This window comes from Kitasatospora sp. NPDC002522 (assembly GCF_053595195.1).
Genome location: NZ_JBSFXE010000032.1, coordinates 1 through 97,920, shown reverse-complemented (window position 1 = coordinate 97,920; position 97,920 = coordinate 1). Strand labels below are relative to the sequence as shown.

At 73.9% G+C, this 97,920-nt stretch carries 84 protein-coding genes, 1 tRNA gene and 2 pseudogenes; 33 read left to right on the top strand and 54 right to left on the bottom strand.

Going from position 1 to position 97,920, the window contains the following annotated elements; all coding sequences use genetic code 11:
* Positions 1-195: 195 nt before the first annotated feature.
* From coaBC to ACWD4U_RS25255, 3 genes are all read left to right on the top strand, one after another.
* Positions 196-1,410, top strand: coding sequence for a bifunctional phosphopantothenoylcysteine decarboxylase/phosphopantothenate--cysteine ligase CoaBC (coaBC, locus tag ACWD4U_RS25265; protein ID WP_363456820.1), 1,215 nt, complete (start codon positions 196-198; stop codon positions 1,408-1,410).
* A 225-nt stretch (positions 1,411-1,635) separates the two neighbouring features.
* Positions 1,636-2,847 carry a methionine adenosyltransferase gene (gene metK, locus ACWD4U_RS25260; RefSeq protein ID WP_363456823.1) on the top strand — a complete coding sequence of 404 codons (1,212 nt, stop codon included), beginning with the start codon at positions 1,636-1,638 and terminating at the stop codon, positions 2,845-2,847.
* 92 nt (positions 2,848-2,939) lie between these two features.
* Positions 2,940-5,012, top strand: a complete 2,073-nt coding sequence (locus ACWD4U_RS25255; RefSeq protein ID WP_363456826.1) for a primosomal protein N' — start codon at positions 2,940-2,942, stop codon at positions 5,010-5,012.
* Positions 5,013-5,183: 171 nt separating this feature from the next.
* Here the strand turns inward: ACWD4U_RS25255 and ACWD4U_RS25250 are convergent, their stop codons facing one another.
* Positions 5,184-5,663, bottom strand: a complete 480-nt coding sequence (locus ACWD4U_RS25250) for a hypothetical protein (RefSeq protein WP_363456829.1) — start codon at positions 5,661-5,663, stop codon at positions 5,184-5,186.
* A 215-nt stretch (positions 5,664-5,878) separates the two neighbouring features.
* Here ACWD4U_RS25250 and def point away from each other — a divergent pair, with 215 nt between their 5' ends.
* The 3 genes from def (at position 5,879) to ACWD4U_RS25235 (ending at position 8,967) form a co-directional block, all read left to right on the top strand.
* Positions 5,879-6,424, top strand: a complete 546-nt coding sequence (gene def, locus ACWD4U_RS25245; RefSeq protein WP_363456831.1) for a peptide deformylase — start codon at positions 5,879-5,881, stop codon at positions 6,422-6,424.
* A gap of 58 nt (positions 6,425-6,482) precedes the next feature.
* The gene (gene fmt, locus ACWD4U_RS25240) at positions 6,483-7,415 is read left to right on the top strand and encodes a methionyl-tRNA formyltransferase (protein ID WP_363457005.1); all 933 of its coding nucleotides are present in this window, start codon (positions 6,483-6,485) and stop codon (positions 7,413-7,415) included.
* Between the two features lie 118 nt (positions 7,416-7,533).
* Positions 7,534-8,967: an RsmB/NOP family class I SAM-dependent RNA methyltransferase gene (locus ACWD4U_RS25235; protein WP_363456834.1), complete on the top strand. Its 1,434-nt coding sequence runs from the start codon at positions 7,534-7,536 to the stop codon at positions 8,965-8,967.
* Positions 8,968-9,044: 77 nt separating this feature from the next.
* Here the strand turns inward: ACWD4U_RS25235 and ACWD4U_RS25230 are convergent, their stop codons facing one another.
* The gene (locus tag ACWD4U_RS25230; protein WP_363456837.1) at positions 9,045-9,734 is read right to left on the bottom strand and encodes a TetR/AcrR family transcriptional regulator; all 690 of its coding nucleotides are present in this window, start codon (positions 9,732-9,734) and stop codon (positions 9,045-9,047) included.
* Between the two features lie 153 nt (positions 9,735-9,887).
* Here ACWD4U_RS25230 and ACWD4U_RS25225 point away from each other — a divergent pair, with 153 nt between their 5' ends.
* From ACWD4U_RS25225 to ACWD4U_RS25215, 3 genes are all read left to right on the top strand, one after another.
* Positions 9,888-10,898, top strand: coding sequence for an ATP-binding cassette domain-containing protein (locus ACWD4U_RS25225; RefSeq protein ID WP_363456840.1), 1,011 nt, complete (start codon positions 9,888-9,890; stop codon positions 10,896-10,898).
* Positions 10,895-11,680 (top strand): ABC transporter permease, encoded by a 786-nt coding sequence (locus tag ACWD4U_RS25220; RefSeq protein ID WP_363456843.1) that lies wholly within the window; start codon positions 10,895-10,897, stop codon positions 11,678-11,680. The genes ACWD4U_RS25225 and ACWD4U_RS25220 overlap by 4 nt, the downstream gene beginning before the upstream one ends.
* Positions 11,681-11,766: 86 nt before the next feature.
* Positions 11,767-12,738, top strand: a complete 972-nt coding sequence (locus ACWD4U_RS25215) for an aldo/keto reductase (protein ID WP_363456846.1) — start codon at positions 11,767-11,769, stop codon at positions 12,736-12,738.
* Between the two features lie 47 nt (positions 12,739-12,785).
* Here the strand turns inward: ACWD4U_RS25215 and ACWD4U_RS25210 are convergent, their stop codons facing one another.
* Positions 12,786-13,499 (bottom strand): leucine-rich repeat domain-containing protein, encoded by a 714-nt coding sequence (locus ACWD4U_RS25210; RefSeq protein WP_363456849.1) that lies wholly within the window; start codon positions 13,497-13,499, stop codon positions 12,786-12,788.
* 41 nt (positions 13,500-13,540) lie between these two features.
* The gene (locus ACWD4U_RS25205; protein WP_363456851.1) at positions 13,541-13,963 is read right to left on the bottom strand and encodes a hypothetical protein; all 423 of its coding nucleotides are present in this window, start codon (positions 13,961-13,963) and stop codon (positions 13,541-13,543) included.
* Positions 13,964-14,105: 142 nt separating this feature from the next.
* Between ACWD4U_RS25205 and ACWD4U_RS25200 the strand changes: the two genes are divergently transcribed.
* Entirely contained in the window at positions 14,106-14,756 is a 651-nt protein-coding gene (locus tag ACWD4U_RS25200) for a C39 family peptidase (protein ID WP_363456854.1), read from the top strand.
* 20 nt (positions 14,757-14,776) lie between these two features.
* Here the strand turns inward: ACWD4U_RS25200 and ACWD4U_RS25195 are convergent, their stop codons facing one another.
* The 3 genes from ACWD4U_RS25195 to ACWD4U_RS25185 all read right to left on the bottom strand — a co-directional run bounded on the left by ACWD4U_RS25195 (position 14,777) and on the right by ACWD4U_RS25185 (position 18,695).
* Positions 14,777-16,627 carry a hypothetical protein gene (locus ACWD4U_RS25195; protein WP_363456857.1) on the bottom strand — a complete coding sequence of 617 codons (1,851 nt, stop codon included), beginning with the start codon at positions 16,625-16,627 and terminating at the stop codon, positions 14,777-14,779.
* Between the two features lie 56 nt (positions 16,628-16,683).
* Entirely contained in the window at positions 16,684-17,754 is a 1,071-nt protein-coding gene (locus ACWD4U_RS25190) for a hypothetical protein (protein WP_363456860.1), read from the bottom strand.
* Between the two features lie 86 nt (positions 17,755-17,840).
* On the bottom strand, positions 17,841-18,695 hold the full coding sequence (locus ACWD4U_RS25185; RefSeq protein WP_363456863.1) for an SCO6745 family protein: 855 nt from the start codon (positions 18,693-18,695) through the stop codon (positions 17,841-17,843).
* A 245-nt stretch (positions 18,696-18,940) separates the two neighbouring features.
* Between ACWD4U_RS25185 and rpe the strand changes: the two genes are divergently transcribed.
* The 3 genes from rpe (at position 18,941) to ACWD4U_RS25170 (ending at position 21,851) form a co-directional block, all read left to right on the top strand.
* Positions 18,941-19,624 carry a ribulose-phosphate 3-epimerase gene (gene rpe / locus ACWD4U_RS25180; RefSeq protein WP_363456866.1) on the top strand — a complete coding sequence of 228 codons (684 nt, stop codon included), beginning with the start codon at positions 18,941-18,943 and terminating at the stop codon, positions 19,622-19,624.
* Positions 19,625-19,851: 227 nt separating this feature from the next.
* A complete protein-coding gene (locus ACWD4U_RS25175) occupies positions 19,852-20,748 on the top strand; it encodes an alpha/beta hydrolase (protein WP_363456869.1) in 897 nt (298 codons plus the stop codon).
* A gap of 143 nt (positions 20,749-20,891) precedes the next feature.
* Complete coding sequence (locus tag ACWD4U_RS25170) at positions 20,892-21,851, top strand: pirin family protein (RefSeq protein WP_363456870.1); 960 nt, start codon at positions 20,892-20,894, stop codon at positions 21,849-21,851.
* A 21-nt stretch (positions 21,852-21,872) separates the two neighbouring features.
* Here ACWD4U_RS25170 and ACWD4U_RS25165 read toward each other — a convergent pair whose 3' ends face one another.
* Complete coding sequence (locus tag ACWD4U_RS25165) at positions 21,873-24,509, bottom strand: tetratricopeptide repeat protein (RefSeq protein ID WP_363456872.1); 2,637 nt, start codon at positions 24,507-24,509, stop codon at positions 21,873-21,875.
* A gap of 335 nt (positions 24,510-24,844) precedes the next feature.
* On the opposite strand from ACWD4U_RS25165, the gene ACWD4U_RS25160 reads away from it, so the two are divergent.
* The gene (locus tag ACWD4U_RS25160; protein WP_363456874.1) at positions 24,845-25,624 is read left to right on the top strand and encodes an NPP1 family protein; all 780 of its coding nucleotides are present in this window, start codon (positions 24,845-24,847) and stop codon (positions 25,622-25,624) included.
* 21 nt (positions 25,625-25,645) lie between these two features.
* A complete protein-coding gene (locus ACWD4U_RS25155) occupies positions 25,646-26,248 on the top strand; it encodes a hypothetical protein (RefSeq protein ID WP_363456877.1) in 603 nt (200 codons plus the stop codon).
* A 47-nt stretch (positions 26,249-26,295) separates the two neighbouring features.
* Here ACWD4U_RS25155 and ACWD4U_RS25150 read toward each other — a convergent pair whose 3' ends face one another.
* The 3 genes from ACWD4U_RS25150 to ACWD4U_RS25140 all read right to left on the bottom strand — a co-directional run bounded on the left by ACWD4U_RS25150 (position 26,296) and on the right by ACWD4U_RS25140 (position 30,964).
* The gene (locus ACWD4U_RS25150; protein WP_363456880.1) at positions 26,296-27,990 is read right to left on the bottom strand and encodes a flavin monoamine oxidase family protein; all 1,695 of its coding nucleotides are present in this window, start codon (positions 27,988-27,990) and stop codon (positions 26,296-26,298) included.
* A gap of 116 nt (positions 27,991-28,106) precedes the next feature.
* Positions 28,107-29,537, bottom strand: coding sequence for an APC family permease (locus ACWD4U_RS25145; protein ID WP_363457007.1), 1,431 nt, complete (start codon positions 29,535-29,537; stop codon positions 28,107-28,109).
* 326 nt (positions 29,538-29,863) lie between these two features.
* The gene (locus tag ACWD4U_RS25140) at positions 29,864-30,964 is read right to left on the bottom strand and encodes a hypothetical protein (protein WP_449787307.1); all 1,101 of its coding nucleotides are present in this window, start codon (positions 30,962-30,964) and stop codon (positions 29,864-29,866) included.
* A 433-nt stretch (positions 30,965-31,397) separates the two neighbouring features.
* On the opposite strand from ACWD4U_RS25140, the gene ACWD4U_RS25135 reads away from it, so the two are divergent.
* Complete coding sequence (locus ACWD4U_RS25135; protein ID WP_363456886.1) at positions 31,398-31,643, top strand: amphi-Trp domain-containing protein; 246 nt, start codon at positions 31,398-31,400, stop codon at positions 31,641-31,643.
* Between the two features lie 112 nt (positions 31,644-31,755).
* Here the strand turns inward: ACWD4U_RS25135 and ACWD4U_RS25130 are convergent, their stop codons facing one another.
* Positions 31,756-33,309, bottom strand: coding sequence for a WXG100-like domain-containing protein (locus ACWD4U_RS25130; protein ID WP_363456889.1), 1,554 nt, complete (start codon positions 33,307-33,309; stop codon positions 31,756-31,758).
* Between the two features lie 170 nt (positions 33,310-33,479).
* Here ACWD4U_RS25130 and ACWD4U_RS25125 point away from each other — a divergent pair, with 170 nt between their 5' ends.
* A complete protein-coding gene (locus tag ACWD4U_RS25125) occupies positions 33,480-34,220 on the top strand; it encodes a DUF6348 family protein (RefSeq protein WP_363456892.1) in 741 nt (246 codons plus the stop codon).
* Positions 34,221-34,265: 45 nt separating this feature from the next.
* On the opposite strand, the gene ACWD4U_RS25120 is transcribed toward ACWD4U_RS25125, so the two are convergent.
* From ACWD4U_RS25120 to ACWD4U_RS25110, 3 genes are all read right to left on the bottom strand, one after another.
* Positions 34,266-34,754, bottom strand: a complete 489-nt coding sequence (locus ACWD4U_RS25120) for a nucleotide triphosphate diphosphatase NUDT15 (RefSeq protein ID WP_363456894.1) — start codon at positions 34,752-34,754, stop codon at positions 34,266-34,268.
* A complete protein-coding gene (locus ACWD4U_RS25115; protein ID WP_449787308.1) occupies positions 34,751-36,202 on the bottom strand; it encodes an SDR family NAD(P)-dependent oxidoreductase in 1,452 nt (483 codons plus the stop codon). Before ACWD4U_RS25115 ends, ACWD4U_RS25120 begins: the two co-directional genes overlap by 4 nt.
* 154 nt (positions 36,203-36,356) lie before the next feature.
* The gene (locus tag ACWD4U_RS25110) at positions 36,357-37,298 is read right to left on the bottom strand and encodes an AEC family transporter (protein WP_363456900.1); all 942 of its coding nucleotides are present in this window, start codon (positions 37,296-37,298) and stop codon (positions 36,357-36,359) included.
* Between the two features lie 145 nt (positions 37,299-37,443).
* Here ACWD4U_RS25110 and ACWD4U_RS25105 point away from each other — a divergent pair, with 145 nt between their 5' ends.
* The 4 genes from ACWD4U_RS25105 to ACWD4U_RS25090 all read left to right on the top strand — a co-directional run bounded on the left by ACWD4U_RS25105 (position 37,444) and on the right by ACWD4U_RS25090 (position 42,925).
* Complete coding sequence (locus tag ACWD4U_RS25105; protein ID WP_363456903.1) at positions 37,444-38,922, top strand: MFS transporter; 1,479 nt, start codon at positions 37,444-37,446, stop codon at positions 38,920-38,922.
* 745 nt (positions 38,923-39,667) lie between these two features.
* A complete protein-coding gene (locus ACWD4U_RS25100; protein WP_363456906.1) occupies positions 39,668-40,504 on the top strand; it encodes a lytic transglycosylase domain-containing protein in 837 nt (278 codons plus the stop codon).
* Between the two features lie 162 nt (positions 40,505-40,666).
* Positions 40,667-41,296 carry a hypothetical protein gene (locus ACWD4U_RS25095; protein WP_363456909.1) on the top strand — a complete coding sequence of 210 codons (630 nt, stop codon included), beginning with the start codon at positions 40,667-40,669 and terminating at the stop codon, positions 41,294-41,296.
* A gap of 189 nt (positions 41,297-41,485) precedes the next feature.
* Complete coding sequence (locus ACWD4U_RS25090; protein WP_363456911.1) at positions 41,486-42,925, top strand: GuaB1 family IMP dehydrogenase-related protein; 1,440 nt, start codon at positions 41,486-41,488, stop codon at positions 42,923-42,925.
* A 108-nt stretch (positions 42,926-43,033) separates the two neighbouring features.
* Here the strand turns inward: ACWD4U_RS25090 and ACWD4U_RS25085 are convergent, their stop codons facing one another.
* The 4 genes from ACWD4U_RS25085 to ACWD4U_RS25070 all read right to left on the bottom strand — a co-directional run bounded on the left by ACWD4U_RS25085 (position 43,034) and on the right by ACWD4U_RS25070 (position 45,578).
* Positions 43,034-43,714: a DUF5995 family protein gene (locus ACWD4U_RS25085; protein WP_363456914.1), complete on the bottom strand. Its 681-nt coding sequence runs from the start codon at positions 43,712-43,714 to the stop codon at positions 43,034-43,036.
* A gap of 205 nt (positions 43,715-43,919) precedes the next feature.
* A complete protein-coding gene (locus ACWD4U_RS25080) occupies positions 43,920-44,339 on the bottom strand; it encodes an arsenate reductase ArsC (RefSeq protein WP_363456917.1) in 420 nt (139 codons plus the stop codon).
* Positions 44,340-44,409: 70 nt separating this feature from the next.
* On the bottom strand, positions 44,410-45,159 hold the full coding sequence (locus ACWD4U_RS25075; RefSeq protein WP_363456920.1) for an aquaporin: 750 nt from the start codon (positions 45,157-45,159) through the stop codon (positions 44,410-44,412).
* Positions 45,156-45,578, bottom strand: a complete 423-nt coding sequence (locus tag ACWD4U_RS25070; RefSeq protein WP_449787306.1) for an ArsR/SmtB family transcription factor — start codon at positions 45,576-45,578, stop codon at positions 45,156-45,158. Before ACWD4U_RS25070 ends, ACWD4U_RS25075 begins: the two co-directional genes overlap by 4 nt.
* A gap of 88 nt (positions 45,579-45,666) precedes the next feature.
* On the opposite strand from ACWD4U_RS25070, the gene ACWD4U_RS25065 reads away from it, so the two are divergent.
* Positions 45,667-46,158: an ArsI/CadI family heavy metal resistance metalloenzyme gene (locus tag ACWD4U_RS25065; protein WP_363456923.1), complete on the top strand. Its 492-nt coding sequence runs from the start codon at positions 45,667-45,669 to the stop codon at positions 46,156-46,158.
* Between the two features lie 176 nt (positions 46,159-46,334).
* Here ACWD4U_RS25065 and ACWD4U_RS25060 read toward each other — a convergent pair whose 3' ends face one another.
* Together ACWD4U_RS25060 and ACWD4U_RS25055 are read right to left on the bottom strand one after the other, a co-directional pair.
* The gene (locus tag ACWD4U_RS25060) at positions 46,335-47,117 is read right to left on the bottom strand and encodes a hypothetical protein (RefSeq protein WP_363456926.1); all 783 of its coding nucleotides are present in this window, start codon (positions 47,115-47,117) and stop codon (positions 46,335-46,337) included.
* Positions 47,118-47,171: 54 nt separating this feature from the next.
* Positions 47,172-48,158 (bottom strand): hypothetical protein, encoded by a 987-nt coding sequence (locus ACWD4U_RS25055; protein ID WP_363456928.1) that lies wholly within the window; start codon positions 48,156-48,158, stop codon positions 47,172-47,174.
* A gap of 216 nt (positions 48,159-48,374) precedes the next feature.
* Here ACWD4U_RS25055 and ACWD4U_RS25050 point away from each other — a divergent pair, with 216 nt between their 5' ends.
* A complete protein-coding gene (locus ACWD4U_RS25050; protein WP_363456931.1) occupies positions 48,375-48,644 on the top strand; it encodes a GlsB/YeaQ/YmgE family stress response membrane protein in 270 nt (89 codons plus the stop codon).
* A gap of 92 nt (positions 48,645-48,736) precedes the next feature.
* Here the strand turns inward: ACWD4U_RS25050 and ACWD4U_RS25045 are convergent, their stop codons facing one another.
* The 23 genes from ACWD4U_RS25045 to rhaI all read right to left on the bottom strand — a co-directional run bounded on the left by ACWD4U_RS25045 (position 48,737) and on the right by rhaI (position 80,146).
* Complete coding sequence (locus ACWD4U_RS25045; protein ID WP_363456934.1) at positions 48,737-49,462, bottom strand: AfsR/SARP family transcriptional regulator; 726 nt, start codon at positions 49,460-49,462, stop codon at positions 48,737-48,739.
* Positions 49,463-49,590: 128 nt separating this feature from the next.
* Positions 49,591-50,769, bottom strand: coding sequence for a hypothetical protein (locus tag ACWD4U_RS25040; protein ID WP_363456937.1), 1,179 nt, complete (start codon positions 50,767-50,769; stop codon positions 49,591-49,593).
* Between the two features lie 32 nt (positions 50,770-50,801).
* On the bottom strand, positions 50,802-51,395 hold the full coding sequence (locus tag ACWD4U_RS25035) for a hypothetical protein (protein WP_363456939.1): 594 nt from the start codon (positions 51,393-51,395) through the stop codon (positions 50,802-50,804).
* Positions 51,396-51,426: 31 nt separating this feature from the next.
* A complete protein-coding gene (locus ACWD4U_RS25030) occupies positions 51,427-55,446 on the bottom strand; it encodes a LamG-like jellyroll fold domain-containing protein (RefSeq protein ID WP_363456942.1) in 4,020 nt (1,339 codons plus the stop codon).
* Between the two features lie 88 nt (positions 55,447-55,534).
* Positions 55,535-56,842 carry a baseplate J/gp47 family protein gene (locus ACWD4U_RS25025; protein WP_363456945.1) on the bottom strand — a complete coding sequence of 436 codons (1,308 nt, stop codon included), beginning with the start codon at positions 56,840-56,842 and terminating at the stop codon, positions 55,535-55,537.
* Positions 56,842-57,237 carry a hypothetical protein gene (locus ACWD4U_RS25020; RefSeq protein WP_363456947.1) on the bottom strand — a complete coding sequence of 132 codons (396 nt, stop codon included), beginning with the start codon at positions 57,235-57,237 and terminating at the stop codon, positions 56,842-56,844. Before ACWD4U_RS25020 ends, ACWD4U_RS25025 begins: the two co-directional genes overlap by 1 nt.
* A gap of 33 nt (positions 57,238-57,270) precedes the next feature.
* Positions 57,271-57,606, bottom strand: coding sequence for a hypothetical protein (locus ACWD4U_RS25015; protein WP_363456948.1), 336 nt, complete (start codon positions 57,604-57,606; stop codon positions 57,271-57,273).
* Positions 57,606-59,375, bottom strand: coding sequence for a hypothetical protein (locus ACWD4U_RS25010; protein WP_363456951.1), 1,770 nt, complete (start codon positions 59,373-59,375; stop codon positions 57,606-57,608). The genes ACWD4U_RS25015 and ACWD4U_RS25010 overlap by 1 nt, the downstream gene beginning before the upstream one ends.
* Positions 59,363-59,755, bottom strand: coding sequence for a hypothetical protein (locus ACWD4U_RS25005; protein WP_363456954.1), 393 nt, complete (start codon positions 59,753-59,755; stop codon positions 59,363-59,365). The genes ACWD4U_RS25010 and ACWD4U_RS25005 overlap by 13 nt, the downstream gene beginning before the upstream one ends.
* A 5-nt stretch (positions 59,756-59,760) precedes the next feature.
* A complete protein-coding gene (locus ACWD4U_RS25000; protein ID WP_363456957.1) occupies positions 59,761-60,273 on the bottom strand; it encodes a hypothetical protein in 513 nt (170 codons plus the stop codon).
* Positions 60,274-60,338: 65 nt separating this feature from the next.
* Positions 60,339-63,509 carry a hypothetical protein gene (locus ACWD4U_RS24995; RefSeq protein ID WP_363456959.1) on the bottom strand — a complete coding sequence of 1,057 codons (3,171 nt, stop codon included), beginning with the start codon at positions 63,507-63,509 and terminating at the stop codon, positions 60,339-60,341.
* Positions 63,506-66,325: a pre-toxin TG domain-containing protein gene (locus ACWD4U_RS24990; RefSeq protein WP_363456962.1), complete on the bottom strand. Its 2,820-nt coding sequence runs from the start codon at positions 66,323-66,325 to the stop codon at positions 63,506-63,508. The genes ACWD4U_RS24995 and ACWD4U_RS24990 overlap by 4 nt, the downstream gene beginning before the upstream one ends.
* A 7-nt stretch (positions 66,326-66,332) precedes the next feature.
* Complete coding sequence (locus tag ACWD4U_RS24985) at positions 66,333-66,650, bottom strand: hypothetical protein (protein ID WP_363456965.1); 318 nt, start codon at positions 66,648-66,650, stop codon at positions 66,333-66,335.
* Entirely contained in the window at positions 66,647-67,039 is a 393-nt protein-coding gene (locus ACWD4U_RS24980; RefSeq protein ID WP_363456968.1) for a hypothetical protein, read from the bottom strand. The genes ACWD4U_RS24985 and ACWD4U_RS24980 overlap by 4 nt, the downstream gene beginning before the upstream one ends.
* 8 nt (positions 67,040-67,047) lie before the next feature.
* Entirely contained in the window at positions 67,048-68,208 is a 1,161-nt protein-coding gene (locus ACWD4U_RS24975; RefSeq protein ID WP_363456970.1) for a hypothetical protein, read from the bottom strand.
* A 41-nt stretch (positions 68,209-68,249) separates the two neighbouring features.
* Positions 68,250-68,411: a hypothetical protein gene (locus ACWD4U_RS24970; protein WP_363456973.1), complete on the bottom strand. Its 162-nt coding sequence runs from the start codon at positions 68,409-68,411 to the stop codon at positions 68,250-68,252.
* A 62-nt stretch (positions 68,412-68,473) separates the two neighbouring features.
* On the bottom strand, positions 68,474-69,301 hold the full coding sequence (locus ACWD4U_RS24965) for a hypothetical protein (protein WP_363456976.1): 828 nt from the start codon (positions 69,299-69,301) through the stop codon (positions 68,474-68,476).
* Positions 69,302-69,443: 142 nt separating this feature from the next.
* Positions 69,444-71,267, bottom strand: coding sequence for a hypothetical protein (locus tag ACWD4U_RS24960; protein ID WP_363456978.1), 1,824 nt, complete (start codon positions 71,265-71,267; stop codon positions 69,444-69,446).
* A 110-nt stretch (positions 71,268-71,377) separates the two neighbouring features.
* Positions 71,378-71,704, bottom strand: a complete 327-nt coding sequence (locus ACWD4U_RS24955) for an L-rhamnose mutarotase (protein WP_363456981.1) — start codon at positions 71,702-71,704, stop codon at positions 71,378-71,380.
* Positions 71,701-74,886 carry a discoidin domain-containing protein gene (locus tag ACWD4U_RS24950; RefSeq protein ID WP_363456983.1) on the bottom strand — a complete coding sequence of 1,062 codons (3,186 nt, stop codon included), beginning with the start codon at positions 74,884-74,886 and terminating at the stop codon, positions 71,701-71,703. The genes ACWD4U_RS24955 and ACWD4U_RS24950 overlap by 4 nt, the downstream gene beginning before the upstream one ends.
* Positions 74,887-75,303: 417 nt before the next feature.
* On the bottom strand, positions 75,304-76,785 hold the full coding sequence (locus ACWD4U_RS24945) for a rhamnulokinase (protein ID WP_363456986.1): 1,482 nt from the start codon (positions 76,783-76,785) through the stop codon (positions 75,304-75,306).
* A gap of 82 nt (positions 76,786-76,867) precedes the next feature.
* Positions 76,868-78,907: a bifunctional aldolase/short-chain dehydrogenase gene (locus tag ACWD4U_RS24940; RefSeq protein WP_363456989.1), complete on the bottom strand. Its 2,040-nt coding sequence runs from the start codon at positions 78,905-78,907 to the stop codon at positions 76,868-76,870.
* 72 nt (positions 78,908-78,979) lie between these two features.
* Positions 78,980-80,146: an L-rhamnose isomerase gene (rhaI, locus tag ACWD4U_RS24935; RefSeq protein WP_363456992.1), complete on the bottom strand. Its 1,167-nt coding sequence runs from the start codon at positions 80,144-80,146 to the stop codon at positions 78,980-78,982.
* A 242-nt stretch (positions 80,147-80,388) separates the two neighbouring features.
* Here rhaI and ACWD4U_RS24930 point away from each other — a divergent pair, with 242 nt between their 5' ends.
* Positions 80,389-81,414, top strand: a complete 1,026-nt coding sequence (locus tag ACWD4U_RS24930) for a LacI family DNA-binding transcriptional regulator (protein WP_363457013.1) — start codon at positions 80,389-80,391, stop codon at positions 81,412-81,414.
* 113 nt (positions 81,415-81,527) lie between these two features.
* Positions 81,528-82,025, top strand: a complete 498-nt coding sequence (locus tag ACWD4U_RS24925) for an RICIN domain-containing protein (protein WP_363456995.1) — start codon at positions 81,528-81,530, stop codon at positions 82,023-82,025.
* A gap of 56 nt (positions 82,026-82,081) precedes the next feature.
* Here the strand turns inward: ACWD4U_RS24925 and ACWD4U_RS24920 are convergent.
* A pseudogene (locus ACWD4U_RS24920) lies at positions 82,082-82,249 on the bottom strand (transposase family protein); the annotation flags it as partial.
* 17 nt (positions 82,250-82,266) lie between these two features.
* Between ACWD4U_RS24920 and ACWD4U_RS24915 the strand changes: the two are divergent.
* Positions 82,267-83,076: a DUF6882 domain-containing protein gene (locus tag ACWD4U_RS24915; RefSeq protein WP_363456998.1), complete on the top strand. Its 810-nt coding sequence runs from the start codon at positions 82,267-82,269 to the stop codon at positions 83,074-83,076.
* Between the two features lie 16 nt (positions 83,077-83,092).
* Here the strand turns inward: ACWD4U_RS24915 and ACWD4U_RS24910 are convergent, their stop codons facing one another.
* From ACWD4U_RS24910 to ACWD4U_RS24890, 5 genes are all read right to left on the bottom strand, one after another.
* The gene (locus tag ACWD4U_RS24910; protein WP_363457000.1) at positions 83,093-83,623 is read right to left on the bottom strand and encodes a hypothetical protein; all 531 of its coding nucleotides are present in this window, start codon (positions 83,621-83,623) and stop codon (positions 83,093-83,095) included.
* 187 nt (positions 83,624-83,810) lie between these two features.
* Positions 83,811-84,479 (bottom strand): phosphatase PAP2 family protein, encoded by a 669-nt coding sequence (locus tag ACWD4U_RS24905; RefSeq protein ID WP_363457002.1) that lies wholly within the window; start codon positions 84,477-84,479, stop codon positions 83,811-83,813.
* A gap of 34 nt (positions 84,480-84,513) precedes the next feature.
* Entirely contained in the window at positions 84,514-85,164 is a 651-nt protein-coding gene (locus ACWD4U_RS24900; RefSeq protein WP_449787305.1) for a DedA family protein, read from the bottom strand.
* 210 nt (positions 85,165-85,374) lie between these two features.
* The gene (locus tag ACWD4U_RS24895) at positions 85,375-86,094 is read right to left on the bottom strand and encodes a COG4705 family protein (RefSeq protein ID WP_449787304.1); all 720 of its coding nucleotides are present in this window, start codon (positions 86,092-86,094) and stop codon (positions 85,375-85,377) included.
* A 135-nt stretch (positions 86,095-86,229) separates the two neighbouring features.
* Positions 86,230-86,754 carry a hypothetical protein gene (locus ACWD4U_RS24890; protein ID WP_363462142.1) on the bottom strand — a complete coding sequence of 175 codons (525 nt, stop codon included), beginning with the start codon at positions 86,752-86,754 and terminating at the stop codon, positions 86,230-86,232.
* A 133-nt stretch (positions 86,755-86,887) separates the two neighbouring features.
* Between ACWD4U_RS24890 and ACWD4U_RS24885 the strand changes: the two genes are divergently transcribed.
* The 3 genes from ACWD4U_RS24885 to ACWD4U_RS24875 all read left to right on the top strand — a co-directional run bounded on the left by ACWD4U_RS24885 (position 86,888) and on the right by ACWD4U_RS24875 (position 91,394).
* A complete protein-coding gene (locus ACWD4U_RS24885; RefSeq protein ID WP_363462144.1) occupies positions 86,888-87,565 on the top strand; it encodes a response regulator transcription factor in 678 nt (225 codons plus the stop codon).
* Complete coding sequence (locus ACWD4U_RS24880; protein ID WP_363462146.1) at positions 87,558-89,015, top strand: sensor histidine kinase; 1,458 nt, start codon at positions 87,558-87,560, stop codon at positions 89,013-89,015. Before ACWD4U_RS24885 ends, ACWD4U_RS24880 begins: the two co-directional genes overlap by 8 nt.
* 258 nt (positions 89,016-89,273) lie before the next feature.
* Positions 89,274-91,394: a cellulose binding domain-containing protein gene (locus tag ACWD4U_RS24875; RefSeq protein WP_363462148.1), complete on the top strand. Its 2,121-nt coding sequence runs from the start codon at positions 89,274-89,276 to the stop codon at positions 91,392-91,394.
* Between the two features lie 51 nt (positions 91,395-91,445).
* On the opposite strand, the gene ACWD4U_RS24870 is transcribed toward ACWD4U_RS24875, so the two are convergent.
* A tRNA-Met gene (locus ACWD4U_RS24870) sits at positions 91,446-91,522 on the bottom strand.
* 201 nt (positions 91,523-91,723) lie between these two features.
* On the opposite strand from ACWD4U_RS24870, the pseudogene ACWD4U_RS24865 reads away from it, so the two are divergent.
* Positions 91,724-92,958: pseudogene (locus ACWD4U_RS24865) on the top strand (PP2C family protein-serine/threonine phosphatase).
* Between the two features lie 25 nt (positions 92,959-92,983).
* On the opposite strand, the gene ACWD4U_RS24860 reads toward ACWD4U_RS24865, so the two are convergent.
* The 3 genes from ACWD4U_RS24860 to ACWD4U_RS24850 form a co-directional block, all read right to left on the bottom strand.
* Positions 92,984-94,231 (bottom strand): RNA polymerase sigma factor, encoded by a 1,248-nt coding sequence (locus ACWD4U_RS24860; protein WP_363462158.1) that lies wholly within the window; start codon positions 94,229-94,231, stop codon positions 92,984-92,986.
* The gene (locus ACWD4U_RS24855) at positions 94,228-94,629 is read right to left on the bottom strand and encodes a YciI family protein (RefSeq protein WP_363462156.1); all 402 of its coding nucleotides are present in this window, start codon (positions 94,627-94,629) and stop codon (positions 94,228-94,230) included. The genes ACWD4U_RS24860 and ACWD4U_RS24855 overlap by 4 nt, the downstream gene beginning before the upstream one ends.
* An 81-nt stretch (positions 94,630-94,710) precedes the next feature.
* Positions 94,711-95,748 carry a C40 family peptidase gene (locus tag ACWD4U_RS24850; protein ID WP_363462154.1) on the bottom strand — a complete coding sequence of 346 codons (1,038 nt, stop codon included), beginning with the start codon at positions 95,746-95,748 and terminating at the stop codon, positions 94,711-94,713.
* A gap of 391 nt (positions 95,749-96,139) precedes the next feature.
* On the opposite strand from ACWD4U_RS24850, the gene ACWD4U_RS24845 reads away from it, so the two are divergent.
* The 3 genes from ACWD4U_RS24845 to ACWD4U_RS24835 form a co-directional block, all read left to right on the top strand.
* Positions 96,140-96,775 carry a dihydrofolate reductase family protein gene (locus ACWD4U_RS24845; RefSeq protein WP_363462152.1) on the top strand — a complete coding sequence of 212 codons (636 nt, stop codon included), beginning with the start codon at positions 96,140-96,142 and terminating at the stop codon, positions 96,773-96,775.
* A gap of 391 nt (positions 96,776-97,166) precedes the next feature.
* Complete coding sequence (locus ACWD4U_RS24840) at positions 97,167-97,520, top strand: STAS domain-containing protein (protein ID WP_363462150.1); 354 nt, start codon at positions 97,167-97,169, stop codon at positions 97,518-97,520.
* A partial coding sequence (locus ACWD4U_RS24835) for a PAS domain-containing protein (RefSeq protein ID WP_449787303.1) occupies positions 97,517-97,920 on the top strand: 404 nt, incomplete at its 3' end. The genes ACWD4U_RS24840 and ACWD4U_RS24835, both read left to right, overlap by 4 nt.

Here is a 97,920-nt window from a genome sequence, read left to right as displayed (position 1 = left end):
CTCGACAGTTCCGGGGCGTCGAACTCGGCCGGTATCGGGGCGGGCATCACGCCCGGCAGGGCCAGCAAGCCTGGTGCGGGTCTCGGCCGCGAAACTCCCGGACTCGGCCCGGACACCGCTCCTCCCTCCGCCCCCCGATCACCGCTCGGTCTAAGGTGGTCGGCGAGCCCACGTCCTCGAGGAGAGCTGACCGTCATGACCGCCCCCCGTGTCGTCCTCGGTGTCAGCGGCGGGATCGCCGCGTACAAGGCCTGTGAGCTGCTGCGCCGGTTCACCGAGTCCGGTCACCAGGTGACCGTGGTGCCGACCGCCGCGGCGCTGCACTTCGTCGGCGAGGCGACCTGGGCGGCGCTGTCCGGGCGGCCCGCGGCGACCGAGACCTGGGAGCGGGTGCACGAGGTCCCGCACGTGCGGATCGGGCAGCAGGCCGACCTGGTGGTGGTCGCGCCCGCCACCGCCGACCTGCTGGCCAAGGCCGCCCACGGGCTGGCCGACGACCTGCTCACCAACACCCTGCTGACCGCCCGCTGTCCGGTGGTGTTCGCGCCCGCGATGCACACCGAGATGTGGGAGCACGCCGCCACCCAGGAGAACGTCGCGACCCTGCGGCGGCGCGGCGCGATCGTGATCGAGCCCGCGGTCGGCCGCCTCACCGGCGTCGACACCGGCAAGGGCCGGCTGCCCGACCCGACGGAGATCTTCGCGCTGTGCCGGCGGGTGCTGGCCCGCGGCGGCCTGGAGCAGGACCTGACCGGCCGTCACGTGGTGGTCTCCGCGGGCGGCACCCGGGAGCCGCTCGACCCGGTGCGCTTCCTCGGCAACCGCTCCTCCGGCAAGCAGGGCTACGCGCTGGCCGCGACCGCCGCCGCCCGCGGCGCCCGGGTCACGCTGATCGCCGCCAACGCCGAACTGCCCGACCCGGCCGGGGTGGACGTGGTCCGGGTCGGCACCGCACTGCAGCTGCGGGAGGCCGCGCTGAAGGCCGCCGCCGACGCCGACGTGGTGGTGATGGCCGCCGCGGTCGCCGACTTCCGGCCCGCCGCGTACGCCACCGGCAAGATCAAGAAGGTGGACGGGGTCGAGCCCGCGCCGGTCGCGCTGGTCCGCAACCCCGACGTGCTGGCCGAGCTGGCGGCCGACCGGGCCCGCCCCGGCCAGGTGGTGGTCGGCTTCGCCGCGGAGACCGACGACATCCTCGCCAACGGCCGGGCCAAGCTCGCCCGCAAGGGCTGCGACCTGCTGGTGGTCAACGAGGTGGGCGACGGCAAGGCCTTCGGCCAGGACACCAACGCCGCGGTGCTGCTCGGCGCGGACGGCGCGGAAGTCCACATCCCGGACGGTCCGAAGGAGAACCTGGCCGACGCGATCTGGGACCAGGTGGCCGCCCGGCTCGCCGGAGCCGACCGCTGACCGACGGAAGGCCCGGCGCTGTCCGGGCAGTTGGCTTCTTCCGGATTGCCGATCCCGGCATCACCGCAGGTGTGATCCGCCTCGCCGGGAGAACTGGCCGGGTCAGGGGAGTGCCCGCGATCGGTAGCCGACCGTTACACTCCACTCCAGGAATCAAGTCTTTCCGGATGCCTCGGGACTTCCGAGCGCATTCAGTCAGCAGCCGCTGCAACCCCAGGGAGCGCTGTGTCTCGCCGCCTGTTCACCTCGGAGTCCGTCACCGAGGGACACCCCGACAAGATCGCTGACCAGATCAGCGACACCATCCTGGACGCCCTCCTCAAGGAGGACCCCTCCTCGCGCGTCGCCGTGGAGACCCTGATCACCACCGGCCTGGTGCACATCGCCGGTGAGGTCACCACCAAGGCGTACGTGCCGATCGCGCAGCTGGTCCGGGACAAGATCCTGGAGATCGGCTACGACTCGTCGAAGAAGGGCTTCGACGGGGCGTCCTGCGGTGTCTCGGTGTCGATCGGTTCGCAGTCCCCGGACATCGCGCAGGGCGTCGACACCGCCCACGAGCACCGGGTCGAGGGCGACGTCGACGACGAGCTCGACAAGCAGGGCGCCGGCGACCAGGGCCTGATGTTCGGCTACGCCTGCGACGACACGCCCGAGCTGATGCCGCTGCCGATCACCCTGGCGCACCGGCTCTCCCGCCGCCTGTCCGAGGTCCGCAAGAACGGGACCATCCCGTACCTGCGTCCCGACGGCAAGACCCAGGTCACCATCGAGTACGACGGCGACCGCGCCGTCCGCCTCGACACCGTGGTGGTCTCCTCGCAGCACGCCAGTGACATCGACCTGGAGTCGCTGCTCACCCCCGACATCCGCGAGTTCGTCGTGGAGCCGGAGCTGAAGGCCCTCGCCGACCAGGGCATCAAGCTGGTGACCGAGGGCTACCGCCTGCTGGTCAACCCGACCGGCCGCTTCGAGATCGGCGGCCCGATGGGCGACGCCGGCCTCACCGGCCGCAAGATCATCATCGACACCTACGGCGGCATGGCCCGCCACGGTGGCGGCGCCTTCTCCGGCAAGGACCCGTCCAAGGTCGACCGCTCCGCCGCGTACGCGATGCGGTACGTCGCCAAGAACATCGTCGCCGCGGGCCTGGCCCGGCGCGCGGAGGTGCAGGTCGCGTACGCGATCGGCAAGGCCGAGCCGGTGGGCCTGTTCGTGGAGACCTTCGGCACCGAGACCGTGCCGGTGCTGAAGATCCAGGAAGCCGTCACCAAGGTCTTCGACCTGCGTCCGGCCGCCATCATCCGTGACCTGGACCTGCTGCGGCCGATCTACGCGCAGACCGCCGCGTACGGCCACTTCGGCCGTGAGCTCGCCGACTTCACCTGGGAGCGCACCGACCGCGTCGACGCGCTGAAGGCCGCCGTCTCGGGCTGACACCCGGTCAGGATTCGCCGCCCGTGGGGTTCGCCCCACGGGCGGCTTTCCGTTTGGGCGGGTATGTCCGACGGGTCGGATAGGTTGGGACGGTGAGCAGCGCGGACGGGGCCGGGGAGCAGTTGGCGTTCATCCGGGAGACGGTGCGCCGGGCGAAGCCGCGGGCTGCGCGCGGCGTGGTGCTCGCGGAGCGGCTGCCGGTGGCCCGGGTGCTGGTCGACAAGGGCGTGCTCAGCCTCGACCAGTACTTCGACTACGCGGTGCCGGAGGCGATGTCCGAGGACGCGCAGCCCGGCGTGCGGGTGCGGGTCCGGTTCGGCGGGCGGGTCGGCGCGCACGGCCGCCGCGAGGGCGGCGCGCTGCACGACGGCTTCGTCGTCGAGCGGCGGGACACCTCCGACTACGCCGGTCCGCTCGCGCCGCTGGCCCGGGTGCTCTCGCCGGAGCGGGTGCTGACGCCGCCGCTGCTGCGGCTGTGCCGGGCGGTCGCCGACCGCTACGCCGGGACGCTGGCGGACGTGCTGCAACTGGCGATCCCACCGCGGCACGCCGGCGCCGAGGGCGAGCCGTCACCGCGCCCGCTCCCGCCGCCGGGCGCACCCGCGCCGGGCAGCTGGGAGCGGTACCTGCACGGCGCCGAGTTCACCGGCTCGCTGGCCGGCGGGCACGCGCCGCGCGCGGTGTGGACGGCGCTGCCCGGACCGCAGTGGCCGTTCGAGATCGCCCGGGCGGTGGCGGCGACGCTCTCCTCCGGCCGCGGCGCACTCGTGGTGCTGCCGGACGGGCGGGCGGTCGCCCGGGTGGACGCGGCGCTGCGGGACGTGATGGGCGAGGGCCGGCACGTGGTGCTCGCCGCGGAGGCCGGCCCGCAGGAGCGCTACCGCCGTTGGCTGGCCGTCAGCCGCGGTTCGGTGCACGCCGCGATCGGCACCCGGGCGGCGGTCTTCGCGCCCGTCCGCGACCTCGGCCTGGTGGTGGTCTGGTCGGACGGCGACAGCAGCCACGCCGACCCCAACGCGCCCTACCCGCACGTGCGGGAGGTGGCGCTGCTGCGCGCCGCCGAGGAGAACGCCGCGGTGCTGATCGGCGGTTTCTCGATGACGGTGGAGGCCGCGCAGCTGCTGCGCAGCGGGTGGGCGCGGCCGCTGGCCGCGGCGCGCGCCGTGGTCCGGGAGGCCGCGCCGCGGGTACGGACCGTCACCGAGTTCGACCAGGCGCGGGACGCCGCCGCGCAGGCCGCGCGGCTGCCGTCCGTCGCGTGGGAGACCGCGCGGGAGGCGCTGACCCGCGGGCCGGTGCTGATCCAGGTGCCCCGGCGGGGTTACGCGCCGCGGCTCGCCTGCGACCGGTGCCGGGCGGCGGTGCGGTGCCGGCCGTGCGGGGGGCCGCTGGAGTCGCGCGCCGCGGGCGCGCCGCTGGTGTGCGCGTGGTGCGGCGTGGAGGAGAGCGACTGGCACTGCCTCGAGTGCGGGTCGTTCCGGCTGCGGGCGCAGGTCGTCGGGGCGCGGCGTACCGCGGAGGAGCTGGGCAAGGCGTTTCCACGGGTACCGGTGCGGACGTCCGGGCGGGACGCGGTGCTCGCGGCGGTGCCCGCCGGGCCGGCGCTGGTCATCTCGACGCCCGGCGCGGAGCCGGTGGCGGAGGGGCCCGGGTACGCGGCGGCGCTGCTGCTGGACGGCTGGGCGCTGCTGAACCGGCCGGACCTGCGGGCCGGGGAGGAGGCGGTGCGGCGCTGGCTGTCGGCCGCGTCGCTGGTCCGGCCGGCCGGTGAGGGCGGCGTGGTCGTCGTGGTGGGCGAGCCGTCGGCGCGGGCGGTGCAGGCGCTGGTCCGGTGGGACCCCGCCGGGCACGCGGGGGTCGAGCTGGACGAGCGGGAGGAACTGCGGTTCCCGCCGGTCTCGCGGATGGCCTCGGTGACGGGCACGGCCGGGGCGGTCGCCGATCTGCTGGGGCTGCTCCGACTGCCGGACGGCGCGGACGTGTTGGGGCCGGTGCCGGTGTACGGCGCGGACCGGGGGGAGGGGGTCGAGCGGGCGCTGGTGCGGGTCGCTCCGGGGCAGGGCGCGGCGCTGGCTGCGGCGCTGAAGGCGGCTCAGATCGCGCGGCTGGCGTTGCGGGGGGCGGAGACGGTGCGGATTCGGGTGGATCCGACGGACATCGGGTGACGGGGGCTGCCGCTATCGGGTGATGGGGGCCGCCGCCCTGGGTGGGGGGTGCGTCTCGTTGGGCGGAGCTTGCGGCAGGGGGTGGGTTGCTCGCGCAGTTCCGCCCCCAGCCCCATGGGGGGCTGGGGGTACCCCCAGCCCCCCATGCGGGGCGCGAGGTTTCAGTCGGCGCTATCGGGTGCGTTGGGGCATCAGGGGGCTGGCCTGCCTTGCTTGGGGGATCGGGGGGCGGGGGGTGGTGGCGGGGAGGGGGGTCGGGGTGGGGGGTTCGGTTTCGCGGGGGGCGGGGAGGAGTTCGGCGGCGGGGCGTCGCATGCCGTAGCGGCGGTGGACGGCCTGCTTGGTGACGCCGAGGGCGGAGCCTACGGAGTCCCAGGAGAAGCCGAGGGCGCGGTCGAACTCGACGGCGGCGGCGACCAGGGTTTCGACGCTCTCGCGGAGTTCCTGGGCGAGGCGGACGGTGGGGGCGGGGGCGCGGCCGTAGACGACGAAGCCGGCGGAGGTGCTGGGGCGGCGGGGGCGGTAGACGTTGCCCAGCTGGGCGGTGAGCGTGCGCAGGGCGTCGACCTGGCGGCGGACCCGTTCGATGTCCCGCACCAGCAGGTGCAGGGACGCCCGGGCCCGGGCGTCGTGATTGATCTGCTCGGCCATGGCCTCGTTGCCACCTCTCGATCGGGTCGCTTGCTCCGGGGCACTCGCGCGCTCCGGTCAATTCGCATTGACCAACGCGCGCCGAGCCGCTGGGTCACGCGCGGACGTGACTCGGGATATGCCAGAAGCTGCTCCGAACAGGTGGCGGGGATTGCATAGACTTCCCGGTGATCGACGTTTCCGTCGCGTCCTGGAGAAGTGGGGAGTGCCAGCCGATGGCCGTGCAGCCGATCCGGATCTTCGGTGACCCGGTGTTGCGGGCGACCGCGCAGCCGGTGACCGTCTTCGACAAGGAGCTGCGGCGGTTGGTGAAGGACCTCACCGAGACCATGCTGGAGGCGCCGGGCGCCGGCCTGGCGGCGCCTCAACTGGGCGTCTCGCTGCGGGTGTTCACGTACAACGTGGACGGCGTGGTGGGCCACCTGGTCAACCCGGACCTGACGCTCAGCGAGGAGGAGCAGGACGGTCCGGAGGGCTGCCTGTCGCTGCCGGGGCTGCGGTTCGACACCAAGCGGGCGTACGGCGTGGTGGCGAAGGGCTTCAACATGCACGGGGATCCGGTGACGGTGGAGGGCACCCAGCTGCTGTCGCGGTGCATCCAGCACGAGACGGACCACCTGGACGGGATCATCTTCATCGACCGGCTGGACCGGGAGACCCGGAAGGCGGCGATGAAGGCGATCCGGGAGTCGGACTGGGGCGGGGGTCCGGCGCCGGTGGTGAAGGTCTCACCGCATTCCACCTTCGGTGCGATTCGCTGACGATCTGTCGGACGATCTGCTGTTCTGACCATTCGGACTCCACGAAAGGCCCATGCCCGTGCGTCTCGTCTTCGCCGGCACCCCAGAGGTCGCCGTTCCCGCCCTGGACGCCCTGCTGGCCTCCCGGCACGAGGTGGTCGCCGTGGTGACCCGCCCCGACGCGCCGGCCGGGCGGGGGCGGAAGCTGGTGGCCAGTCCGGTGGCGCAGCGCGCCGAGGAGGCCGGGATCGAGGTGCTGAAGCCGGTCCGGCCGAGCGAGCCGGAGTTCATGGCGCGGCTGGCGGAGATCGCCCCGGACTGCTGCCCGGTGGTGGCGTACGGCGCGCTGATCCGGCCCGGGGCGCTGGAGATCCCGGTGCACGGCTGGGTGAACCTGCACTTCTCGCTGCTGCCCGCGTGGCGCGGGGCGGCGCCGGTGCAGCACGCGCTGCTGGCGGGCGACGAGATGACCGGCGCGTCGACCTTCCGGATCCAGGAGGGGCTGGACGACGGCCCGGTGTACGGGCTGCTGACCGAGCCGGTCAAGCCGTCCGACACCAGCGGCGAGCTGCTGACCCGACTGTCGTACGCGGGCGCCGAGTTGCTGGTGCGCACGATGGACGCGATCGAGGACGGGCAGGCCCGGCCGGAGCCGCAGCCGGTGGACGGGGTGTCGCTGGCGCCGAAGTTGACGGTGGAGGACGCCCGGATCGAGTGGAGCCACCCGGCGCTGCGGGTGGACCGGGTGGTGCGCGGCTGCGCGCCGGCGCCGGGGGCGTGGACGATGTTCCGCGGCGAGCGGCTGAAGGTGACCGGCCCGGTGCGCCTGCTGCCCGCCGAGACGGGGCTGGCGCCGGGCGAGTTGGCGGTGGCGAAGAACAGCGTGCGGGTCGGTACCGGCAGCCACGAGGTGGAGCTGGGCGAGGTCCGGCCGCAGGGCAAGAAGGCGATGGCGGCGGCGGACTGGGCGCGCGGGGCGCGGATCGAGTCCGGGGAGCGTTTCGAGGGCTGAGGGCGCGTTGCGCGCGGGATGCCGGGTTCGGGCGGGTCTCACCCTAGACTTCAGGGTGAGACCCGTTCTCCGTCCGGGTCGGACCTGATCCGCAGCACCTTTGTCTCGAGGCACCCTGTTGAGCACCCCCGCCGGCGCCAAGCGCGCACCCCGTCCGCACCGCCGTCCGAAGAAGGACCCCGCCCGGATCGTCGCCTTCCGGGCGCTGCGGGCCGTCGACGAGCGTGACGCGTACGCCAACCTGATCCTGCCGTCGCTGCTGCGCGAGGCCGAGCGCAAGGGCATGGACCGGCGGGACGCGGCGCTCGCCACCGAGCTGGTGTACGGCACGCTGCGCGGCCAGGGCACGTACGACGCGGTCATCGCGGCCTGCGTGGACCGGCCGCTGCGCGAGGTCGACCCGCCGGTTCTGGACGTGCTCTCGCTCGGCGCGCACCAGTTGCTCGGCACCCGCATCCCCAGCCACGCGGCGGTCTCCGCGACGGTCGAGCTGGCCCGGGTGGTGCTCGGCGACGGCCGGGCGAAGTTCGTCAACGCGGTGCTGCGCAAGATCAGCGCCCAGGACCTGGCCGGCTGGGTCGCCCAGGTGGCCCCGCCGTACGAGGACGACGCCGAGGACCACCTGGCCGTCGTCCACTCGCACCCGCGCTGGGTGGTGTCCTCGTTGTGGGACGCGCTCGGCCGCTGGCAGCCGGACGCCTCCGGGCGGGCGGCGATGGAGCAGCTGCTGGAGGCGGACAACGCCCGCCCCGAGGTCACCCTGGTGGCCCGCCCCGGGCGTTCCTCGGTCGCCGAACTGCGCGAGGCGCTGCCGGAGGCGGAGGACGGCCGCTGGTCGCCGTTCGCGCTGCGGCTCGCCGAGGGCGGCGACCCGGCGGATCTGGAGGCGGTGCGGGAGAACCGGGCCGGCGTTCAGGACGAGGGCAGCCAGCTGGTCGCGCTGGCGCTCGCCAACGCCCCCGTGGACGGCGCCGACCGGCTGTGGCTGGACGGCTGCGCGGGCCCCGGCGGCAAGGCCGCGCTGCTCGGCGCGCTGGCCGCGGAGCGCGGCGCGGCGCTGGTCGCCTCGGAGAAGCAGCCGCACCGGGCCCGGTTGGTGGCCCGCGCCCTGGACGGCAACCCCGGGCCGTACGCGGTGATCGCCGCCGACGGGACGCGCGGCGCGTGGCAGCAGGGCGTGTTCGACCGGGTGCTGGTGGACGTGCCGTGCTCGGGCCTCGGCGCGCTGCGCCGCCGGCCCGAGGCGCGGTGGCGTCGCCGTCCCGAGGACATCGCCGGATTCGGGCCGCTGCAGCGGGAGTTGCTGCGCTCGGCGCTGGACGCGGTGCGGGTCGGCGGTGTGGTCGGCTACGCCACCTGTTCCCCGCACCTGGCGGAGACCCGGGCGGTCGTCGACGACGTGCTGCGCAAGGACTCCGGTGTGGAGTGGGTGGACGCCCGCCCGCTGCTGCCCGGCGTCCCGGACCTGGGCGACGGCCCGGACGTGCAGCTGTGGCCGCACCTGCACGGCACCGACGCGATGTACCTGGCGCTGCTGCGGCGCACGGCCTGACGGTGCGTCGGCCTCCCGGGGGGGGGCTCGGGGGTTCTCGGGCTGGGGCGTGGCCCGAGGGACACGAAAGACGCGCCCTACGGGCCGATCAGGGCGGTGAGCAGGCGTTGCAGGCCGCGCTCGAACACCGCGTCGGGGTCGGCCGGTTCGGTGCCCTCGGCGAGGGCGGCGGCCAGGTGGGGGTGGTCGCCGCCGGCGGTGACGGTGTGCAGGTAGCGGACCAGGTCGGCCAGCCAGCGGGCGCCGGCCTGCGCTGAGCGCTGCTGCCAGTCGGTGAACTGACAGACGTAGCCGTTGAGTTGGGAGAACGCCTCCATCTTCGCGGGCCCGGGCAGGGCGGTGCTGGCGAGGGCGGCGAGGTAGAACTCCGTCACCTGCAGGCCGTTCGGACCGAGGCCGGGGCGGCGGGCGATCAGCTCGGTCGCCCACGGGTGGCGGCCCAGGAGGGCGCGCAGCTGGTGGGCGATCAGCGTCAGGTCGGTGCGCCAGTCGCCGCCGGGCGCGGCGGGTAGGTCGTACTCGCCGGCGAGTTGATCGACCATCAGGTCGAAGAGGTGTTCCTTCTTCGGCAGGTAGTTGTACAGGGACATGGTCCCGGCGCCCAGTTCGGCGGCCACCCGCCGCATGGTGACGGCGTCCAGCCCCTCCGCGTCGGCGACGGCGACCGCGGCGCGCGCGATCGACGCCCGGCTGTGCGCCGGCCGGGGGCCGCGGCCGGAGTACTCGGGGCGCAGCCAGATCAGCTCGGGTTCGTCCGCGGACGGCATTGCTTGATCACCTCGCCGCCCAGTCTAGGCGGGCCGTCCGTTTCCGCTGCGGCCGGTCGGTGCGGGGTCCTGTCGCGCGTCACACCTTTTCTCCGTACGGCGTACCCAGTAGTCTGAGGTGACTACGTACGCTGTACCCAGAAAGGGCCTGCCATGAGCGACCCGGCGATTGCCGTGCGGGGACTGAGCAAGCGGTTCGGTGCCACCGTGGCGTTGGACGGACTCGAACTGACCGTTCCCGAAGGGGCCGTGTGCGGGCTGCTCGGGCCGAACGGGGCCGGGAAGACCACGGTGGTGCGGGTGCTCGCGACCCTGGTGCGGCCGGACCGGGGGAGCGCGCTGGTTGCCGGGCGCGACGTGGTGCGGGAGGCGGCGGCGGTGCGCGGGATGATCGGGCTGGCCGGGCAGTACGCGGCGGTCGAGGAGGGCATCACCGGCCGGGAGAACCTCGAACTGCTCGGCCGGCTGCACCACTTGGGCGCGGCGAAGGCCCGGGCCCGGGCGGACGAGCTGCTGTCGGCGTTCGGGCTGGCGGAGGCCGCCGACCGGCTGGTGCGCGGCTACTCAGGCGGGATGCGGCGCCGGCTCGACCTGGTGGCCAGCCTGCTCACCCGGCCGCGGGTGCTGTTCCTGGACGAGCCGACCACCGGACTCGACCCGCGCAGCCGCCGCGAGATCTGGTCCGCCGTACGGGAGTTGGCGCGCGAGGGCACCACGGTGCTGCTCACCACCCAGTACCTGGACGAGGCCGACCGGCTGGCCGACCGGATCACCGTGCTGGACCGCGGCGCCGCCGTCGCCGCCGGCACCCCCGCCGAACTCAAGGCCGCCATCGGCACCTTGGTGGAGGTCACGCTCGCCGAGGACACCGACCCGGCCCGGGCCCGCGCCGTGCTGGCCGTGCTGACCGGCGGACACCCCGTCGCCGGGCCCGAGCCGTCCCGCCTCAGCGTGGTCTCCGACCCGGTCCGGCCGCTCGCCCTGCCGCAACTGGTACGGGAGTTGGACGCCGCCGGGGTGGTGGCCCGGGACATCGCGCTGCGCACCCCGTCGCTGGACGACGTCTTCCTGGCGCTGACCGGCGCGGGCGCGACGCCCGCCGGGGGCGCCGACCCGACCGCGCCCGGAACGGGCACCGAGCCGACCCTGGAGAGTGCCGCATGAGCGCGCTGACCATGCCCGTGGACGCCGCCGCCTCGGCCCGGCGGATCCTGCTGATCTACCGTCACTCGCCCGGCCTGCTGGCCGCCTCGCTGCTGGTGCCGCTGGCGATGGTCGGGGTCTTCGGCTACGTGTTCGGCAGTGCGATCTCGGTGCCCGGCGGGGCGTACCGGGAGTTCCTGATGCCCGGCCTGTTCGCCCTGGTCGCGCTGAACGGTCTGATGCCCGCCATGGTCGGCGCGGCCCGGGACGCCGGACGGGGCGTCACCGACCGGCTGCGCTCGATGTCGGTCTCGCGGCTCGGGCTGCTCACCGGCCAGACGCTGGCGGACCTGCTGGTGGCCGCCGTGGTGCTGGTGCCCACCGCGCTGATCGGCTGGGCGGCCGGCTGGCGGATCCGCGAGGGGCTCGGCCCGGCGCTCGGCGCGTTCGGGCTGCTGCTGCTCTTCCGGTTCGCCTGCACCTGGGTCGGCAGCGCCCTCGGTCTGCTGGTCGGCAAGGAGGAGACAGCGGGTCAACTCGGCGTCCTCACCATCCCGTTCGCGATGCTCACCAGCGCCTTCGTGCCCACCGGCGGGATGCCCGGCTGGCTCGCCGCGATCGCCGAGTGGAACCCGGTCAGCGCGGTGGTCGAGGCCTGCCGTCAGCTCTTCGGCAACCCCTCGGCGCCGGGCGGCACCTGGCCCGCGCAGCACCCCCTGGCGGCGGCGCTCGCCTGGTGCGCGCTGCTGCTGGCGGTGTTCGTCCCGCTGGCGGTGCGCAGCTACGCCCGCGCGGGGCGGTAGCGGCCTGGGTCGGCGGCCCCGCGAGGGGTGCCGGACCGGCGAGGGGTACTGGACAAGCGGGCCGGTGCGGCAGAGGGTGGGGAGTCATGGAGTACACCCACCTCGGCCGTACCGGCCTGTCCGTCTCCCGCCTGTGCCTGGGCACCATGAACTTCGGCGTGCACACCGAAGAGGCCGACGCGCACCGGATCATGGACGCCGCCCACGAGCAGGGCATCAACTTCTTCGACACCGCCAACGTGTACGGCTGGGGCGAGAACAAGGGCCTCACCGAGTCTATCATCGGCAACTGGTTCGCCAAGGGCGGCGGCCGCCGCGAGAAGACCGTGCTGGCCACCAAGCTCTACGGCGACATGGGCCAGTGGCCCAACGAGGGCAAGCTCTCCGCGCTCAACATCCGCCGCGCCGTCGACGCCAGCCTGCGCCGCCTGCAGACCGACCACATCGACCTCTACCAGATGCACCACGTCGACCGGGACACGCCCTGGGACGAGATCTGGCAGGCGATGGAGGTGCTCACCCTCCAGGGGAAGATCATCTACGTCGGTTCCTCCAACTTCGCGGGCTGGCACCTCGCGCAGGCCCAGGAGACCGCGCGGGCCCGCAACTTCCTCGGCCTGACCAGCGAGCAGTCGCTCTACAACCTGATCGAACGCAGCGTCGAACTCGAGGTCGTCCCCGCGGCCCGGCACTACGGCCTCGGCCTGATCCCGTGGTCCCCGCTGCACGGCGGGCTGCTCGGCGGCGTGCTGCGCAAGGAGCGCGAGGGGGTGCGCCGCGCCCAGGGCCGGGCGCAGGAGACCCTGGCGGAGCACCGCGACCAGCTCCAGGCGTACGAGGACCTGTGCGAGGAACTCGGACAGGAGCCCGGCGACGTCGCGCTGGCCTGGCTGCTGAGCCGCCCGGCCGTCACCGCGCCGATCGTCGGCCCCCGTACGCTCGACCAACTCTCGGCCGCCGTCCGGTCGTTGGACGTCGAGCTGGACCAGAAGACGCTGGACCGGCTGGACGAGATCTTCCCCGGCCGCCGCACCGCGCCGGAGGACTACGCCTGGTGAGGTGACGGTGCCCGGCCCCCGCGGACGTGCGGGGCCGGGCGCCGGCGTCAGCGGTAGACCGTGCAGCCGCGGTCCTCCAGGGCGCCGACCAGGCGGTGCCCGGGTCGGGTCGGGGTCCAGCGGAGGTCGAGCTTCTCCAACGCGGGGAGGTCGGCCAGCCAGTCCGGGAGGATGCGCAACGGGTTGCCGCGCAGGTCGAGTTCGCGCAGCCGGGGGAGCGCGGCGAGGGTCTCCGGCAGCTCGGTGAGGGCGCCGTCGCGCAGTTCGAGCCGGCGCAGCTCCCGCAGGGCGGCGACCGACTGCGGCAGCGCGGTCAGCGGATTGCCGCCCAGGTGCAGCTCGCGGAGCCGGCCCAGGCCGTCGAGGTGCTCCGGCAGCCGGGTCAACCGGCAGCGCTGGGCCCGTAGTTCGACGAGTCCGCGCAACTCGCCCAGGGCGTCCGGGAGCCGGTCGAGCGGATTGTCGCCGACGTTGAGGTAGCGCAGCCGGTGCAGTCGCACGAGGGAGTCCGGCAGCGCGGTGAGCCGGTTGTCGTGCAGGTAGAGGAAGTCGCTGAGCGCGGTCAGCGCGCCCAGCTCCTCCGGTACCCGGGCCAGCCGGTTGTGGCCCAGGTCGAGGGTCCGCAGGTGCGTGAACGTCCCGATCCGCGACGGGAGTTCGGTGAGCTCGTTGTCGGCGAGGATCAGCACCTCGGCGTCGGTGCGCTGCCAGACCTCGGCCGGGACGGCGGTCAGTCCCCGCCGCCACAGGTTGACGGTCACGGCATCCTCCCGTTCCGCGCGGGACCCACGCTGCGAGTCGGTCAGAGCTGGGCGGCGGCGAATCCGGTCAGCAGGACCAGGAAACCGCCGAGCTCACCGATGATCAGCACCGCCAGCACGACCTGCATGCTGCGCGGCGGGTTGTGCATCTGGTTGACGGTCGTGCCCTGCAGCCCGAGTCGGGTGTAGTTCGCGATGGTCCCCATGAACAGCAGCACCATGGCGCCGGCCGCCGTCAGGTTCACCGCCGACGGCCACTTCGACAGCTCCACGAACGCCGCGATCAGGCCGGTCGCGAAGGAGTAGAGCAGCGCGGACCGGTGCGCGGTGTCGATGTACGGGTGCGCCAGGCCGGTCGGCGAGGTGACCATCATCTGCCACTTCACCACGCCCAGCACGAGTGCCGCGACGAAGATGACGCCGGCGAAGAAGAGTATCCAGGCGGTGGCGGTCTGTATGGTCACGTCGTGCCTCTCGCAAGTGCTCGGGAATGCTCGGGGATGCGCGGAATCGGCCGGTCCGCGGACAACTGATCGAAAGTCAGGCAGAGGCTAGCAGGGCCCGCCGGGGGCCCGAATGTCCCGGCGCGGGTTGCCGGGGATCGGGATGAAAGTACGTCAGGATGACCGGGTGAAGCCGATCAGTCATGCGGTGCCCTACTACGCGCAGTGGGAGTCGCCCGAACTCGTGCCGGACATCCTCGACGGCACCCTGCGGGCCGGCGACGATCCGCTGTGGGAGCGGTCCGGGGCGGCGGACGAGGAGGACTACGAGTACTGGTCCTGGCGGCTGTGCGGGATTGCCTGCCTGCGGATGGCCCTCGACCACTGGTGGGGCGTCGCCCCCGCGGCGATCCGCCTCGCCGAGGAGTGCCAGGAGGCCGGGGCGTACATCAGGCACCCCGACGGCCGGCTCGACGGCCTGATCCACACCCCGTTCGCCGGCTACGTCCGCCGCCGCTGGGGCCTGACCGCGCACGCGGTGAGCCCGCTGCCCACCGACCAGCTGTACGGGGAACTCGCGGCCGGACGGCTCCCGATGATCTCCGTCCACCCGAGCATCCGCACTCTCGCCCCGGACCCGCCCCGCCTCGGCGGCCACCTGGTACTCGCCGTCGGCGCGGACGAGGACAACCTGTACATCCACAACCCGTCCGGCTTCCCCGACGGCTCGCAACGCCACGCCAAGGTGCCGTGGACCGACCTCGACCGCTTCTACGCCGGCCGCGGCATCGTCCTCGGACCGCCGCCCCGCTAGCCGTTCCCACGGCCGCCGGCTCAGTGCCGCGGGCGGTACGGGCGGCCCGGGCGAGGGTGCCGGGACGGCCCGGGCGCCGGGCGCCGGCCGGCGGGTGACTGCGGGCGGTCCGGCCGCTCGGGGCGCGGCGGCCGGCGGTTCGGGTCGAGGTGGACGGAGCCGACCAGGGCGCCGAGGACCGTGGCGCCGAGCGCGAAGGCGAGGGCCAGCGCGGAGGCCGTCCACCAGGAGTCGATCGTGCCCCCGGACCACCAGGCGAACGGGTACAGGCCGACGGCGGCCGCCACCGCGCCGACGACGGACAGCAGCGGTGTGCCCGGGGCGCCGGGCCGCGGGGACGACGGGACGCGGACCATCGCGATGAGCACGGCCACGACCACGCCGGAGAGGCCGAGCGCGAGCGGCCACCCCAGGACGAAGTTCGTCGTGACGGCGGTGACGACGGCCGCGGCGCCGGTCCAGGCGAGCACCAGGACCTGACGGACCGCCAGGTCGCGGGCGGGCTCCTGGCGGCGGCCGGGCGGCAGGCCCCGCAGCGCTCGGGCACCCAGGGCGGCGCACAGCGCGGCGGCGCCGACCGCCAGTGCGACCGGCAGCCCCTGGCCCGTCCAGTGGACGCGCGGCTGGTTCCGCACCAGCCACGGCGGGGTCCGCGGCACCGGCACCGTCGTCCAGCGGCCGTCGGCGGTACGGACGGCGATACCCGTCGCCGGGTAGTTCACGATCACGCCGTGCCCGCCGCCCGGCAGCGCGACCACCAGCAGCTCGCCCTTCGGACCGGCGGGCGACGACGATTCCGTTCCTGACGAGGACGAGGGCGCCCCGGCGGCCGCCTCGGGGTCGGGCGAGGCGTCGACAGCGGACGGGGCGGGGGAGGAGGTGGCAGCCGAGAGGGCCAGGGAAGGGTCGGTGGCAGCGGAGGCGAGCGACGCGTCGGCTGTCGAGGGGGCGGGGGAGGAGAGTGCAGCTGAGGCGTCGGCAGTCGAGGGGGCGGGGGAGGCGTCGACCGTGGACGGGGTGAGCGAGGCGGGCTGTGGGGGCGACGGGGCGGTGGTCGTCAGGAGTTCGGGTGGGGCGTAGGCGGTCTGCCAGGTGAGGCCGCCGTCCTGGGTGGACTCGATGGGGCGGTCGGTGCCGAGCAGGCGGTAGCAGAGCAGAGGCTGCGCCGGAACGCAGCGGCCCTGGTCGGCCGGCGGGCCGTCGTCGGCGTCCGGGAGGTCGTAGGGGAGGCGGGGTACGACCTGCCAGGTCAGGCCGCCGTCGTCGGTGGTCCACCAGTTGCTGTGGAAGTTCCCGTCGAAGGTCCGCAGCATCGGCCGCCCGTCCCGGCTGGTCAGCAGCGGCGGGCTCTGGAGCGGCGCGGAGGTCGCCACCACGGCCGCCACCGCGAGCGGGACGGTGAGCACGGCGAGGGCCCGGCGGACGTGCCAGGGGTGCCGGGAGTGCCACGAGCGGTGGGCGCGACGCCACAGCCACCAGGCGACGGCGAGCACCGGGAGCGCCAGGAGGTCGCTCCGGTCGCCCTTGATCCGGCTCGGGACGCCGCTCAACGACCAGATGCGGGAGGCGAGTTCACCACCGGCGACGCCGGACTTGGCCACCGCGAAGGCGAGTGCGGTGCCACCGATGCCGACCGCCGCCGGCCAGTGGCCGCGCAGCCGCAGCACCGGCGTGAGCAGCAGCGCCAGTACCGGCGGCGCGACCAGCATCCACGCCAGGTCGCTCAGTTTGCCGGTCACCGGACCGGGCCAAATCCGCTTCCCCGACCGGTCGTTGAACCCCAGCAGCAGCACTGCCGCGACCGTTCCCGGATGACCGGCCCAGCGCAGCACCGCCCCGGTCGCCGCAGCCCGTTCCCCCACGATCCGCATGGGAACCAGTGTGCTGACGACTGATCACGGCCGGGCCACGCTGCCGTATCGGAGTGCTACGACGCGAACGCCGGGTAGCCCGGCAGCGGTGCCACGTCCCAGCCCGCGGCGACCTCGTCCAGCAGCCGGCCGACGGTCTCGCGGAGCGCCGGGAACCCGTCCAGGCGCGCCGCCTGCTCCCAGCGGTGGCGCAGGAGTTGACGCCTCGTCGGGACCGGGCGGCGGGTGGCGTGCAGCAGCCGGTCCTCGCCGGCGTGCGGGAGCATCCGCACCGTGGCGTCGACCGTCCACACGGCGACCGCGTCGCGCATCCCGGCCTCCCACTCCGCGTCCGCGGCGAGCGCCGGGTAGACGGCGACGACCTCCGCCCGGTACGCCTCCTCGACCCGGCGGGCCAGGCCGTCGGGGAGGGCGAGGACGCACCAGCAGGTGGAGAAGGGCATCCGGCAGTACGCCGCGGTGAGGAACACCGACTGGTAGCAGGAGGCCTCGAAGTCGAGCAGCCGCAGACCGTCCGCGGTGAGCAGGTTGTTGTCGGGGCAGGTGTCGCCGGGGCTGAACGCCGGGTACTCCTCGCCGCCCGCCGGGCCGATCCGGGCGAGCTCCGCCGCCAGCCCCGCCGGGGCGGCGATCCCGGCCGCGGTGAGCACGCCGGGGAGGGCGGCCGCGTTCCGCGGGATCCACGGATCGTCCGCCCAGCTCGGCATGCCGACGTCGAACCGCCGCCACAGCGCCGCGAGTTCGGCCTGCCGGTCGATCGAGCGGGCCGCCAGGCGGCCGAGTCCGCGGGCCCACGCCAGCAGCCCCGCCTCGGCGGCCCGCGGGTCGTCGCCGAGCAGTACGTCGGCGAGGGACGGCGCGGTGCCGAGGTCGCCCAGTACCAGCAGCGGCACGTCGAGGTCCGCCGCCAGCAGCGGCGGGCCGGCCAGGCCGAGCGTCAGCCCCGCCGCCTCGGCGGTGAAGCAGCGCAGTGCCTCCGGCCCGCCGGTGTACGCCTTGACGACGACGGTGCGGCCGTCCTCGGTGCGGCAGCGCAGCACGGTGGTGCGACGGCTGCCGCCGAGGTCGACGGGACCGGACAGGCCGGTGCCCAGCAGCCGCCCGGCCACGCGGAGGATCTCGTCCATCCGGGCATCCTGCCACCACCGGGCAGGGGCCGTACGCGGCCGGGCCGTGCGGGATCGGGCGGCGGGTGAGGTGGGGTGACGGGGTGTCAGGACGCGGTGGGCAGGCCGATCGGGGTGGTGGGCGGGAGGTCGGCGCGGCAGGCGGCGGCGATCGGGCGCAGGGCGGCGGCCAGGTCGTCGAGTTCGGCGCGGTGGAAGTCGCTCCAGACCCGGGCGGCGGCCAGGTCGGTGGCGGCTTCCAGGGCCTGGTGGCGGGTGCGGCCCTCGGGGGTGAGGGCGCCGTCGGGGGCGAGCCACCGGCGGTCGACCAGGCGGGCGGTGGCGGCGTCCCACTGCTCGTCGGTCCAGCCGCGGTGCGGCTGCAGGGTGTCCCGCCGGGTGTCGAGGGCGCAGCGGACCACCAGCGCCTCGCAGCCGTCCAGGCCCTCGGCGACCAGGGCCGCGACGTGGCCGTCGCCGCGGTGCTCGCGCAGCACGGTGGTGGCCTGCCAGAGCCGGGCGAGGCGACCCTCCGGCCGGGGGAGCGCGGCGTTGGCGGCGGCCAGCACCCGGCCCGCACAGTCCAGTCCGGCGACCGCTCGCTCCAGCAACTCGACCGAGTGGTCGACGAGTTCGGGCTGGACGTCGGCGAGCACCCGGTCGAGCGCGGCGACCGCCCCGGTCACCCGGGCGTGCAGCGCCTGCTCCGGCGTGGCCCGGGACCACAGCTCCGGCAGCGCCCGTTCCACCATCGCCGGCGCGAAGTTGAAGAACGCCGCGACCACCGGCGTCGCGTCCACCGCGCCCAGCGGCGCGGACCGGCCGCCGAAGTAGCCGCGCCAGTACCCGCGCAGCCCCGCGGCCTCGTACGCGGCGCGGCTCTCCGGCGAGAAGTAGGTGAGCGCGTGGACGGGCTCGAACAGCCACCACAGCGCACGCGCGGGGTGCACCGGCTCGGTCATCGGGGTGCCTTTCGACGAGGGTGGACGAACGGTCAGGCGTACCGGAGCCTGCCAGAGCGCCGCGCGCCGCGGAAGATCGCCCGGGCGGGGGCCGGGCCCGCAGCGCGGGGGCGGCGGACCGGGGCGGCCGGGGTCCGGGCGGTGGCGGACCGGGGCGGCCGGGGTCCGGGCGGTGGCGGGGGCAGGGGATGATGGAGCGAGCGGCCACCCCGGCCACCCGCACCGAGTCGTGAAGGTACCCTCCCATGGCGCAGATCAGCCCCAGCATCCTGTCCGCCGACTTCGCCCGCCTGGCCGCGGAGGCCGAGGCGGTCCGCGGAGCGGACTGGCTGCACGTGGACGTGATGGACAACCACTTCGTGCCGAACCTCACGCTGGGCGTCCCGATCGTCGAGTCGCTGGCCCGCGCCACCGACATCCCGCTCGACTGCCACCTGATGATCGAACAGCCCGACCGCTGGGCGCCGCAGTACGTCGAGGCCGGGGCCGGCTCGGTCACCTTCCACGTGGAGGCCGCCGCCGCACCGGTCCGCCTCGCCCGGGAGATCCGCGCCAAGGGCGCCCGCGCCTCGATGGCACTGCGCCCCGCCACCCCGATCGAGCCGTACGAGGACCTGCTGCCCGAGCTGGACATGCTGCTGATCATGACGGTGGAGCCCGGCTTCGGCGGCCAGGCCTTCCTCGACATCATGCTCCCGAAGATCCGCCGCACCCGGCAGCTCATCGACAAGCACGGCCTCGAGCTGTGGCTGCAGGTCGACGGCGGCGTCTCCACCGCGACCATCGAGGCCTGCGCGGAGGCCGGCGCCGACGTCTTCGTGGCCGGCTCGGCGGTGTACGGCGCGGCCGACCCCGCGGAGGCGGTGCGGGCGCTGCGGGCGCAGGCCGACGCCGCGACCGCCTCGGCCGGCTGGGCCTGTCGCCACTGAGGCTGCCGCCGGTGAGGTTGTCGCTGTTGAGGTTGTCGCTGTTGAGGCTGCCGCCGGTGAGGTTGTCGCTGTTGAGTCGTGGCCGCTGCCGCTGCCGCGGCGTGCTGGTGCCGGTTCCGGAAACCGCTTGCACGCGGTGCGCGTCCCCCCCTGCGGTAGGGGCCGGCGCGGCAGGCGTCGGCACGGTCGGTCGGTCGCGGGGCGGGGTGCGGGTGCGGGAGCAGACGGTGGTTGACGGCGCGTCGGACGTGGTGGCGCCGAGGGTCGGGCACGGCAGCGGGCGGCGGCGTTTCCTCGGGGCGCTCGCCCTCGCCGCGCTCGGTACGGGGGCGGTCGGCGGTGCGATGGTCGAGGACGTGCTGCCCGGCGGTGTCCGGGTGCGCCGCGCCCTCGGCCTGACCGGCGACGACGGCACGGTGCCCGACGTCCGGCCCGGCCCGGTGCGGACCGAGACCCGGCACTCCGCCGCTCGCGGACGCGACGTCCGACTGGTCGTCATCGATCCGCCCGGCGGCGGGGGTTCCGCACTCCCGGTCTGCCTGGCGCTGCACGGGCGAGGCAGCAGCGCGGAGGGGTTCCTCGGCCTCGGGCTGCCGCAGTTCCTGGCCGCCGCCGTCGCCGCGGGCGTCCCCCCGTTCCGGGTGGTCGCCGTCGACGGCGGTGACGCCACCTACTGGCACCCGCGCGGCGGCGACGACCCGATGCGCCTGCTCACCACCGAACTCCCCGGCTGGATAGCCGAGTTCGGCTTGCCCGCACCGTCCCGGGCGCTCGGCATCTCGATGGGCGGCTCCGGCGCCCTGCAGTACGCCCGGGCCCGGGGCGGCCTCGCCGCCACCGCGCTGCTCAGCCCCGCGCTGTTCCGCAGCTGGCCGGACGCCCGCACCGTCGACGCCTACCAGGACGAAGCCGACTGGCGGGCCCACGAGCCGCTCCAGCACCTCGACGCGCTCCCCGGAGCCGGCCGCACCGCTGTCTGGTGCGGCACCGAGGACCCGTTCTGCCCGGCCGCCCGCGAGCTGGCCGGCCACGTCGCCGAGACCCACTTCCCGCGCGGCGAGCACACCGACGGCTTCTGGCGGCGGGTGCTGCCCGCCGCGCTGGAGCTGGTCGGCCGGGCCTGAGCCGAGACCGCCCTGACGGCCCGTCGCGACTGAGGCGCTCGCGGGCGACCGTTGCCGACGGCCCGCCTCTCGCCGATCGCCCGCCTTTCGCCGACGGCCCGTCGCAACCGCTGCCGACGCATCGTCAGGTCGATACTGGCGGCATGAGCAACCTCGATCGGAAGCCCTCGCCGAGCGTCTGCGGCAACCAGGCCGCCACCGGACCGGTGAAGGACCTGCTGACCGGGCGCACCGTCCCGCTCGGCGAGTCCACCGTGGTGCGCCGGCTGCTGCCCAACCTCGGTCGGCGGATGGTCGGCGCCTGGTGCTTCGTCGACCACTACGGGCCCGACGACATCGCACAGGAGCCCGGGATGCAGGTCCCGCCGCATCCGCACATGGGGCTGCAGACCGTCAGCTGGCTGCACCAGGGCACCGTGCTGCACCGCGACAGCCTCGGCAGCGTGCAGACCGTCCGCCCGTACGAACTCGGGCTGATGACCTCGGGGCGGGCGATCTCGCACTCCGAGGAGTCGCCCCGGGAGCACGCCCGCTACCTGCACGGCGCCCAGCTGTGGGTCGCCCTGCCCGACGCCCACCGGCACACCCCGCCCGCCTTCGAGCACCACGCCGAACTCCCGGTGGTCAGCGCCGGCGGGCTCGACGCCCGCCTGATTCTCGGTACCCTCGACGGCGCCACCTCCCCCGGCACCACCCACACCGCCCTGACCGGCGCCGACCTCACCCTTCGCGAGGGCGCCGCCCACCGCCTCCCGATCGACCCCGGCTTCGAGTACGCCGTCCTCGCCATGACCGGCACCGTCGACGTCGACGGCGTCCCCGTCGAACCCGGCTCCCTGCTCTACCTCGGCTGCGGCCGCCGCGAACTCCCCCTCCTCGCCCGCACCGACGCCGCCGTCCTCCTCCTCGGCGGCGAACCCTTCGAGGAACAGATCGTCATGTGGTGGAACTTCATCGGCCGCACCGCCGAGGAGATCACCCAGGCCCGGGACGACTGGCAGGCCGGCACCCGCTTCGGCGAAGTCCACGGCTACGACGGCACCCGCCTGCCCGCTCCCGAACTGCCGAGCGTCCCCCTGAAGGCCAGGGGAAGGGCACGCTGACGTGATTTGTGCGGCAGCCGTTCAGTCGCTGGGGCCCTGCTGGGGAGCGGGGCCGACCTGGGACAACGGCGTGCCGGCCCTGCGGAGTTCGCGGAGGTGCTGCAGATTCGCTGCTGTCCATGCGGTCTGCGGATGGCTCTCTCCGAGCGCCCGGATCCGCAGCTCCAGGACCGTTGCCAGTTCAAGCTCGGCCGAGTTGAGGTCCCGGTGTTCCCAGGCAAGCAGGGCGAGTTCTGTGCGGGTGATCAGCGTGTACGGGTGTCCCTCGCCGAGTATCTCGATCCTGGCTGCGAGCACCTCACGGAACCCGGCCTCGGCCTCCTCCCACCGCCCGAGCCTGCGGGCCACCACGGCGAGGCTGTGGCGTGTGGCCAGCGTGTCGGGGTGGCGTTCTCCGAGTACCTGGCAGCGTGCGCGGTGGACGATCCGGTACTCAGCCTCCGCATGGGACAGGTCCCCGCGCTCGCGGGCCATCCTGGCCAGGCTGTAGCGGGAGACGAGGGTGTCAGGGTGGTGCTCGCCGAGGAGCCGGGCCCGGATTTGCCACACCGCGTGATGTTCCTGCTCGGCCTCGTCCAGCCGGCCGAGCTCGCGCAGCACCATGGCCCAGGTGTGGCGGACGGCGAGTCCGCTGGCGTCGTCCTCTCCGAGGAGCCGGCGCAGTTCGTCCGCTACGGTCCTGAGCTCGGCCTCGGCCTCTTCCGCCCGGCCCTGCTTACGTGCCACGCGGGCCAGGCTGTACCGGGCGTCCAGGGTGGCCAGATTGTGCTCTCCGAAGACGTCACGCCGCGCCAGGTAGACGTCCTGGATGCGGTTCTCGGCCTCCGAGTAGAGGCCCCGTAGGTCCAGGTACCGCGCGACCAGTAGAGCCGCAGCGCCCGCGCTCACGATGCCCTCGTCATCGTCCACTGCTTCGATGGCCAGCCGGTGGGCATCGAACACGTGTGGCGCCAGCGCCTGCAACTGCGGCCAGGAAGCGGGGTCCTCGACTTGGTGGCGCAGGGCCTCGACGGCGCCGTTCAGCAGTAGGCCGGCCGCCGGCCGCGCCCATGGAGCCTCCTCGGTGCGCGCGGCGTCGCGCACCAGCGGATGGAGCCTCAGCATGGGCAGAGTGACTGACGCACCGTCGACTTCGATGAGGCTCAGGTCGGCGAGTGCCTTGAGGAGGCGCCAGAGGTGGGCGCCGTCAGAGACACCGAGCGGAGCCACGGCGGCGATCCTGTCCGGGTGGAGCACCGTCACGTACGGGAGAGGCGCGTTCGCAAAGGCGGAGAGCAGCCGGATCAGGGGGCGTGCCTCGGGTAGGCCGCGGCTGGCCAGTTGGTCGAGGGTCAGCATCGTTGCACTCCTGGTGACTCGGTTCGGGTCGGACCGATCGGGACCACCCTCCTCGACGGCCTGCAGGTAGGCCGCGAAGGTCAGCGCCGCGGTCGTGTCCGGCCACGGCTGCTCTGATACGTCGGCGAGGTAGCTGCCCGCAAGCCGGAGAGCGAGTGGCAGGCCGCCGAGGCGCGTGGCCAACGCCTCGGCATCCCGGAGCGCGCCCTTGTCGGAACCCGCATAGTCGATGAGGACCTGGGCGGCGGGCGACGGGGCTACCACCCCGTGCTCACCTGGATCAGAGGACGCCAGACTCCCGACGTGGTGCAGCCGGAAGCCCGGCCCCCACGCCTCGGCAGCTCCGGTCCGCGTGGTGATCAGGACGAGTCCGTTGCCTCGGTGCGGGCGGATCCAGCCGGTGCCGTCGCTCAGGCGACCGGTGTTGTCGAGGCGCCGGGGATCGTCCATCCCGTCCACGACAAGCAGCCACCGTCGGTCGTACCTTTCGAGGACCTGCCACAGCAGGTCCGCCCTGTCGCGAGTGCGGACCTCCTCTTCGGTGGCACCGGCCTGCCGGGCGACCGTGAGCAGTCCCGACGCCAGTGCGTCCTGGTCCGCGGGACCGATCCACCAGACCTGGATGCCGTTCGTGGAGGCGTGGTGCGCTGCCTCCAAGGCCAGGGTGGTCTTGCCCGACCCGCCCATGCCGTGGAGTACGTGGGCCCCGCTCGGTGAGGTGTCCGTGAGCAGGTCGGTCAGGGTTTCCAGGAGGGCTTCCCGGCCACGTGGGGGGTGGTTGGGGTTCCGTCGCGCCAAGGGCGGACTGAGGGTCATCGCGCCAGTTCGGACGTCGTTCTGGAAGTAGACGTTCAGCTGGTCCACCCGTCCGGCCGCCACTCCGGCATGCCCGATGGTGAACGCGGAACCGACCGTCGCGGCTGCGAGTCCACCGGGTTCGGCCGAGAAACTGGCGTGTCCGCCGAAGGCCGGCGAGTTATTGCCCAACGACGTGACAGCCGTGGCCGCGCCGGAGAGCCCGATCACCTCGCGCAGCAAGGCGACGGCCGACTCGCGGTCAGGACCATCGAGTTGGCGAAGCAGCGCCTCGAAGTGGGACCGCCACACCGTTGCAGCAGATTCCAGGCGGCCCGCCGCACCGTCCTCTCCGGCCGATAGACGGTCGAGTTCCGCAGACACCGCATCGACGTCCCGGGATCCGGACCGGCTGAAGACCCGTACGACCCGTTCCCGCACCGCGGCCCACGCCTCGGTTCCGGCGGCCTGTGCCACCGCTGTCCCACCCGCGGCAGCCAGCGCCGCCAGCGCTTCCGCCAGCATTCCCGCCCCCGTCAGCCGGCCGTTGTGGACCGCACCGGCCCCCGATCTCCCTACCCGAAATCCGCGCGCCGACGCGCGGCTCACTCCGGATTCCGTTCCTGGAACCAGGACGGACGGACCGTCAACACCGCGGTGCCGTCGAGTGTCGCGTGGCGGTGGGGCGAACAGGAGCGGAACGCTTCGGCACGCGGTGGTGACCGTCCTGGCGGGGCCTGCGGGGATGGGTCATCGGCCATTCTGGGGGGCTTACTTCACTTCTTGACGGAAGTGGTCGAGACCTTTAGGTTCACCGACGACCGGAGGACTGGCGGCTCGACGACCGAGAAGGATCCCCGATGCGTAGGAAGACCTCCCTCGGCCGGGCGCTGCTCGGCCTGGCCGGGGCGGCGGCCCTGGCGGCGGCCCTGGTGGTGGCCGTGCCGGCGAGTGCGCAGGCGAGTGTGTTGACGTTGTTGCCGCAGAACGCGCCGGGCCTCGACCAGAGCTTCTCGCCGGCCTACGACTACGACCGGGACGGGTGCTACGCCACGGCGGCGATCGGTGCGGACGGCACGCTCAACCCGGGCCTGAAGCTGGGCGGCGACGTCAACGGGCACTGCCACGACTACGCCCAGCTGGCCAACGCCAACACCTACTCGCGGTCGAAGTGCAACAACGGCTGGTGCGCCGTCATGTACGCCAGCTATTTCGAGAAGGACCAGGCCACGCTCGGTCCGCTCGCGATCGGGCACACCCACGACTGGGAGCACGTGGTGGTGTGGATCGCCGACAACCAGGTCCAGTACGTGGCGGTGTCCCAGCACAGCGGCTACCAGTTGGCGGGCCGTTCGGCGATCCGGTTCGACGGCACCCACCCGAAGGTCGTCTACCACAAGGACGGGGCGTCGACGCACTGCTTCCGGTTCGCCAACGCCAACGACGAACCGGCCGAGAACGCCACCGGCAACTGGTTCTACCCGCGCCTGGTCGGCTGGGACGGCTACCCCGCGGGCTACCGGGACCGCCTGATGAGCGCGGACTTCGGCGCGGCCACCATCAAGATCGACGACGGCGACTTCCAGTACGCGCTCGCCCACACCGAGCCCGCGGGCATCCCGTTCGACCCCAACGCCTGACCCGGCCTCTACAGTGACCGCATGGCCGCAGATCTGTGGTTCCCGAGCGACGACCCCGAGACCGAGTCCGAACTGGACGGGACCGAGCGGGACTTCGTGGCGGCGCTGCGCGAGCGGGCCGGAGGGTGGGCGGTCGCTCCGGCCGTCAGTTGGGTGGGGCGGCCCGAGGACGACTCCTCGTTGGTGGTGTGCGTGGGCGTCGGCGACCGCTCGCTCGGCTGGCCGCTGCGCGCCGGCCTGCACCTGACCGGTGCCACGGTCCGCGGGGACCGGCTGGTCCACCGGGACTTCTACTGGCTCGCGCAGCCGCCGACCTGGCTGGCGCTGAACGCCGCCGGCAGCCCGCAGGAGCTGGCCGCGCTCTCGGCGGACTGGTTCGAGCGCATCCTCCGGCTGCCCGTGGTCCGGCACGAGTGGTACCACGACGGCCGGCGCTACGCGTACCGGTGCCTGTTCGCGGACGACGGCGACGGCTGGTGCGACGGCTACCGGGACGACCTCGCCCCGCCGGGGCAGCCCGAGTACCTGAGCGCCGTCGGCGCACGGGACGCCGGGTACCGGATCCGGTCGGGGGCTCTCGGTTCCCCCGACCGGATCACCGTCCTGCGGATGCGGTCGGACTGACGCCTCGCCCGGAAGGGCGGGCGGATGACGTCCCGTCAGCAGCCCTGTCAGGAAAGGGCGGCGAGGACCTCGTTCGCCGCCCGGGCGCCCTCGACGGCTCCGCCGTTCATGTAGCCCTGGAAGTCGTACGAGGTGTGCTCGCCCGCGAAGTGCAGGTTGCCCTGCGCGGTGGCCTCGTAGCCGGCGTAGGTGGTCAGGTAGCCCACCGGCCAGTAGGAGTAGGCGCCGTAGGAGTACGGGTTGAGGTGCCAGGCGGACAGGGTGGCCCGGCCGTTCCAGGCGGCCTTGGTGCCCGGCCAGACGGCGTCGATCTGGCTGAGGTAGTCGTCGGCCAGGTTGCGCGTGTACGGGGTGGCGGCGGTGGTGAACGCGGACGGCGGCGTGAGGCCGCGGGCGAGGCTGCCGCCCCCGTACTGGACCAGGATGCCGCTGGTGCCGGCCTGGCCGCGGGTGACGTCCCAGGCCTGTTGGTAGGGCAGGTCGGCGAAGCACTCGCCGTTGGAGACGCCGGGCCAGGCGCCGGTGCCGGACCAGGAGTCGCGGCGGGTGAACTGCATGTTGAGCTTGGTGCAGGCGCCCATCCGCATGTTGGCCAGGACGCCCTGCATCCTGGTGTCGAGTCCGGCCCTGGACAGGTCGACGCGGGTCTGCAGGATCGGCAGCGGGACGGCCAGGACGGTGTGGTCGGCGACCACCGTCTTCGTGCCGCCGCCGTCCAGGGCGAAGGTGAGGGTCTGGCTGCCGTCGGCGTTCCTCACCACGGCCTGCAGGGTGTGGCCCAGCTGCACGGTGCCGGCCGGCAGGGCGGCGGCGACGGCCCGGGGCAGCTGGTCGTTGCCGCCGGTGATGTGCCAGCGCTCGTCGGAGCCGCCCCAGATGGAGAGGTTCCCGGGGCTGGACTGCCAGGAGATCATCACCAGCATCGCGTAGGAGGACTGCGCGGTGGTGTCGGCGCCGTACTCGACGGCGTAGGCGCAGTCGAGCAGCGCACCGAGGTCGCTGCCGAACCCGCCCGGTACCCGGGAGTTGATCCAGTCGCGGATCGACATCGCGTCGAGCGCGACCGAGGCGGCGTTGTGGCTGTTCCAGGTGGGCGCGGAACCGCCGTCCTGGATGTCCTTCTTGACGGCCTGCCAGATCTGCTTGAAGTCGGTGTCGACCTGGTCCTTGGGGTAGTAGTGGCCGTTGAAGTGGAAGACGCCCTCGGCGCCGGGCGGCAGGCCGGCTCCGACGTCGGTCAGGCCGAGGCCGAAACGCTGGCAGAGGTCCTTGATGGCGTGGTGGCCGGTGTCGACGAGTTCGCCGCCCCACTCCGAGACCTGGCCCTGGTTCCACAGGCCGGGACTGGACGGGCTGCCGCCGGAGTACATCCGGCCGCCGATCCGGGTCGGGTTCGCTTCGTAGACGGTGGCCGCGACGCCCTTGTCGGCGAGGGTGAGGGCCGCGTTCAGACCGGAGATGCCGGCGCCGACGACGGCGATCCGGGGAGCGCCGTCGATCTTCGGGACGGGGGTGGGGGCGGCGTGCGCCCGGCTGCCGCCGGCCAGTGCCGAGGCGCCGGTCAGGCCGACGCCGAGGGCGGCGGCCCGGCCCAGCAGAGTACGGCGGGAGACGCCGTCCGGCTCGGTGCGGGCCTCGTCGCGCAGGCCGCGGTACTCGCCGACGGGCATGGCGAGGCGGTCGGCGACGGCCTGGTCGGCGAGCAGGTTGCGGATCAGCCGGGCTTGGTGGGTGCGTGCCATGGGGGGCTGCCTTTCCGTTCTCGGTGGGGGTCGAGCGGTGAGCGGGGCGGTGCGGGCGGGGCCGGCTCGGAGCGCAGTGGGGGGGAGGGCTCTGAGCACGGCGGGGCGGGGGAGGCTCAGAGCACGGCGGGCGCGGGGGCTTCGCTCTCGCGCTCCTGCGCGTTCTCGACCACCAGACGGCCCATCACCTCGTACTTCGCCGGGTGCCTGGCCTTCATCCAGAGCGCGAGGGCGATGCCGCCGAGGAAGACCGCCGCGACGATCCACGGGATGAACCGGAAGAAGAGGATCTTCGAGGCCGCGCCGGCGGCGGTGTCCAGGTTCGTCACCAGCAGCACGATCGCGGCGAGCATCCCCAGGCCGCCGAGCAGCGGTGCGGTGAAGGTGCGGAACCAGTGCCGGGACTCGGGGTGGTTCTTGCGGAAGTAGGCGATCACCGCGAAGGAGCAGAGCGTCTGCACCACCAGCAGGGCGAGCGTGCCGAGGATCGCGGTGAGGGTGTAGAGGCTCACGTACGGGTCCTGGCCGGTCGCCCAGAACGCCACCACGATGGCCAGCGCGATGCCGGTCTGGGTGAAGGACGCGACGTACGGCGAGCCGTGCCGGGGGTGGGTGCGGCCGAGCGCGGGAACGAGGAAGCCCTCGCGGCCGATCGCGTACAGGTAGCGGGCGGCGCACTGGTGGAAGGCCATGCCGCAGGCGAAGGCGCTGGTCACCATCAGCCACTGGAAGGCGGTGACGGCCCAGGAGCCCAGGTACTGCTGGGCGGGGCCGAGGAAGAGGTCGAGCGGGTTCGAACCGCCCGCGATGTCCAGGGACTTGGCGGGACCGTTCCCGCTCAGCACCATCCAGGAGACGAAGGTGTAGAGCACGCCGAGCAGGACGACCGCGAGCAGCGTGGCGCGCGGGATGATCCGCTTCGGGTTGCGGGACTCCTCGCCGTACATCGCGGTCGACTCGAAGCCGATCCACGACCAGAAGCAGAAGAACAGGCCGACGCCCGCGTTGATCCCGGCGAACGCGCCGGTCGGGTTGAGCGAGGACACCTGCAGCCCGTCAGGGCCGCCGCCGTGCGCCAGCACCGCGCCGGCTAGCACGGTCAGCATCAGCACCTCGCCGACCAGGAAGACCGCGAGGATCTTCGACGCCACCTCCAGGTCGAAGTACGACAGGATCGCGGTGACCGCCAGCATCGCCAACGCGAACACCTGCCAGGGCAGGCTCACGCCGAACTGCGACTCGACGGCCTGGCGGGCGAAGTACGCGAAGATTCCCACGATCGAGGCCTCGAAGACCACGTACGCGAGCACCGCCAGCAGGCCCGAGGCCAGGCCGGCCACCCGGCCCAGGCCGTAGGAGACGTATCCGTAGAACGCCCCGGCGGTGGTGAGGTGCCGGGCCATCGCCACGTACCCGACGGTGAAGACGGTCAGCACCAGGGTGACGAAGAGGAAGCCGGCCGGCGCGTGGACGCCGTTGCCGCCGCCCACGATCACCGGGAGGTTGCCGGTCATCGCGGTGATCGGCGCGGCCGTCGCCAGGGCCATGAAGATCACGCCGGTCAGTCCGACGGAGTCGGCCTTGAGGCGTTGGACGGTCGGCGGGTCCTGGACGGCAGCGGACTCGTTGACGGCTGACACGGGCAACTCCCTTGGGACGGAGGGCGCGAGACGGCGCGGCGGGCGGCTTCGGCGGCCGCCGGCCCGCGGCCGCCGCGGAGTTGGCCCAGTGTGCGGTGCGTCACCTGTCCGGGGGGATGTGCAGCATGTAGCGGGGCTGGTTACCGAATTGACGACCTGTCATGCGAGGACGCGTCGGGGCGGGCCGACCGGCCCACCCCGACGCGTCCGCTCATCGCCGGGTCCTCACCCGATCAGGGGACGATCGGGTGCGAGATCTGGCAGCCGCCCGCGCCGCCGTTGTAGTCGTTCGACCAGGTTCCCTGCATCGCGAAGGAGCCGGTCGCCAGGGCCACGTTCTGCGCGCCGCCGACGCCGCCGGTGCCCTTCCAGGCGCACTTGTCGGCGTTCTCGTACCCGGTCGAGTCGGTCCAGCCGCCGGCCGGGTTCTGGTCGGTGATGGTCTCCGAGTACTCGTGGCCGTAGACGATCGTCACGCCGTCCAGCGTGCCGGCGCTGCCCGCGTTGACGTAGTTCTGGCCGCAGGAGGCGCCCATGTCGGTGACGTAGGGGTCGTTGGTGAAGGCGATGTCGCCGTACGCGGACGGGGCCGCGCCGCCCGACAGCGTGGTGTCGCCGTTCCAGTCGTGCCAGGCGCAGAACTGGCCGCCGGAGGTGTTGAACCCGTCCGGGTGGGTGCCGGTCGGGGAGAGCACGACGTACTGCGCGTCGCGGTTGGAGGCGGCGGTGGTGTTGCCGAAGTGGCCGGCCGCCTTGACCGCCTCGGTGGCCAGCTGGTTGCCGGTGGCCTGGCCGGGGGCGGCCACCGACTCGTCCACCCAGACACCGGCCAGCGCGCCGCCGGTCGGGTAGCCCACGTGGTCCGCGGACGCCGCGCAGGTGGTCGCGCCCTTGGCCGCGCCGTCGCAGTACTGCGTCATGACGCCGGACCAGGTCTCGCCGTTGGTGCCCAGGCCCTTGAACAGCTGCTGGGCCCGCACCGCGATGCCGGCCGGGTCGCCGGAGAGCGTGGTGTAGCCGTTCGCGTCGGTGCCCTGGCCGCCCCACTGGGAGCCCCAGAAGACCAGGTAGACCTTCGGCGCGCCGGTGGTCACACCGATGCCGTCGACGCCGCCGCCGAACTTCAGGTTCGCGGTCCGCTTGCCGGCCGCGGCGGTGCCCGCGCCCTTCGCCGGGACCGCGCCGTGGCGGTACGGGTGGCTGGGGCCGGCGAACTCGTCGACCGGCTGGTTCGCCGAGGCGGGGGCGGCGGCGAAGCCCGCGGCCGCGATCACCAGCGAGGTGAGGCCGGTCATGACCTTGACACTCGTCCGGCGGGTGGGGGACATGCCCATCGTGAGGGTTCCTCTCATGCCGGCCGCGGACCTGTGGGTCCGGTGCCGGCGTGTGGGGGCGAATGGGACCGAGTGGCCGAGTGGAGCGGCCACCGGCGGACGGCATGCCGAAGACCCGCTGCTGGCGGAGCGACCGACATGTGAGGGGCCGTCAGGCCCGCGGTTCGTGCGGCCTGCCGTCGAGTCGGCAGCACATCAGATCCGGCGAAACAGCGTCAACGAGTCGGACGGCAAAGGAATCGCCGGTGAATGCCGCGAACGTCAAAAACGCCCAGGCGGCCGCATGATCGATGCGCGTAGCGCGATTCGGCATCAACAGTTGAGGCGAGTTCGTGAACTGTATTCCGCGCCGCGGGGCGCCTCCGGTTGAGGGCTGGGGGACGCGGCCGAAGACTGGTGGCACCTGTTCCCCACCGGCCGGAGAGGCTCCCCCGTGAAAGACCTCGAGTTCACGCAGAAGCGCACACTGTCCCGCCCGCAGGCCGCCGACCAGCTGGAGGCGCTGGCCGCCGCGATCAGACGCGGCGGCCAGGCCGAGCTGGAGCTCGGGCCCGGAAAGCTGACCGTCCGCATCCCCGACGAACTCCGCGTCGAGATCGAGGTCGAGCTGGAGGGCGACGAGATCGAGCTGGAGGTCGAGATGTCGTGGCGGACCACAGCCGCGGACGCCGAGGACTGACCCCTCGAGGCATCCGCCCGGACGCGGACCGGCGTGGCCCGTCGCGGACCTGCGCGGCCCGGGAAGCCCCGGAGCACCGAACGCGGTGCTCCGGGGCCGCCGCGTGTGCGGCTCAGCGCCGATCGCGGCGGTCGTCGTCCTCGTCGTCGTTGCGGCGGACCGGGAGGACGCGGCCGAGCTGGAGGGCCGCGTACAGCGGGTCCATCGACTGGCCCTCGTCGTCGAAGTCGTCCTCGTCCTCGCCGTGGTGCTGGCCGGGGCCGCGGTTGTTGCGCTGGGCGGCCGCCGCGTTGCGGACGGCGCCGCTGCCGGCGTGGCCGCCGCCTCCGCCTCCGCCGCCGTGCATGCCGCCCATCGCGCCGCCCATCGGCATCGGGCCGACCATGCCGCCGGCCTGGGCCTGCCGGCCGCCGGGGCCGCCGCTGCCGCTCCCGCCGGAGCCGGACGGGGAGCCGCTGGTGTGGGCCTCGGTCTCCAGGTCGGTGTGCGGGCGGCCGGTGGAGCCGCCGCCGCGTGAACTGCCCAGCGCGGTGGGCATGCTGAGCCGGGGGCCGAGCGCGGTGTTGACGTGCTCCCCGCCGCCGGGAGCGGAGACCCCGCCGCCGCCGGAACCGCCGGTGTGACCGCCGCCGGAGCCGCCCGCACCGGACAGCTTGGGGTCCTTCAGACCGAGGGTGTCGGTGCCCTGCCCGCCGTGCGAGCCGGTGAGCTGCCCGCCGACCGGGCCCAGCTTCGGCATCAGCGCGGCGAAGGAGGCCAGCCCGGCGTCGTGCGAGCCGCCGCCGGTGCCGCCGTGGGCGCCGCCCGGAGCGGTCAGCGCGTTCGGGCTGAACGGGTTGGCCATGGTGGAGCCGAGGCTGTTCAGGCTGAGCTGGGTGCTGTCCTCGTTCTCGTTGAGGTTCTTCAGCATCTTGTCCATCTTGCCCGCGGTGTCGCGGAACGAGGCGAGGATGCGGTTCAGCACCTCCTGGCCGATGGTCTCCAGGATCTTCTCGCAGGCGGCGATCACCAGCTTGCCGAACGGGTCGCCGGAGTCGCCGAGCTTCAGGCCGTGCACGGTGTTCCGGAACGCGTTGCCGTGCGACTCGATGTCGTCCGCGTTGCGCCGGATGTCGGCGGCGCAGGTGGCGAGTTGGGCCAGGTCGATGTTGAAGCCGTGGCCGGTGGAGTTGTTCGCCGGGGTCGGCGCGATCTTCTGTGCCGCGGTGTCGATCAGGTTGTCGATCGGCCGCATGAGGGTCTGGCCGAGGCGGCTGACCGCCTCCTCCAGCAGGCGGTTCATGATCTCCCGGCCGATCCGCAGCACGGCCGCGGCGCTCCACGGGCCGGTGGACGACGCGGCGGCCAACTGGGCCTGGATGGAGAACAGCTGAGTGATCGACTGGGTCTTGGCGATCTCGACCACCAGCGCCGCGGCGCGCAGCACCTTCGCGACCGTCTGGCAGGCCTCGACGATCACCGAGGAGTACTTGGTGATCGTGCTCCAGAGCTCGGACAGCTTGTCCGCGGAGTCGCCCTGATAGACCTGGTGGAGCGTGGTGAGCGCTTTGTCCGCCGTCATCTGGGCAGAGTCGAGCGCGGCCGCCAGTTTCTCCAACTGGTCGGCCAGGTGGTTCAGTTCGTCCTCATTGGCCCCGGGGAAGCGCACGCCGAGCAGACCCAGCACGTGCGAAAGCCCCGATGGTAGTTCCACAGCCATGCCGCCCCCAGCTGCTGCCCGCGGTAAGTCCCTGATCGCGCACTGCGACGATACACACCGCGTCCGCTTCGGACCACCTGGCTTCGGTCATCGAAGGGCCATTGTAGGCAAACCGGTACGACAGTACGGTGTGCGCCATGCGATGGGGATCATGGAAGCGCGGCCGGTCCGACTCCGGCCCGGGTACGCCCGGCGGGACCGCCGAACGGCCGTCCGTGCAGACGGTGTTGGGCGCGGTCGCCGAGGAGCTGACGGCGCTTCACGGCCAGGAGTGGCGGGTGGACGGCGAGCAGGTGCGCGGGCCCGGGCGGCTCGCGGTGCGGCTCGGCGGGTCGGCGGACGACCACCCGGACCAGGTCGAGCTGGTGTTCCTGGCCGACACCGACCGCCCGGGGACCGCGGTGCCGGACCGGGTGGCCGGGATCGGCGCGGGCAGCGAGGAGGCGGTGCGCCGCGCGGTCGAGGTGTGGGCCGCCACCTCCGGCGTCACGATGCTCGAACTCGTCGCCCACAACGGGCGGTTCGCCGGCCACCTGGACCCGCTCGACCAGGACGGGCTGCCCGGCTGGCACGCCATCCACGGCGGCATGGTCGGCTGGGGCACCGGCGAGCGGCACCACGCGGTGCAGGACTGGCTGGTGCGCCACCCGGTGCTGCCCGCCCTCGCCCCGGCGCTGGCCGGACCGCTCGGCCGGGACCAACTCGTCGGCGTGACCGTGTTCTTCGGCGGCCGGCCGGGCGAGGAGACCGCCGAGGTGCTGGTCGACGGCCGGGTCCACGAGGCCGCCTCGAAGGCGCTGGCCGCGCTCGACTGGCCGCGGCCGGCCGACGGCGAGGCGTACGCGCGGACCTTCGTGCTGCTGGTCAAGCGGGCCTGAGCGGCGCGGGGCTGCCGCGGGGCCCGTGCGGGGCCTGACGGGCCGTCAGAGCGCCTGCGGGGCCGTCGGGTAGCGCCAGGTGCCGGCAGGCGCCGGATAGTCCGGCAGCCAGGCCGCCAGGACCTGCGCCGACGGGTAGAACATCGGCTCGGGGAGCGCGTCGAGGGCGACGCGCTCCCAACCGGCGCAGGCGTGCGGCTCGGTGACGAACGCCTCGGCGGTGCTCGGCGGCGCGAGCACCGCCGCGGTCAGCCGGGTCCGGCCGAGCTGGTGGTCGAGCAGCACCGCCAGCACCCGCATCCGCCCGGCGGGCAGCACGATGCCGGTCTCCTCCGCCAACTCCCGGGCGGCGGCCTGCTCGAAGGACTCCCCGGGCTGGTCGACCTTGCCGCCGGGCAGCGACCAGGTCGGCGGCTCCCCGGCGGTGGTGCGCCGGCCGATCAGCACCCGGCCGTCGCCGGTCGGCACGATCACGCCCGCGCCGATCAGCGGCGGCAGGGCGTGGGCCGGGCCGGGGAGTCGAGGGTCCGTCACCAGTTGCCCTTCCGGTAGTCCTTGAGGAAGACGCCGTACAGGTCCTCGCCGGCCTCGCCGCGGACGATCGGGTCGTACACCCGGGCGGCGCCGTCCACCAGGTCGAGCGGGGCGTGGAAGCCCTCCTCGTGCAGGCGCATCTTCTCCGGGTGCGGGCGCTCGTCGGTGATCCAGCCGGTGTCCACCGCGGTCATCAGGATGCCGTCGGTCTCGAACATCTCCTGCGCGCTGGTGCGGGTCAGCATGTTCAGCGCGGCCTTGGCCATGTTGGTGTGCGGGTGCCCGGCGCCCTTGTAGCCGCGCTGGAACACGCCCTCCATCGCGGAGACGTTGACCACGTACTTGCGCCGGGCCGGGGACGCCGCCATCGCCGGACGCAGCTGGCTGATCAGGATGAACGGGGCGGTGGAGTTGCACAGTTGCACCTCCAGCAGCTCGATCGGGCTGACCTCCGAGACGCTCTGCACCCAGCTGTTGGTGTCCACCAGGTCCGGCACCAGGCCGCCCGCGTCGATCGCGGTGCCCGCGGCGATCCGCTCCGGGGTCGCCGAACCGGCCACCAGGGCCAGCGAGGTGACCTCCTCGGCGGTGACCTTCTGCTCCGCGCCGCGCTGCTGCCCGGGCAGCGCCGGGACGTCCACCGAACCGGAGTTGAAGCGCCCGATCACGGTGGAGGAGGGCAGCTCGCCGGCAGGCAGCGGCGCGGTCTCCGAGGCCACCAGCTCGCGGTAGGCCTCGGGGGAGCGGCGCACGGTCTGCGCCGCGTTGTTGATCAGGATGTCCAGCGGGCCGTCCGCGGCGACCTCGTCGGCCAGCGCCATCACCTGCGCCGGGTCGCGCAGGTCGATGCCGATGATCTTGAGGCGGTGGATCCACTCGTCGCTGTCCGGCATCGCCTTGAAGCGGCGGATCGCGTCGTTGGGGAAGCGGGTCGTGATGGTGGTGTGCGCGCCGTCGCGCAGCAGGCAGAGCGCGATGTACATGCCGATCTTGGCGCGGCCGCCGGTGAGCAGCGCCCGCTTGCCGGTCAGGTCGGCGCGGGCGACCCGGCGGGCCCGGTTCTCCGCGGCGCAGTCCCGGCAGAGCTGGTGGTAGAAGGCGTCCACCTCGACGTAGCGCTGCTTGCAGACGTAGCAGGAGCGGGCGCGCTCCAGGATGCCGGCCAGTTCGGTGGTGGTCTCGGTGCTCAGGCCGAAGACGCCGGCGGTCTCGTCGTCGATCCGGCCGGCCGCGCCGGTCGCGGTGCGCGAGGTCACCGCCCGGTCGTTGGCGGTCTTGCGGGCCCGGGTCTCCTGGCGGCGGCGCTGCTTGAGGGTGCGGAACAGGCCGCCGACCGCCATCCGGACGGTGATCGCGTCCGGGTGGTCCACGTGCAGCTCGTCCAGCTCGGCGAGGACGCTCAGGCAGAGCTCCAGGCGTTCGGGGTCGAGGCCCTTGCCGTAGTCGATCTCGTCCTGGCCGGTGTCCGGGCCGCCGTGCGGGCCGGTCTGCGCTTTCGTCACTGCCGATGCTTCCTATCGCCCCATGCGTACCGCCGAACTCTACGTGAGCGGCCCCGTCCGGGGCGAAGCCTGTGACCTGGGGCACCCCGCCGCACGATGCTCAACGGCCGCCCAGCGCCCAGGCGATGCCGGAGAGGGTGGCCATCGACAGCACGGTGGAGGCCAGCACCGCGGAGCGCACCAGCGCCGCGCCCGCCCGGTACAGGCGGGCGTACACGTAGACGTTCTGCGCGGTCGGCAGCGCGGAGAGCAGCACCACCGCGAGCAGGTGGGCCGGCGGCAGGTGCAGCACCAGCGCGCCGACGGCGAGCGCGGCGAGCGGCTGGACCAGCGTCTTCAGGGCGACCGCGACGGCCAGCTCGGCCCGCGGCACCCGCTGTGCGGCCGCGCCGTCGGAGGCGTGCAGCGACAGGCCGAGGGTGACCAGCGCGGCCGGGACGGCGGCGCCGCCCAGCAGTTCGGCGGAGTGCGCCAGCGGGGCGGGCAGGTGCCAGGAGAAGGCGGAGAACAGCGCCCCGAGGCCGGCGCCGAGGATCACCGGGTTGCGCAGCGGCAGCCACAGCAGCCGCCGCACCCGTGCGCCGCGGCCCCGCGCGGCGCCGGTGGCGGTGTCCAGCAGCGCCAGCATCACCGGGGTGACCAGCAGCACCTGGAAGAGCAGCACCGGAGCGACGTACGAGGCGTCGCCGAGCACCTGCGCGGCGACGGGGATGCCCAGGTTGCCGGAGTTCACGTAGCCCGCCGCCATGGTGCCGATCGCCTGCTCGGCGGGCCGCCGGCCGAACAGCCGCCGGGCGGCCGCCCAGCCCAGCAGGGAGGCGACGAGGGTGCCGGCCGCGAACGCCAGCATCGAGGTGTTGGCGAAGCTCGCCAGATCGGTCCGGGCGACCACGGTGAACAGCGCCGCGGGCATCGCCACGTGGAAGACGAAGCGGCTGAGCACCGCCTCCGCCTGCGCCCCGAGCAGCCCCGTCCGCCCGGCCAGCCAGCCGACCGCGGTCAGCACCCAGATCGGCGTGAACGCGGCCAGCAGAGGCTCCACCCCGGACACGGCGCCCCTTCCCACGACCTTGACCGCCGCCCGCGATCTTGACCGGCGCAGTCAACCAGGCGCCCGCGCCCGCCCCGCCACCGGGGTGGCCACCCCGCTCCCGGGCCCCTCCCGCATCAGGGATACCCTCCCGGATATGGGAACCAAGGCGACGGGGCCGTCCACCACCGCATTCGATGCCGCCGGGCGGCGCGTCCTCGCGGTCTGTATGGCCGCCGGCTTCACCACCCTGCTCGACCAGTCGGTGCTCAACATCGCCCTGCCCGACATCCGGGCCGCCCTGCACGCCGACCCCGCCCAGCTCGGCTGGCTGGTCGCCGGCTACTCGCTCGCCTTCGGACTCGCCCTGATCCCCGGCGGCCGGCTCGGCGACCTGTACGGCCGCAAGTGGCTGTTCGTCGGCGGCCTCGCGCTGGTCACCGCGGCCGCCGCGCTGGCCGGCACCGCGCACAGCGCCGACCTGCTGGTCGCCGCCCGACTGCTGCAGGGCGTCGGCGCGGGCTGCGTCAACGCGCAGATGATCGGCACCCTCCAGGACGTCTTCACCGGCACCGCCCGGGCCCGCGCGCTGGGCCTGTACGTGCTCACCGGCGGCCTGTCCACCGCACTCGGCCCGCCGGTCGGCGGCCTGCTGCTGGCCGCCGCCGGACCCGGCCTCGGCTGGCGGCTCACCGTGCTGCTCTCCACCCCGTTCGGACTGGCCGCCCTGCTGCTCGCCGTCCGGTACCTGCCGCCACCCCGGCCCGCCGCCCGCCGCAGCCGCCCCGACCTGCCCGGACTGGCCCTGGTCGCGGCACTCACCCTGCTGGTGATGCTGCCCGCGATCCGCCCGCCGCGACTCGCCGCCGGCCTGCTGTACGCGGGCGGCGCGCTGCTCGCGGTGCTGCTGCTCACCGCCTGGCAGCGCCACCAGACCCGGCGCGGCGGCGATCCGCTGATCCACCCGGCGCTCACCCGCTCCCGGCCCTTCCAGCTGGGCACGGTGATCGCGATGGCCCAGTTCGCCACCTCGATGGCGGCCTCGCTGGTCCAGACGATGTTCCTGCGCGAGGGACTGGGCCTGAGCGCGCTGGCCGCCGCCGCGGTCGCGCTGCCCGCCGCGCTGGCGATGGCCGCCACCTCCGCGCAGGCCGGGCGGGTGGTCCAGCGCCTCGGCCGGCACGCCGTCACCACCGGACTCGCGCTGCTGACCGGCGCCCTGCTCGGCGCCGCCCTCGCCGCCGTCCTGCTGCCCGCCGGGCCGCTCCCGTACGTGCTCGCCGTCACCCAGCTCGTCCAGGGCGTCTCCACCGGGCTGATCGTCGCCCCCAACCAGGCGTTCACCCTGGGCCAGGCCCCCGCCGAGGCGGCCGGCGTCGCGGGCGGCCTGCTGCAGATGTCCCAGCGGATCGCCGCCGCCGTCGGCATCGCCGCAGTCTCCGGCCTCTACCTGCGCGGCTCGGCCGGCCCCGGCGCCGCCCACCGCACCGCCTACGTCGACTCCCTGCTCGCCCTCGCCGCCGTCGCCGCCCTCGCCCTCCTCCTGTCCGCCCTCGCCGCCCACCGCGAGGCCGGGCCGACCGCGATGGCCCCCGTCGCCCCCGCCCACCGGCCGAGCGGCACCACGGTGCGCTAGGGCGTGCCTCTGGGTTATGTCGGGCGGTCGTCGGCGGGGCCCGGCTGCTCGTCAGCCGGAGAGCTGGGGTGGGGGGAGCCGTCGGCTGATGCGGCGAGATCCGGAACGCCCGGCAGCGGGCTCGGGGCGGGTGGTCGGGGGAGCCGTCGGCTGATGCGGCGTGGTCCGGAGCGCCCGCCCTCGGTGCCTCGGCGGACTCGCGGCGGCGGTTTCGCTCGCGCTCGGTGGCCTCGTGGCTGCGGCGTGTGTGCGGTGGGGTGGGCGGGGGCGAGCTGGGTCACACCGGTCGAAACCCCTGCCTGCCGTGGCCGCCGTCACAGCCGCTTCCGGCGGGGGCGGCCGGGACCCTTGCGGCGCCTGGTCGAGAGCCCAAATTCCCTGCGGCGCCGAGATGTTGGGCACCCCCTGTGAGCTTCTTCATAGACCCCCCGGTGCGGGCGTCCTGACGGGCGGTCAAGCCTCCCTCCCCGCACCGGAGATGGGTGCCCGAAGGGCCGGAAATCGGCCCGTTTCGGGGTGTTTGCCGCGCCCTGCGGGCTCGTGCAGAGTCGACGTTGTGCCCAGGGCCGATCCGAGTGCTCCGGGCAGAGGCGCAGCCGACCGCGAGACCAGCGCGGTGCCGCGCACCCGACGAGCAGAGCGCCGTCGGGCCGGCCGTCCCGGCCGTGGAACCCCGCACCGTCGCGGGGCCCCCGTATGTCCGACCGGGACCGGCATGACCTGAACCGACTCTCGGAGGTACCTCATGCGAGCGATCAAGAACAACCTCGGCCGATTGCCCAAGGTGCGGATGGGCCACCACCTGGGCCACCGTCGCCTGCCCGACGCCTTCCTCGGCGTCGGTCTGATCGGAGCGGTCGCCGTCGGCGCCGTGCTGCCGGTCAGCCAGGCGATGGCCGCGCCCGCCCACCGCACCGACGCCGCCGCCGTCGCCTCCGACGGCCGGAGCACCGACGAGACCGCCTCCCGCGGCACCGACCGCGCCGCGTTGCCCACCGGGCAGCAGACCCCGGCCGCCGAGCAGGCCCAGCCCGCGCAGCCGGCCGAGCAGCCCGCCGTGCAGCCGGCCGCTCCGGCCCAGCCCGAGCAGCCCGCCGCGCAGCCGCAGGCCGCCCAGCCCCAGCCCGCCGAGCAGCCCAAGGCCGCCGAGCAGCCCAAGGCCGCGGAGCAGCCGAAGCCCGCGGAGCAGCCGAAGCCCGCCGCGCAGCCCGCCGCGCCGGCCAAGCGCACCTACCCGAACAACCTGGACGGCTGGATCGCCGAGGCCCGCGACGTGCTCGCCGCCGCCGGCAAGCCCGTCCCGTCGGCGAAGGCGATGCGCGCCGCCGCGATCGCCGAGTCCTCCGGCAACCCGAACGCCGTGAACGGCTGGGACTCCAACGCCAAGGCCGGCACCCCGTCGATCGGCCTGACCCAGATGATCCAGCCGACCTTCCGCACCTACGCGCTGCCCGGTCACAACGACATCCGGAACCCCGTCGACAACCTGATCGCCAGCTCGCGCTACTGCGACGCGCGCTACGGCGGCATGGACGCCATGGCCGCCGCCCGCGGCTACGGCGCCTACTGGCGCGGCTACTAAACCCCGCACCCCCCGCCACCTCTCGGCCCCCTGCGACGCTTCGCAGGGGGCCGAGGTGCGTTCGGGGCCCGCGGTGGCCGGGAGGTGACCGTGCGGGAGGGCGCGTCGCCGGGGTGGGGCGGTGTGCGGGCCCGCGGGACCGGGGTGCGCGACGATGGCCGTATGGAGCTGTCGTCGTTCGCCCGTTCCCGGACCGCGCTGCACGCGGTTGCCGAACACCTGCTGGCCGGGCCGCAGTACCGGGCCGCCGGGACGATCCGGCTGCGCGCCTACCCCGGCGGGTTCGCGACCAGGTTCGAGCCCCGGCTGCGGGTGCGCGGGACCGAACTGCTCGTCGCCGGGCGGGCGCTCGCACTCGCCGGGGCGAGCTGCGCGGAGCTCGGCGCGGCCGCCGGGATCGTCCCCGGGCTCCCCGACGGCCTGTACGGCGACGGGTCGGGGGTGCCGCTCGACCGGCCGCTGGAGCTGGACGCGGCCGGGGCCGAGGCGGTGGCCCACTGCTTCGCGCAGGGCGACGCCGCGCTGCGCGCCCTGTTCGCCGACGCCGACCCGGTGCTGTGGCCGGAGCACTTCGACCTCGGTGTCACCGTCGACGCGGTGAACTACGGCGTCTCCCCGGGCGACGCCCACCTGCCCGAGCCGTACGCCTACGTCGGCCCGCACACCCCGCGCCCGGGCGCGTTCTGGAACGCCCCGTTCGGCGCCACCCGCACCCTCGCGGAACTGGGCGACCTCTCCGCCACCACCGCGTTCCTGGCCGAGGGCCGCCGGCACGCCGCCGAATCCTTGTAGCTTCCTCCAAGCCGCCTGCGGATCATCGCTTCCGCCCTTGTGGTGATCTTCAAGATTCAGGCGTGAGCTGGCTTCCACCCCGGGTATCAGTGAGTATTGAACGTTGGGTGCGGCGCGCCCGAGGTGCGCCGCACGGCAACAGCCGTACCGCGCCCCCGGTGTACGTTTCCCCAGCCAGAGAGCCCCGACATGCGCTTCCTGAACGACCTCAAGCCCGCGTACGACTTGACGTACGACGACGTCTTCATGGTCCCCAGCCGTTCCGCCGTGGGCTCCCGGCAGGGCGTCGACCTCTCGTCGAACGACGGCACCGGCACCACCATCCCGCTGGTGGTCGCCAACATGACCGCGATCGCCGGGCGCCGGATGGCCGAGACCGTGGCCCGCCGCGGCGGCCTGGTGGCGATCCCGCAGGACATCCCGATCGAGGTCGTCTCCGAGGTGATCGGCTGGGTCAAGCAGCGCCACCTGGTGCACGACACCGCCCTCACCCTGGCCCCCGGCGACACCGTCGCCGACGCGCTGTCGCTGCTGCCCAAGCGCGCCCACGGCGCGCTGGTGGTGGTCGAGGGCGGCAAGCCGGTCGGCGTGGTCACCGAGGGCGACTGCCAGGGCGTGGACCGGTTCACCAGCCTGTCCGAGGTGATGTCCCGCGACCTGCTGCTGCTGGACGCGGGCATCGAGCCGCGCGCCGCCTTCGACCGCCTCAACGAGGGCCACCGCAAGCTCGCCCCCGTGGTCGCCCCCGACGGCACCCTGGTCGGCATCCTGACCCGCAAGAACGCGCTGCGCGCCACCCTCTACACCCCCGCCGTGGACGCCAACGGCAGCCTGCGGATCGCCGCCACCGTCGGCATCAACGGCGACGTGGCCGGCCGCGCCAAGGCGCTGCTCGAGGCCGGCGCCGACGTGCTGGTGGTGGACACCGCGCACGGCCACCAGGAGTCGATGATCAGCGCGCTGCGCGCGGTGCGCGGCCTGGACCCGCACGTCCCGATCGTGGCCGGCAACGTGGTCTCCGCGGACGGCGTGCGCGACCTGGTCGAGGCCGGTGCGGACATCCTCAAGGTCGGTGTCGGCCCCGGCGCGATGTGCACCACCCGGATGATGACCGGCGTCGGCCGCCCGCAGTTCTCCGCCGTCCTGGAGTGCTCCGCCGAGGCCCGCCGGCTCGGCAAGCACGTGTGGGCCGACGGCGGGGTGCGCCACCCGCGCGACGTGGCGATGGCGCTGGCCGCCGGTGCCTCCAACGTGATGATCGGCTCCTGGTTCGCCGGCACCCTCGAGTCGCCCGGCGACCTGCAGACCACCGCCGACGGCCGCCAGTACAAGGAGTCCTTCGGCATGGCCTCGGCCCGCGCGGTGCGCAACCGGACCTCCGAGGAGTCCGCCTACGACCGCGCCCGCAAGGGTCTGTTCGAGGAGGGCATCTCGACCTCCCGGATGTTCATCGACCCGGCCCGCCCCGGCGTCGAGGACCTGATCGACTCGATCGTCGCGGGCGTCCGCTCCTCCTGCACCTACGCCGGCGCCGCCGACCTGGAGGAGTTCCACGAGAAGGCCATCGTCGGCATCCAGAGCGCGGCCGGCTACGCCGAGGGCAAGCCGCTGCACTCCAGCTGGGCCTGACGGTCCGTCCGCCGCGTCCCGGCCCCTCCGTCACCGGCGGAGCGGCCGGGACGCGGCGTCTCCGGGGGAGGAGTCGGCACGCGGCGTCTCCGAGGGAGGGGCCGGGGCTCAGTTCAGGCTGAGCGGGGTGAGCAGCGCCCGGCTGACCATCCCGACCGAACCGGAGAGCGCCGCCGCCACCGCCTGGAACGCCGGCGGCATCCGGCGCAGCTCCCACAGTGCGAGCACGCTGGCCCAGGCGGCGTCGCGGGCCTTGTCGATGCTCCACACGCCCAGCACGTGCAGCAGCGGATCGGCCGACCGCAACTCGGCGGGCTCCGGCAGCAGTTCGGCCCGCACCTGGGCCTCGACCCGGGCGAGCAGCGTGTTGATGCGCAGGTAGTCGTCGGCGAGCTGCTCGGGGGTGCGGCCCAGCATCCGGCAGGTGTCGACGACCGCGAGCGGCAGGTCGTTCTCGATGTGCGCGTTCATCCCGGCCAACGCGAACTGCAGCGGCTGCACGCCCGCGGCCCCGCGCAGCTCGAACAGCGGCCGCCAGCACGCCGCCGGCTGCCGCCCCGCGCGGCTGTCGTCGACGGCGGCCAGGTAGCGGGCGGCGAAGACCGCGTCCAGCGTCGCCATGGCGGCGGGATCGCCGAAGAACCCGTCGGCGAGGTGGTCGCGGACCAGCCGGGTGACGGTGAGGTACATCGCGTTGAACACCGCCACCCCGTCGGCGGCGGGCCACTCGGTGGTCAGCGCGGCCATCCGGTCGACCACCTGATCGACCGTCAGCACCGGTGCGGTCATGGGGAGTCCTCCAGGGCGGGATGACGGTCCTATGGTCTGACGAATCCAGCCTGGCAGGTGGGTGTGCCGTCGCCAAGGGGCGACACGGGTGTCGGGGATCAACGGACCGGCCGTCAGCGCCCAGCCGTCACCGGGCATCGCCGGGCCGCACCGTCCGGAGCCCGGCGGCGTCCGGGCATCGCGGTGCCGGTCACCGGCCCGGTGGCTACGCGACCGGGTCGATGCCGAGGTCGGCGAGCAGGCCGCGGACGAGCTGCTCGATCCGGTCGCGGGTCGGGCGGACCGCGGCGACGCCCTGGCCGGCCGGGTCCTCCAGCTTCCAGTCCAGGTACCGCTTGCCGGGGAAGTAGGGGCAGGCGTCGCCGCAGCCCATGGTGATCACCACGTCGGAGGCTTGCACCGCCTCGGTGGTCAGCACCTTCGGCACCTCGGCGGAGACGTCGATGCCGACCTCGGCCAGCGCCTCGACCACGGCCGGGTTCACGGTGTCGGCCGGGGCCGAGCCGGCGGAGCGGACCTCGACCCGTTCGCCGCCGAGGCGGGTGAGGAAGGCGGCGGCCATCTGGGAGCGGCCGGCGTTGTGCACGCAGACGAACAGCACGGACGGGACGGCGGGAGAGCTCACGGGTTCATCCTTCAGGCAGGGCAGGGCAGGGCAGGGCAGGGCAGGGCAGGGCAGGGCGTGGCAGACGGGTTCAGCGGCCGGCGCCGGCCGGGTGGTGCTCGCCGTGCGGGACCGTGACGTCCTCGGTGGCGGCAGCCGCGGGGCGGCCGAACAGCGCGCCGACCAGGGCGACGCCGACCACCAGGCCGACCAGCTGGGCGGCGACGAACGGCAGCACGGAGGCGGGTGCGATGCCCGCGAAGGTGTCCGTGAACGCCCGGCCGACCGTCACGGCGGGGTTGGCGAAGCTGGTGCTGGAGGTGAACCAGTACGCGGCGCCGATGTAGGAGGCGACCGCGACCGGGGCGAAGTGCGCGCGGCCGGTGCGGGCCAGACCGAGGATCAGCAGGATCAGTCCGGCGGTGGCGACGACCTCGCCCAGCCACAGGTGCGGCGCCCAGCGGTCGTGGGCGGACCAGTGCACCAGCGGCTCGGCGAACATCGCGTCCGCCAGCACCGCGCCGCCGATCGCACCGAGGATCTGCGCGGGCAGGTAGGAGGCGAGCTCGCGCGGGCCCGGCCCGTCACCGGTGCGGCGGCCGGTCCACCAGGCGGCCAGGGTGACCACGGGGTTGAAGTGCGCGCCGGAGACGGGGCCGAGCAGGGCGATCAGCACTCCGAGGCCGAAGACGGTGGCCAGGGAGTTGGCGAGCAGCTGCACGCCCACGTCCTGCGAGAGCTCGGTGGCCTGGACGCCGGAACCGACCACGACCGCGACCAGCGCGCCGGTCCCGACGAACTCGACCGCGGTCCGACGTCCGAGCGGAGCCAACTCGGTCATCTCGCACCGCCTGCGGTCCGGGCGGCGGTGCCGGCCGGGTCCTGGAGCGAGGGGGCGGTGCCGCCCGGGGTCTGGAGCAGGGAGGACAACCTGGCCAGCGCGGCGGGCAGCACCCAGTAGTAGACCCAGGTCCCGCGGCGCTCGGAGCCGACCAGGCCGGCCTCGCGCAGCACCTTGAGGTGGTGGGAGATGGTCGGCTGGGAGACGTCGAACGGGCCGGTCAGGTCGCAGACGCAGGCCTCGCCGCCCTCGTGCGAGGCGATCAGGGACAGCAGCCGCAGCCGCACCGGGTCCGACAGGGCCTTGAACATCTTCGCCAGGTCGGCGGCGGCTTCCTCGCCCAGGGGTTCGCGGACCATCGGCGAGCAGCACGCCACCGCGTCGTCCTGGCCGAGCACCGGCAGTTCCAGATTCGACATACGTCTATGTTGACAGTCATCTATGAGCAGAGGCAAGCTCGCTGTATCGACGGATGTCGAAACAAGACCTCGGATCGGGGAGACCGTCATGTCCCGTGTTCAGCTCGCCCTGCGCGTCGCCGACCTCGAAGGCTCCATCGCCTTCTACTCCAAGCTGTTCGGCACCGAGCCGGCCAAGCGTCGTCCCGGCTACGCGAACTTCGCCGTCACCGAACCCCCGCTCAAGCTCGTCCTCATCGAGGGCGAGACCGGCGAGGACACCCGCCTGGACCACCTCGGCGTCGAGGTCGGCTCCAGCGAGCAGGTGGCCGCCGCGACCGGCCGGTTGAAGGACGCGGGCCTGGCCACCTTCGAGGAGACCGACACCTCCTGCTGCTACGCGCTCCAGGACAAGGTGTGGGTGCACGGCCCGGGCAAGGAGCCCTGGGAGGTCTACGTCGTCAAGGCCGACGCCGGCACCCTCGGCAAGCGCGCCGACAGCGCGCCGCAGGCCTGCTGCACGCCGGGTGAGGAGGCCCGCGACCCGGCTCGGACCCCGGCCGAGACGGAGGCCACCGCCGGCTGTGCGTGCGGCAGTTGAGGCAGCGGACAGCCGGGAAGCGGGTGGGCATCGGGCGGGGTGGAGCCGCGTCGCTGCACCGCTGCTGACGTCGGTGCCGGAAAAGCGGCTGCGCGGCGCGCGGGCGGTGTGGCTGCGCTGCGGACGGAAGGTGGTCGAGCTGACCTGAGCGGGCGTCAGCGGGCCTCCCGCGGGTGTCAGCAGTCCTTGAAGGCGGTGCAGACCGGCTGGGCCAGCGCCTTCAGGACGGCGTCGTCGGTCGGGGCGGACCAGGCCGTCCGCGGCTTGGCGCCCTTGGCGGTCTGGGCCCGCAGCGCCAGCTCGGCCACCGCCCCGCCCGACACCGTCAGGTACTCGTGCAGCTGCACGGCGGTGCCGTCCGGCTGAGGCACCGTCAGGGTCGCGGCCAGCTTGTTGGCGGCGTCCTCGGTGGTCACCTCGACCCGGGCGCCGGGCGCGGTGCTCGCGCAGTCCTTCAGTTCGGCGATCAGCCCGCCGAGGAACTCGTACGCGGCCTGCGCCTGCGCGCTGGAGGTGGCCGGGCCCCAGCTGCCCACCGTCTCGTCGGCCTGCCAGTCGCCGGCCTGGGCGCCGCCGAGCGCGGCGGTGGCGGACTTCATCGGCCGGGGCAGGTCCGCGGGCCGCTTGCCCCGGCAGACCTGCTCGAAGACGAAGACCGGCTCGTCGACGCCCCTGGCGGACTTCGCCGGGGTGCCCCAGTGGTACACGGACTCCAGCGGCACCGCCTGCGGGCTGATCCACACCGCGGGCAGCGGCGAGGCCTTCCCGCCGCCCGCCGAGACGGACGGCACGGCGGCCGACGGCGGGGCGGAGGACGGCGGGTCCGAGGCCGGGGCGGCGGCCGGGGAGGACGGGGCCGCGGCCGGCGAGGAGGCGGCCGGGGCGGGGGTGTCGTCGGGCCCGCAGGCCGTCAGGACGGCGAGGCAGGCCGCGGCGGCGGCGAGGCGGAACGCGCGCACGATGAAGGAATCCCCAGGGTGAAGGTCGGACGGGATGGCGGGAGCGGCGGCGGATCAGTACCAGTGCGGCTTGCGGCCCGGGTCCGCCTGCTGCACCTTGGCCGCCAGGTCGTGGCCGTCCGGGGAGACGTGGTAGCGGCTCATGATGTAGTCCATCGAGGCCGCCGCGTTCGCCACCGGGTCGTAGATGTCGGTGGAGGTGCCCTTCACGTGGTGCTCGGCGAAGGTGCCGGGGGTGGTCTGCCAGCCGCCGCGCGAGCAGTTCAGCGGCGCGCCGTCGGCCTGCACCGGCCCGTTGACGTTGACGTCGCCGGGGCCCTGGTTCACCTGCCACTTGGGCGAGTTGTAGCTGGACTCGCGCAGCGCGATGGTGAGCATGCCCTTGGTCCACGCCTCCCGCGCCTGCGGGTCGGTGATGCCCATCGCGTCCAGCGCCTTGCCGATGTACTCCCGGCAGGCCGCCTCGCCGCTGCCGTACTTGCCCTTGCCGCCGAAGGTGACGTCGCCCTTCGCGATCTTGCCGTCGTGCGAGACCGTGGGCGTCGGGTCGTTGCCGTGCTGGGTCGGCCCGGTCTTGCCGTGCTCGCCGCCCCCGGGCTTCTTGTCCCCGCCGCCGGTGTGCTTGCCCTGGCCGGGGTGGTTGCCCGTCCCGGGGCTCTTCGGCTTGGCCTTGTGCTCGCCGCCGGCCTTGTGGACGCCCTCGTGGACCTTCTTCTCGGCCTCCTGGTAGCGCTTGATCACGGTGGCGATCTTCTGGGTGTCCTCGGCCAGCTCCTTGGTGAGCTGCTCCTTGGCGGCGTGCAGCCGGTCCACCTGCTGGTTGATCGCCTCCACCTGCTGGAAGACCTGGGTGGCCACGGCGGCGAAGTTCAGCACGTTGCCCATCGCGCCGGACGCCAGGTCGGTGGCGACCGCCCGGGCCATCACGCCCTTGATCTGGCCGGTCCGCTGGGTCATCTCGCTCATCCGCTGCTGGACCGTCTGGAACTGCTGCTGGATCTTGGCCAGTTCGTCGAACCGGACCCCGAAACTCGCGGCCACCGCGTCTCTCCCCCGTAGGACCTGACATGCACTCAGGACGTTTATCCCACCACAGCGCATCCGCTGGCAATCACGGGCCCCTGCCCTACCCACAACCGCCATCCGGCAAACCCGGCGGCCGCAGGGTTCGCCGAGATGCCCGGCCGCGCGCCGCGCGCGATCATGGCAACTGCTCGCTGTCGCCCAGTCAGCGCCCGACCGGAAAGGCTGGGGTTCATGTTCCAACTCATCTGGATTCTGCTGATCGGCTTCGTGCTCGGCATGCTGGCCAAGCTGATCCTGCGCGGCCCGCAGTCCATCCCGTGGTGGCTGACCATGCTGCTCGGCGCGGCGGGGGCGTGGCTGGGCAACCTGGTCTCCGGCTGGATCGGGGTGCGGCACACCGGAGGCATCGACTGGACCAGGCACCTGCTGCAGATCGGCTTCGCGGTCGCCCTGGTGGCCCTGGTCGCCCCGGCCTGGGGCAAGAACCGCGTCGGACGCTAGCTTCCGGCTCCATCACCGCCCGTCGAGCACCCGGCTCGGCGGGCGGTGTGCTGCCCGGACGGCGCGCGTTCACCCGAACGGAGTAGCGCCGGTCAGCGGGGGTCGAGCCTGCCCGGAGGCAGCATGGTGGTGAATATCGGCGAGGGCTCCAGGCCCAGCTCGACCCGGGCCAGGTGGCGGTAGGCGTGGTAGTGCCGGACCGCCTCCACCAGGTTGTGCTCCGCCAGGTGGACCGCGACCACCGCGCGGTGGGCGCTCTCCCGCAGCGGCTCGATGCTGACCCCCGTCAGCGCGGCGTCCAGCGCGAGCGCGTACTGGCCGTGCCGGGCCAGCCGGCCGCTGAGCGACTCCAGGGCGTGCAGCCGCAGTTGCCGCAGCCGCTCGCGCTCGAAGACCACCCACTCCTCGTCCCAGCCCGGGAGCAGCTCGCCGGCGAACAGCAGCCCGGTGCCGCGCTGGTCGCCCGGCGGTCCCTCGGTGTCCACCACCCGCAGCGCGGTGCGGGCGAAGGCGTGGGTGTCGACGCTCAGCTCCTCGCGGAGGGCGAGCAGCTCGCCGTGGCACTCGAGGACGGGCCGGCTCGCGCGGTGCAGCCGCCACAGCGTGGTGCGCAGGCTGCCGTACGCGTGCTCCTCGGTGACCTCGGGCCAGAGCGTGCCGGCCAGGACGCCGCGGGTGGTCGGGCCGTTCAGGGCGAGGAAGGCGAGCAGGCGGCGGCCGGGGGTCTGGACGGCGACCGAGGCGCCGTCGGCGTCCTCCAGCCGGAAGGTGCCGAGCAGCCGCAGTGCGGGTGTCGGCAGCGACGTGTCGTACACCATCGGGGGCCCGTTCTCTCTCCCGGGAACTCCCGCACAATATACCCGAGTTCAGGGCATTTCCGGCACGCTGCGCGACCGCGCCCGGACGCTGGGTGAGCAGGTCCGGGCGCGGGTCGCTTGACGGTGGGTCAGCAGCTCCACCAGTCCGGGACGTGCATCGCGACCAGGCGGGCGCCGCCGAGCACGGTGCCGTCGTCGGTCTGCTGCACGATGTCGAGGGTGTGCACCTCGCCCGGGTCGCCCTCGCACTCGAGGGTGACCAGGACCGGGGACAACTCGCCGGGCCGGATGGTCAGTCCGGCCCCGCAGCCGTCGCCGCCGTGCCCGCCCCAGCCGCCGCCCGGGTCGCCGCCGCCCCAGCCGCCACCGGGGCCGGGACCGCCGTCACCACCGTTGCCGTCCTCCGCGCCGCGCAGGTGCACGGGGCCGCCGCCCTGGCTCTCGCCGTCCTCGCAGTGGCGGTTGGTGCGGACGGTGAACTGGGCGTCGTGCCCGGCGACCCGGATCTCGGCGGGCTCGGGCATGCCGGTGAGCATCAGCCGCCCGCCGCCGCGCAGCCAGGTCCGCTCCAGCGGTTCGGTCTGGCAGGGCGCCGGGACCACGGGCGGCTTCGGCTTGCCGTCGACCAGGTCGACGAAGCAGTGGGCCAGCAGCAGTTCCTGCTCCACCGCCCCGATACCGCCCTCGCGGTCGAGCTCCCAGGCCCGCGCCTCGAAGTCCGCGGCCTCCACACCTGCGTTGGCCAGCCGGAGGACGAGGCTCTTGAGCTTCTGGGACGCCGGCAGCACGGCGATGTTGCGCTGCGCGTAGTGGCGGTCGTTGAACACGTCGAGGAACCCGCCGAGCCGTTCCGCCCCGTCGGGGGCGGGCTGCCCCTCGTAGTAGCAGTTGACGGCGATGCAGAGGTGGCCCCCGTTCTTGGTCTCGTCCCCCGACAGCGCGTTCCAGGTCAGGTGGGCGACGCGGGACTGCGTGCTGGACAGGGGGTCGTCGATCTGGGTCCTCACCCCGGAGGTCCCGTTGGTGCTGGGCCGCGACGAGGCCGGTCCGACGCCGCCGGCGGTGTAGTCGCAGACCCAGGCCTGGACCTGGACGCCGGTGTACGGCGTCGGATTGGTGCTGTTCACCGTGACGTGGATGTAGTTGGCCCCGATGTACGCGGCGGGCGTGTTCGGGTCCGTCGGACTGGTCTGGGTGTTGCCGTTGGCGTCGGTCAGCCAGATCTCCGACGAGGCCCAGGGCGTGGAGCCGGGCGGGATCGCGGACTTGCCGTCGTCGTCCGACTTGTACTTGACGTAGAGGGTCATGCGGTCCGGTTCCTTGCTGTGGTGGCGGTCGGTCAGGAGGTGAGGCAGGTGATCTGGAAGCAGCTCAGCCGGACGTCGGCGGGATTGGTCGAGTTGCTGACGTCCGCGACCAGGAAGTAGTGGTACTGGTCGTTGTCGACCTGGGCGGCGGGACCGGCCGGCACGGCGGTCGAGGTGTCGAAGTCGCCGGTCCCGAGTGTCAGTTGGACGACCTGCTCGCTGGCCGACCCGGCGGCGAGGCTCTGCCGGCGGAGGGTGACGTGCAGGGCGCCGACGTCCTTGTGGCCGCAGGCCCGCAGCTCCTTGATGGTGCTGCCCTGCGGGAGGGAGACGGACATCATGCCGTTCGCGTTGTCGGTGTCGTTGGGCTTGGCGGCGCCGCCGGTCACGTGCGTCCACGGGGTGCCCGTGGCGACGAGCGTCGGGGTGAGGGTGATCTTCACCAGCTTGGGCGGGGGCGTCTGGAGGGCGCCGGCGATCTGCGCGATCACCTCGGCCAGGCGGGCGAACTCCGCTTCCAGGGCGTGGAAGCGGATGTTGAAGCCGTTGTCGCCGGCGGCGCGGACCCGGTCGACGTTGTCGACCCAGTCGGTGTGTTTGAAGCCGGGGGTGTAGCTGACGCTCATCGGGGTGCCCTCCTCGGGACGCGGGCGGCGGTCACTGGTCGAGGCCGTAGGTCCAGCCCGGTGGGCGGGGGCCGCGGGCGCGGAAGTCGGGGTAGGTGTACGGCGGGAAGGGGTCGAGCAGGGCGGCCTGGAGTTCGGGGACGTGCGAGCGGATCAGGGCGGTGTCGACCTCGACCCCGATCGGGCAGAGGTGGTTGAGCACGTTCATCGCCAGGTCGTACTGGTCCTTGCTGATCACGAACCGCCCGCCGCCCTGCTCGACGGCCTGCAGCGCCGGGGACGGCTCGACCCGGAAGGTGTAGGGCGGGGTGGCGTCGGAGAGCTGCAGCACGGCGCGGACCCGGACCGGGCCGGCGCGCAGGCCGAGGACGCCGGTGCGCGGACGGGTGGTCCCGGTGAGGTGGGCCTGCGCGCCGCCGGTGACCCGCAGCGACCAGACCAGGCGTTCGCCGAGGCCGGTGCCGAGCGGCCAGTTGGCCAGCAGGTCGCCGTCGGCGGCGTCGAGCACGCCGACGGTGTCGGCGACCTCCGCGCTGCACCCGACGTAGCCGCGGGTGGCGTCGGCGGCGACGGCTGCCGCACCGGGCAGGGCCAGCGAGCCGGGCAGGCCGGGCAGGGTGTGCGGGGTGCCGTCGGCCTGGCGCAGGCGGACCTGCCCGCCGGCCGGGTCGAGGACGTAGAGCACGGTGCCGGCGGGGTCGAGGGCGAGGGCCGTGGGCGCGGGTCCGAGGTCGGTGAACGAGGCCTGGACGGCCGCGGTGGCCAGGTCGACCACCTGGAGCGCGCCGGGCACGGTGACGTACGCGCGGCTCGCGCCGACGGCCAGGCCGCGGGGCGGGCCGGACAGCGCCACCGTCTGCGCCGCGGTGAAGCCGGGCAGCGCGACCGCGCGCAGCACGCCGTCGGCGGTGGCGGCCCACAGCCGGGACCCACCGGGCTCGCTGCGCACCGCGACCACCGGCGAGCCGAGGTCGAGGGTCCGGGTGACGGCCCGGGCCACCGGGTCGACCTCGGCGAGGACGCCCGAGCGCAGCCCGGCGTAGGCGCGCGGCTGGGTCGGGTGGTGGACGACGTCGGACGGGGCGGCGGGCAGCGGGATCTGCCCGGCGACCCGGGTGTCGGCGGTGGTGAGGACGGTGAGCGTGGTGTCGCCGGTGTCGGCGACCAGCAGCCGGGCGCCGTCGGGGGCGGCGGCCAGCGCGCCGGGGGAGAGACCGACCTTCACGCAGGCGGTCACCGAACCGCTCGCCGGGTCGAGCGAAGTGACGCTTCCGGTACCGGAGTTGACGGTCCAGAGCCGGCCGGCGGCGAGCGCCAGGGCGGCGGGCGCGGCGCGGGCGATCTCGAAGGTCGCGGTGCCGCCCTCGTCCACGGTGTCGGGGCCGCTGATCGGGGTGGCCGGGCCGGCGTCCTGATCGAGCGTCAGGACGGTGCCGTCGTTGGCGACGCGGCTGAATCCGGCGGCGTGGGCGAGCGCGCCGAGCCGGGCGAGGGTCGCGGTGGAGCCGCCGGGCGCGAGGGTGACGGAGCGTCCGGCCGCCGCCGGGCCGGTCGCGCCCGCGTCCCAGGCGGAACGCAGCTCGGGGTCGCCGGGCGGGAGCAGGGCGGCGAGCGCGGTGAGGCGGGCGGCGAGGGCGGGATGGACCCGGCGGGTCTGCGGCCCGGCGCCGGCGGGACGGGCGTACCGGGCGGGGGCGTCGACCAGGTGGACGGGGTGCAGGCGCTCGTCGGGGCGCAGCGGTCCCGGGGCGGGCCCGCCCGGCCGGCCGGTGGCGGCGATCGAGGTGCCGGCGGGCAGCTCGGCCAGGCCGATCCGCAGCGTCCGCGCGGCGGAGAACGCCCTTCCCCGGTCGCGGAGTTGGACCTCGATGACGAGTTCGCCGGGCAGATCGGCGTGCAGCCGGACGTCGCGCTGGTCGGCCCGGTCGGTGATCGAGGCCCGGCCGTCGCCGCACGGGACGAGCGACCAGCGGACCGCCGCGCCGGGCGGCGGCGCCGGTTCGAGGCGCAGCGCCAGGACCTGGCCGGTGAGCACGTCGGAGCCGTTCTCGGGGGTGGCGGTGCCGCCGGAGCCGGTGAGGATCTCCAGCGAGCCGGTGGAGCGGACGGCTGCGTACACCAGGCCGGGGTCGAGGCCCGGGGCCGGCAGGTGGGCGGCGAAGCCGAAGCCGGCCCGGACCGCCTGGGCGGCCAGCTGCTCCGGCGGCAGCACCGAGTGGCTCAGCAGCACGGCCCGGCCGACCGCGCGCAGGTCCGCGGCGGCCGGGTCGAAGCCCTGCCGGACGCGCAGCCGGCCCGGGCCGGCTGCCAGGGCGTCCAGCAGGGCGCGCAGGGCGGTGCGGGCCGGGACCCGCAGCAGCCGCGGGTCGGCCTGCGGGCCGGGCGCGGGGGGTACGGGCGGGGCGGGCGGCGGGTCGAAGTCGGCGCGCGGGTCGGTGGCGTCGACCAGCAGCGACGGCGCGAAGCCCTCCCGGTCGGGCGCGCCGAGGACGTCCGCCTCGGTCAGCCCGCGCCGCCCGGTGTCGTCCAGGGTGTCGCCGGCCGGGAGCCGGACCGGCAGGACGGTCAGCAGGCGGGTGGACTGCAGCAGGGTGGCGTCGGTGTCGGTGACCTGGAACGGGTCGGGCACCCGGTCGGGGCGGCCGGCGACCTGGACCTGGCCGACCACCTCGTTGAGGGTCTCCTGGACACCGAGCCGGGTGGGCAGGACCCACCGGCGGAAGGCCCGCAGCCGCCGCCGGTAGGAGGCGTCGGACTCGCCGAGCACCGGATGGAAGGCGGTGCGGGCGACCGTGGACAGCCGGACCTCGTCGACGGTCCCGGCGAACGCGGCGGTCGGGTCGGGGCCGGCCCGGCCGATCCGCAGCAGCGCGGTGTTGGCGAGCGGGCCGGTGAGCGCGGGCGCGGCGGGGGTGGTGGCGGTGGCCGCGACGGCGGTGAGCGGGGCGAGGGCCACCGTCTCGCCGTCGACCAGCAGCCGGACCTGCGCGGCGGCCCGGTCGACCACCGCGGCGAGGTGGCTGAACCGGACGACCGGCAGGCTGCGGTCGGCGTACAGGTCGCGGGAGGCGGCGCCGTCGCCGATCCGCAGCCGGACGTTGCGGGCGATGCCCCGGCCGAAGTCGCCGACGCTCAGCGCCCAGCCGGCCTTGGTCGGGTCGGCGGGGTCGGGGTGCTTGGAGAGCACCGCGCCCTCGCCGGTGGCGGAGTCGGGTTTGACGAAGCACTCGGCGGTCAGGCTCGCGGCGGCGCCGGTGTCCAGCGCCGGGTCGTGCGGGACCGCGATCTCCGCGGTGGGCGCCGCGAACCGCATCCCGGTGCCGAACCGGCCGGGCACGCCCGCCCGCACCCCGCCGGTGGCGGTCCCGGGGTGGCCCGCGCCGCCGCCCAGGTACAGCGGCCGGCTGTCCTGCACCGGGGCGCCCGGCGCGTCGTCCAGGTGATGGAGCGTCAGGGTGTCGTCCTCCTGCCCGTACGGGCGGGGCGGGAAGCGGGGCACGCCGAGGTCGTAGCCGATCCGGTCAAGGGTGGCGCCGAAGGCCCGCTCGCTGGAGCGGACGGTCCGTCGGATGTCCGCCGCGAACCGGTCGAGCACGTCCCGCTCCACCCCGGCGACCCAGAGCAGCCGGGCGAGGTTGCCGAGCAGTGCTGTGAGCCGCCAGGTCTCCGACACCGGGAGGGCGGTCGGCGTGGGGTCGCAGGCGACGGTGCGCAGCACGGCGCGGGCGGCGTCGGCGGCGGGCAGCACCACCGCGAAGGACGCCCCGGCGACGGTGTCGGCCGGGACGGCGACGGTGACGGTGCGAAGCGCGCCCGCCACCAGGTAGGCGACCGTGAGGGTGCTCGCCGCGGGCACGTCGACGACGGCGGTGAGCACGTACAGCGGTCCGGGATCGACGTCGAACCGGGCCCGGTGCTCGGCGAAGTCGTAGGCCACGACCTCCGCGGCACCGCCGGGGGCGGGCTTGAGCGGCAGGTCGAGGGTGTCCGCGCCGCGGGCGAACGGGGCGGTGAGGGCGGCGGTCATCCGGGGGAGGGCGGCACCGGTCATCGGGGCGTCACCTCCGGCTGAGCGACGAGGAGTTGGGGGCGGGCGGGACCCCGTCGGAGTCGGAAGCGGCCGGGGCCCGGGGGGCGTGTCATCGGGGCATCACCTCCAGGTCGAGGAGGGCCGAGTCGATGGTGAAGACGGCGATCTCGGTGGGGCCCATGACGAGGTTCTCGCCGGGGGCGGCTTCCACCTGGTCGGTGGCGAAGGGGACGCCGCCGAGGGTGATGCGGCCGAAGACCGGGGGGCAGCGGCGCAGGCGGAGGTCCTGGACGTCGCTGACGCCCGGCTGTTCGACCAGGGCGCGCATGACCTGGCTGTAGCGGACGTCGCCGCCGAGCGCGAGGCCGCCGATGTCGGCGGCCAGCCGTTCGGTCAGCGCACCGACCAACACCTGCGCGTCGTAGCCGGGTTGGGTGATCAGGCGGGCCCGCAGGCCGACCTCGATGTGGTCGGCCTCGACGACCTGCGGGTGGATGCCGACCGGTCGGACCCGGTCGATCGCCGCGGTGACCTGCTCGAACAGGCCGCTGACCGGCCCCTCGGTGCGCCAGGGCCGGGCGAACTCGTGGGCGACCACCACGCTGAAGAAGTACGGTTCGCCGATCCGCCGCTCGTCGCTGAACAGCCGCTGGTCGAAGGGGAAGACGCCGAAGTAGCTCTGCGAGACGTCGACCCCGCCGAGCGGATCGGAGAGCAGCACGTCCGTCACACCGGGCACGGACAGCACCGCCTCGCGGACCGCGGCCGGCGTCCACATGGTGCGGGAGCGGCCGAGCAGCCCGCTGCGGTAGGTCTCGTCGTCCTCCTGCGCGGCGCCGCCGGTGAAGGCGCGCGGGTTGGTCACCGTGAAGGTGGTCGGCGGGGCGACGTTGAGGTAGTGCGCCTGGTAGTCCGGGTCGATCGCGACGATCTGACGGGCCGTCACGTCGCCGCCCGGTCCGGCGACGAAGGCCCGGGCGCCGACCGTCGCGGTGTCCGCGGCGGCGCTGAGCCGGACGGTGGCGGTGGTGTGGAAGGCGGTCACCGGGGCGGCGGTGACCAGTACGGTGCCCTCGGGCAGCACGTACACCCGGTCGGGCAGCGGGTTGTGGACGGTCAGGGTGACCTCGCCGGCGGAGGCCAGGTTCGGCCGCCGCACCCCGAGGTCCTCGCCCAGCAGGTCGAGGTCGTCGCCGAGCGCGGTGGACAGGAAGCCCGCGTAGTAGAGGTCCTCCAGCCGTCGCCACAGCCGGGCGTCCTCGGCGGCGGTGACCTGGAGGACCTTCATCAGCGCGCTGGTGTCGGTCAGGTCGGTGTCCGGGCCGAACGCGGCCTTCGCCCGGTCCCTGGCCTCGTCGCGCAGGGTGTGGAACTCCTTGCGGACGAAGCCGCGTTCGGTGATCCCGTAGTCGGCCATCAGAGCGCCACCTCCACCGGCACGGTGTGTTCGGCGCCGTCCACCGCGAGCAGGGTCACCCGGACCTGCCACAGGCGGCGTGAGCCGCCCGGCGGGTCGAGCACCTCGATGTCGCGGATCTCGCGTACCCGGGCGTCGCCGCCGAGGGTGCGGACCAGGCTGAGCCGCAGCAGGTCCTGGGCCTGCCGGGCGGTGACGGCTCGGGTGAACACCTCGGTGACGTCCAGGCCGTAGTCGGTGGCGAACCGGTCGCTGCCCAGCGGGGTCAGGACGCGCAGGACCAGGGCCTGCACCAGGTTGGGCAGCCCGGCCAACTCGGTCAGCCGGCCGTCCTCGACGGCCAGGTCGCCGTCGCGCAGCTCCAGGCCGTGGCCGAGGCTCGTCGTGCTCGCCATGTGCTCCTCCAGCTCGGGGTGGGTCGGTCGGGTTCAGCGGGCCCGCAGGGTGGTCTGACCGGGTGTCAGCACGGTCAGCACGCCGGGCGGAGCGCCGTTGGTGAGGCCGCTGACCGTCTCCAGCAGGGCGGGCCGGCCGCCGGCCGTGAGCGTCGCCGCGGCGCCGCCGGCCACCGAGACGACGGCGCTGCACTGCACCGTGGTGCCGGACGTGACCTGGGTGCAGCCGGCGATCGGCCTGCCGTCGAGGTCGCCGACGGCCAGCACCGGCGCGCCGCCGGCCTTGAACGTCCGCTGCCCGGGGGTGATCTGCACCGTCCCGCCGTGGCCGCAGCCGATCGACGCGTCGGCGTTCAGGACGGCCGGCATCAGCCCACCTCCACGGACGAACCGCTGATCGTGATCTTCCCGTCGGCGAGGGTGATCGACGCGCCGCCGGACTTGAGCGTGATCGCCTTGCCGCCGGTGTCGACGGTCACCGCGCCCTTGGCGTCGACGGTGACGGTGGTGCCGCTGTCGTGCTCGACCAGCAGCTGCCCGGTCAGTTCGTCGGGCAGCTCGGGGCGCTCGCCGACCTCGGGGAGCAGCTTGTCGCCGACGCTGATCCGCAGCCCCCTGGCCTGCAGCACCCGCCGGCCGGCCGCGTCGGTCAGGTCGTTGACGCCCTTTCCGGTCGGCAGGCCCTTGCCGTCGAGCTTGGTCGGCAGGCACAGCCACCAGTCGCCGGGGCGGTTGCGCGGCGGCGCGTACGCGGGCTGCTCGGGCCACAGGAAGCCGGTCACCACCGCGTCGTTGACCAGGCCCCGGTTGTGCGCCAGCACGGCCCGCATGCCGGGCAGCACCGGGACCATCAGCCCGCAGCGGTGGAAGGCGAACGGAGAGGCGATCGGCCGCTCGTGCAGCAGCGGTTGGCGGTCGACGGCGCTCTCGACGCTCGGCGCGACCACCTCGGCGGCCGGCGACTGGCCGTAGTGCAGGTCCGCCAGGTGACGGCTGGTCCGGCCGTCCGCGTACGTCGCCACCTCGCCGACGTCGATCGCCGGGTGGTCGGCGCCGACCTGCTCGACCAGGTCGCGCATGCGCTGGCGGACGCCGTCCGCGCCGGTGCTGCACACCGCCCGCTCGCCGGGTGCGGCGACCACCAGCACCACCTCGCAGGTGTAGCCGCGACGGCTGTCGAAGAGGTGCCGGACCCGGTCGATCCGCAGCGGCCCGGGCAGGGCGTCGCGCGGGTCGGCGGTCTCCAGCACGGCGCGCCGCCCGGGCCGGACCGCCGGGTCGCCGAGCACGGTCAGCCGGGCGCTGGTCCGCGCGCCGCCCGGCTTCCCGCCGCCGAGCGGCGCCGCGGCCGCCGCCGCCGCGCCCGCGGCCGCGGCGAGCCCGTCGGCGTCGCCGTCCCCGCCGGCCCCGGCCGGGACCAGGTCCTCCGGGTCCTCCTGGACGTGCTCCAGGCTGACGATGTGGTCGTCCGCGGTGAACCGCAGCGGCGCGCCCGCGTCGACCGCCGCGCCCATCCGGATCACCCCGTCGCCGATCACCAGCGGCGCCTTGGCGGCCTTGGCGATCTGGTCGAGCGCCGACAGGCAGTCACCGGCCCGCTGGCTGAAGTTCCTGGCGGTCGGCAGCCCGTCGGCCGAGGCGGTGACGGTGATCGGGTCCTTGCTCGCCGCGGCGGCGAGCGCCCGTACGGCGGCGGTCAGCGGCTGGTCGCCGGGCTGCGCGGCCCGGACGGTGGTGAACGCCAGCCGGTACCCCGCGCTCTCCATGCCGCGCAGCTCGGTCAGCAGGTCGCCGGCGTCGGTGACGCTGGTGCGGATGCCGGTCAGGACGCCGCGCAGCACCGGGGCGCTGCGGCCGGCGGGGTCGTCGAAGTAGCCGAGGCCGAGGGTGACTTCCACCGGATCGTGCCCGGCCAGGGCCTCCGCGTGCCGGGTCTTGAGCGTCTCGACCACGTCGGCCGGCAGGTTGGTCAGCTTGGCGGTGAAGGTCGAGGCGGCGGCCCCGGAGAGCAGGTCGATCCGGATGTCGGCGTCGAGCACGTACTCGCCGGCGAACACGTCGTTGGACACCCGCAGCGGCACCAGCCCGCCCGGCCCGGCCCGGTCCACCTGCAGTTGGAACCAGATCACGAAGCCCATCGCAGCGCCACCCCCGCCCGGACCTCGGACCCGTACGCGCCGGCCGCGCCGAGGTTGCGCGGGTCGACCGTCAACGCCACCGGCAGCAGCGCGAGTTCACTGCCCGTCAGCTCCACGCCGGGCACCAGCTTGCGGCGCAGCACCACCCGGGCCGGGCCGGGCGTCTCGCGGGTCACGGTGGCCACCATGAACGCGCCCGGCTCCGGCAGCACCAGCGGCCGGCCGCCGGCCAGCCGTTCCTCGTCGACCACGGTGACGGTGAGCGCGACGGTGTAGACGTTGGCGCCGAGGGCGAGCCGGAAGGCCTGCGGGAAGCCCTCGTCGGCGTCGGCCGGCAGCAGCAGGTACCGCGAGAGGTCCACGGCGGGCGGTGTGGTCACGGCGCTTACCCGGCCAGCGGGACGGACGCGGTGCGCGGCACCGGGGCGGCGGGCGGGGTGGCGCCGGCGAGCGCGGTACCCGCGGCCAGGGCGAGGTCGGCGGCCTCGCCGAGCGCCGCGCTGACGGCGGAGCGCGGGACGTGACGCAGCGTCAGGCTGACGTCCAGTGCCTCCCGGCGGCCCGCGGACTGGCTGAAGCGCAGGTCGGTGATCTGCATGTCCAGGCTGACGGTCAGTCCGCACACCACCGGGATGCCGGTGCTCGCCAGCAGCGGCGCGGCGGCGGCCACCAGCACCCGGGAGACCAGGGCCAGCGCCTCCAGCTCCTTCTTCACCAGCAGCCGGTCGGGGCCGGGCAGCAGGGCCTCGATCGCGATGGTCTTGGTGGTCGGCGCGGTGGCCTGCGAGAAGCGGCTGCCGGAGATCCGCTCGATCTGGTAACCCTCGCTGATGCTGAGGCTCTGCACGTACAGCAGCGGCACGGTGCCGATCAGCACCGGGGTGTTCCGGTCGGCCATCTGCGCTCCCTCGCTCGTGGACGTATGCGGCTGGCGGGTGGACGGATCTGGTGGACGGCGGCCGGTCAGCGCAGGTAGACGCGCGGGTTCCCGGCCTTCAGCCAGGTGCGGAAGGCGGCTCTGGCCGCCGCCGGATCGTGCCCGGCGGCGGTGAGCGCCCGGAGCACCTCGGGGTCGTCGAAGAGTTTGATCATTTGTTCCCCCACGGCGGGCAACTCCCCGACGGAGTCCGGGTGGTACAGGTAGAGCAGGTCGGTGTAACGGCTCGGGGCGTGGGTGACGAGGTCGTTGACCAGCTGCTCGCGGAGGAACCGGGCCGGTCCGGTCAGGTTGGTCTTGACCTCGACGCTGACCCGGCCGCCGGGCAGCTCGGCGATGATGTCCACCACCCGGCCGGGACGCGGCCGCTGGAACTCCAGCGCGGTCGCGCCGAAGTCCCGCACCAGCGACCGCCCGGCGAGGAGCTCGCCCATGGTGCCCTGGAAGAGGTTCTCGGTGCCCCGCTCCACGAGGAGCTTCGCCAGCGGGTGCTCCAGGCCGTCGAGCTGCCGGCTTCCCAGCCGCTCGGTCAGGTCGCCGACCACGTCCAGCAGGTCGGTCCGGCCGGCGGCGGGGAACCGCCAGACCTCGCGCCAGTCGTAGACCTCGCGGGCCCGCCGGGCGATCTCCTCCGCGCCGGAGAGCTGCCGGTCGGTCAGTTCGTCCAGGCGCACGGCGAGTTGCTCGCGGTCGGCGATCAGCGTCGCGGCCATGGCGTGGTCGCCGGTCCGCTGCGCGTCGGCGGCCTCCTCGGCGAGTTCGCTCAGCTCGGCGAGCAACTGCCGTCGCCCGCCCGCCCGCAGCCGGGCGACGGTGGCCTCTGTGGCCTGCCGGAGCCGGCCCGCGAGCTCCTCGAAGGCGGCTGCCTCCCCGGCGGCGAGCCGGTCGAGCAGCCGCTGGTAGGCGGCGGGGTCGGGCAGCTCGCCCCGCCGCAGCTCCAGCGCGCGCAGCAGGGCCTCGACCGCTTCGGCGTCGTGGCCGCGGTTCAACAGCGCGAAGTAGACGTCGCCGCCCGCCTCGGCGATCAGCGCCAGGGCGCGCGGCCGCTCGGCGAGGGCGGACAGGGCCGCGGGCCCGAGCTGACGGAGCCGGCCGGCGCCGAGCCGGCCCACCGCGCGCGACCACGCCTCCAGGGACCGCGGCGCCACCCCGCCCACCAGCGTGCGCATGGTCGGACGGTCGAAACCGGTCTCCAGCAGCCGGGCCAGCGCCGAGGTCATCTCCTCGGTGACCCCGCCGATGTCCTCCGCCTGCCGCTCGAAGCGCCGGGCCAGCGACAGCGCGTCGGCCAGCCGTTCCACCTCGGGCAGCGCGTCGTGCTTCCTGGCGAGTCGGCGCAGCACCGCCGGGGCGGCGTCGGCCGGGACGTCCAACCGCTCGGCGAGCCGGGTCAGTTCGGCGAGGTGCTGCTGCGGCAGCAGGCGCAGCGCCTGCGCCGCCGCGTCCAGGTCGCGCAGCTCGGCGAGCCGGGCCAGCGCCGACACCATCCGGTCCAGGCGGCTGAGTTCGCCGGCCACCTCGGAGGCCTTGCCGAGCCGCCGCAGCGAGCCGAGGACCCGCAGCAGGGCCGCCAGCCGCTCGGTCAGCTCGGCGCCGCCGAGCGCCTCCTTCAGCTCGCCGAGGCCGACGAACCAGCTGAGGACCTCCACCACCAGCGCGGTCTCCAGGGTCCGGCCGAGGTCGCCGCCGATCCGCGCGCCGCCGCCCGCACCGCCGAGCACCGCGCCGGTGCGCCCGCCGTACGGGGTGCCCAGCTGTTCGGCGTACTCCAGCCCCGCCAGCGCGACCAGGATCGCCTTCCCGGCCTGCTCGCACAGCGTCTGCAGGACGGCCGCGGCCTTCGGGTCGCCGAGGAGCGCCCGCTCGACCAGCAGTTTGAACTCGACCAGGTGGGCGATGCCCTCGATCAGCTGGGTGGGGGAGTGGGTGAACAGGTCGACCAGTGCGTCGACGGTCGAACGCACCCACAGGCTCAGCCCGTTGGCGACGTTGCGGAGCACGTTCAGCGCGTCCGGGTCCTGACCCGTGCCGTCCTGGGGCCGCACGCCCAGCTCGTCCAGCAGCGTCAGCAGGTAGTCGGTGTTCAGCCGGCGGTGGGGCCGGAGCTTGCCGAGGGCGGTCAGGAACTCCACCACCGAGCCGTCCAGGGTGGTGAACAGCCGCTCGTAGGCGCCGCGTTGGCGCAGCAGGGCGGCCATCGCCTCCAGCTCGGTCTGGGTGCGGCCGGAGAGCAGCAGCTCGACCACGGCCTTCTTCTGCCGTTCGTTCGGCCACAGCAGGTCGGACAGCGCGACCAGGTAGCCGACCCGCTGCTCCAGCGGCATCCAGGCGAAGACGTGCCGGTCCATGGTGACGATGTGTTCGAGCATCGCCTCCTGGTCCAGGCCGGGCTGGGCGGCGCCGCCGCCTCCCTCGGCGACCAGCCGGCCGGCGGCGACGCGGGCCGCGACCGCCGGGTCGACCCGCTGGGCGGCTGGGGTGCGGGCCAGTTCGCGCCGGACCGCGACCGGCGTCCAGTGCACGCCGCGGTCCAGGTCGAAGACCCAGCGGCCGTCCGCGGTGACGGTCACCACCACGCGGTAGTCGGTGAGCACCAGCACCTTGCCGCGCTCGGTGACCTCCACGCCCGGCAGGCCGTCGGCGGGCGCGGCGGGCGGCGCGGCGCGGCCGAACTGCCGCATCAGCAGCGGCTCGTCGAGCGGCACCATGACGAACCGGTCGGCGGCGTGCTCCCCGCCGCCGCGCTCCAGCACGGCGAACCCGTGCGCGCCGTACAGGTACGTGCCCCACTGGACGGCGCGGGCGAGCGAGGCCGAGGTGAGGTACGGGTCGGTGCCGGTGCGCACCCACTCGTCGACGGCCAGTCTGATCAGCGGCAGGGTCGGGAACCGGTCGCGGCTCAGCACGTCGCCGAGCGGCAGCTGCTCGCCGGGCCCGGCGGCGGGCCGGACCGGGACGGCCACCGGGGCGCCGCTGCCGTCCGCGTAGCCGGGCATGGTCCACCAGCGGCCGTCGGCGGCGGGACCCCACGGTGCGTCATCCGCCGCTCCAGGAGCGGCAGTTGAGGAGTGCGGTGCGGTCCGGTCGGCCAGCGCGCGGCGGACGCCCGCGGTGACGGCCGCCTCCACGGCCCGGCGGGTCGGTTCCGGGCAGCCGCCGTTCCAGCGGACCGTCACCGGGGCGGGCGGGGCGCTCACTCGGTCACTCCCGGGGTGGCCCGCAGGCCGAACTTGACCTGCACGGTCTCCCGGTTGCTGTTCGGGTTGTGCATCTCGAAGGTGAGGTTGTCGGCGTCGATGGCCTTGCGGTAGTTCTCGCCGAGGGCCTTCTCCAGGTTGTGGTCGAGGCTGACCCGGCGCTCCTGCACCCCGATGTCGGCGGCCCGCGGCAGGCCGAGGCCGGGCGGCGCGTCCGCCACGTCGATCAGCGGCGCGCGGCCCTTGTCGGGGAACGAGAACCCGGCGTCCCGCAGGTAGGTCGTCGCCCCGGTGTCGGCCTTGGCCTGGATCCAGAACTCGTCGCGGACCTTGCCGTACAGGTCGAACATCTCCTGCCGGGTGGCGTTCTCCAGCGAGCGGGTGCCGACCACCTTGGCCCGGGCCCGTTCCCAGACCGGGCCGAGCGGGGTGCGGTCGAGCCGCTGCCCGAGCACCCGGCGGGCCCGCTCCAGCGCCTGCCGCCGGGTCTCGCCGGTGCGGCGCACCAGGTTCTCGATGTCGAGCCGGGTGCGCTTGTTGACCGGCACCCGGACCTCGTCGACGGTCGGCCGGGCGCCGCCGGTGGCGGACGGCCGGGTGGCCCGCTGCTCCTCGACGGCGGCGACCAGCTGGTCGACCTCCTCGGCGAGGAAGTACTTGTCGGCGGCCTTCTGACCGGCCCGCCCGGCCTCGCCCGACAGCACGCTCTCCGCCGCCCCGGCCCGCAGCTCCCGGGCGGTGGCCTGGTCGGTCAGGCCCATGGTGGTGAACAACTCCTTGAGTTCGTTCAGCTTTCCGGCGTCCCGCACCGACCGCCCGGCCTTGACCTCCCGGGCCGCCTCGTCCAGCGCGCGCAGCCCGTTCGACCCGGGCTTGAGCCCGGACAGGGCGCGGAAGGTCGCGTCGGCCTCGCGGGCGGAGAGCCGGTAGTCGCGGACCATGGTCTCCACCGTGACCGCCGCCCGGCCCATCTTGAACACCTTCCCGGCGGCGGGCAGCAGCACCGAGGCGCCGAGGATCGCCCGGTCCGTGGTGCTCAGCTCGTGGCCGAACAGGTCGTAGCCGAAGGCCGCCTCGCCCGCCGCGACGATCGAGCCGACCACCGGGATGAAGCTCACCGCCGTCTCGATCGCGGTCTGCCAGAGCGGGATGTCCTCGGGCGGGATGTCGTAGCGCTCGGCCTCCGGGTACGCCTGGGCGATCAGGTAGGCGTCGAACTCCTCGGGGTGGGCGCGGAGGAAGTCCCGGAAGTCCGCCTCGGCGCTGGTCGCCGTGAAGGACTTCTCGTGCATCCGGGCGATCTCCTCGTGCAGGAACTCACGGGCGATCAGGTCGCGGACGGCCTTCTCCCGCTCCGACTCCCACACCAGCCAGCCGACCCGGTTCTTGCGGTCCTCCACGGTGTACGGCTCGCGGACCTTCCAGACCCGCTTCTCCAGGAACGCGATCACCTGGTCGAGCTTGCGGCCGGCGCCGTCCGGGTCCCACGTCGCCGCCTTGTCGAGGGCGGTCTCCCGCGCCTTGCGCAGCTTGTCCGCCACCTCCTCGCGGACCTTCGTGCCGAGCTGCCGCACGTACAGCCGGGCCCAGGTCGCGCCCGGGTCGTGGCGGCCGAGGTCGGCGTCGCTCTGCCGGTCCAGCCAGGACAGGTAGTCGCCGAGCGCGGCGGTCACCGCGGCCTGCTCGGTCGCCGGGAGCGAGCGCGAGGTGCGCTGCATCACCGCGGCCAGCTCCAGGAACCGGGTCCGGACCGAGGGCGCGGCCGGGGTGGCGGTCTCCTTCAGCGCGGCGGACCACAGGTCCGGGCCGGTCTGCCGGAGGAACTCCGGTGTGCCGTAGTGCTTCTCGATCCAGGCGTGGTACCGCACGAAGGCACCCTGGGCGAGCTCGTCGTCCAGCCGGACGCCCGTGAGGTAGCCGAAGAGTTCGCGCCGCTTGTCGAACTGGGCCTGGTCCGCGGCGCTGCGGCGCACCGGGTGCGAGTCGTACCACAGCAGCCCGCGGGTGGGACCCTGCCGCGGGGCCCAGCGCGGCCCGCGGACCACCACCGCCACCCGGACCGCGGGGTCCCGGTAGATCAGCCCGTCCAGGTAGGCGCGGACGATCCGGTCCGGCAGCTCCGCCGGCAGCAGGCCGGTGACGGGCAGCGGCCGTTCCAGCATCGGGAGCGTCAGCCCGGCGGCGGTGAGCGGGTAGTCCCGGGAGACGTCGTCCTGCCGCCTGCCGCCGAGCCGGACCTCCACCCGCACCGTGTCACCGGGCATCAGCCAGCCGGAGTTGGGGTCGAGCTTCTGCTGGAGGTCGATCAGGTCGTCGTCGGCGTCGGACGGCAGCTGCTCCCCGAGCACCGCGAGCTTGCCGCTGTACCGCAGGGCCTGCACCACCGCGACCACGTCCTCCGGTGCGAGCCGGCGCAGCACCCGCAGCGCCTCGCGGGCCTCGGCGTCGGTGATCGCCCAGTCGGTCAGGTTGCGGGAGAGCAGTTCGCCGATCCGCTGCAGCGCGGCCTGCTGCGCCTGCGGCCCGGTGGCGGGGCGGGCGACGGGGAGCCGGACCTGACGGGGCGGGCCCTGGTAGGACGTCAGGCGGTAGCCGCCGGAGGGGAGGTCGAGGGCCGACTCGTAGCGCTCCGACGGGGCCTGCACGGCGCCCGTCCGGTGGCCGGTCGGGCCGTGCTGGGCGAGCGCGCGTTCGGCCTGCGCCAACCGGCGGGCGACCAGCCGGGCCACGGCCGCCTCCAGCCGCTCCAGGTCCGCCGCCGTCGGGGTGCCGACCAGCCGCAGCCGGATCGGCACCCGCACCTCGACCTCCGTCATCGCTCCCTCACCCTCCCCCTTGCCGCCGCAGCGCCACGTCCAGCTCGTCGAACACGTACCGCGCCACCGCGTCGAGCTGGGCGCCCGTCAGCTCGCCGACCACCTCGACCTCCACCGGGAAGTTCCACACCACCCGGGGGGCCGCGCCCGGCCCGGCGGCGGAGGACAGGACCGCCTCGCTGCCGGGCGCGGGCACGATGTACTCGCCCTCGTGGACCAGGGCGATCCCGGTCCGTTCGACCCGGCCGCCGGCCTCGAAGGCCGGCAGCACCAACAGGCCCTCGCCGCCCTCGGGTTCACCGCCGCCCGGGTCGGGCGTCGTCACGACTCGACGCCGGGCGCCAGCGACATGCAGGTGAAGCTGGCGCTCGGGGCGCCGTCGATCACCACGTTGCTCGGGTTGGCGGAGGTGATCACGCAGCGGCTGAACTTGAGTGCCTTGAAGGCCCAGTCGGTGCCCTTCTTCTCCGCCACCGTGATCTCGAACTCCTTGCCCTTCACGGCGAGTTCGGTCAGGTCGGCGACCGCGGTGCCGATCGCCTGCACGGTCATGGTGAAGGTGAAGGTCTGCGGCTGGCGCACGTAGCCCAGGTTGTCCGACTCGATCGAGTGGATGACCGTGTGCGGCACGTTGAAGGTCGGGGTGAACTGCGAGATCGGCGCGACCACGGAGTTGCCGAGGCGGATCTCCAGCCGGGTGTTCCAGTCGGGCATGCCCGCTCCTAGGTGAAGTTGAGGGTCAGTGCGATGCGGTGGATCGCACCGGCGTAGTCGACCGACACCAGGACCTCGGCGAGCCGCTGGGTCTGGGCGTTCTGGATGACCGCCAGCTGTGCGGGGGTGAGCGCCGCCGGGTCGGCGTCGAGCAGGTCGAGCACCGGGACGTCGATCGCGTAGCCCTCGATCACCTCGCCGCGCACCAGCGGGTCGAGGACCGCCTCCAGCTGCACCACCAGCGCGCGCAGCCCGGAGCGGCTGATCCGCAGGCTGCCGACCGCCTGGATCAGCCGCGCCTTCAACTTGAAGGAGACGTCGTCCACGGTGCGCTGCACGTCGACGAACTTCATCCCGGCCGGGTTCCCGGTGTACCCCTCGCCGAGGTACACGCCGCTGCCGGGCAGCAGCGCCGGGTGGACCAGCCAGTTGACCCCGTTGCCCTTCGGCGGGTCGCCGAACTGCTCGGACTGGTTGATCTTGTTGATGTCGGCGACGCTGAACGGCGCGCTGTTGATCATGACCTGCTTGAGCAGCACCGAGACGTGCGGCGGATAGCCGGCGACGGTGCCGGCCACCGCCGCCGCGGCGTCCTCGTCGCTGCGGTGCGCGATGTAGATCATCCGGTCGCTGGCCAGCGTGCCGGCCACCGGCGCCGGATCGGCCGAGTCCTTGGCCAGCATGGCCACGCCCATCCGCTCCCGGCCCTCGCCGCCGTGGTCGGAGACGGCGGTGACGTGCGCGGCGAGCCGGGTGACGGCCCCGTTGGCCGCGCCGGAGTTGGCGTCGAGCGGGGTCGCGGCCAGCACCACGAACTGGACGTCCAGGTCCTCGATCGCGGTCAGCGCGGCGGTCGGGTCGGCGACCGACCCGGTCGCGCCGCCGTTCACCTTCACGCCGAACACCTGGGCCGGCCCCGGGCTCTGCCCGAACAGCGTGACCAGCGCGGCGGTCAGCGAGGAGTTGGCCTTCTGCTTGGTCGGGTCCGCCGGGTCGGGAACCGTCGCCGGGCCGAACTCGGCGGCGGCCCCGGACGGACTGGTCACCGGCACCACCTTGCCGTCGGTCCCCGACGCGGCGGTCCCGATGACGGCGACGTTCCCGGTGGCGCGCACCACCGGGGAGAACATCTCCACATTCGATTTGACGTTGATGTACCGGACGGCCATCGTCTTCCCTTCACCTCATCCCCGCTCGTCGGGGGGCACGGTCAGTGGAACTTGTCCTGGAGCTTGCGGCGCAGCGCCTCCTGCTCCGCGAGCGTCATCGCCGGGGCGGCGGGCGGGCGGCCGTCCGCGGCCCGGTCGGCGGTCGTCCCGGGGGCGTCGTCCCGGTCGGTCGCGGCCGCTTCGGCGGGATCGGGCTGGGGCACGGTGGTCTCCTCGACTGGCGTGGGGGCGGCGGGAATTCGGACAAGCGAAGGGGCGGGCCGGGCTACGGCGGCACGGGGACGGCGAGGACGTCCCGCGCGGCGAAGAAGGCCAGCAGATCGGCCTCGGCGACGCCGCTCGCGGCCACCGCCGCGGCCGGGAACACCAGCACCGGCGCCACCCGGCACCGGGACTCCAGCCCGTCCGGCTCGCGGCGGGCGGGCAGGCTCCGCTCGGCCAGGTCGCGGACCAGCTGGGCGGCCCGCAGCGCTTCGGTGACCTCCACCGACTCCCGTACCAGCACGGCCAGTTCGAGCGGCACCCGGCGCTGGTTGGCGGGGTCGGCCGGGTCGAAGGGCGGCGCGGCGGCGAGCCGGATCTCGCCGAGCAGGTGGCGGTAGGCGCGCCGCAACTCGTCGACCGTCTCGATGTGGTGGCGCGCCAGGTAGCCGGCCAGGTCGAAGTACCGGAACTTCGCCTGGAACTCGGCGAGGGTGTGGTACTCCCCGATGTCGTTCAGCACCACCGACTCGATGGCGCCCGGGTCGAGTTCGAGCACCAGGGTGGCGGACAGCCGCAGCATCAGGTCCACCCACTCGGGCGGCGCGGCGGCGTCCCGCCCCTCGTACAGCACCTCGGTGCGCTCGTGCGCCGGGGAGGTGCGGATCCAGCTACCGGACAGCAGGCGGGGGCGGAACAGCGGCCGCTGGAACTCGGCCTCGGCGACCTCCAGCTTCGCCACCTCGTGCACGGCGGCGGCCGGCAACCCGTAGAGGGTGCCGGCGAGTTGGCGGACCCGGGCGAGCCCCGTCGGGCCGGCGGGCAGCAGCAGACCGGGCAGCCCGCCGGGCGCGTCGAGCCGCAGCATCAGGGCGTCGGTGAAGCTGCTCACCGCCCACCGCCGTGGTACGCCATGGAGTGCGCCCTTCGCCCGCGAACGTCCGCCCCGCGCCAGGGCGGAGCCGCCGACGCGCTGCGCGCCGACCGTTCGTGGACGCTACGCCAGGCGGTGTCAACGGAGCGTCACCGCGGCGTCACCGCGGCGGCGAGGTCTGCAGGCGCCCCTGCAGCGTGCTCGACAACTGCGCGACGCAGGCGGCGAGCTGTTCGGTCGTCAGCTGCGCCGGGTCGCCGCCGCAGCCCGCCACCGGTGCGCCGTTCGGCGGTGCGGCGGTCGGCGGCGCGGCGGTCGGGGAGCCGCTGGGTGCGGGCGCCGGCGAGGGCTGGCCGCCGGGCGGGGTGATGCTGCCGCGCAGCGCGACCAGGTTGGGCGTCACCGTGGCATCGCCCGACAGGTCGATGTAGTCCTGGGTCTGCCCGTTGAAGTCCACGAAGCCGCGCCACATGTCCTTGCCGAACGGGACGATCTCCTGCAGCGCGCCGCCCGACCCGGTGCTGATGGTGATCGAGGTCTGCTGCGCCATGTACGAGACCATCCGGCTGGCCAGCACGTCGAGGTTGACCGACGGGCTGTCGTCGCCGCGCACGTACACGTGCAGGTCGTTGAGTCCGTTGCCGACCCGGTCGGCCTGCAGGACCGCGAACGCCACCACGAGTTGCGAGGAGCTCTCCCGCGGTACCAGCGGCGTCACGTAGTACAGGTGGCCGTCGGCCTTCGAACGGAGCAGGAACTCACCGGGGTTGGCGGCGTTGGTGGCGGCCGAGGTGTGCGCGTAGCCGAAGCCGCGGTCGTCCTTCGCGCCGCGTCCGCCGAGCCACTGCACCTCCTGGATCTGCGCCCGGACCATCGAGGCCGGGTACACCGCGCCGGGCAGCTCGCCCGGCGCCACCTCGGCCCGGTAGGTGACGGACGGACGGCCGTCCGCGGAGCCGCGCAGCACCAGCACGCCGGCCGGCTCCAGCACCGTGCGCTGCTGCCAGGCGATCTGCCGCGCCACCGAGACCACCACCACCGGCTGGGCGGTGCGGGTGTCGGAGCCGTCGCAGTAGCCCCAGATGTCCTGGTCGCTGTAGACCAGGCCCGGGAACCGCTCGGCGAGCAGGTTGCGCAGGCTGGCCGCGCCCGTCCCGGCGAAGGCCCGGTCGAAGGCGTGGTCGCCGCGGAACGCGCAGGTGGCGACGGAGTTCGACCGGCCGTCCCAGACCGCGACGCCCTCCATCGGCTGCTCGTCGGAGCCGTCCAGGACCGCCGTCCACACCCCGCCGCCCTGCGAGGCGTCCGGCAGGTAGTGCAGGCTGTGGCCCATCAGGTGGACCCCGGAGGTCAGGCCCGCGCTGTCGGTGAGGGCCTTGGTCGCCGCGGCGTAGGAGGCGGTGCGCGCGTCGAAGTCGAAGTCCGGCATCGGCGCGGTCTTCACGCAGGACGGCACGTCCGCGGTGCCCACCAGGTCGCAGCGGCTGCCGTCGCCCGCCCGGCTGTGCTCGGTCACCGGCAGCACCGAACGCGGCGTGGCCGCGCCGCCGGCCGGCACGTCGAGCACCGTCGCCGCGGCGTAGAAGCGGCCCGCGTCCTTGTCGTCGTCCCACAGGCCGGTGCCCGCCCGCACCAGCGAGCCGACCACCGCCAGCAGCACGACCGCCGTGGTCAGCCGCATCGGCCAGCCGTCGAAGCCGGCCCCGGAGTCGTCCGCGACGTACCAGACCGCGAAGAGCGTGCCGCACAGCCCCACCGCGACCCAGAACCAGAACAGCGGCGCCGCGTCCCACACCCCGCCGTGCGGGAGGAACTGGCGCTCCATCAGCAGCCGGTAGCTCTGGTCCTGCTGCCCGAACCCGCCGAACAGCAGGTGCTTGACCATCCACACCAGCAGCGCGAGCAGCGGCATCCACAGCCACCACACGGCCAGCCCGGCCGCCGCCCGCCGCAGCGGCCCCCGCCACGCCCGACGCTCCGTCATGCGCCCCCCTCGGTCCCGAGCCCCCGTTCCTCCGACCATCCTCCCACCGGCCCCCGACACGCCGGGGGCCGGACTGAAGGATCATCAGAAGTGCTTCCCGGAGCGGAGGTTCAGTCCAGGTGGAAGACCTCCGTCAGCGGAGCCATCGCCTGGTCCGCCGCCGCGCCGTCGAGGTCCTCGAAGTAGCGGGCCATCTCGGCCTGCCAACGGGCGTTGACCTCGGTGGCGGCCATCGCCGCGCGGGCGCGGTCGAAGTCCTCGGTCTCCAGGTACCCGACCAGCAGGCCGTCGGGGCGCAGGAACAGCGAGTAGTTCGTCCAGCCGGTGGCGCGCAGGGCGTCCAGCATCTCGGGCCACACCCGGGCGTGGCGTTCGCGGTACTCGTCGGCGAGTTCGGGCCTCACCCGGAGCAGGAAGCAGATCCGGCGCTTCGTCATGAGACACCGATCCCCGCCAGCTGCATGTAGTACACGCCGAACTGGTCCGCGGTGAGCGTGGTGCCGGTGACCTTCACGTACCGCGCGGTGGTCGCCGCGAACGCGAAGGTCAGGCCGCCGGCCCCGGGGCGCGGGTACGAGCTCCTCGACACCACGGTGGTCCAGTTGGTGCCGTCCGGCGACGTCTGGATCGTGAAGGCCGACGGGAAGCCCAGCCCCGTGTTGGGCGCGTCGTCGCGCGGGTACAGCGTGACCTGGCTGATCCGCGACGGGCCGCCCAGGTTGACCTGGGCCCACTGGGTGGTGTTCGGCGAGCCGGACCCGGCGCTGCTCCAGCCCGAGGAGTTCCACAGGTCGGTGTGGTGCGCCCCGTTGGTGAGGTTGGCGGTCAGCCAGCCCTCGTTGGGGTACTCGACCGAGCTGGAGGTGGCCGCGGTGCGGCCCGGCGCCAGGTCCCCGCCGACGGCCTCGATCTCGGCGAACTGCATGTGGTAGTTGCCGAACTGGTCGGTGCTCAGGTTCGTCCCGGTCACCTTCACGTAGCGCGCGTTGACCGCGGCGAACGGGAAGGTCTGCGGGGTGGCGCCCGGCCGCGGGTACCCGGTCTGGGTGCTGACGGTGGTCCAGTTGGCGCCGTCGGTCGAGGTCTGCACGGTGAAGTCGACCGGGAAGCCCTGTCCGGCGTTGGCGCCGTCACTGCGCGGGAAGAGGTCGATCCGGCTCAGCGACCGGGTCGAGCCCAGATCCAGCCGCACCCACTCGGTGTGGTTGGACCCGATGCTGCCGGAGCTGCTCCACCCCGCCGCGTTCGCCACCGTCGTCCGCTGCCCGTCGACCGCGGAGCGGATGCCCCAGCCGTCGGCCTCGTAGGAGCTGGAGGCCGTGACGGCGGAGCTCTCGGCCGGATCCACCGAGGTCGGCACGACCCGCGCGTTCCAGAAGTTGGCGCTGGCGCCGCCGGTGACCAGGCCGACGGCGCCGGCCGTGAACGCCTGGTCCGTGACCGTCAGCACGGGCGCCTGGCCGGTCCCGGAGTACACCGTCAGGGTGCCGCCGCGGGCGACCACGCGCAGGTGGGTGCGCTGCCCCGACACGTACCCGGGCACCGAGGCCGAGCCGATCGCCGTGCCGCTGCGGTAGACGAACACCTGCCCGTTGTCCCGCTGGGCGACCAGGTAGCCGGAGTCCAGGTCGGTGCCGTTGGCCGAACGGACCATCAGCCCGGCCCAGTTGGTGCTGCCGCCGGACGGGCTCACCGCGGTGATCTGCAGGTCCACGGCGGCCGACACGTCGCTGTAGCCCCGCCCGCGGAGGTAGGAGACGTCCCCCCAGTTCGCCGACGCGTCGGACTGCGCGTACGTGCCGCCGCCGGTCGACCAGCTGCCGTGGGTGTGGGTCCAGAAGTGGTCGCCGCCGCTGAAGTCGTCCGTGAACGGCAGCGTCAGGTCGCCCGCGGCCGCCGCCAGTTCGTCGAGCAGCTGCTTGTGCCGCCCCTCGACGTTCCAGCCGGAGGTGTCGTAGACGCTCGGGTTGGTGACCAGCGTCTCTGCCAGTGTGCGCGCCGCCTGTGGTTTGACCGCGGCCAGCTGCTGCAGCAGTTCGAAGTCCTGCAGGCCGGCGGTCTGGGCCTCGCTGCGCAGGCTGTCGTAGATCCCGTAGCCCGCCTTGTTCGGGTAGACCAGCCAGTGGTCGCCGGTCTGCGGCGTGTTGAAGGTGTCGGCGCCCGGGTACGGCGGGTTGAAGTCGTCGTGCCAGTAGTTCCAGCCCCAGTGCAGGTAGCCGTCGCCGCCGATCTTCCAGGTCAGCCACGGGAGCAGCCGGGTCCCGCTCAGGTAGTTGCTGGTGAAGCGGTTCATGTAGGTGCCCTGCGGCAGGATGCAGGTGTAGAGCCACAGGTCCTTCCCGCCGATCCGGTAGTTCTGGTACAGCGCCACGTTCGCGTCGTAGTTGGACGAGAGCGGCGTCTGCGTCGACAGGTGCGCGGCGTCCCCGGTGAACGTGGTCAGCTGCGCCTCGTTGGTCCGCGGGTTCGGGAAGTACTGCTCGTAGAGGGAGTAGAACCAGTTGGCGGCCGTGGCCTGGGGTGCGCTGGTGGGCTCGTCCAGGGCGCTCATGTAGAAGTTGTTCGTCCAGCCCTTGGCGTCCAGGTGCGCCTTGAGCGCCGGGAAGAACTGGTTCAGCCAGCCGTTGGTGTCCGGACAGCCGTTGGCCGGGCCGGAGTTGGGCTGGCAGAGCACGTGCTTGACCGGGCCGCTCACGCCGTTGGCGGCGACCAGGGTGTCGAGCTGCGGCGCGGAGTCGGGGGGCTCCAGCAGGGTCGGGGTGTAGAGGTACTGCATGGCCCCGGCGTTGACGAACAGGTTCACGAACCGGTCGAAGGTGGACCAGTCGAAGGTGAAGTGGCCGCCGGCGTCGACGGTGGTGTTCGGGATCAGCAGGGCCACGGCGTCGGCGTAGATGACGTTGTTGCGGTGCCGCGCCATGTTCGCCGCGATGTTGGTCTCGACGGTCCACCAGTTGGCGTCGTACATCTGCACGTTGTACTCGGCCGGGATCGCCGCCTCGGTGCCCGAGTAGTCCCAGCCCGCCGAGGTGAACCAGTTGTTCATCTTGAACGTGGACTGCGAGGTCGGCGGGATCGTCACGCCGTAGACCGTCACCGACACCGGCACCGTGACGGCGCCCAGGCTGCTGTTCACCGTGGCGCTGCCGGTGTAGACCCCGGGCGCCTGACCGGCCGGGACGTACACCTGGTAGTAGGCGGCGTAGGTGGTGTTCGCCGCGACCGAGCGCGGGGAGTTGTCCATCAGCGCGTCGTAGTACGCGATCCCGCCGTCCGGCGGGTTCTGCACGTTGCCGGCCTTCTGGATGTTCGGATGGTTGTACTCGTAGCGCGTGGTGATGTTCGCCGCGGGGATGGACGCGCCGCCGGGGCCGCTGAGCGCGCCGGCCGTGACCGACACCCCGCTCTGCGCGGACCCGGAGCGCACCAGGATCTGCGCGGCCTCGTAGCCGCCCCGCGCCGCGTACAGCTCGATCGCGGTCGGCGCCCAGCCGGGCGGAGTGGTCGAGGTGAAGGGCCGGTCGGTGGCGTCCAGGATCCAGACGGTCGGACCGCCGGCGGCACCGGCCCGGGGCGCGGTCAGCGTGGCCAGCGGGGCGACGGACAGGGCCAGACTCACCAGGAGACGCAAGGATCTGCGGCGGCGCGTGCGCATGGAAACCCTCCGAACTCTGAGAAATGGCTTCGAGAGCCGAACAGGACTTGTTTCCAAACCTGTTCGAGCCGCCCGCAATTGGTTTGCGGCGCGGCTTTCGGTCGACGCGTGGCCTCGCTGCTCCGGAGTCCTGTAGACGGGCGTGCAGGCAGCTCACAGCGATGACAGCGAGGTCAGGGATGACACGAGAGGGTCAGCTGCTGGTCGCGCGGCCGCATCGGAAATATGCGATCCCGGCCACCTGACGGCCGGCACGTTACCCTTCGGTGAATGGAGTATTTCCAGGGACTGCGGCCCGCAACCGTTCCAATTTCACCGATACTTGACCGATCGTCACGAAGCGGGCGACGGAGGTGACGCGTCGTCCATGCCGTGCACCGGTCAGCTGAGCCCCACGCGGGCGGCGGCGGCGTCCCAAGCGCGGCTGTCGCCGCCGGGCTCGTAGCGCCGCACCTGCTGGGTGCGGGTCACCAGGCGGCGCATCGCGTGCCGGTCCTCGACCAGGCCGCGGGCGCGGGCCTGCACGAGGACGTTGCCGATCGCGGTGGCCTCGGTGGGGCCGGCGACGACGGGCAGGCCGGTGGCGTCCGCGGTGAGCCGGCACAGCAGGGAGTTGCGGCTGCCGCCGCCGACCAGGTGCACGGTGCGGATGGTCCGTCCGGTCAACCGGGCGGCCTGGCGCAGGACGTGACGGTGCGCCAGGGCGAGGCTCTCCAGGATGCACCGGACGACGGCGCCCTGGTCCGCGGGCGGGCGCTGGCCGGTGCGGACGCAGTGCTCGGCGATCCGGGCCGGCAGGTCGCCGGGGGCGAGGAACGCGGGGTCGTCGGGGTCGACCAGCGCGGCGAACGGGCGGGCGGCGGCGGCCCGTTCGAGCAGCTCGGGCAGCTGGTGGCGCTCGCCGCGGGCGCGCCAGGTGCGCTGGCTCTCGCTCAGCAGCCACAGGCCCATCACGTTGCGCAGGTAGCGGATGGTGCCGTCGATGCCGAGTTCGTTGGTGAAGTTGGCGGCGCGCGAGGCCTCGGTGAGGACCGGCGCGTCGAGTTCGAGGCCGGCCAGCGACCAGGTGCCGCACGAGATGTACGCGAAGTCGGCGCCGGCGGCGGGGACGGCGGCGACGGCGGACGCGGTGTCGTGCGAGGCGACCGCGACGACGGGGGTGTCCGGGCGCAGGCCGGTGGCGGCGGCGACGTGCGGCAGCACGGTGCCCGCGTGGTCGCCGGGGCGGCGCAGCGCGGGCAGCAGCGAACGGTCGAGGCCGAGGGCGGCGAGCACGAGCGTGGACCAGTGGCCGGTGCGGGCGTCGTAGAGGCCGGTGGTGGAGGCGTTGGTCGCCTCGGCGCCGATGCTGCCGGTGAGCCAGTGGGTGATCAGGTCGGGCACGAGCAGCAGGGTGCGGGCACGCTCCAGGCGCTTCTCGGCGGCGAGTTGGAAGACCGTGTTGAACGGCAGGTGCTGGAGGCCGGTGATCCGGTAGAGGTCGTGGGCGGGGAGGCGGCGCCAGACGTCCTCGACGGCGGCGGCGCCGCGCGGGTCGCGGTAGTGGAAGGGGTTGCCGAGCAGCGCGCCGTCGGCGTCCAGCAGCCCGTAGTCGACGGCCCAGCCGTCGATGCCGACGGAGGCGACGCCTCCGCGCGCGGCGGCCTCGCGCAGGCCGTCGAGGACGCCCTGGTACAGGCCCAGCGCGTTCCAGTGCAGCCCGTCGGGGAGTTGGGCGGGGACGTTGTCGAAGCGGTGGGTCTCGGTGAGCTCGAGGCGGTCGGGGCCGACCAGGCCGACGACCACCCGTCCGCTGGTGGCGCCGAGGTCCGCCGCGGCGAAGGCGGTCGGGGTGCGGGGGGTGTGCGAGGTATGGGGGTTCACGGCGGTGTCCTCGGTGGGGGCGGGGGCTGCCGGTGGGGTGCGGGGGCTGCTGGCGGGGCCTGGCTGCCGGAGGGGTGCGGGTTCAGCGCAGGAAGGCCCCGGCGACGCCGGCGTCGACGGGGATGTGGAGGCCGGTGGTGTGGGTGAGGTCGCCGCCGGTGAGGGCGAAGACGGCGGCGGCGACGTGCTCGGGCAGGACCTCGCGCTTGAGCAGGGTGCGCTGGGCGTAGAACTCGCCGAGCTTCGCCTCCTCGATGCCGTACGTGGCGGCGCGCTGGGCACCCCAACCGCCGGCGAAGATGCCCGAGCCGCGCACCACGCCGTCCGGGTTCACCCCGTTGACGCGAATCTCGTGCTCGCCCAACTCGACCGCGAGCAGCCGGACTTGATGGGCCTGGTCGGCCTTGGCCGCGGAGTAGGCGAGGTTGTTCGGCCCGGCCAGGACGGCGTTCTTGGAGGCGATGTAGACGAGGTCGCCGCCCAGCCCCTGCCGGATCATGGTGCGGGCGGCCTCGCGGGAGACCAGGAAGGAACCGCGGGCCATGATGGCGTGCTGCCGGTCCCAGTCCGCGGCGGTGGTCTCCAGCAGCGGCTTGGAGATGGAGATGCCCGCGTTGTTCACCACCAGGTCGACGCCGCCGAAGGCGAGGGCCGCGGCGGCGAAGGCCGCCGCGATCTGCGGTTCGGAGGTGACGTCGACGGTCACCGCCACGGCCCGGTCCGGGCCGCCGAGTTCGTCGGCGACGGCCTGCGCGGTGGCGGAGTTGACGTCGGCGACGACGACGCAGGCCCCCTCGGCGGCCAGCCGGTGCGCGATGGCCCGGCCGATGCCGGAGCCGGCGCCGGTGACCAGGGCGACCCGGGCGGCCAGCGGCCTGGGCGCGGGCATCCGCCGCAGCTTCGCCTCCTCCAACGCCCAGTACTCGATCCGGAACTTCTCGCGCTCCTCGATCGGGGCATAGGTCGAGACGGCCTCGGCGCCGCGCATCACGTTGATCGCATTGAGGTAGAACTCGCCGGCGACCCGGGCGGTCTGCTTGTCCCGCCCGAAGGAGAACATGCCCACGCCCGGGACCAGCACGATCGCCGGGTCGGCCCCGCGCATCGCGGGGGAGTCGGCGGTGGCGTGCCGGTGGTAGTAGGCGGCGTACCCGGTGCGGTAGTCGGCGTGCAGCTCCCGCAGGCGGGCTTCGACCTGCTCCAGCGGCGCGTCGGCGGGCAGGTCGAGGACCAGCGGGGCGACCTTGGTGCGCAGGAAGTGGTCGGGGCAGGAGGTGCCGAGGGCGGCCAGGCGCGGGTGCTCGGCGCGGGCGAGGAAGTCCAACACCGGTGCGGCGTCGGTGAAATGGCCGACCTGCGGGTGGTCGGTCGAGGCCAGGCCGCGGATCAGCGGGGCGAGCGCGGCGGCCCGCTCCCGGCGCTCCGCCTCCGGAAGCGCGCCGTAGCCCGCCAGCTCAGGGCCGAACGGCTCGGCCTTGCCGCGCGCGGCGAGGAAGGCCTCGGCGGTGCGGATGACGTACAGCGCGTTGGCCTCGCACTCCTCGCTGCTCGCGCCCCAGGCGGTGATGCCGTGGCCGCCCAGGACGCAGCCGACCGCCCGCGGGTTGGCGCGCTTGATCTCGGCGATGTCCAGGCCGAGTTGGAAGCCGGGGCGACGCCAGGGCACCCACACCACGCGGTCGCCGAAGCACTCGGCGGTGAGCTTCTCGCCGTCGGCGGCGGTGGCCAGCGCGATGCCGGAGTCGGGGTGCAGGTGGTCCACGTGCGCGGCGTCGACCAGGCCGTGCATCGCGGTGTCGATGGACGGCGCGGCGCCGCCCGCGCCGTGCAGGCAGTAGTCGAACGCGGCGACCATCTCGTCCTCGCGCTCCACGCCCGGGTAGCTCCCCGCGAGAGCGCGCAGCCGGTCCAGCCGCAGCACGGCCAGGCCCGGCCCGGTGAGGGTGCCGAGGTCGCCGCCGGAGCCCTTCACCCACATCAGCTCGACGTCCTGCCCGGTGACCGGGTCGGTCGCGGTCCCCTTGGCGGAGGTGTTGCCGCCGGCGTAGTTGGTGTTGCGCGGATCCGATCCGAGCCGGTGGGAACGGGCGAGGAGGGCGGCGACGGCGGGGTGCTGGGCCATGGCGGGAGCAGCTTCCTTTGTCTGGTGGCGGTGGCGCTCTGGGGGATTCCAGCGGTGTGCGAGGGGCGGCGGTCAGGCGCCCCAGCCGGCCTGCTCCCCGCCGACGCGCTCGGCGACGACCTTCTCCGCCCAGCCCGTGGCCCGGTACGCCGCGAGCGGGTTCGGGTCGAGCCCGGCCTCCGCGCGGACCTCGGCCAGCAGCGGACGGACGTCGGTGGCGTAGGCGTCCATCAGCACCTCGTTGGCGGCGAGCACGTCGCCCGCCCGCTGAGCCTCCGTCAGGGCGGCGGTGTCGACCAGCAGGGCCTTGGCGGTGGCCTCCTGAACGTTCATCACCGAGCGGATGATCGCCGGGATCTTCGCCTCGATGTTGTGGCACTGGTCGAGCATGAACGCGACGCCGGTCTCCGCGGCCAGGCCGCCGTTGGCGACCACCTCGCGCAGGATGCGGAACAGCTGGAACGGATCGGCGGCGCCGACCATCAGGTCGTCGTCCGCGTAGAAGCGGGAGTTGAAGTCGAAGCCGCCGAGCTTCCCCTCGCGGAGCAGGAACGCGACGATGAACTCGATGTTGGTGCCGGGCGCGTGGTGGCCGGTGTCGACGACCACCGTGGCCCTGGGCCCGAGCCGCAGGCAGTGCGCGTACGCGGTGCCCCAGTCCGGGACGTCCATGGTGTAGAAGGCGGGCTCGAAGAGCTTGTACTCCAGCAGGATCCGCTGGTCGTCGCCGAGCCGCCGGTAGACCTCCGCCAGGGCGTCGGCGAGGCGCTGCTGGCGCGCCGAGATGTCGTCCTGGCCCGGGTAGTTGGTGCCGTCGGAGAACCACAGCTTGAGGTCGCGCGAGCCGGTGGCGTCCATGATGTCGACGCACTCCAGCAGGTGGTCGACGGCCTTGCGGCGCACCCGCGGATCCGGGTTGGTGACCGAGCCGAGCTTGTAGTCGTCGTCCTGGAAGACGTTCGAGTTGATCGCACCGATCTCCAGCCCGAGCGCGCGGGCGTGGTCGGACAGGGCGCCGTAGTCGTCCACCCGGTCCCACGGGATGTGCAGCGACACCTTCGGGGCGACGCCGGTCGCCGCGTGCACCTGGGCGGCGTCCGCGAGCTTCTCGAACGGGTCGCGCGGCACGCCGGGCTGGGCGAAGACCTTGAAGCGGGTGCCCGAGTTCCCGTAGCCCCACGACGGGGTCTCGATGCGCTGCGCCCGCAGGGCGTCCTTCACGGCGGATCGATCGGTCACCGGAGCACCTCCCACGATGTGAATCGTTTCAACCCGACGGTAGGTGCGCCGGTCGGAAGGCGTCAAGGTGTCGGTGCAAGGGCGTGGCGGGCTGGCGTAGCCTGAGCCGTGAGCGACCACAGAGGTCGGTGAAACTTTTCAACCCGGACTTCAACCTGGTGGACTTCAACCCGGGCTTCAACCCGGACTTCGACCGGGACTTCAACCGGGACTTCAATCGGGACGGGGTGACGGCTTCGGACATGGGCGGCGCGGCGGGAATCAAGGACGTGGCGCGGGCGGCCGGCGTGTCGGTGGGCACCGTCTCCAACGTGATCAACCGGCCGGAGCTGGTCGGCGAGGAGACCCGGGCCAGGGTCCGGGCCGCGATCGACCTGCTCGGCTACGTGCGCAGCGAGTCGGCGCGGCAGCTGCGCTCCGGCAGCAGCCGGATCATCGGCCTGCTGGTGCTCGACCTGGGCAACCCGTTCTTCGTCTCGGTGGCGCGCGGCGCGGAGAGCGCGGCGCGGGCGGAGGGCCTGCGCGTCATGGTCTGCAACAGCGCGCAGCGGCTCGCCGACGAGGCCGACTACCTCGCGCTGTTCGCGGAGCAACGGGTGCGCGGCGTGCTGCTCACGCCCGCCGACACGGCGGGCTCGGGGGCGGCGGCGCTGCGCCGCGGCGGCGTGCCCTTCGTGCTGGTGGACCGGCTGGCGCAGGGCGTGGAGGCGTGCTCGGTCTCGGTGGACGACGTCCGGGGCGGCTCGCTCGCCGTCGCCCACTTGCTGACGGGCGGTCACCGGCGGATCGCGTTCGCGGGCGGCCACCACCCGCTGCAACAGGTCGCCGACCGGCGCAGCGGCGCGCGGGCCGCGCTGGCCGGGAGCGGCGCCGAGCTGGCGGACCTGGAGGTGGACGGGCTGGACGTGGCGGCGGGCCGCGACGCGGGCGCCCGGCTGCTCGGGATGCAGCCCCGGCCGACCGCGGTGTTCTGCGCGAACGACCTGCTGGCCCTCGGGATGCTGCAGGCGGCGTTCGCCGCGGGCCTGCGGGTGCCGGAGGACCTCGCGATCGTCGGCTACGACGACATCGAGTTCGCCGCGGCCGCCGCCGTCCCCCTGACCTCGGTCCGCCAGCCCGCCGAGGCGATGGGCCGCACCGCCGTCGAGATGCTCGCACAGGAGACCGGCCCGAACGCCGCGGCCCACCGCCACCGCCAGGTGGTCTTCGAACCCGAGCTGGTGGTACGACGCTCGACCCTGCGCGTGTCGGCAACGCCGGCGCAATGAGTTGCTTCTCGAATAATTCGGGTGGTATTCGCCGATTTTCCATCCATCGGGATATTCTTCACCGACATTGCTCTCTTGACAGGGCATTGTGGCGGTGTCACGCTGACTGCGCCTTGTTCGCTGTCATCAATCAGGGGGAAATCATGCGGAAGAAGGTGCTGGCTCGCGTTGCCGCGCTGCTCGCAGTGCCGGCGATAGTCATGGGTATTTCCGAACCGGCAAACGCATTCGGCGGGAACAGCCTGCAGCAGTTCGCATCGCAGAACTGCATGGACTCCGGGTCGCCGGGTCTGCACATGCAGGCCTGCAACAGCGGTTCGTACCAGGTGTGGAACGTCGAGACGTACGGGAACGGTGCCTGGCAGTTCTGGAGCGGTGCATATTCCAACCAGTGTCTCGACAGCCCCAAGGCGGGAAGTCTCCGACTGTTCCCGTGCAACAACGGAAGCTACCAGCAATGGATGCCGCAGGCCATCAACGGCGGCGCCCACGGCACCAGCTATCGGCAGCTCAAGAACGTCGCCACCGGCCAATGCCTCGACGGCAACGGAAAGTCCCTCTACGTGCAGGACTGCAACTCGGGCCTCTACCAGCTGTGGGGGCGATACTAAAGCTTGTTGCAGAATCCGGTGAGCGGATAGGCCGAGGTGTGCTCTGACCTGATGTTTCATGCCGTTCGGGCGAGGTTGTGGATGTGGGCGACGGCCTGCACCGCGTGATGCAGGCTGTCGCCTTTCTGTCGGCAGTCGCGGAGGATCTTGTAGTTCTTCATGCGTGCGAACGTGCGCTCGACGTGGGCGCGGACCCGTGGGTGTTCGGCGTTGTCCTCCTCCTGGACCCGCAGCACCCGCGATGACCACAGCCTTCTCCGACGTCTTCCAGCACGCCGCCGAGTACCACGCGGCTTGGGGCGTACAGCAGTTGGAAATGATAGGCCAGGCCTTCCCGGGTGGGCCGTGTACGGCGGATCCGGACCGGTGCCGTTACGAGTCCGGCCGGCGAAGCCTTCGGGTGGGGCTGCTGGGCAGCTACGACCTTGCCGAGCAGACCTGGATGTGGGGGGCTGGGCCAATCCGGGGGCTGCGCGGCAGTGAAGTGGCCGCCGCGGGCGCGCGAATCCCCGAGTTCGGCCGCCGTCACGGCATCGTGGAACTGCAGGAGGAGGGCGTGGCACTGGCCGGCTTCGCAGATCCACGCCGGGCCGCAGAGTCTTTGGCTTTCCTCGGCATGGCGGCGCTCGGCGCGCCGGGCTACATCGGCCAGGAGGCCGGTCCGGAGACCCGGGTCTACTTCGTGCCGCAGGATCCGCAACTCCAGCCCGCGCGGCTCGACCCGGTCGCCATGCCGCGCCGTCTGCTCACGGGCGCAGGGCCTTTCGCCCGCTCACCGTGGCTGGTGGTCAACGGCTGGTTCGCCCTGCACGGCGTCCCGGTCCAGGAGGCCACCGACCAGATCACCGCGGCTCTGCCCGGGGGCGCCGCCGTGATCTCCTTCGACGCCGCCGGCCGCATCTCGGGCATCAACGCCGGACCGGTTTCCGCCTGGTACCCCACCGTAGATCTTGATCTTCACGGCTGGGCAGCGGCTTGCTGCGGCAATGACACTGCCGTGCGCCGGCTTGGTGCGAGCGTCGCCAATGCGACCGGCGGGTGGCGGATCTGATTGCCGGTCAAGGGGATCAGGTCGTTCGGGGTGGGTCGGTCGCACCCGGTCCGGCGGGGTTCCAGGGCGGTGGGACCCTCGGAGGTCTCCGGTCGCGGTTGCTTGGACGCCACCGGAGCCAGTAGTCGAGCCCCTCGACCCGGTAGCGGGCCCCGGCGTCGAACCGCACCTCGGCCAGCAGTCGCTTCGCGCCGTCCGGGGCCTGACGGTGCGGCGCCAGCAGCCGGGCCAGCTCGTCGTAGCGGTCATCGATCCCGCCGCGGCCCGGGTGGGTCTCCGGCCCCACAGTCCCCGCCTCACGGTGCTCGTGCCACGTGGCGAAGATCGCCCACTGCTCGCGCTCCAGCTCCACCGCAGTGTCGCTCGCGGGCCAGACGCTGTACTCGTCGGCCTCGTCGGCGTCATCCCAGTCGTAGCCCTGGAAGTAGTGAGGCTTGCCGTCGACATCGGCGAGGCCGGCGCGCGGCCCGCCGTACCACTCCAGTTCGGAGTGCACGCGCTCGAAGCCGTCCGCGATCAGTTGCGCTTCGTCCCAGGTCCCAGCCACACGGGGCAGGTTACCGACGAGCGGCATCGGCATCCATGATCACGATCTTCGGCTGGAGTACCAGCCCGTTGTCCCGGTTCTGTTCTCGCCGTTTCGCAGCCGTCCCGCAGCCGTATCGCGCCAAGCCGAAGGCCCCCTTCGCGCCAAGCCGATGGCCCTGTCGCAGCCGGGACGGTGGCCCCGGCGTTCACACGGGAGTCGGTCGCTGGGAGCGCGGGGTGGCGCGGGCGCCGAGGAGGGCGCCGGTGAGGGTGAGCCAGGCGGTGGCGAGGAGCCAGCCGGCGAGGACGTCCAGGGGCCAGTGGACACCGAGGTAGATCCGGCTGAGGCCGACCGCGGCGGTGAAGGCGGCGGCGAGGGCGGCGGTGGTGCGGGGCGGGACGCGGTAGGCGCGGGTCGCGGCGAAGGCGAGCAGGCCCGCGGCGAGGGCCGAGGTGAAGGCGTGGCCGGACGGGAACGCGAAGCCGGAGGCGGAGGTCGCCCAGTCGGAGACGGGTGGGCGGGGCCGGCCGAAGGAGTGCATCAGCGCCAGCCGGGCCAGCTGGCCGGTGGCCAGGCACACCGCCGGGCCCAGCAGGGCCGCCGCGGCGGTCCACACGGAGGTGTGCCGGCGGGCGGCGGCCAGGGCGACGCCCGCGGTCAGCGCGAGGAGGTACGGGAAGACCCCGGTGCCGAGCGCGGTGACGATCTTCGCCACGGTCTCGGCCGCCGCCGGGCGGTGCGCCACGCACCAGTCGACGGCGGCCTGCTCGAACCCGAACGGCGCCCAGCCGTGCGCCGCGACCGCGACGGCGAGCAGCCCGAACGCCGCGGGGGACGCGGCGAGGACGGCTGCCCACGGTTGACGGATCGTCATGCCGCGCATGGTAGGGCGCTCGCTCATCGCGGCGTCAGCCGGCCTTGGCGTGACGGCGGGAGCGCAGGACCTCCAGGACGAGGGGCAGCAGCGAGACCACGACGACGACCGCGACGATGGGCAGCAGGTAGTGGTCGACGTTGGGGATCGAGGACCCGAGCGCGTACCCGGCCATGACCAGGCCGACCGTCCAGATGAGGCCGCCGGCGGCCTGCCAGATGGTGAAGGTGCGGGCGTCGACGCCGAGCGCGCCGGCCAGCGGGTTGAGGACGGTGCGCACCACGGGGACGAAGCGGGCGAGGACGACGGCCTTGCGGTGGCCGTAGCGGTTGAGGATCTCCTCGGCGCGCACGGCGCCCTCGTGGAGGCGCTTGTTGCGGGAGCGGGCCAGCAGCGTGCGGCCGCCGCGCCGTCCGATCAGGTAGCCGGTCTGGGCGCCGACGAGGGCGCCGACCGCGGCGGCGGCCAGGACCTGGCCGAGGTTCAGGTGCGGTCCGCTGTGGGCTCCGGTGGTGCAGAGCAGGCCCGCGGTGAACAGCAGCGAGTCGCCGGGGAGGAAGAAGCCGACCAGCAGGCCGGTCTCGGCGAACATGATCACCGCGATGCCCAGCGCGCCGAACGCGGCCAGCAGGGAGCCGGCGTCCAGCGGATTGACCGCCAGCAGGGCCGACGAGGAGAGCATCATGGGAGCGCCTTTCCGGGCAGGTGGCGGGCGGGGCCCGTGGTCACGGCGCCACAGGGGACACCGGCGGTCGGTCCGCACCGACACATCCAGCATGGCCCAGTGGCACTGAAGGGTTCCTGAAGACCTGAAGACGCCTTCAGGGACGGCGAGGACCGGCCGGGCGGGCGCTGGGGGAAGCGCCCGCCCGACCGGGGCGGGTGCGCCGGACCGTCAGGCGGTCCGGCGGGCGTCGCGCCCGGCCTGGACGGCGAGCCGCCCGACGGCCACGGCGATCACGACGGCGAGCACCAGGCTGACGGGACCGGTGCCGAGGTCGAGGCCGCCGCGCTGGTGGCTGACCCCGGCCCAGTCGGCGAAGCAGGCGCCGAGCGGACGGGTCAGGACGTACGCCCACCAGAACGCGAGCACCGGCGGCAGGCGCAGCACGCGGTGGCCGAGCGCGGGTACCGCGATCAGGGCGGCGAACAGCAGACCCGAGGGGAGGTAGCCCCAGCCGAGGGTGGCGGCGGTCAGGTCGCCGACCGCGGTGCCGAGCGCGAAGGTCGCCATCACCGCGGCCCAGTAGTAGACCTCGCGGCGCCCGCCCCGGACGGTGTCCACGGCGAGCGTGCCCTCGGTGCGCCGCCACAGGGCGAAGATCGCGGCGAGGGCGAGCGCGAAGGCGGGGGCGGAGACGGCGTAGGGAACGCCGAGCGCGACGTGGGCGACGTCGGCGGCCATGGTGCCGAAGACGCTGACCATGACCACCGCCGCCCAGTACACGACGGGGCGGTAGCGGTCGGCGCGGGCCTGTACGAACAGCGTCGCCGCCAGCACGACGGCGGCGCCCACCACCGCCGGGACCGGGCCGAGGGTGTGGGCGAAGAAGTCGGAGGTGGTCTCGCCCATGCCGGTGGTGAGGACCTTGACCACCCAGAACGCGGCGGTCACCTGGGGGACCTTGCTCCACGTCCGGCCTGACGAACCGTCAGAACGGAGGGGCGAAGCGGTCGTTGTCGTGCTGCTCACGGTGGAGCGACTCCTTTCGCGGCACGGCCCGCGGGCCGCGCCGTGGCGTGTCGGGCGTCAGCCGCCGAGGACGGTGTTGCCGGTGATGGTGTCGGTCGCGCCGTCGACGGTCACCAGGTGCCGGACGCCGTCCGGGCCGAGGACCACGGCCTGCCAGGCCCGGCCGCCGCCGGCCGCGGTGACCGGCCTGAGCGACTCGACCTTGCCCGCGGGCACGCCCGAGGACGCCTTGACCACCGCGTCCGCCGCGTCCAGCGAGGGCAGCGGAGCGGGCACCCGGCCCGGGCCGGCCTCCGACCGGCCGTCGCCGCGCTCGCCGTCGCGGCCGCCCGCCCGGTCCGCGTGCGTGCCGTCATGGCCCGGGCGGTGGGTCGTCACGGCCCCGTCGTCGTGGAACTCCAGGCCGTGGTGGTCGGCGACGGCGACGGCGCCGCAGGCGATCAGCACGGCGACCGCGAGCCCGCCCGCCCACCGGGCCGGCCTCCCGCGCAGCCACGGCGGGAGCGCCGCCCGGTGCTCCGGCTGCTTCTCCGGCTGCGGAGCCTGCGGCTCCCGTTCGTCGGCCTCGTCCATGACGCTCACCCCAGGCACCTCGTCCGGTCCGGGCGTCGCGCCCGGACGATGGCCTCAGCATGGCGGGGGCGGGCTGAAGGGTTCCTGAAGACCTGAAGACGCCTTCAGCGTCCACGGCGGGCGACCTGCCACCCTGGGAGACATGCGCGTACTGGTGGTGGAGGACGAACAGCGGCTGGCCCTCGCGATCAAGCACGGCCTGGAGGTCGAGGGGTTCAGCGTCGACATCGTCCACGACGGCCTGTCCGGCCTGGCCCGGGCGACCGACCACACCTACGACGTGATCATCCTCGACATCATGCTGCCCGGCCTGAACGGCTACCGGGTCTGCTCCCGGCTGCGCGCCGCCGGCAGCGACGCGGGCATCCTGATGCTGACCGCCAAGGACGGCGAGTGGGACGAGGCCGAGGCCCTGGACACCGGCGCCGACGACTACCTCTCCAAGCCGTTCTCGTTCGTCGTCCTGGTCGCCCGCCTCAAGGCGCTGGCCCGCCGCATCGGCAGCCGGGCGCCCCGGCGCACCGTCCTCGGCGACCTGGTCGTCGACTCCGCCGCCCGCACCTGCACCCGGGCGGGCACCGCCATCGCGCTGACGCCCCGTGAGTTCGCCGTGCTCGACCACCTCGCCCGGCGGGCCGGCGAAGCCGTCTCCAAGCGGGAGATCCTCGAGGAGGTCTGGGACAGCGGCCCGGACAGCGACCCCAACACCGTCGAGGTCCACATCAGTGCGCTGCGCCGCAAGATCGACGCCCCGTTCGGCCGGTCCGCCGTCCAGACGGTGCGTGGCTCCGGCTACCGGCTGGCGGCCGACGGTGGCTGAGCGGCGCGGACCGGTCGCCGCCGCCCGCCGGTACGCTGCCGGCTCGCCGCGCCTGTCCCGGGCCCGGGCGCTGCTGGCCCGCACGAGGGCCCGGCTCGCCCCCGGTTCGGTGCGCACCCGCACCACGATCGCCGCCTGCCTCAGCGTCGCCGCGGTGCTGCTGGTGGCCTCGGCCGCCGTGCTGCTCCTGCTGCGCGTCAACCTCGAGCACACCGTCGAGGCCGGGGCCCGGGAGCAGGCCCAGGTCGTCGCCCGGCTGGCCGCCGACGCCCACCTGCCCGCCCAACTGCCGCTCGACCACGGCACCGACTTCATCCAGGTCACCGACGCCGCGGGCAACGTCGTCGCGGCCAGCCAGAACCTGGTCGGCCGTCCCGCCCTCACCCCCACCCGTGCCACCGACGGCCACCAGACCTTCGACCTCAGCGCCCTCGGCGACGAGCACCACCAGCGCGTCACCACCCTCAGCGCCGACACCCCCGACGGACCGGTCACCATCCGGGTCGGCGCGTCGCTGCACACCGCCGACACCGCCGAGGACCTCACCACCGCCGCGCTCGCCGCGCTCAGCGCCCTCCTGATCGCCACCGTCGGCGTCGTCACCTGGCGGGCCACCGGCCGCGCCCTGCGCCCCGTCGAGGCGATCCGCTCCGAGGTCGCCGCGATCGGCGACCGCGACCTCGACCGGCGCGTCCCCGAGCCCGGCAGCGACGACGAGATCGCCCGCCTCGCCCACACCATGAACGCCATGCTCGACCGGCTGGAGTCCGCCGGCACCCGCCAGCGCCGCTTCATCGCCGACGCCTCCCACGAACTGCGCAGCCCCCTCGCCGTCCTGCGCACCCAACTCGAGGTCGCGCACACCCACCCCGACCCCGCCGTCCGCGCCGACCTGGTCGCCGGAGCCCTGCAGGACACCGACCGCCTCCAGTCGCTCGCCGCCGACCTGCTGCTCCTGGCCCGTCTCGACGCCGCCGGCCACCACGGCCCCCGCGAGAGCGTCGACCTCGCCGACCTCGCCCGCGCCACCGTCGACGGCCGCCGCGACCAGCCGCACCCGACCGCCGTGCACACGCCGGACCGGCCCGCCGTCACCACCGGCAACCCGATGTGGCTGGGCCGGCTGCTCACCAACCTCCTCGACAACGCCCAGCGCCACGCCCGCCACCACGTCACGCTGCGCCTGGCGCTCGACCCCGCCGGCCACCAGGCCGTGCTGGACGTCGCCGACGACGGCCCCGGCATCCCGCCCGGCGACCGCGAACGCGTCTTCGAACGGTTCACCCGCCTCGACGACGCCCGCAGCCGCAACGACGGCGGCACCGGCCTCGGCCTGCCCATCGCCCGCGACATCGCCACCCTGCACGGCGGCACCCTCACCATCGAGGACACCGCCGAAGGCGCGACCTTCCGCCTGCGCCTCCCGCTCGCCGGACCGGACGCGGCCTGACCACCCGATCTGTCCTGACGGATCGTCAGGACGGCTGCGTCCCAAGAACCTTTCAGCGGCCCGCCGCGCCCGGAGCTGCGGGTACGGCCTGGATCGGGCGCCCGGGTACGGCTGGACGTTGACCTGTCTCGGGCCGCCCTCCCATCATGGGAGCGCTCCCAAGCCTCTTGTCCGGCCTGGTAGCCGCACAGTTCCCCGTCCATCGTCCGGCTCCGCGGCGTGGCCCCGGGTCGGCGTCCCCACCCGGGAGGAACGACCATGCCGACCCCCATGCTGTTCCGCAGGAGACCAGACCGGCGCGGTCGCCGCCTCGCCGTGACGGCCTCGGCCGCGCTGGCCGTGGTGGCCGCGACGCTGCCGCTGTCCACCGCCGCGGTCGCGGCCGACCCGGCCGCCACCGGCGACACCACGGTCACGGTCAACGCGGGCGCGGGTCTGGGTACCGTCAGCTCCACCGCGCTCGGCGCCAACACCGCCATCTGGGACGCGTCCATGAACGACCCCCAGGTGGTCTCGCTGTACCAGGCCGCCGGGATCGGCGCGCTGCGCTACCCGGGCGGGTCCTACTCCGACATCTACCACTGGGTCGACAACACCGCGCCGGGCGGCTACGTCGCCCCGGGCACCGACTTCGACGCCTTCATGGGAACCGTGAAGGCGTCCGGCGCGCAGCCGATCCTGATCGCCAACTACGGCTCCGGCACGGCCCAGGAGGCGGCCGACTGGGTCCGGTACGCGAACGTCACCAAGGGCTACGGCGCGAAGTACTGGGAGATCGGCAACGAGATCTACGGCAACGGCGTCTACGGCAGCGGCTGGGAGAACGACGCCCACGCCGACAAGACGCCCGACCAGTACGCCCGCGAGGTCAAGGCGTACGCCGCGGCCATGAAGGCCGTCGACCCCACCGTCAGGATCGGCGCGGTGCTCACCATGCCCGGCAACTGGCCGGACGGCATCGTGGCCGGCGGCGACAGCGGCGACTGGAACCACACCGTGCTGGCCGCCGTCGCCCACGACGTCGACTTCGTCAGCGTCCACTGGTACCCCAACGCCAGCAACGGCGACGCGTCGCTGGCCGCGGTGCAGCAACTGCCCGGCGAGCTGCGCGAGGTGCGCAACCTGCTGGACCGGTACGCGGGCGCCGACTCCGCGAACATCGGCATCGCGATGACCGAGGTGAACTCCAACTCCGGCAGCGGCGCGTTCACCAGCCGCCCCAACGGCCTGTTCGCCGCCGAGGCCATGAGCACGGCCCTGGAGAACGGCGTCTTCAGCGTGGACTGGTGGGACACCCACAACGGCGCGGGCACCGTCACCACCGTGGGCGGGGAGACCGACTACGGCGACATGGGCATGCTGTCGAGCGGCAGTTGCTCCGGCGGCGTCTGCGAGCCGGCGCTGAACACCCCGTTCGCGCCGTACCACGGCATCAAGGCGCTCGGCGCGCTCAGCGACCCCGGCGACACCATGGTGGCCTCCAGCGCCTCCGGCTCCGACGTCTCCGCGCACGCGGTGCTGCGGGCCGACGGCGACCTCGGCGTCCTGCTGGTGAACAAGAGCTCCACCACCGCGCACACCGTGGACCTGCGGTACGCGGGCTTCACCGCCGGCTCCTCGGCCCCCGCCGTCCAGCGCTGGGCGCCCGGCGACGACGGGCTGGTCGACGCGACCGGCACCGCCACGTCCGCCTCGGCGACCCTGGCCCCGTACTCCCTCACCGTGCTGACCCTGCACCCGAAGCCCGGCACCGGCTCGTCCGCCGCCACCGTCGGCACCCCCGGCGCCCCGCGCACCACCTCGGTCGGCGCCTCCACCGTCACCCTGAACTGGCCGGCCACCAGCGGTGCGGTCGACCGCTACGAGGTCTACGAGCAGCTCGGCACCACCAGCCAGCTGCTCGGCTCGTCCACCGGCACCTCCGCCACGCTCTACAACCTGCCGCCCGGCTCCCGGCACACCGTCAACGTGCTCGCCCGCGACCAGGCCGGACACCTCTCCCGCCCCTCCGAACCGCTGACCTTCACCACCGGCACCCCCGCCGACAGCACCTGCACCGTCGCGTACCAGGTCACCGCCGGCTGGGGCAACGGCTTCGTCGCCGACGTCGTGGTGAGCAACCCCGGCCCGGCCGCCATCAACGGGTGGACGCTGGACTTCGACTGGCCCTCGACCGGACAGTCCGTCAGCTCGTGGTGGAACGCCGCGATCACCGCCACGGGCCAGCACGTCCGCGTCACCAACGGCCAGTACAACGCCCAACTCGCCCCGAACGGCGGCACTTCCGCCGAGTTCGGCTTCGTCGGCGGCAACAACGGAGCCAACCCGACCCCGACGGTCTTCCGCCTGAACGGAACCGTCTGCCGAACCATCAGCTGACCGACACAAAGAAGCCGGGCCCGGAGTGTTGAACACTCCGGGCCCGGCCGTTGGTAGCGGGGACAGGATTTGAACCTGCGACCTCTGGGTTATGAGCCCAGCGAGCTACCGAGCTGCTCCACCCCGCGTCGGTAAACACAACCCTACAGCACGCCGGCGGCCCGTCGAACCAATTACCCCCGCCACCGCCCCCGGCGCGGAGCTCCGGCAGGGTGGAGCGTGGCGGCGCGGCCGGGTGGGCCGGAGGCAGGAGCAGGCCGTGTGGGGGGCCCGCGCCTATCGTGGAAGCACCGCATGATCGGAAGCGTCGGCCTACGGGCAGGTGGATCGTGAACGGACCCGTCATCGACTACCAGGCCGTTTTCCAGGCTCTGCCGGGCGCCGTCGCGCTGCTGACCACCGACCTGAGGTACGCGGAGGCCAACGAGGCGTTCCTGTCCGTCTCCGGGCGCACCCGCGAGCAGCTGATCGGCCGCTACCTGTTCGATGTCTTCCCGGACAATCCCAACGACCCGCGGCGACCGGCGTGCGCAACCTGTCCGCGTCGCTGGAGCGGGTCAAGGCGACCGGCGAGCCCGACACCATGGCCTTGCAGCGCTACGACGTGGAGGATCCCGAGCGCCCGGGGGAGTGGCAGGAGCGGTACTGGAGCCCGGTCAACGCCCCCGTCCTCGCGCCGGACGGCACGGTGGCGCTGCTGTTGCACCGGGTCGAGGAGGTCACCGACCTCATCAAGGCCCGCGGCTCGCGCAGCGGTGACCGCGGAAGGGTACTGGAGGCCGAGCTCTACACCCGCGCCCGGGAACTCCAGGAGGTCAACGAACGCCTGCGCCGGGCCCACGCCCGCGAACGCGAGGTCGCCCTCCACCTGCAGGAGGCGATGCTCCCCGCACCCCGCCCGCTCGGCCACCACCGCGCGGCCGTCCGGTACCGGCCCGCCACCACCGCCCTGAACGTCTGCGGTGACTGGTACGACATCGCCGACCTCCCCACCCCCGGCCGCACCGCGGTCGCCGTCGCGGTCGGCGACGTCGTCGGCCACGGGCTGCGCGCCGCCGGCGTCATGGGCCTGCTGCGCAGCGCGCTGTCCGCCGCCTCCCGGGTCGCCGACGGCCCCGCCCAGGCCCTGGACGTCCTCGGCCTGTACGCCCGTTCCGTGGCCGGGGCGGAGAGCACCACCGCCGTGTCGGTCTTCGTCGACTGGACGAGCCGCACGCTCATCTACAGCAGCGCCGGCCACCCGCCGCCCGCGCTGTGCCGACCCGACGGCACCGTGGTCCTGCTCGACCAGGCCACCGACCCTCCGCTCGGCGCCCGCCCCGAACACGTCGCCCGCCCCCAGGCCCGCACCGGCTTCACCGAGGGCTCGGTTCTCGTCCTGTACACCGACGGACTCGTCGAACGGCGGCGCGAGGACATCGACACCGGTCTCGACCGCCTCGCCCGCTCCCTCGCCCGCCACCGCCACGCCGACCCCGACGCCCTCGCCGACGCCCTCCTGGCCGACCTCGTCCCACCCGACGGACTCACCGACGACACCGCCCTGATCGTCCTGCGCCTGTGACGGCCGGCCTCGGGCGGTTCGGGCCTCAGTCCGCCTCCGGTTGCGTGCGGTGGTGCAGCCGCGCGGCTCGTGCGGTGAGGTACCGCTGTTCCGGGGTGCTGGTGCTGCGGGCCGCCGCCGTGCGGTAGTGGGTCAGCGCGGACGCGGTGTCGCCGGACAGCTCCAGCAGGTGGGCCCGGACGGCGTGGGTGCGGTGGAGGTCGGCCACGGGGCCGCCCTCGGCGTCGAGCCGGTCGAGCAGGGCCAGCCCGGCGACGGGCCCGTCGACCATCGCCACGGCGACCGCGCGGTTGAGGGTGACCAGCGGGCTGGGCGCCACGTGGTCGAGCAGGCCGTACAGGGCGAGGATCTGCGGCCAGTCGGTGTCCTCGGCGCGTGCGGCGTCGTCGTGGACGGCGGCGATCGCGGCCAGCAGCCGGTACTCGCCGGGCCGCCCGCGATGGGCGAAGGAGCCGATCAGGAGCGCGGCGCCCTCCGTGATCAGGGCGCGGTCCCACCGGGTCCGGTCCTGTTCGGCCAGGGGGACCAGTTCGCCGTGCGGGCCGGTGCGGGCGGGGGCGCGGGCCTCGGTCAGCAGCATCAGGGCCAGCAGCCCGGTCACCTCGCCCTCGGCCGGGAGGATCCGGTGCAGCTGACGGGCCAGCCGCACGGCCTCGCCGGACAGGTCGGGCCGGTGCAGGACCGGGCCATCGGAGGCCGTGTAGCCCTCGTTGAACATCAGGTACAGCACCTGGAGGACGCTGCGCAGCCGCGCCGACCACTCCGGCGTGCCCGGCGGCGGCGCCTCGAACACCGCCGCCGACGCCTTCAGACGCTGCTTGGCCCGGCTGATCCTCTGCGCCATCGTCGCCTCGGGAACCAGGTACGCGGCGGCGATCTGAGCGGTCGTCAGGCCGCCGACCGCCCGCAGCGTGAGCGCGATCGCCGAGGCGGGCGTGAGCGCGGGGTGGCAGCACATGAACAGCAGCGCCAGGGAGTCGTCCGTCGTCGCGGCCGGGTCCGGGGCCGGCTCCGCGGCGACGCGTTCCTCGCGTCGTCGTCGGGCCGCGTCGCTGCGCAGCCGGTCGGTGTGGCGGTGGGCGGCGGTGCGCAGCAGCCAGCCGTGCGGGTTGTCGGGAACGCCCTGCGCGGGCCAGTGGCGGACGGCGGCGATCAGGGCTTCCTGGACCGCGTCCTCACAGGCGTCGAAGTCGCCGGACCGGCGGGTGAGCGCGCCGAGGACCTGCGGCGCCAGCGAGCGCAGCAGGTCCTCGACGACGGACGGGTCGGTCACAGGTCGAACGCGAGGTCGGTCATCACCCGGCGCACCTCGACGGGCTGCTGCGTCGGAACCCCGCCGGGTCCGGGCACGGCCGAGATCCTGGCGGCGATCTCCACGGCGCGGGCCTCGGACTCCACCTCGACCACGTTGAACCCGGCGAGGACCTCCTTCGACTCCGGGAACGGTCCGTCGGTCACCACCGGAGCCGAGGCGCCGTCCGAGCGCACGATCCTGGCCTGCCGCGGGTCGGCGAGCGGCGTGAACCGCACCATCTCGCCGCTCGCGACCAGTTCCCTGGTCAGGGCCTCGTAGTAGTCGAAGTGCGCCGCGACGTCGCCGGGAGCCCACTCGTCCATGGGCTGCTCGAACACTCCGCCGTCGTGGTTGACCATCAGCAGGAACGTCGGCATCTGAACTCCTTGATCGTCGGGGCGCGCCCAGTGTGGCGCACTCGCCCCTTGAACGGAGCCGTCGGCCGGTTCTCTACATCGCTAGACCCGGCGAATGGTGTTGATCGTCAGGGCGTCGACCTTCATCGTCTTCACCACGTCGCCCGGCTTCGGGGCGTGCACCACCAGACCGTTGCCGATGTACATCCCGACGTGGTGGCGGTCGGAGAAGTAGATCACCAGGTCGCCCGGCCGCGCGTTGTGCCAGTCGGTGCCCACGTTGACGCCGACGCTCGCCTGCTCCTCCGAGGTGCGCGGCAGCGAGACGCCGGCCTGCGCGTAGGCGTACACCATCAGTCCGGAGCAGTCGAAGGTGCTCGGACCGGTCGCGCCCCACTTGTACAGGTCGCCCTGCTGGTCGAGTGCGGTCTTCACCGCGACCGCGGCGTAGCCGCTGGCCGGCGGCAGGCTGGCCAGGTCCACCCGGGAGGAGCCGCGGGAGGCGGCGGTACCGTCGGCCTGCATGATCGCGGCGCGGTCGGCCACGCTCAGCCGGCCGAGCAGCTGCTGCGCCTGCTGCAGCTTGTCCTGGACGTCGTGCTTGGCGGCGTCGAGCGCCCTGCTCTGCCCGTCCAGCTCGGTGAGGACGGCCGCGGCTTCCTGCTTCTGCTGGTCGAGGCGGCGCTGCTGGTCCTTCAGCGCCTTCAGGGTCTCCGCCTGGGTGCCGGCGGCCTGGTCGAAGGAGGACGCCTGGGCGAGGTAGGAGTCGGGGTCGGCGGAGAGCATCAGCCGCACCGACGGGTCCAGCCCGCCCTGCCGGTACTCGTCGGCCGCCACCGCGGCCAGCCCGGAGGCCAGGTCGGTCAACTGCTGCTGGCCGCGCGCGATCTGGTCCTGCAACTGGTCAGCCTGCTTGCGCAGTTGGTCGGAGCGCTCCTTGGCGCCGTTGTACTTCTCGGCGGCCTGCTCCTGTTCCTCCATCAACTTGTCGACCTGCGCCTTGACTTCGTCCCTGCTCGGCGAGCCCGGCGCGGCGTGCGCACCCACCTGGGCCGACAGCGCGACCCCGGTCGCGGCAGCGGCGGTGAGCACGGAGACCCGCGCGCGGCTCGGCTGCCTGAGACGGCGGTGAGAAGCCAAGGAGGTGCTCCTTCGTCCTGCCGGACCCACCCGCGCAGGCGCGGGTCCAGACCATTGGAACGCTAGTTCGTCCTCGGACCCTAACCATGCCCGGCGCTCCGCGTCCACTCCCACCGATCGTCAACCTGTTGCCCAACGCGCCGTGTTGAGTGACCGTCAGCCGCGACGTCCAGGGTGCCGCGATGCGTGGTGACTCCGCGGCGCCGGGCGCGTCAGGGCGCACCCCCGGGGGCCCGAGCCGCTACCTTGGCAGGCGGGTCCGGGCGCGATGACGCCCCCGGGGCGGCGCACCGGTGATCGGGTGGCAGCCGGGCGGCGGCGGACCGATGAGTTCGCCCGTCCCGGCCCGTCTTGATTTCCGACAGGACCACCGACTCACCGGGAGCACGCCATGGGCCTCATCCATCTCGAGTTGTTCGCCACCCTCGACCTCGTCGGGCAGGCGCCCGGCGGTCCCGACGAGGACCCGGTCGACTTCCCCTTCGGCGGCTGGCAGGTCCCGCTGATGGACGAGGTCTCCGGGGCGCAGGTCGACACCGCCTACGAGGGCACCGACGCCCTCCTGCTCGGCCGGCGGACGTACGACATCTTCGCCGCGTACTGGCCGCACGCCGGGGACAGCCCCTTCGCCAAGCTGTTCAACAGCATCCCCAAGTACGTGGCCTCCCGCGGCACGCCCACCCTGTCGTGGGCGGGCTCCACCCAGCTCGGGCCGGACCTGGCCGCCGCGGTGCGCGAGCTCCGCGACCGGCACCAGAACGTGAAGGTGGTCGGAAGCCTGAACCTGGTGCAGACCCTGCTGCGCGAGAAGCTGTTCGACCGCCTCGACCTCTGGATCCACCCGATCGTCCTCGGCACCGGCAAGAAGGTCTTCGACGGCGGCGAGGTCCCCACCAACATCACCCTCCTCGAACCGCCCGCCACCAGCCCGAACGGCGTCGTCTTCCTGCGCTACGCCCTGGCCGACGGCATCCCCGCCACCGGAGAAATGGGCGCACCCGGCGACAACCCAGGCAGCGAGGCCTGAGACCAGCAGGACCCGGGCCGAGGGCGGTCGGGCGCAACCGGCCCTACCCCCCCCCTCGGCCCGCAGGCTGTGGCCACCGATCGATGGCGGCGTGAACCCCGCGCCGCCGGGCCGTCCAGGGCTGCCCCCAGGTTGTGGCCGAGGCCTCGGGGTAGGAGCCAGGTGTGACCGGACTCGCCGCGGAAGGTCGAGGTGACGTCATGCACGGTGTCCCCTCGCTCGATGTGGATCTGGACGGCACGGCCGGATCGGAGTGCCGGGCGCGCAGGGCCCCGCGCGGCTTCCTCGACGAACCGACCGGTCCGGCCACGGCCGGCCGAGTCCCCGGATCCGTCAGGAGCCGCCTGGTGGCCCACCGCCGGATGCGAGGCGACCGGGAGGAGAGCAGTCCATGACCGAGGCGGTGCTGACGGTGCTGGTGCGCACCTCCGGGCGGAGCGTGATCGTCCGCCCCGAGGGCGAGTTGGACAACGACTCGGTCCAGCCGCTGTCCGAGGCCCTGGACGGCGCTCTTCGCGGCCCACCCGGTCCGGTCGTGGTCGACTGCGGGGGCCTGTCCTTCTGCGACTCCACCGGCCTGAACCTGCTGCTGCGCGTCAGCCGCGCCGCCGAGAGCGACGGGCGGCCGCTGCTGCTGGCGGGCCTCAGCCCGATCGTCGCGCGGCTGTTCGAGATCACCGGAGCGGAGAGCCTCGTGCGGATCCACCCCTCACTGGCCGACGCGCTCGCCGGGCAGGACGGGTGAGCGCCGATGCCACGGGTCTCCGACCACCGCCGACTTGCCCTCGCACCCACGACGAGCAGGAACTCCGGGAGCACCAGCTCGCCCAGGCCCAGCGACTGGCGGGCCTCGGCACCTGGCAGTGGGACGTCGCCTCCGCCCGACTGGACTGCTCGCCCGAGGTGTTCCGGCTGCTCGGCAGGCCCGAACGGGCCGTGAACGGCACCCTCGGCCTGGCCGAGGCGGAGGCCGCCGTCGCGTCGTCCGACCGGGCCGCCGTGCGGCTCCTGGCCGAGAGGCTGCTCGCCGGAACCACCTCCGCCACCCTGGAACTCCGGATCGTCCGCGCCGACGGCGTCACCCGGACCGTGCGGGCGATCGCCGAGACCGTCCCCGGCCAGCGGGACGGCGAACTGCTCGCCGT

Bases quoted from the DNA above. Each gene is read 5' to 3' on its own strand.
- ACWD4U_RS25025 (WP_363456945.1), bottom strand. From the start codon at position 56,842: ATGGCCGACTACGGGATCACCGAACGCGGCTTCGTCCGCAAGGAGTTC.
- ACWD4U_RS24905 (WP_363457002.1), bottom strand. From the start codon at position 84,479: ATGACGATCCGTCAACCGTGGGCAGCCGTCCTCGCCGCGTCCCCCGCG.
- ACWD4U_RS25035 (WP_363456939.1), bottom strand. From the start codon at position 51,395: ATGAGCGTCAGCTACACCCCCGGCTTCAAACACACCGACTGGGTCGAC.
- ACWD4U_RS24940 (WP_363456989.1), bottom strand. From the start codon at position 78,907: ATGGCCCAGCACCCCGCCGTCGCCGCCCTCCTCGCCCGTTCCCACCGG.
- coaBC (WP_363456820.1), top strand. From the start codon at position 196: ATGACCGCCCCCCGTGTCGTCCTCGGTGTCAGCGGCGGGATCGCCGCG.
- ACWD4U_RS25050 (WP_363456931.1), top strand. From the start codon at position 48,375: ATGTTCCAACTCATCTGGATTCTGCTGATCGGCTTCGTGCTCGGCATG.
- ACWD4U_RS25170 (WP_363456870.1), top strand. From the start codon at position 20,892: ATGAGCAACCTCGATCGGAAGCCCTCGCCGAGCGTCTGCGGCAACCAG.
- ACWD4U_RS25195 (WP_363456857.1), bottom strand. From the start codon at position 16,627: ATGCGGATCGTGGGGGAACGGGCTGCGGCGACCGGGGCGGTGCTGCGC.
- ACWD4U_RS25230 (WP_363456837.1), bottom strand. From the start codon at position 9,734: ATGCCGTCCGCGGACGAACCCGAGCTGATCTGGCTGCGCCCCGAGTAC.
- ACWD4U_RS25065 (WP_363456923.1), top strand. From the start codon at position 45,667: ATGTCCCGTGTTCAGCTCGCCCTGCGCGTCGCCGACCTCGAAGGCTCC.
- ACWD4U_RS25160 (WP_363456874.1), top strand. From the start codon at position 24,845: ATGCGTAGGAAGACCTCCCTCGGCCGGGCGCTGCTCGGCCTGGCCGGG.
- ACWD4U_RS25000 (WP_363456957.1), bottom strand. From the start codon at position 60,273: ATGGCCGACCGGAACACCCCGGTGCTGATCGGCACCGTGCCGCTGCTG.
- ACWD4U_RS25140 (WP_449787307.1), bottom strand. From the start codon at position 30,964: ATGGGCATGTCCCCCACCCGCCGGACGAGTGTCAAGGTCATGACCGGC.
- ACWD4U_RS25150 (WP_363456880.1), bottom strand. From the start codon at position 27,990: ATGGCACGCACCCACCAAGCCCGGCTGATCCGCAACCTGCTCGCCGAC.
- ACWD4U_RS25075 (WP_363456920.1), bottom strand. From the start codon at position 45,159: ATGACCGAGTTGGCTCCGCTCGGACGTCGGACCGCGGTCGAGTTCGTC.
- ACWD4U_RS25010 (WP_363456951.1), bottom strand. From the start codon at position 59,375: ATGGGCTTCGTGATCTGGTTCCAACTGCAGGTGGACCGGGCCGGGCCG.
- ACWD4U_RS25190 (WP_363456860.1), bottom strand. From the start codon at position 17,754: ATGGACGAGATCCTCCGCGTGGCCGGGCGGCTGCTGGGCACCGGCCTG.
- ACWD4U_RS25125 (WP_363456892.1), top strand. From the start codon at position 33,480: ATGCGATGGGGATCATGGAAGCGCGGCCGGTCCGACTCCGGCCCGGGT.
- ACWD4U_RS24980 (WP_363456968.1), bottom strand. From the start codon at position 67,039: ATGCCCGACTGGAACACCCGGCTGGAGATCCGCCTCGGCAACTCCGTG.
- ACWD4U_RS25015 (WP_363456948.1), bottom strand. From the start codon at position 57,606: ATGCCGGCCGTCCTGAACGCCGACGCGTCGATCGGCTGCGGCCACGGC.
- ACWD4U_RS25215 (WP_363456846.1), top strand. From the start codon at position 11,767: ATGGAGTACACCCACCTCGGCCGTACCGGCCTGTCCGTCTCCCGCCTG.
- ACWD4U_RS24975 (WP_363456970.1), bottom strand. From the start codon at position 68,208: ATGGCCGTCCGGTACATCAACGTCAAATCGAATGTGGAGATGTTCTCC.
- ACWD4U_RS24955 (WP_363456981.1), bottom strand. From the start codon at position 71,704: ATGACGAAGCGCCGGATCTGCTTCCTGCTCCGGGTGAGGCCCGAACTC.
- ACWD4U_RS24840 (WP_363462150.1), top strand. From the start codon at position 97,167: ATGACCGAGGCGGTGCTGACGGTGCTGGTGCGCACCTCCGGGCGGAGC.
- ACWD4U_RS24885 (WP_363462144.1), top strand. From the start codon at position 86,888: ATGCGCGTACTGGTGGTGGAGGACGAACAGCGGCTGGCCCTCGCGATC.
- ACWD4U_RS24990 (WP_363456962.1), bottom strand. From the start codon at position 66,325: ATGACGGAGGTCGAGGTGCGGGTGCCGATCCGGCTGCGGCTGGTCGGC.
- ACWD4U_RS25250 (WP_363456829.1), bottom strand. From the start codon at position 5,663: ATGGCCGAGCAGATCAATCACGACGCCCGGGCCCGGGCGTCCCTGCAC.
- ACWD4U_RS25070 (WP_449787306.1), bottom strand. From the start codon at position 45,578: ATGTCGAATCTGGAACTGCCGGTGCTCGGCCAGGACGACGCGGTGGCG.
- ACWD4U_RS25145 (WP_363457007.1), bottom strand. From the start codon at position 29,537: ATGGCCCTGGCGACGGCCGCGCCGATCACCGCGATGACCGGCAACCTC.
- ACWD4U_RS24930 (WP_363457013.1), top strand. From the start codon at position 80,389: ATGGGCGGCGCGGCGGGAATCAAGGACGTGGCGCGGGCGGCCGGCGTG.
- ACWD4U_RS25095 (WP_363456909.1), top strand. From the start codon at position 40,667: ATGGAGCTGTCGTCGTTCGCCCGTTCCCGGACCGCGCTGCACGCGGTT.
- ACWD4U_RS24875 (WP_363462148.1), top strand. From the start codon at position 89,274: ATGCCGACCCCCATGCTGTTCCGCAGGAGACCAGACCGGCGCGGTCGC.
- ACWD4U_RS25105 (WP_363456903.1), top strand. From the start codon at position 37,444: ATGGGAACCAAGGCGACGGGGCCGTCCACCACCGCATTCGATGCCGCC.
- ACWD4U_RS25225 (WP_363456840.1), top strand. From the start codon at position 9,888: ATGAGCGACCCGGCGATTGCCGTGCGGGGACTGAGCAAGCGGTTCGGT.
- ACWD4U_RS24900 (WP_449787305.1), bottom strand. From the start codon at position 85,164: ATGATGCTCTCCTCGTCGGCCCTGCTGGCGGTCAATCCGCTGGACGCC.
- ACWD4U_RS25200 (WP_363456854.1), top strand. From the start codon at position 14,106: ATGAAAGTACGTCAGGATGACCGGGTGAAGCCGATCAGTCATGCGGTG.
- ACWD4U_RS24855 (WP_363462156.1), bottom strand. From the start codon at position 94,629: ATGCCGACGTTCCTGCTGATGGTCAACCACGACGGCGGAGTGTTCGAG.
- ACWD4U_RS25185 (WP_363456863.1), bottom strand. From the start codon at position 18,695: ATGACCGAGCCGGTGCACCCCGCGCGTGCGCTGTGGTGGCTGTTCGAG.
- ACWD4U_RS25155 (WP_363456877.1), top strand. From the start codon at position 25,646: ATGGCCGCAGATCTGTGGTTCCCGAGCGACGACCCCGAGACCGAGTCC.
- def (WP_363456831.1), top strand. From the start codon at position 5,879: ATGGCCGTGCAGCCGATCCGGATCTTCGGTGACCCGGTGTTGCGGGCG.
- ACWD4U_RS24915 (WP_363456998.1), top strand. From the start codon at position 82,267: ATGACCACAGCCTTCTCCGACGTCTTCCAGCACGCCGCCGAGTACCAC.
- ACWD4U_RS25165 (WP_363456872.1), bottom strand. From the start codon at position 24,509: ATGCTGGCGGAAGCGCTGGCGGCGCTGGCTGCCGCGGGTGGGACAGCG.
- ACWD4U_RS25045 (WP_363456934.1), bottom strand. From the start codon at position 49,462: ATGGTGTACGACACGTCGCTGCCGACACCCGCACTGCGGCTGCTCGGC.
- ACWD4U_RS25220 (WP_363456843.1), top strand. From the start codon at position 10,895: ATGAGCGCGCTGACCATGCCCGTGGACGCCGCCGCCTCGGCCCGGCGG.
- ACWD4U_RS24960 (WP_363456978.1), bottom strand. From the start codon at position 71,267: ATGACGGAGCGTCGGGCGTGGCGGGGGCCGCTGCGGCGGGCGGCGGCC.
- ACWD4U_RS25030 (WP_363456942.1), bottom strand. From the start codon at position 55,446: ATGACCGGTGCCGCCCTCCCCCGGATGACCGCCGCCCTCACCGCCCCG.
- ACWD4U_RS25020 (WP_363456947.1), bottom strand. From the start codon at position 57,237: ATGGCGAGCACGACGAGCCTCGGCCACGGCCTGGAGCTGCGCGACGGC.
- ACWD4U_RS25040 (WP_363456937.1), bottom strand. From the start codon at position 50,769: ATGACCCTCTACGTCAAGTACAAGTCGGACGACGACGGCAAGTCCGCG.
- ACWD4U_RS25085 (WP_363456914.1), bottom strand. From the start codon at position 43,714: ATGACCGCACCGGTGCTGACGGTCGATCAGGTGGTCGACCGGATGGCC.
- ACWD4U_RS25100 (WP_363456906.1), top strand. From the start codon at position 39,668: ATGCGAGCGATCAAGAACAACCTCGGCCGATTGCCCAAGGTGCGGATG.
- ACWD4U_RS25090 (WP_363456911.1), top strand. From the start codon at position 41,486: ATGCGCTTCCTGAACGACCTCAAGCCCGCGTACGACTTGACGTACGAC.
- ACWD4U_RS24845 (WP_363462152.1), top strand. From the start codon at position 96,140: ATGGGCCTCATCCATCTCGAGTTGTTCGCCACCCTCGACCTCGTCGGG.
- rpe (WP_363456866.1), top strand. From the start codon at position 18,941: ATGGCGCAGATCAGCCCCAGCATCCTGTCCGCCGACTTCGCCCGCCTG.